The 110,743-nt window shown below is 66.8% G+C and carries 112 protein-coding genes, 2 tRNA genes and 1 pseudogene (2 of these 115 only partly in view); 51 read left to right on the top strand and 64 right to left on the bottom strand.

The annotated features are described in order from the left end of the window. Positions 1-1,313 carry the 3' portion of a SulP family inorganic anion transporter gene (locus FHY06_RS29985; protein ID WP_019655947.1) on the top strand. It extends 406 nt beyond the left edge of the window, so the window shows 1,313 of its 1,719 coding nt (coding positions 407-1,719); its start codon lies off the left edge, out of view; the stop codon is at positions 1,311-1,313. 16 nt (positions 1,314-1,329) lie between these two features. Continuing rightward, on the top strand, positions 1,330-2,217 hold the full coding sequence (locus FHY06_RS29980; RefSeq protein WP_132751579.1) for a LysR substrate-binding domain-containing protein: 888 nt from the start codon (positions 1,330-1,332) through the stop codon (positions 2,215-2,217). A 10-nt stretch (positions 2,218-2,227) separates the two neighbouring features. Here the strand turns inward: FHY06_RS29980 and FHY06_RS29975 are convergent, their stop codons facing one another. Beyond that, positions 2,228-2,809, bottom strand: coding sequence for a DUF3299 domain-containing protein (locus FHY06_RS29975; protein ID WP_126184941.1), 582 nt, complete (start codon positions 2,807-2,809; stop codon positions 2,228-2,230). A 125-nt stretch (positions 2,810-2,934) separates the two neighbouring features. On the opposite strand from FHY06_RS29975, the gene FHY06_RS29970 reads away from it, so the two are divergent. After that, positions 2,935-3,468, top strand: coding sequence for a DUF2306 domain-containing protein (locus tag FHY06_RS29970; RefSeq protein WP_019655944.1), 534 nt, complete (start codon positions 2,935-2,937; stop codon positions 3,466-3,468). Here FHY06_RS29970 and arfB read toward each other — a convergent pair. From arfB to clpB, 4 genes are all read right to left on the bottom strand, one after another. Next, complete coding sequence (arfB, locus tag FHY06_RS29965) at positions 3,437-3,844, bottom strand: alternative ribosome rescue aminoacyl-tRNA hydrolase ArfB (RefSeq protein ID WP_019655943.1); 408 nt, start codon at positions 3,842-3,844, stop codon at positions 3,437-3,439. The two genes, FHY06_RS29970 and arfB, sit on opposite strands and share 32 nt — an antisense overlap. Before the next feature lie 5 nt (positions 3,845-3,849). Next, positions 3,850-5,034, bottom strand: a complete 1,185-nt coding sequence (locus FHY06_RS29960; protein ID WP_184607243.1) for an acetyl-CoA C-acyltransferase family protein — start codon at positions 5,032-5,034, stop codon at positions 3,850-3,852. 123 nt (positions 5,035-5,157) lie between these two features. Continuing rightward, on the bottom strand, positions 5,158-5,502 hold the full coding sequence (locus FHY06_RS29955) for a hypothetical protein (protein WP_240650075.1): 345 nt from the start codon (positions 5,500-5,502) through the stop codon (positions 5,158-5,160). 9 nt (positions 5,503-5,511) lie between these two features. Then, entirely contained in the window at positions 5,512-8,133 is a 2,622-nt protein-coding gene (gene clpB / locus FHY06_RS29950) for an ATP-dependent chaperone ClpB (protein ID WP_132751583.1), read from the bottom strand. A gap of 141 nt (positions 8,134-8,274) precedes the next feature. On the opposite strand from clpB, the gene FHY06_RS29945 reads away from it, so the two are divergent. Next, positions 8,275-9,270: a Bug family tripartite tricarboxylate transporter substrate binding protein gene (locus tag FHY06_RS29945; protein ID WP_165924472.1), complete on the top strand. Its 996-nt coding sequence runs from the start codon at positions 8,275-8,277 to the stop codon at positions 9,268-9,270. A gap of 43 nt (positions 9,271-9,313) precedes the next feature. Here FHY06_RS29945 and FHY06_RS29940 read toward each other — a convergent pair whose 3' ends face one another. After that, positions 9,314-9,874, bottom strand: a complete 561-nt coding sequence (locus tag FHY06_RS29940; RefSeq protein ID WP_184607242.1) for a molybdenum cofactor biosynthesis protein MoaE — start codon at positions 9,872-9,874, stop codon at positions 9,314-9,316. A 267-nt stretch (positions 9,875-10,141) separates the two neighbouring features. Between FHY06_RS29940 and dapA the strand changes: the two genes are divergently transcribed. Beyond that, the gene (gene dapA, locus FHY06_RS29935) at positions 10,142-11,038 is read left to right on the top strand and encodes a 4-hydroxy-tetrahydrodipicolinate synthase (protein ID WP_184607241.1); all 897 of its coding nucleotides are present in this window, start codon (positions 10,142-10,144) and stop codon (positions 11,036-11,038) included. Here the strand turns inward: dapA and FHY06_RS29930 are convergent. The 8 genes from FHY06_RS29930 to FHY06_RS29895 are packed head-to-tail and all read right to left on the bottom strand — an operon-like array spanning position 11,025 to position 18,509. Beyond that, positions 11,025-11,276, bottom strand: coding sequence for a MoaD/ThiS family protein (locus FHY06_RS29930; RefSeq protein WP_126184949.1), 252 nt, complete (start codon positions 11,274-11,276; stop codon positions 11,025-11,027). The two genes, dapA and FHY06_RS29930, sit on opposite strands and share 14 nt — an antisense overlap. Before the next feature lie 5 nt (positions 11,277-11,281). Beyond that, positions 11,282-12,568, bottom strand: coding sequence for a molybdopterin molybdotransferase MoeA (locus FHY06_RS29925; protein ID WP_184607240.1), 1,287 nt, complete (start codon positions 12,566-12,568; stop codon positions 11,282-11,284). Continuing rightward, positions 12,561-13,106, bottom strand: a complete 546-nt coding sequence (gene mobB / locus FHY06_RS29920; protein ID WP_184607239.1) for a molybdopterin-guanine dinucleotide biosynthesis protein B — start codon at positions 13,104-13,106, stop codon at positions 12,561-12,563. Before mobB ends, FHY06_RS29925 begins: the two co-directional genes overlap by 8 nt. An 18-nt stretch (positions 13,107-13,124) precedes the next feature. Then, on the bottom strand, positions 13,125-14,540 hold the full coding sequence (gene thrC / locus FHY06_RS29915; RefSeq protein WP_184607238.1) for a threonine synthase: 1,416 nt from the start codon (positions 14,538-14,540) through the stop codon (positions 13,125-13,127). Between the two features lie 9 nt (positions 14,541-14,549). After that, entirely contained in the window at positions 14,550-14,864 is a 315-nt protein-coding gene (locus FHY06_RS29910) for a response regulator (protein WP_145758888.1), read from the bottom strand. 29 nt (positions 14,865-14,893) lie between these two features. After that, the gene (locus FHY06_RS29905) at positions 14,894-16,216 is read right to left on the bottom strand and encodes a homoserine dehydrogenase (protein WP_184607237.1); all 1,323 of its coding nucleotides are present in this window, start codon (positions 16,214-16,216) and stop codon (positions 14,894-14,896) included. A gap of 14 nt (positions 16,217-16,230) precedes the next feature. Continuing rightward, positions 16,231-17,280 carry a DUF1176 domain-containing protein gene (locus FHY06_RS29900; protein ID WP_184607236.1) on the bottom strand — a complete coding sequence of 350 codons (1,050 nt, stop codon included), beginning with the start codon at positions 17,278-17,280 and terminating at the stop codon, positions 16,231-16,233. Further along, positions 17,277-18,509: a pyridoxal phosphate-dependent aminotransferase gene (locus tag FHY06_RS29895; protein ID WP_019655929.1), complete on the bottom strand. Its 1,233-nt coding sequence runs from the start codon at positions 18,507-18,509 to the stop codon at positions 17,277-17,279. The genes FHY06_RS29900 and FHY06_RS29895 overlap by 4 nt, the downstream gene beginning before the upstream one ends. A 109-nt stretch (positions 18,510-18,618) precedes the next feature. On the opposite strand from FHY06_RS29895, the gene FHY06_RS29890 reads away from it, so the two are divergent. From FHY06_RS29890 to FHY06_RS29860, 7 genes are all read left to right on the top strand, one after another. Next, a complete protein-coding gene (locus FHY06_RS29890; protein WP_019655928.1) occupies positions 18,619-19,002 on the top strand; it encodes an Mth938-like domain-containing protein in 384 nt (127 codons plus the stop codon). Positions 19,003-19,151: 149 nt separating this feature from the next. After that, positions 19,152-19,628, top strand: a complete 477-nt coding sequence (locus FHY06_RS29885) for a peroxiredoxin (protein WP_019655927.1) — start codon at positions 19,152-19,154, stop codon at positions 19,626-19,628. Positions 19,629-19,845: 217 nt separating this feature from the next. Next, the gene (locus FHY06_RS29880; RefSeq protein ID WP_184607235.1) at positions 19,846-21,630 is read left to right on the top strand and encodes a PhoH family protein; all 1,785 of its coding nucleotides are present in this window, start codon (positions 19,846-19,848) and stop codon (positions 21,628-21,630) included. A 159-nt stretch (positions 21,631-21,789) separates the two neighbouring features. Beyond that, positions 21,790-22,161, top strand: coding sequence for a VOC family protein (locus FHY06_RS29875; protein WP_126184957.1), 372 nt, complete (start codon positions 21,790-21,792; stop codon positions 22,159-22,161). Positions 22,162-22,167: 6 nt separating this feature from the next. Next, entirely contained in the window at positions 22,168-22,617 is a 450-nt protein-coding gene (locus FHY06_RS29870) for an EVE domain-containing protein (RefSeq protein ID WP_019655924.1), read from the top strand. 14 nt (positions 22,618-22,631) lie between these two features. Then, entirely contained in the window at positions 22,632-23,081 is a 450-nt protein-coding gene (locus FHY06_RS29865) for a GyrI-like domain-containing protein (protein WP_184607234.1), read from the top strand. Positions 23,082-23,148: 67 nt separating this feature from the next. Beyond that, entirely contained in the window at positions 23,149-23,925 is a 777-nt protein-coding gene (locus FHY06_RS29860; RefSeq protein WP_019655922.1) for a helix-turn-helix transcriptional regulator, read from the top strand. A 23-nt stretch (positions 23,926-23,948) separates the two neighbouring features. Here FHY06_RS29860 and dnaB read toward each other — a convergent pair whose 3' ends face one another. From dnaB to ppsA, 7 genes are all read right to left on the bottom strand, one after another. Next, complete coding sequence (dnaB, locus tag FHY06_RS29855) at positions 23,949-25,355, bottom strand: replicative DNA helicase (protein ID WP_019655921.1); 1,407 nt, start codon at positions 25,353-25,355, stop codon at positions 23,949-23,951. Between the two features lie 179 nt (positions 25,356-25,534). Further along, positions 25,535-25,987, bottom strand: coding sequence for a 50S ribosomal protein L9 (gene rplI, locus FHY06_RS29850; RefSeq protein ID WP_019655920.1), 453 nt, complete (start codon positions 25,985-25,987; stop codon positions 25,535-25,537). A gap of 12 nt (positions 25,988-25,999) precedes the next feature. Next, positions 26,000-26,281, bottom strand: a complete 282-nt coding sequence (rpsR, locus tag FHY06_RS29845) for a 30S ribosomal protein S18 (protein WP_019655919.1) — start codon at positions 26,279-26,281, stop codon at positions 26,000-26,002. A 21-nt stretch (positions 26,282-26,302) separates the two neighbouring features. Continuing rightward, positions 26,303-26,617, bottom strand: coding sequence for a primosomal replication protein N (gene priB / locus FHY06_RS29840; protein ID WP_132751596.1), 315 nt, complete (start codon positions 26,615-26,617; stop codon positions 26,303-26,305). Positions 26,618-26,621: 4 nt separating this feature from the next. Further along, entirely contained in the window at positions 26,622-26,996 is a 375-nt protein-coding gene (gene rpsF, locus FHY06_RS29835) for a 30S ribosomal protein S6 (RefSeq protein ID WP_019655917.1), read from the bottom strand. Positions 26,997-27,112: 116 nt separating this feature from the next. Continuing rightward, positions 27,113-27,559 (bottom strand): hypothetical protein, encoded by a 447-nt coding sequence (locus tag FHY06_RS29830; RefSeq protein ID WP_019655916.1) that lies wholly within the window; start codon positions 27,557-27,559, stop codon positions 27,113-27,115. A gap of 134 nt (positions 27,560-27,693) precedes the next feature. Further along, the gene (ppsA, locus tag FHY06_RS29825; RefSeq protein WP_019655915.1) at positions 27,694-30,087 is read right to left on the bottom strand and encodes a phosphoenolpyruvate synthase; all 2,394 of its coding nucleotides are present in this window, start codon (positions 30,085-30,087) and stop codon (positions 27,694-27,696) included. A 183-nt stretch (positions 30,088-30,270) separates the two neighbouring features. Here ppsA and ppsR point away from each other — a divergent pair, with 183 nt between their 5' ends. Continuing rightward, positions 30,271-31,092 carry a posphoenolpyruvate synthetase regulatory kinase/phosphorylase PpsR gene (gene ppsR, locus FHY06_RS29820; RefSeq protein ID WP_126185093.1) on the top strand — a complete coding sequence of 274 codons (822 nt, stop codon included), beginning with the start codon at positions 30,271-30,273 and terminating at the stop codon, positions 31,090-31,092. 70 nt (positions 31,093-31,162) lie between these two features. Here ppsR and ahpF read toward each other — a convergent pair whose 3' ends face one another. Both ahpF and ahpC read right to left on the bottom strand, forming a co-directional pair. Beyond that, positions 31,163-32,719, bottom strand: coding sequence for an alkyl hydroperoxide reductase subunit F (gene ahpF / locus FHY06_RS29815; RefSeq protein WP_019655913.1), 1,557 nt, complete (start codon positions 32,717-32,719; stop codon positions 31,163-31,165). Positions 32,720-32,804: 85 nt separating this feature from the next. Beyond that, positions 32,805-33,368, bottom strand: a complete 564-nt coding sequence (gene ahpC / locus FHY06_RS29810; RefSeq protein WP_020723187.1) for an alkyl hydroperoxide reductase subunit C — start codon at positions 33,366-33,368, stop codon at positions 32,805-32,807. 256 nt (positions 33,369-33,624) lie between these two features. Here ahpC and bfr point away from each other — a divergent pair, with 256 nt between their 5' ends. The 13 genes from bfr to hemP all read left to right on the top strand — a co-directional run bounded on the left by bfr (position 33,625) and on the right by hemP (position 44,798). Then, the gene (bfr, locus tag FHY06_RS29805; protein ID WP_184607233.1) at positions 33,625-34,101 is read left to right on the top strand and encodes a bacterioferritin; all 477 of its coding nucleotides are present in this window, start codon (positions 33,625-33,627) and stop codon (positions 34,099-34,101) included. A gap of 122 nt (positions 34,102-34,223) precedes the next feature. Next, the gene (locus FHY06_RS29800; protein WP_132800544.1) at positions 34,224-34,871 is read left to right on the top strand and encodes a PepSY-associated TM helix domain-containing protein; all 648 of its coding nucleotides are present in this window, start codon (positions 34,224-34,226) and stop codon (positions 34,869-34,871) included. Between the two features lie 86 nt (positions 34,872-34,957). Continuing rightward, positions 34,958-35,458: a DUF2271 domain-containing protein gene (locus FHY06_RS29795; protein WP_184607276.1), complete on the top strand. Its 501-nt coding sequence runs from the start codon at positions 34,958-34,960 to the stop codon at positions 35,456-35,458. Between the two features lie 46 nt (positions 35,459-35,504). Next, positions 35,505-36,314 (top strand): DUF4198 domain-containing protein, encoded by an 810-nt coding sequence (locus FHY06_RS29790; RefSeq protein ID WP_132800541.1) that lies wholly within the window; start codon positions 35,505-35,507, stop codon positions 36,312-36,314. Positions 36,315-36,452: 138 nt separating this feature from the next. Continuing rightward, a complete protein-coding gene (locus tag FHY06_RS29785; RefSeq protein WP_409327476.1) occupies positions 36,453-37,355 on the top strand; it encodes an FAD:protein FMN transferase in 903 nt (300 codons plus the stop codon). Next, entirely contained in the window at positions 37,352-38,716 is a 1,365-nt protein-coding gene (locus tag FHY06_RS29780) for a sulfite reductase subunit alpha (protein ID WP_184607231.1), read from the top strand. Before FHY06_RS29785 ends, FHY06_RS29780 begins: the two co-directional genes overlap by 4 nt. 236 nt (positions 38,717-38,952) lie before the next feature. Then, positions 38,953-41,364, top strand: coding sequence for a catecholate siderophore receptor Fiu (locus tag FHY06_RS29775; RefSeq protein ID WP_126184965.1), 2,412 nt, complete (start codon positions 38,953-38,955; stop codon positions 41,362-41,364). Positions 41,365-41,459: 95 nt separating this feature from the next. Further along, the gene (locus tag FHY06_RS29770; RefSeq protein ID WP_184607275.1) at positions 41,460-42,140 is read left to right on the top strand and encodes a Fe2+-dependent dioxygenase; all 681 of its coding nucleotides are present in this window, start codon (positions 41,460-41,462) and stop codon (positions 42,138-42,140) included. A 113-nt stretch (positions 42,141-42,253) separates the two neighbouring features. Next, on the top strand, positions 42,254-42,526 hold the full coding sequence (locus FHY06_RS29765; protein ID WP_019655903.1) for a (2Fe-2S)-binding protein: 273 nt from the start codon (positions 42,254-42,256) through the stop codon (positions 42,524-42,526). A gap of 116 nt (positions 42,527-42,642) precedes the next feature. Beyond that, entirely contained in the window at positions 42,643-43,335 is a 693-nt protein-coding gene (locus FHY06_RS29760) for an energy transducer TonB (RefSeq protein ID WP_244164361.1), read from the top strand. Positions 43,336-43,353: 18 nt separating this feature from the next. Beyond that, on the top strand, positions 43,354-44,067 hold the full coding sequence (locus tag FHY06_RS29755) for a MotA/TolQ/ExbB proton channel family protein (protein ID WP_019655901.1): 714 nt from the start codon (positions 43,354-43,356) through the stop codon (positions 44,065-44,067). 5 nt (positions 44,068-44,072) lie between these two features. Beyond that, a complete protein-coding gene (locus FHY06_RS29750) occupies positions 44,073-44,486 on the top strand; it encodes an ExbD/TolR family protein (RefSeq protein ID WP_126184967.1) in 414 nt (137 codons plus the stop codon). A 99-nt stretch (positions 44,487-44,585) separates the two neighbouring features. Continuing rightward, positions 44,586-44,798 carry a hemin uptake protein HemP gene (hemP, locus tag FHY06_RS29745; protein ID WP_019655899.1) on the top strand — a complete coding sequence of 71 codons (213 nt, stop codon included), beginning with the start codon at positions 44,586-44,588 and terminating at the stop codon, positions 44,796-44,798. A gap of 184 nt (positions 44,799-44,982) precedes the next feature. On the opposite strand, the gene FHY06_RS29740 is transcribed toward hemP, so the two are convergent. Further along, complete coding sequence (locus FHY06_RS29740) at positions 44,983-45,390, bottom strand: GlcG/HbpS family heme-binding protein (protein WP_019655898.1); 408 nt, start codon at positions 45,388-45,390, stop codon at positions 44,983-44,985. A 177-nt stretch (positions 45,391-45,567) separates the two neighbouring features. Here FHY06_RS29740 and FHY06_RS29735 point away from each other — a divergent pair, with 177 nt between their 5' ends. Continuing rightward, the gene (locus tag FHY06_RS29735) at positions 45,568-46,266 is read left to right on the top strand and encodes a Bax inhibitor-1/YccA family protein (RefSeq protein WP_019655897.1); all 699 of its coding nucleotides are present in this window, start codon (positions 45,568-45,570) and stop codon (positions 46,264-46,266) included. A 51-nt stretch (positions 46,267-46,317) separates the two neighbouring features. Here the strand turns inward: FHY06_RS29735 and rlmD are convergent, their stop codons facing one another. Genes rlmD through surE form a run of 5 tightly spaced genes read right to left on the bottom strand, consistent with a single transcriptional unit; the run spans position 46,318 to position 51,290 of the window. Further along, the gene (rlmD, locus tag FHY06_RS29730; RefSeq protein WP_184607230.1) at positions 46,318-47,754 is read right to left on the bottom strand and encodes a 23S rRNA (uracil(1939)-C(5))-methyltransferase RlmD; all 1,437 of its coding nucleotides are present in this window, start codon (positions 47,752-47,754) and stop codon (positions 46,318-46,320) included. A gap of 31 nt (positions 47,755-47,785) precedes the next feature. Beyond that, positions 47,786-48,844 carry a sigma-70 family RNA polymerase sigma factor gene (locus tag FHY06_RS29725; RefSeq protein ID WP_184607229.1) on the bottom strand — a complete coding sequence of 353 codons (1,059 nt, stop codon included), beginning with the start codon at positions 48,842-48,844 and terminating at the stop codon, positions 47,786-47,788. A gap of 4 nt (positions 48,845-48,848) precedes the next feature. Then, a complete protein-coding gene (locus FHY06_RS29720) occupies positions 48,849-49,745 on the bottom strand; it encodes a peptidoglycan DD-metalloendopeptidase family protein (protein ID WP_019655894.1) in 897 nt (298 codons plus the stop codon). A gap of 11 nt (positions 49,746-49,756) precedes the next feature. Beyond that, the gene (locus FHY06_RS29715) at positions 49,757-50,530 is read right to left on the bottom strand and encodes a protein-L-isoaspartate(D-aspartate) O-methyltransferase (RefSeq protein ID WP_019655893.1); all 774 of its coding nucleotides are present in this window, start codon (positions 50,528-50,530) and stop codon (positions 49,757-49,759) included. Position 50,531: 1 nt separating this feature from the next. Then, on the bottom strand, positions 50,532-51,290 hold the full coding sequence (gene surE / locus FHY06_RS29710; RefSeq protein WP_184607228.1) for a 5'/3'-nucleotidase SurE: 759 nt from the start codon (positions 51,288-51,290) through the stop codon (positions 50,532-50,534). Positions 51,291-51,418: 128 nt separating this feature from the next. On the opposite strand from surE, the gene FHY06_RS29705 reads away from it, so the two are divergent. Continuing rightward, the gene (locus tag FHY06_RS29705; RefSeq protein WP_132751820.1) at positions 51,419-52,405 is read left to right on the top strand and encodes an NADPH:quinone oxidoreductase family protein; all 987 of its coding nucleotides are present in this window, start codon (positions 51,419-51,421) and stop codon (positions 52,403-52,405) included. Positions 52,406-52,487: 82 nt separating this feature from the next. Here FHY06_RS29705 and FHY06_RS29700 read toward each other — a convergent pair whose 3' ends face one another. From FHY06_RS29700 to FHY06_RS29690, 3 genes are all read right to left on the bottom strand, one after another. Next, entirely contained in the window at positions 52,488-52,832 is a 345-nt protein-coding gene (locus tag FHY06_RS29700; RefSeq protein WP_019655890.1) for an H-NS histone family protein, read from the bottom strand. A gap of 287 nt (positions 52,833-53,119) precedes the next feature. Then, positions 53,120-53,195, bottom strand: a tRNA-His gene (locus tag FHY06_RS29695). A gap of 77 nt (positions 53,196-53,272) precedes the next feature. Next, entirely contained in the window at positions 53,273-53,911 is a 639-nt protein-coding gene (locus tag FHY06_RS29690; protein WP_184607227.1) for a YbhB/YbcL family Raf kinase inhibitor-like protein, read from the bottom strand. Positions 53,912-54,121: 210 nt separating this feature from the next. Between FHY06_RS29690 and FHY06_RS29685 the strand changes: the two genes are divergently transcribed. Further along, positions 54,122-54,370 carry a GlsB/YeaQ/YmgE family stress response membrane protein gene (locus tag FHY06_RS29685; RefSeq protein WP_019655888.1) on the top strand — a complete coding sequence of 83 codons (249 nt, stop codon included), beginning with the start codon at positions 54,122-54,124 and terminating at the stop codon, positions 54,368-54,370. Between the two features lie 68 nt (positions 54,371-54,438). After that, entirely contained in the window at positions 54,439-54,771 is a 333-nt protein-coding gene (locus FHY06_RS29680; protein WP_019655887.1) for a hypothetical protein, read from the top strand. Between the two features lie 39 nt (positions 54,772-54,810). Here the strand turns inward: FHY06_RS29680 and FHY06_RS29675 are convergent, their stop codons facing one another. From FHY06_RS29675 to FHY06_RS29650, 6 genes are all read right to left on the bottom strand, one after another. Continuing rightward, positions 54,811-55,485: a histidine phosphatase family protein gene (locus FHY06_RS29675; RefSeq protein ID WP_184607226.1), complete on the bottom strand. Its 675-nt coding sequence runs from the start codon at positions 55,483-55,485 to the stop codon at positions 54,811-54,813. 144 nt (positions 55,486-55,629) lie between these two features. After that, on the bottom strand, positions 55,630-57,546 hold the full coding sequence (locus FHY06_RS29670) for a SurA N-terminal domain-containing protein (protein WP_126184975.1): 1,917 nt from the start codon (positions 57,544-57,546) through the stop codon (positions 55,630-55,632). 77 nt (positions 57,547-57,623) lie between these two features. Then, positions 57,624-57,699, bottom strand: a tRNA-Val gene (locus FHY06_RS29665). A 29-nt stretch (positions 57,700-57,728) separates the two neighbouring features. Continuing rightward, positions 57,729-58,001 (bottom strand): HU family DNA-binding protein, encoded by a 273-nt coding sequence (locus tag FHY06_RS29660; protein WP_007830705.1) that lies wholly within the window; start codon positions 57,999-58,001, stop codon positions 57,729-57,731. A 220-nt stretch (positions 58,002-58,221) separates the two neighbouring features. Beyond that, the gene (locus FHY06_RS29655) at positions 58,222-59,307 is read right to left on the bottom strand and encodes a tartrate dehydrogenase (RefSeq protein WP_184607225.1); all 1,086 of its coding nucleotides are present in this window, start codon (positions 59,305-59,307) and stop codon (positions 58,222-58,224) included. Then, a complete protein-coding gene (locus FHY06_RS29650) occupies positions 59,304-60,236 on the bottom strand; it encodes an alpha/beta fold hydrolase (protein ID WP_184607224.1) in 933 nt (310 codons plus the stop codon). Before FHY06_RS29650 ends, FHY06_RS29655 begins: the two co-directional genes overlap by 4 nt. 86 nt (positions 60,237-60,322) lie before the next feature. Here FHY06_RS29650 and FHY06_RS29645 point away from each other — a divergent pair, with 86 nt between their 5' ends. Further along, positions 60,323-61,270, top strand: coding sequence for a LysR substrate-binding domain-containing protein (locus FHY06_RS29645; RefSeq protein WP_038115356.1), 948 nt, complete (start codon positions 60,323-60,325; stop codon positions 61,268-61,270). Between the two features lie 15 nt (positions 61,271-61,285). Here the strand turns inward: FHY06_RS29645 and FHY06_RS29640 are convergent, their stop codons facing one another. From FHY06_RS29640 to FHY06_RS29625, 4 genes are all read right to left on the bottom strand, one after another. Further along, complete coding sequence (locus FHY06_RS29640) at positions 61,286-62,176, bottom strand: DMT family transporter (RefSeq protein ID WP_132751680.1); 891 nt, start codon at positions 62,174-62,176, stop codon at positions 61,286-61,288. After that, positions 62,173-62,739, bottom strand: coding sequence for a CDP-diacylglycerol--glycerol-3-phosphate 3-phosphatidyltransferase (gene pgsA / locus FHY06_RS29635; protein WP_126184980.1), 567 nt, complete (start codon positions 62,737-62,739; stop codon positions 62,173-62,175). The genes FHY06_RS29640 and pgsA overlap by 4 nt, the downstream gene beginning before the upstream one ends. A 56-nt stretch (positions 62,740-62,795) precedes the next feature. Next, on the bottom strand, positions 62,796-64,757 hold the full coding sequence (uvrC, locus tag FHY06_RS29630) for an excinuclease ABC subunit UvrC (RefSeq protein ID WP_145758909.1): 1,962 nt from the start codon (positions 64,755-64,757) through the stop codon (positions 62,796-62,798). Between the two features lie 101 nt (positions 64,758-64,858). After that, positions 64,859-66,292: a M20/M25/M40 family metallo-hydrolase gene (locus tag FHY06_RS29625; protein WP_145758910.1), complete on the bottom strand. Its 1,434-nt coding sequence runs from the start codon at positions 66,290-66,292 to the stop codon at positions 64,859-64,861. Positions 66,293-66,368: 76 nt separating this feature from the next. Between FHY06_RS29625 and earP the strand changes: the two genes are divergently transcribed. From earP to FHY06_RS29610, 3 genes are all read left to right on the top strand, one after another. Beyond that, entirely contained in the window at positions 66,369-67,466 is a 1,098-nt protein-coding gene (earP, locus tag FHY06_RS29620) for an elongation factor P maturation arginine rhamnosyltransferase EarP (RefSeq protein WP_184607223.1), read from the top strand. A 185-nt stretch (positions 67,467-67,651) separates the two neighbouring features. Further along, complete coding sequence (gene efp / locus FHY06_RS29615) at positions 67,652-68,206, top strand: elongation factor P (RefSeq protein ID WP_019655875.1); 555 nt, start codon at positions 67,652-67,654, stop codon at positions 68,204-68,206. 128 nt (positions 68,207-68,334) lie between these two features. Further along, entirely contained in the window at positions 68,335-69,198 is an 864-nt protein-coding gene (locus tag FHY06_RS29610) for an LOG family protein (RefSeq protein ID WP_184607222.1), read from the top strand. Between the two features lie 9 nt (positions 69,199-69,207). Here FHY06_RS29610 and FHY06_RS29605 read toward each other — a convergent pair whose 3' ends face one another. The 8 genes from FHY06_RS29605 to pncB form a co-directional block, all read right to left on the bottom strand. Continuing rightward, positions 69,208-69,873 carry a TetR/AcrR family transcriptional regulator gene (locus FHY06_RS29605; RefSeq protein WP_126184985.1) on the bottom strand — a complete coding sequence of 222 codons (666 nt, stop codon included), beginning with the start codon at positions 69,871-69,873 and terminating at the stop codon, positions 69,208-69,210. An 8-nt stretch (positions 69,874-69,881) separates the two neighbouring features. Continuing rightward, entirely contained in the window at positions 69,882-70,412 is a 531-nt protein-coding gene (locus tag FHY06_RS29600; RefSeq protein ID WP_260310764.1) for a hypothetical protein, read from the bottom strand. Positions 70,413-70,425: 13 nt separating this feature from the next. Beyond that, positions 70,426-71,964: an MFS transporter gene (locus FHY06_RS29595; RefSeq protein ID WP_184607221.1), complete on the bottom strand. Its 1,539-nt coding sequence runs from the start codon at positions 71,962-71,964 to the stop codon at positions 70,426-70,428. Between the two features lie 107 nt (positions 71,965-72,071). Then, positions 72,072-73,235 (bottom strand): MFS transporter, encoded by a 1,164-nt coding sequence (locus tag FHY06_RS29590; RefSeq protein ID WP_019655870.1) that lies wholly within the window; start codon positions 73,233-73,235, stop codon positions 72,072-72,074. Beyond that, positions 73,232-74,626 carry a DNA recombination protein RmuC gene (locus FHY06_RS29585; RefSeq protein WP_184607220.1) on the bottom strand — a complete coding sequence of 465 codons (1,395 nt, stop codon included), beginning with the start codon at positions 74,624-74,626 and terminating at the stop codon, positions 73,232-73,234. Before FHY06_RS29585 ends, FHY06_RS29590 begins: the two co-directional genes overlap by 4 nt. A gap of 30 nt (positions 74,627-74,656) precedes the next feature. Then, the gene (locus FHY06_RS29580) at positions 74,657-75,643 is read right to left on the bottom strand and encodes a 2-hydroxyacid dehydrogenase (protein WP_145758916.1); all 987 of its coding nucleotides are present in this window, start codon (positions 75,641-75,643) and stop codon (positions 74,657-74,659) included. A 14-nt stretch (positions 75,644-75,657) separates the two neighbouring features. Next, positions 75,658-77,076 carry a sodium:proton antiporter gene (locus FHY06_RS29575; protein ID WP_184607219.1) on the bottom strand — a complete coding sequence of 473 codons (1,419 nt, stop codon included), beginning with the start codon at positions 77,074-77,076 and terminating at the stop codon, positions 75,658-75,660. 35 nt (positions 77,077-77,111) lie between these two features. Next, entirely contained in the window at positions 77,112-78,332 is a 1,221-nt protein-coding gene (pncB, locus tag FHY06_RS29570; protein ID WP_019655866.1) for a nicotinate phosphoribosyltransferase, read from the bottom strand. 177 nt (positions 78,333-78,509) lie between these two features. Here pncB and FHY06_RS29565 point away from each other — a divergent pair, with 177 nt between their 5' ends. Together FHY06_RS29565 and FHY06_RS29560 are read left to right on the top strand one after the other, a co-directional pair. Continuing rightward, positions 78,510-78,743: a CsbD family protein gene (locus FHY06_RS29565; protein WP_019655865.1), complete on the top strand. Its 234-nt coding sequence runs from the start codon at positions 78,510-78,512 to the stop codon at positions 78,741-78,743. Positions 78,744-78,797: 54 nt separating this feature from the next. Next, positions 78,798-79,205 (top strand): hypothetical protein, encoded by a 408-nt coding sequence (locus FHY06_RS29560; protein WP_019655864.1) that lies wholly within the window; start codon positions 78,798-78,800, stop codon positions 79,203-79,205. An 82-nt stretch (positions 79,206-79,287) separates the two neighbouring features. Here FHY06_RS29560 and FHY06_RS29555 read toward each other — a convergent pair whose 3' ends face one another. Next, positions 79,288-79,734, bottom strand: a complete 447-nt coding sequence (locus FHY06_RS29555) for an acyl-CoA thioesterase (protein WP_184607218.1) — start codon at positions 79,732-79,734, stop codon at positions 79,288-79,290. A gap of 242 nt (positions 79,735-79,976) precedes the next feature. Here FHY06_RS29555 and FHY06_RS29550 point away from each other — a divergent pair, with 242 nt between their 5' ends. Both FHY06_RS29550 and FHY06_RS29545 read left to right on the top strand, forming a co-directional pair. Next, positions 79,977-80,528 carry a phasin family protein gene (locus FHY06_RS29550; RefSeq protein WP_019655862.1) on the top strand — a complete coding sequence of 184 codons (552 nt, stop codon included), beginning with the start codon at positions 79,977-79,979 and terminating at the stop codon, positions 80,526-80,528. A gap of 183 nt (positions 80,529-80,711) precedes the next feature. After that, positions 80,712-81,470, top strand: coding sequence for a 3-hydroxyacyl-CoA dehydrogenase (locus FHY06_RS29545; RefSeq protein ID WP_184607217.1), 759 nt, complete (start codon positions 80,712-80,714; stop codon positions 81,468-81,470). Here the strand turns inward: FHY06_RS29545 and FHY06_RS29540 are convergent. Then, positions 81,418-82,368: a YihY/virulence factor BrkB family protein gene (locus tag FHY06_RS29540; RefSeq protein ID WP_019655860.1), complete on the bottom strand. Its 951-nt coding sequence runs from the start codon at positions 82,366-82,368 to the stop codon at positions 81,418-81,420. The two genes, FHY06_RS29545 and FHY06_RS29540, sit on opposite strands and share 53 nt — an antisense overlap. An 83-nt stretch (positions 82,369-82,451) precedes the next feature. Here FHY06_RS29540 and dnaG point away from each other — a divergent pair, with 83 nt between their 5' ends. From dnaG to sugE, 5 genes are all read left to right on the top strand, one after another. Then, positions 82,452-84,482: a DNA primase gene (gene dnaG, locus FHY06_RS29535; protein ID WP_184607216.1), complete on the top strand. Its 2,031-nt coding sequence runs from the start codon at positions 82,452-82,454 to the stop codon at positions 84,480-84,482. 297 nt (positions 84,483-84,779) lie between these two features. Beyond that, the gene (gene rpoD / locus FHY06_RS29530) at positions 84,780-87,113 is read left to right on the top strand and encodes an RNA polymerase sigma factor RpoD (RefSeq protein ID WP_019655858.1); all 2,334 of its coding nucleotides are present in this window, start codon (positions 84,780-84,782) and stop codon (positions 87,111-87,113) included. 111 nt (positions 87,114-87,224) lie between these two features. Next, on the top strand, positions 87,225-88,460 hold the full coding sequence (locus FHY06_RS29525; protein ID WP_019655857.1) for a multidrug effflux MFS transporter: 1,236 nt from the start codon (positions 87,225-87,227) through the stop codon (positions 88,458-88,460). 8 nt (positions 88,461-88,468) lie between these two features. Then, a complete protein-coding gene (locus tag FHY06_RS29520; RefSeq protein WP_184607215.1) occupies positions 88,469-89,602 on the top strand; it encodes an HPP family protein in 1,134 nt (377 codons plus the stop codon). A gap of 18 nt (positions 89,603-89,620) precedes the next feature. Then, positions 89,621-89,941 (top strand): quaternary ammonium compound efflux SMR transporter SugE, encoded by a 321-nt coding sequence (gene sugE / locus FHY06_RS29515; protein WP_019655855.1) that lies wholly within the window; start codon positions 89,621-89,623, stop codon positions 89,939-89,941. Between the two features lie 16 nt (positions 89,942-89,957). Here the strand turns inward: sugE and FHY06_RS29510 are convergent, their stop codons facing one another. The 3 genes from FHY06_RS29510 to FHY06_RS29500 are packed head-to-tail and all read right to left on the bottom strand — an operon-like array spanning position 89,958 to position 93,158. After that, a complete protein-coding gene (locus FHY06_RS29510) occupies positions 89,958-90,965 on the bottom strand; it encodes a tripartite tricarboxylate transporter substrate binding protein (RefSeq protein ID WP_409327475.1) in 1,008 nt (335 codons plus the stop codon). Positions 90,966-91,005: 40 nt separating this feature from the next. Beyond that, complete coding sequence (locus FHY06_RS29505) at positions 91,006-92,214, bottom strand: CaiB/BaiF CoA transferase family protein (protein WP_184607214.1); 1,209 nt, start codon at positions 92,212-92,214, stop codon at positions 91,006-91,008. Beyond that, positions 92,211-93,158, bottom strand: a complete 948-nt coding sequence (locus FHY06_RS29500) for a hydroxymethylglutaryl-CoA lyase (RefSeq protein WP_184607213.1) — start codon at positions 93,156-93,158, stop codon at positions 92,211-92,213. Before FHY06_RS29500 ends, FHY06_RS29505 begins: the two co-directional genes overlap by 4 nt. A gap of 101 nt (positions 93,159-93,259) precedes the next feature. Here FHY06_RS29500 and FHY06_RS29495 point away from each other — a divergent pair, with 101 nt between their 5' ends. The 3 genes and pseudogenes from FHY06_RS29495 (at position 93,260) to FHY06_RS29485 (ending at position 95,923) form a co-directional block, all read left to right on the top strand. Further along, a complete protein-coding gene (locus FHY06_RS29495; protein WP_184607212.1) occupies positions 93,260-94,162 on the top strand; it encodes a LysR family transcriptional regulator in 903 nt (300 codons plus the stop codon). 133 nt (positions 94,163-94,295) lie between these two features. Further along, a pseudogene (locus FHY06_RS29490) lies at positions 94,296-95,189 on the top strand (MBL fold metallo-hydrolase); the annotation flags it as partial. Next, a complete protein-coding gene (locus tag FHY06_RS29485) occupies positions 95,183-95,923 on the top strand; it encodes a DsbA family protein (protein WP_184607210.1) in 741 nt (246 codons plus the stop codon). The pseudogene FHY06_RS29490 and the gene FHY06_RS29485, both read left to right, overlap by 7 nt. A 15-nt stretch (positions 95,924-95,938) precedes the next feature. Here FHY06_RS29485 and FHY06_RS29480 read toward each other — a convergent pair whose 3' ends face one another. From FHY06_RS29480 to FHY06_RS29445, 8 genes are all read right to left on the bottom strand, one after another. Further along, the gene (locus FHY06_RS29480; RefSeq protein WP_019655848.1) at positions 95,939-96,643 is read right to left on the bottom strand and encodes an ABC transporter ATP-binding protein; all 705 of its coding nucleotides are present in this window, start codon (positions 96,641-96,643) and stop codon (positions 95,939-95,941) included. After that, positions 96,636-97,397 carry an ABC transporter ATP-binding protein gene (locus tag FHY06_RS29475; RefSeq protein WP_184607209.1) on the bottom strand — a complete coding sequence of 254 codons (762 nt, stop codon included), beginning with the start codon at positions 97,395-97,397 and terminating at the stop codon, positions 96,636-96,638. The genes FHY06_RS29480 and FHY06_RS29475 overlap by 8 nt, the downstream gene beginning before the upstream one ends. After that, positions 97,394-98,392 (bottom strand): branched-chain amino acid ABC transporter permease, encoded by a 999-nt coding sequence (locus tag FHY06_RS29470; RefSeq protein ID WP_132751699.1) that lies wholly within the window; start codon positions 98,390-98,392, stop codon positions 97,394-97,396. The genes FHY06_RS29475 and FHY06_RS29470 overlap by 4 nt, the downstream gene beginning before the upstream one ends. 121 nt (positions 98,393-98,513) lie before the next feature. Further along, positions 98,514-99,386: a branched-chain amino acid ABC transporter permease gene (locus FHY06_RS29465; protein WP_184607208.1), complete on the bottom strand. Its 873-nt coding sequence runs from the start codon at positions 99,384-99,386 to the stop codon at positions 98,514-98,516. A gap of 139 nt (positions 99,387-99,525) precedes the next feature. Continuing rightward, entirely contained in the window at positions 99,526-100,698 is a 1,173-nt protein-coding gene (locus FHY06_RS29460) for an ABC transporter substrate-binding protein (RefSeq protein ID WP_019655844.1), read from the bottom strand. A gap of 186 nt (positions 100,699-100,884) precedes the next feature. Beyond that, complete coding sequence (locus FHY06_RS29455) at positions 100,885-101,874, bottom strand: PDR/VanB family oxidoreductase (RefSeq protein WP_184607207.1); 990 nt, start codon at positions 101,872-101,874, stop codon at positions 100,885-100,887. Between the two features lie 36 nt (positions 101,875-101,910). Beyond that, the gene (locus FHY06_RS29450; RefSeq protein WP_020723182.1) at positions 101,911-102,687 is read right to left on the bottom strand and encodes a GntR family transcriptional regulator; all 777 of its coding nucleotides are present in this window, start codon (positions 102,685-102,687) and stop codon (positions 101,911-101,913) included. A 5-nt stretch (positions 102,688-102,692) separates the two neighbouring features. Next, on the bottom strand, positions 102,693-103,799 hold the full coding sequence (locus tag FHY06_RS29445) for an aromatic ring-hydroxylating dioxygenase subunit alpha (RefSeq protein ID WP_019655841.1): 1,107 nt from the start codon (positions 103,797-103,799) through the stop codon (positions 102,693-102,695). A 153-nt stretch (positions 103,800-103,952) separates the two neighbouring features. Between FHY06_RS29445 and FHY06_RS29440 the strand changes: the two genes are divergently transcribed. From FHY06_RS29440 to FHY06_RS29425, 4 genes are all read left to right on the top strand, one after another. After that, entirely contained in the window at positions 103,953-105,074 is a 1,122-nt protein-coding gene (locus FHY06_RS29440; protein ID WP_132751703.1) for a 5-methyltetrahydropteroyltriglutamate--homocysteine S-methyltransferase, read from the top strand. 191 nt (positions 105,075-105,265) lie between these two features. Then, a complete protein-coding gene (locus FHY06_RS29435; RefSeq protein ID WP_019655839.1) occupies positions 105,266-105,928 on the top strand; it encodes a glutathione S-transferase family protein in 663 nt (220 codons plus the stop codon). Between the two features lie 46 nt (positions 105,929-105,974). Then, on the top strand, positions 105,975-107,351 hold the full coding sequence (locus FHY06_RS29430; RefSeq protein WP_019655838.1) for a phospholipase D-like domain-containing protein: 1,377 nt from the start codon (positions 105,975-105,977) through the stop codon (positions 107,349-107,351). A gap of 348 nt (positions 107,352-107,699) precedes the next feature. Continuing rightward, a complete protein-coding gene (locus FHY06_RS29425; RefSeq protein ID WP_260310761.1) occupies positions 107,700-109,370 on the top strand; it encodes an Ig-like domain-containing protein in 1,671 nt (556 codons plus the stop codon). 52 nt (positions 109,371-109,422) lie between these two features. Here FHY06_RS29425 and FHY06_RS29420 read toward each other — a convergent pair whose 3' ends face one another. Next, the gene (locus FHY06_RS29420) at positions 109,423-110,496 is read right to left on the bottom strand and encodes an ROK family protein (protein ID WP_019655836.1); all 1,074 of its coding nucleotides are present in this window, start codon (positions 110,494-110,496) and stop codon (positions 109,423-109,425) included. Between the two features lie 111 nt (positions 110,497-110,607). On the opposite strand from FHY06_RS29420, the gene FHY06_RS29415 reads away from it, so the two are divergent. Beyond that, positions 110,608-110,743, top strand: the start of a protein-coding gene (locus tag FHY06_RS29415; RefSeq protein WP_184607205.1) for an ABC transporter permease/substrate-binding protein. 1,427 nt of this gene lie beyond the right edge of the window; 136 of the gene's 1,563 nt are visible here — the first part of the coding sequence; it begins with the start codon at positions 110,608-110,610; its stop codon lies beyond the right edge, outside the window.

The following is a 110,743-nucleotide window of genomic DNA, read 5'->3' as shown; positions in this document are numbered from 1 at the left end:
TGCTGCGGCTGGTGAACTCGCCGGTGCTCATCGGCTTCACGCAGGGCGCGGCGGTGCTGATCGCCATCTCGCAGCTGCCGGCGCTGCTGGGCTTCACCGGGCGAACGATTCCTCAGGTGCTGCAGGGCGGGCCGCTGCCCGACCTCGTGGCCATCGCTTTCGGGCTGGGCAGCATCGCGGTGCTGTGGCTGGGCAAGCGGCTGCTGCCGCGTTTTCCGACCACGATGGCACTGGTGGCCGGCGCGGCCGCCATCAGCTGGCTGGCCGACTACGCGCTGCGCGGCGGCGCGGTGGTGGGCACGCTGCCCTCGGGCCTGCCTTCGTTCTACTGGCCGGGGCTGCTGCCGCTGAGCACCTTCAGCGCACTGGTGCTGCCGGCGCTGATGATCACGCTGGTGAGCTTTCTCGAAACAGCTTCGAGTGCCAAGGTCGACAACGCACGCGCCGGCACGCTCTGGAACGAAAACCAGGACCTGATCGGCCAGGGACTGGCCAAGCTGGCTTCGGGCTTCACGGGCGCGTTCCCTACCAGCTCGTCGTTCTCGCGCTCGGCCATCACGCTGTATGCAGGCGCGCAGACCGGCTGGGCGACGCTCTTCAGCGTGGTCGTGGTGGCCGGCGCGCTGCTGTGGCTGATGCCGCTGCTCTATCACGTGCCGCAGGCGGTGCTGGCGGCGGTGGTGGTCACGGCCATCCTCGGGCTTGTGAAGCCGGCGAGCTTCACCGCGCTGTGGCGCATCTCGCGCATCGAGGCGGGCATCGCCTTCGGTACCTTCGTGCTGACCATCGCGACCGCGCCGAGCATCTACTGGGGCGTGCTCGGCGGCCTGCTGGCCGCGCTGGCGCACTACATGTACCGGCACCTGCACCCGCGCATCATCGAGGTGGGCCTGCATCCCGACGGCAGCCTGCGCGACCGTAACCTCTGGAAGCTGCCGCCCCTGGCGCCGAACCTCTACGCGCTGCGCATGGACGCCGAGCTCGACTTCGCATCCGCCTCCACGCTCGAACGTGCGCTCACCGTGGCACTGGCCGAGCGCCCCCACCTCACCGACGTGTGCCTGTTCGCGCAGCCGATCAACCGCATCGACATCACCGGCGCCGAGGTGTTCGGCTCGATCCGCCGGATGATGGAATCCAAGGGCATCCGCCTGCATCTGAGCGGCATGAAGCTGCCCGCGATGCAGGTGCTCGAAAGCGCCGGCCTGCTGGCACCGGGGCCGATGCTCTTCAGCTACCGCACCGACGGTGAGGCGCTGGCGGCACTGATGCCGCGCGTCGAAGTGCCCGCGCAGCAGGAAGCCACCGCCTGAGGAGGCGCCAGCGCCCATGAAGACCACCATCGAAGAACTCGTCGCGTTCCGCACGGTGGTTGACACGGGCTCGATCACCGCAGCGTCGGAACAGCTCTCGCAGACCGTCTCGGGCATCAGCCGCGCACTGAGCCGGCTCGAGCAGAAGCTCGACACCACGCTGCTTCGCCGCACCACGCGCAGGCTCGAACTCACGGAGGAAGGCGCTGCCTTCCTGCAGCGCACGCGCGCGATCCTCGATGCCATCGACGACGCCGAGGAACACATGGCCGCGCGCCGCGAGCAGCCCGCCGGCCGCCTGCGCGTGAATGCGGCCTCGCCGTTCATGCTGCACGCCATCGTGCCGCTGGTGCCGGAGTTCCGCCGGCTCTATCCGCAGATCAGCCTGGAGCTCGACACCGACGACCTGCCCATCGACCTGCTGGAGCGCCGCACCGACGTGGCGATCCGCATCGGCCCGCTGCGCGACTCCACCCTGCATGCGCGACCGCTCGGCACGCACCGGCTGCGCGTGCTTGCGAGCCCCGCGTACCTCGAGGCGCACGGCAAGCCGCGCAAGGTCGCCGACCTGGCCGATCACACGCTGCTGGGCTTCACCCAGCCAGAGTCGCTGAACCGCTGGCCGCTGCGCGGCGTGCACGGCGATGAATGGAACATCGCGCCCTCGCTGGTGGCGTCCAGCGGCGAAACGCTGCGCCAGCTCGCGCTGGCGGGCGTGGGCATCGTCTGCCTGTCGGACTTCATGACGGGCACCGACCGCGCCAATGGCGCGCTGGTGCAGGTGCTGACGAAGGAGACGGCCGACGTGCGCCAGCCGGTGAACGCCGTGTACTACCGCAACACGCAGCTTTCGGCGCGCATCACCTCGTTCCTGGATTTCCTGTCGCAGCGAATGGGCAGCTGAGCGTGGCCGCTCATTGCGGCTGCTTCGGCACGAAGCGCTCGACCGCAGCCGACTTGATCTCGTAGCCGCTCACGCCCATGTCAGCCGACGAGTAGCGCGCGGCCTTCACCGTGCCGCTGACGTACACGGTGTCCATCGCATGCAGCCCCTTCACGACCGAGGCCGCGACCACGTGCACGATCTGGTTGGCCGGCGGCGGCGGCGTGTGGATGCAGGCGCCGAAGTACGGCACCAGCAGGAACTCGCGGATGCCCTCCTGCGTGTTGTCCAGCGGCACGACGAAGCCGGCGAGCTTGCCCGGCTTGCCGTCGAGGTCCACGTTGACGGGCGCGTTGTCCCAGACGGCGCGCATCTCGTCGAGCATCTGGATGGCGCGGGGATCGTTGTCGCGCAGGGCTTCGAGGCTGATGTTGCGGTAGCGCTTGGTCGGGTCCCAGCTCTTGGGGATCAGTTCTTCCCACTTGAGTTCGGGGGCTGCGGCGGTGCCGGCGTCCGGTTGCGCTGCCGCTCCCGGGCCGCATCCGCCCAGCAGCGCCGCTGCCGGAGCCAGCAGGAACGCGGCCAGCACGGCGCGCGATAAGGGCCTTCTCATGAGTGCGATTGTGATCGGCATGCGTTTCAAGCCGTAGAGCAGGGCCTTTGCACTCGATTCGTCCCAGATTGCACAACTTTGTTGCAAAGCGCCAGAATGCCGCACCACGACACGAGGAGGTCCGCATGGCACCGACAGGATGGCTGGGACTGACGTCCCTGGGCACCGTTCACACCGCGATCAGCCTGATCGCCGTCGTCGCAGGGCTGCTGGCCCTGTTCCGCTACAAGGAGATCACCATGCGCACCGGCCTCGGCCGGCTCTTCGTGTGGACCACCGTGCTGACCTGCCTCACGGGCTTCGGCATCTTCCAGCACGGCGGCTTCGGCAAGCCGCATGCGCTGGGCATCATCACGCTCGCTGCCCTGGCGGTGGGGGCGCTCGCGGGCCGGGGTGTGCTGTTCGGCAAATGGGCACGCTACGTCGAGGCGATCGCCTTCTCGGCGAGCTTCCTGTTCCACTGGATCCCGGCCTTCACCGAAACGCTCACGCGCCTGCCGCTGGGCGCACCGCTGCTGCCGAATGCCGATGCGCCGCAACTCAAGGCGATCACCGGCGTGCTGCTCGTGCTGTACCTGGTCGGCGTCGGCCTGCAGATCCGCCGGCTGCGCGGCGGCGGGGGAACGCTCAGTCCCGAACCGGCCCGCGCAGGCTCTTGATCTGCGAGCGCTGGCTCTTGCCTTCGAGCCTGCGCTGCTTCGAACCGTAGGTGGGCTTGGTCGCCCGCCGCACGCGCGGCGCGACGGCCACGCCGTCGACCACCGCCTGCAGCCGCGCGAGCGCGTCGGCACGGTTCATCTCCTGCGTACGGTGCTGCTGCGCCTTGAGCACGAAAACGCCCTCCTGCGTGATGCGGCTGTCGCGCAGCGCGAGCAGCCGCTCCTTCACATCGGCGGGCAGCGAGCTCGCATGGATGTCGTAGCGCAGGTGCACCGCGCTCGACACCTTGTTGACGTTCTGCCCGCCCGCGCCCTGCGCCCTGATGGCGCTGAAGTCGACCTCGTCGGGGTCGATCAGGACGGCCGGGCGCAGCATTCCGCTCAGACCCGCTCGAAGATGGCCGCGATGCCCTGCCCGCCGCCGATGCACATCGTGACCAGCGCATAGCGCCCCTGCACGCGCTGCAGCTCGGCGATCGCCTTCGTCGTGATGATCGCGCCCGTCGCGCCCACCGGGTGGCCCAGCGAGATGCCCGAACCGTTCGGATTCACCTTGGCCGGGTCGAAGCCCAGCTCCTTGATGACCGCGCAGGCCTGCGCCGCGAAGGCTTCGTTCGACTCGATCACATCGAGGTCGCCCACCTTCAGGCCGGTGCGCTCCAGCACCTTGCGCGTGGCAGGCACCGGGCCGATGCCCATGTACGCGGGCTCGACGCCGGCGTGCGCATAGCCCACGAGGCGCGCCAACGGCTTCAGGCCCAGCGCCTTCACGCGGCCGCCCTCGGCCAGCACCACGGCAGCCGCGCCGTCGTTGATACCCGAGGCATTGCCGGCGGTGACGAGACCGTCCTTCTTGAACGCAGGCTTCATCTTGGAAAGCGTCTCGACCGTGGTGTCGGCGCGCACATGTTCGTCGGTGTCGAACAGCACCACGCCCTTGCGCGTCTTCACCTCGACAGGAACGATCTGCTCCTTGAAGCGGCCCGCCGCGATGGCGGCCGCCGCCCGCTGCTGGCTGAGCACCGCCAGCTCGTCCTGCTGCTCGCGCGAGATGCCGTAGCGCGCGGCCACGTTCTCCGCGGTGATGCCCATGTGGATCTTCTCCCACGGGTCGTGGAGGATGCCGAGCATGTAGTCGACCAGCACCGCATCGCCCATGCGCGCGCCATAGCGTGCCGAGGTGTCGAAATACGGGCCGCGGCTCATCGACTCCGAGCCGCCGCCGATGGCGATGTCGCAGTCGCCCAGCGCGATGGCCTGCGCGGCCGACACGATGGCCTGCAGGCCCGAGCCGCAGAGGCGGTTGACGTTGAAGGCCGGCGTCTCGATGGGACAGCCCGCGTCGATGGCCGCCACGCGGCTCAGGTAGGCGTCCTTGACGTCGGTGGGGATCACGTTGCCCATGACCACGTGGCCGATCGCATCGGCCGCGACGCCGCTGCGCTCGATGGCGGCCTTGACGGCAGTGGTGGCAAGCTGGGTGTTGGGCACGTCCTTCAGCGAGCCGCCGAAGGTGCCGATGGCGGTGCGGGCGGTGCCGACCACGAAGATGTCGCGCGAAGTCATGGAATGTCTCTCCTGGATGAAAGCAGAAAGCCGCGGCTGGCGAGCCGCGGCTCCAGGAGGACGATTCTGACGGCGAACGGCGCGAGAGGCTGTCGCGCCGGGAATAGCCGGCGAGCGGCGCTGTCAGCCGCGCGGCGAGACCGACTTGGGCGAAACGTCGGTCACGTCGCTGGCGCTGCCGCGGATGCGCACCGGGCGCTCCACCGATTCACCACGGGCGCGAGCGTTGGCCACATCTGCAGCCGAGGGGCCGGACTGCTGTGCCGCATTGCGAAATCGATCGAAGCCCGAGCGGGGATTGAAGCGCCCGCCCATGGAAGCCATCCAGGGCGTCACGGGCTTGCCCGTGAGGCGCCCCCAGGCGTAGCGAACGCCCCAGACGGCCGCCAGCAGCATTACCGCGACAGCCAGGCTGGCCGCGAAGACCAGCCCCAGGAGCAGAAGAATGACGCGTATTACGAAGTTCATCATCCGACTTTAGGCCGAAGCAGCCGCCGTTGGTTCCCCCGCCTTGCGGAAGGAGAACTGCCCCGGCGACAGGATCGGGTCGGTCGTGACCTCGATCGTGTCCTTCGGCCCGAAGCTGCCGTCCAGCAGCAGCTTCGACAGCGGGTTCTCGATGCGCTGCTGGATCGCGCGCTTCAGCGGCCGTGCGCCGAACACCGGATCGAAGCCGACCTTGGCGATCTCCGCCAGCGCCGCCGGCGAAACCTCCAGGCCCAGGTCCATCTTCGCGAGACGCGCCTGCAGCACCTTCAGCTGGATCGCGGCGATCGACTCGATGTTCTTCGCGTCGAGCGCGTGGAACACGACCGTCTCGTCGATTCGGTTCAGGAACTCGGGGCGGAAGTAGTTCTTCAGCTCGTCCCACACCGCTTCCTTGATCTCTTCAGAGGGCTTGCCCACCATCGACTGGATGATGGGCGAGCCGATGTTGCTCGTCATCACGATCACGGTGTTCTTGAAGTCCACGGTACGGCCCTGGCCGTCGGTGAGGCGGCCATCGTCGAGCACCTGCAGCAGCACGTTGAACACGTCGGGGTGGGCCTTCTCGACCTCGTCGAGCAGCACCACGCTGTAGGGCTTGCGGCGCACGGCTTCCGTGAGGTAGCCGCCCTCCTCGTAGCCCACGTAGCCCGGCGGCGCGCCGATCAGGCGGGCGACCGAGTGCTTCTCCATGAACTCGCTCATGTCGATGCGGATCAGGTGGTCTTCGCTGTCGAACAGGAAGCCCGCAAGCGCCTTGCACAGCTCGGTCTTGCCCACGCCCGTGGGGCCGAGGAACAGGAACGAGCCGGTCGGGCGGTTCGGATCGGACAGGCCCGAGCGCGAGCGGCGGATCGCATTCGCGACCGCGCCGATGGCCTCGTCCTGGCCCACCACGCGCTCGTGCAGCTTGTCTTCCATCAGCAGCAGCTTGTCGCGCTCGCCCTGCATCAGCTTGGCGACCGGAATGCCCGTGGCGCGCGCCACCACTTCGGCGATCTCTTCGGCGCCGACCTGGGTGCGCAGCAGCGTGGGGGCGCTGGACTTGCCCTTGTTCGCCTCGCTGGCCTCGGCCTCCTTCAGGCGCTTCTCGAGCGCCGGCAGCTGGCCGTACTGGAGCTCGGCGACCTTGTTGAAGTCGCCCTTGCGCTTCCATTCCTCGATCTGGAACTTGATCTTGTCCACGTCCTCGCGCACCTGCGCGCTGCCCTGGGCCTGGGCCTTCTCGGCCTGCCAGATCTCGTCGTAGTCGGCGATCTCCTTCTGCAGCTTCTCGATCTCGCCCTCGATCAGGCCCAGGCGCTTCTGCGAGGCCTCGTCCTTCTCGCGGCGCACGGCCTCGCGTTCGATCTGCAGCTGGATCAGGCGGCGGTCGAGCCGGTCCATGACCTCGGGCTTGGAGTCCATCTCGATCTTGATCTTGGCCGCGGCCTCGTCGATCAGGTCGATGGCCTTGTCGGGCAGGAAGCGGTCGGTGATGTAGCGGTCACTCAATTCGGCCGCGGCCACGATGGCCGGGTCGGTGATCTGCACGCCGTGGTGCACCTCGTACTTCTCCTGCAGGCCGCGCAGGATGGCGATGGTCGCCTCCACGCTGGGCTCGCCCACGATGATCTTCTGGAAGCGGCGCTCGAGCGCGGCGTCCTTCTCGATGTACTTGCGGTACTCGTCGAGCGTGGTGGCGCCCACGCAGTGCAGCTCGCCGCGCGCGAGCGCCGGCTTGAGCATGTTGCCCGCGTCCATGGCGCCCTCGGCCTTGCCGGCGCCGACCATGGTGTGGAGCTCGTCGATGAAGACGATGGTCTGGCCCTCGTCCTTGGCGAGCTCGTTCAGAACGCTCTTCAGGCGCTCCTCGAATTCGCCGCGGAACTTGGCGCCCGCCAGCAGCGCCGCCATGTCGAGCGACAGCACGCGCTTGCCCTTGAGCGAGTCGGGCACTTCGCCCGAGACGATGCGTTGCGCCAGGCCTTCGACGATGGCGGTCTTGCCCACGCCGGGTTCGCCGATGAGCACGGGGTTGTTCTTGGTGCGGCGCTGCAGCACCTGGATGGCGCGGCGGATTTCCTCGTCGCGACCGATGACGGGGTCGAGCTTGCCCAGCCGGGCGCGCTCGGTGAGGTCGAGGGTGTATTTCTTGAGGGCTTCGCGCTGGCCTTCGGCATCGGCGCTGTTCACGCCCTGCCCGCCGCGCACGGCGTCGATGGCAGCCTCGAGGGACTTGCGGCCCAGGCCGTTCTCCCTGGCGATCTTGCCGATGTCGGCCTTGCTGTCGGCCAGCGCCAGCAGGAAGAGTTCGCCGGCAATGAACTGGTCATTGCGCTTGATGGCTTCCTTCTCGGTGGCCTGCAGCAGCTTGCCGAGCTCGGGGCCGACCTGCACGATGTCGTGGCCCTGCACCTGAGGCAGCTTCTTGATGGCGGCCTCGGCCGCCTGCGTCAGGCCCGGGACATTGACACCCGCACGCTCCAGCAGGGCGCGCGGGCCGTCGTCCTGGCGCAGCATCGCGAGCAGCAGGTGGGCCGGCTCGATGTAGGCGTTGTCATTGCCCAGCGCCAGCGACTGTGCGTCGCCCAGCGCTTCCTGAAATTTGGTGGTGAGTTTGTCTTGTCGCATGGTGGTATTCCTGCATCCAAAATAGGGCTGTTCGGGCACGATTCAAGGTTGCCGATCCATCCAGTGCCCTGGGCACGGGTATTGCACAGGATCCGTCCTCTTCCGCCCGTAGGCATTTCTCTCTCTCGAATGGAGTCGATCATGGTTTTTTCAACGCGGCGCGTTCAACCGGTGCGCCGGGCGATCAGCGTGGGTCTCTTTATGGCCGCAGCGGGGCTTTGCAGCCTTGCGCAGGCGCAAAGCGGTACGCCCGTGCGCCTGCTCGTGGGCTTCCCCGCCGGCGCCGGCACCGACGCGATCGCACGCACGCTGGGTGAAAAGCTCAAGGACGTGCTGGGCGTGCCGGTGGTGGTCGAGAACCGCGCCGGCGCGGGCGGCCAGATCGCCGCGACGGTGCTGAAGTCCTCCCCGGCCGACGGCCACACGCTGTTCCTGTCGCACGACCACACCATCTCTATCCTGCCCCAGGTGGTGAAGAACCCGGGCTTCAACCCCGCCACCGACTTCGTGCCCGTGGCCGGCTTCGCGACCTTCGCCAACGTGCTGGCCGTCTCGGGCGGCACGCCGGCCAAGAGCCTCGACGAATACGTGAAATGGGTCCGCACCCAGAAGGGCGGCAAGGAAACCATCGGCATCCCGGCGCCGGCCTCGATCCCCGAGTTCCTGGTCAAGATGATTTCCGACAAGTACAAGATCGACGTGCAGCCCGCCCCCTACCGCGGCAGCGCGCCCATGACGGCAGACATGCTGGGCAACCAGATCACCGCGGGCATCGCCTCGGTGCCGGACTTCATCGAGAACCACAAGGCCGGCAAGCTGCGCATCGTGGCCTCCATCGGCTCCAAGCGGCAGGCGGTGATCCCGAACGTGCCGACGTTCAGCGAGCTGGGCTTCTCGAACCTGGACGACCTGCCCTACTACGGCATCTTCGCGCCGGTGGGCACGCCGCAGCCGATCATCGACAAGTACGGCGATGCGCTGCAGAAGGTGCTGGCCATGCCCGACGTGAAGCAGAAGCTCACGACGATGGGCCTGACGGTGGGCTACGAGCCGCAGGGCCAGTTCGCGGGCCGCGTTCGCACGTACACGCAGGCCTGGGAAAAGATCATCCAGTCGAGCGGCTTCAAGCCGCTGTAAGGCTTCGCTCCCTCTCACCTCGGGAGAGGGGATAAGAGGCAGATCAGGCGTTAGGGGCGCTGATGCCCCAGCGCGCCAGCGCCGCGTCGTCGGACACGCGCGCATCGACCCAGCGGGCGCCTTCGGGCGTCTGCTCCTTCTTCCAGAACGGGGCCTGGGTCTTGAGGTAGTCCATCAGGAACTCGCAGGCCTGGAAGCTCTGGCCGCGGTGGGCCGAGACCACCGCCACCATCATGATCTGGTCTTCGGGCTGCAACAGGCCGACGCGGTGGATCACGCGTGCCCCCAGGATGTCGAAGCGGCGGTGGGCCTCGTCGATCATGGCTTCGATGGCCTTCTCGGTCATGCCAGGATAGTGCTCCAGCTCCATCGACGTGATGGTGTTGCCGTCGTCTTTCGCCGCCGGGCCGCCCCGAGGCGAAAGAGCCCCCCCGGGGGGCAGAGAGGACACGCCAGTGCCGAGCGTGGGAGCACTGTTCCTGTCTCGAACGGTGCCGATGAAGCTGCAGACGGCGCCCACGCGTTTGTCGCCGGCACGCAACGCGGCGACTTCCCGCGAGAGGTCGAAATCGTTCGTCTGGATCGAAACACGGGCAACGCTCATGTCCGAATTGTGGCATCGCGATAGACTGTGGCGATGCCCTGCCTTGCCACGCCCACGCTCTTCCCGGTGCCATCGCACCCCGAAGGCCGCCGCGTGGGCCAATGCAGCAGCAACGACAAAGCCAAAAAACCAAAGCTCGTCTGACCGGAGCCGAGGTTCCGTCGTCGGATGAGCGACGGAATCCGCCAAAGGCTTTGGCCCCTACCGGGTTGCGCGCGCATCGGGCGATGGTTCTTTCCATCGGTCGATTCCTGAAAGGAAGCCCGCGTGCCTCAACAACAACCAAGCCCCACCACCCCTGACTTTTCCGGCTTCTGGGTGGCCCTCGTCACCCCGTTCCGCGACGGCGCGGTCGACCACGCCGCCCTCGCCGCGCTGGTCCGGCGCCTCGCCGACGAAGGCGTGACGGGTTTCGTGCCCTGCGGCTCCACCGGCGAAGCGGCCGCGCTGGACGAAACCGAGCAGCTGGCCGTGCTCGACACCGTGCTGGCATCGGCCGGCGGCCTGCCGGTCGTCATGGGTATTTCGGGCTATCACCTCGGCAAGGCCACGGCCTGGGCGCGCAGGCTCTCGGAGCGCCCGATCGCAGGCCTGCTGGTGGCCGCGCCGCACTACGTCCGCCCCTCGCAGGCCGGCCTGCTCGAATGGTTCCGCGCCATCGCCGACGCCAGTTCGGTGCCCGTGCTGGTCTATGACATTCCCTACCGCACCGGCGTCACCATCACGCGCGAGACGCTGCTGGCGCTGGCCGCACACCCCCGCATCCGCGGCATCAAGGACTGCGGCGGCGACATGGCCAAGACGCGCGCGGTGATCGCCGACGGCCGGCTGCAGGTGCTGACGGGCGAGGACCACCAGATCTTCGGCACCATGGCCGAGGGCGGCGCCGGCGCCATCGCGGCCAGCGGCAACGTGCAGACCGCCCGTTTCGTGCGCCTGGTGCGCCTGCTCGCGGAAAACCGCCTGGCAGAGGCACGCGCCGAGTGGCAGCCGCTGCAACCGCTGGTGGAAATGCTGTTCGCCGAACCCAACCCGGGCCCATTGAAGGCGCTGCTGGCGCACAAGGGCGAGATGGCCGACGAACTGCGCTCGCCGATGACCCGGGCCTCCGGCGGCCTGCGCGGACGCCTGGTCGAGCTGGACGCCCGCCTCAGCCGCCCGTGACGGGCGGGAAGAAGGCGACCTCGCAGCCTTCCCGCAGGGCGGCGGCTTCGTCGCTCATGACATGGTCGAGCGCCATGCGGACAGCCTTGCCGCGCGCCAGCGCGGTGGCGTAGGCGCCGCCCCTGGCGATGAGTTCGTCGCGCAGGGCGGAAAGCGTCTCGGCTCGCGTCTCGACGGCTTCGCCGCTGCTGGAAAGCGCCTCGCGCACCGAAGCGAAATAACGGACCTGGACTTTCATGCGGCTCAACCCAGCAGCGATTCGAAGGGAATGAAGTCGACGACGTCGCCCGACTTGATCGTTCTGCCGGCCGGGTTGTCGACCACGCCGTCGCCCCAGACCATCGAGGTGAGCACGCCCGAGCTCTGGTTGCCGAACAGGTCGAGGCCGCCGGCCGCGTTGCGCCGTGCGCGCAGGAACTCGCGGCGCTTGTCGGCGCGCGGCCAGTCGAAATCGGCGCGCATCTTCACCGACTCGGGCGCAACGCGCGTGGCGCCCTGCAGCGTCAGCAGGAAGGGTCGCACCAGCATCAGGAAGGTCAGGAAGCTCGACACCGGATTGCCCGGCAGCCCCGTCACGTGGCAGGCGCCCTGCCCGCTGCTGCGTGCGATGGAACCGTAGGCGAAGGGCTTGCCCGGCTTCATCGACAGCGACCACAGCTGCAGTTCGCCCAGCGACTGCAGCGCGGCGCGGATGTGGTCTTCCTCGCCGACGGAGACGCCGCCGGTCGTGATGATCAGGTCGCTCGCCTCGGCCGCGTCGCGCAGCGCGACGACGGTGGCTTCGCGGTTGTCGGGCACGATGCCCAGGTCGTTCACCTCGCAGCCCAGCCGATGCAGCAGAGCCCGCATGAAGAAGCGGTTGGAGTTGTAGATGGCGCCTGGCTTCATCGCGTCGGGCGCGACCTCGCCGGGCATCACCAGTTCATCGCCGGTGGAGAGCATCGCCACGCGCGGCTTGCGCGCGACCTGCAGGCGGTCGAAGCCGACGCTCGCGGCAAGGCCGAGCGCCGCAGGCCCGAGGCGCTCGCCCTTCCTGAGCACCACGTCGCCGGAGGCCACGTCCTCGCCCGCGCGGCGGATCCACTGGCCGGCCGCAGGCACGATGGCGATGCGCACCGAGCCGAGGCTGCCTTCCTGCGGCGTGGCCGTCGTGTCTTCCTGCATCACGACGGCGTCGGCGCCCTCGGGAATCTGCGCGCCGGTGAAGATGCGCGCCGCGGTGCCGGGCACGAGCGGCGTGCCGACGGTGCCGGCGGGAATGCGCTGCGCCACCTTCAGCTCGGCGCCGGGCGCGGCGCAGTCGGCAACGCGCACGGCGTAGCCGTCCATCGCACTGTTGTCGCGCGGCGGCACGGTGAGGCCGGAGACGAGGTCCTGCGCCAGCACGCGGCCGTCGGCGTCGAAGGTACCGACGCTCTCGGAGGGCAGCACCGGCAACGCTCTCGCGAGCAGCGTCGCGATCGCCTCGTCGAGAGGCATCAGCGGCGGACGCGAAGACGAAGCGGCGAAGGGAACGGGTGAATCAGCCATGGTGATCGGGGTTGTATTCGAAGCGCTCACCGCTGTCGACCAGCCACTTCGCAATGGCCTCGGCGTCGTTGAGGTCGAAGAGCGGCCGCTCGGTGGGCGACGGCAGGGCGGCCGGGGCATCGGTGGCCACGGCGACGACGAAGGGGTCGTTGGGGTACAGCACGGGCCGCACCGCTTCACCCGCCGCAGGCTCGCGCCAGATCTCGATCTTCAGCACGTCGCTGTGCCGGAAGCCCTCGACCAGCACCCAGTCGGCCACCGCGTGCACCTCGGCCAGCAGCTGGTGCACGCTGAGCTCCACGGGCGCCTCGAACTCGCGCATCACAGCAAGCCGCTTGTCGGAGGCGACGACCACCTCGAAGGCGCCCGCCTCGCGGTGGCGGTAGGTGTCCTTGCCCGGATGGTCGATGTCGAACTTGTGGTGCGCGTGCTTGACCACCGAGACGCGCTGGCCGAGCCGCTTGAGCGCGGGAATGAGGCGCTCGAGCAGCGTGGTCTTGCCCGCGCCCGAGTAGCCGGCGAAACCGACGACCTTCATGCCCGGCCTCGCCCTTGGCTAATCACAGTGCTCGGCGATGTACGCCTTCACGGCTTCCGCGTCGGCCGGCAGCTTGACGACGCGCTTGGGCAGCGCCTCGATGCCCTCGAACTTCTTCGGACGCGCAGGCTCCTCGCCCAGCGCCTCGACCAGCGTGGCCGCGAACTTGATGGGCAGCGCGGTCTCGAGCACCACCATCGGCACGCCGGGGGTGAGTTGCTCGCGCGCGGCCTTGAGGCCGTCGGCGGTGTGCGGATCGACCAGCGTCGCGAAGCGCTTGTCGGTGTCGCGGATGGTGGCCAGGCGATCGGCGTGCGTGCTGCGGCCGCTGCGGAAGCCGAAGCGCCCGGCGGCCTGCGCGAATGCAGGATCGGCGCTCAGGTCGAAGCTGCCGTTCAGCCCCAGGTCGTCCACGAAGAGCTTGCGCAGCCTGGCCGGATCGCGCCCGACCAGGTCGAACACGAAGCGCTCGAAGTTGCTGGCCTTGCTGATGTCCATCGACGGGCTGGAGGTCTCGTGCGTGTCGACAGCGCCGCGCACGCGGTACACGCCGGTGCGGAAGAACTCGTCGAGCACGTCGTTCTCGTTGGTGGCGACCACCAGCGTGTGGACCGGCAGGCCCATCATGCGCGCCACGTGGCCCGCGCAGACGTTGCCGAAGTTGCCCGAGGGCACGGTGAAGCTCACCGGCTTGTCGTTGCTTGCCGTGGCCTGGAAGTAGCCCGCGAAGTAGTAGACGACCTGCGCCAGCAGCCGCGCCCAGTTGATCGAGTTGACCGTGCCGATGCGGTACTTGCGCTTGAAGGCCAGGTCGTTCGACACGGCCTTGACGATATCCTGGCAGTCGTCGAACACGCCGGTGATGGCGATGTTGTGGATGTTCGCGTCCTGCAGGCTGAACATCTGCGCCTGCTGGAACGGGCTCATGCGGCCGTCGGGCGAGGTCATGAAGACGCGCACGCCCTTCTTGCCGCGCATGGCGTACTCGGCTGCGCTGCCGGTGTCGCCGCTGGTGGCGCCCAGGATGTTGAGCTCGGCGCCGCGGCGGGCCAGCTCGTACTCGAACAGGTTGCCCAGCAGCTGCATCGCCATGTCCTTGAAGGCCAGCGTGGGGCCGTTGGACAGGGCCTCGAGGTACACGCCGTCTTCCAGCTCGCGCAGCGGCACGATCTCGTCGGTGCCGAACACTTCGGCCGTGTAGGTCTTCGCGCAGATCGCCTTCAGGTCGGCCGGCGGAATGTCGTCGATGTAGAGCGAGAGGATCTCGAAGGCCAGCTCGGCATACGGCAGCTTGCGCCACTTCGCGAGCGTGGCGGTGTCGATCTGCGGGTATTGCTCGGGCAGGTAGAGGCCGCCGTCGGGCGCGAGGCCTTCGAGCAGGATTTCGCAGAAGCGCTTGCGGTCGGGGTGGCCGCGGGTGCTCAGGTAGTTCACGGGATGTTCCTAGAGGCCAATTCCATAGTGGCGCAGATCAAGCCAGAAGCGCGAGCCGATCAGCGCCAGCATGCCGAAGAAAAGAATGAAGTAGTGCGGGACGCGGTGTTCGACGTTGTCGGTCGCCTCGAGCGCCGAGAAATACGCCCATGCCGCGAGAAAGCTGCCCGCGCCGTTGAGCACGAGCTGCCGCCAGCCGAGGCTGGCGAACAAGGCCAGCACGACCAGCACCGCGAACCAGAACGCCAGGTGCCAGCGCGGCATTTCCACGTGCGCGAAGCGGAGCAACCCGACCAGCGCGAAGGTGGCAATCAGCGTGGGCACGGCGGCGTTCCATGGCGGCGATCAGATGCTCAGGACAGCTCTTCCTTGCGGATGCGCACGATCGGCTCCAGCACGGTCGGCAGCGCCTGCAGCTCGGCCAGCACGTCGTTGACGGTGCCTTCGCGCGCGTCGTGCGTGAGGATGATCAGGTCGGTCTGCGTGGAGCCCTCGCCGCCGACTTCGTCGGCTTCGCGCTGCAGCACGGCGTCGATGCTGATGCCGGCGGTGGCGAGCAGGCCCGTCACCTTGGCGAGCACGCCGGCCTGGTCGGCCACGCGCAGGCGCAGGTAGTAGCTGGTGACGACCTCCGACATCGGCAGCACCTGCAGGTCGCTCAGCGCGTCGGGGTGGAAGGCCAGGTGCGGCACGCGGTGTGCGGCATCGGCCGTGTGCAGGCGGGTGATGTCGACCAGGTCGGCGATCACCGCGCTGGCGGTCGGCTCGCTGCCGGCGCCCTTGCCGTAGTAGAGCGTGGTGCCGACCGCGTCGCCATGCACCACCACCGCGTTCATCGCGCCTTCGACATTCGCCAGCAGGCGCTTCGACGGCACCAGCGACGGGTGCACGCGCAGCTCGATGCCCTTGGCGGTGCGCTTGGTCACGCCCAGCAGCTTGATGCGGTAGCCGAGTTGCTCGGCGTACTTGATGTCCTGCGCGGCGAGCTTGGTGATGCCCTCGATGTGGGCCTTGTCGAACTGCACCGGAATGCCGAAGGCGATGGCGCTCATCAGCGTGACCTTGTGGCCGGCGTCAACGCCTTCGATGTCGAAGGTCGGGTCGGCTTCGGCGTAGCCCAGGCGCTGCGCTTCCTTGAGCACGGTCGCGAAGTCCAGGCCCTTGTCGCGCATCTCGGACAGGATGAAGTTGGTGGTGCCGTTGATGATGCCGGCCAGCCACTGGATGCTGTTGGCCGTGAGGCCTTCGCGCAGCGCCTTGATGATAGGGATGCCGCCGGCCACCGCGGCCTCGAAGGCCACCATCACGCCCTTGGCGTGCGCGGCCGCGAAGATTTCGGTGCCGTGCACCGCGAGCAGCGCCTTGTTGGCCGTGACCACGTGCTTGCCGGCCGCGATGGCTTCGAGCACCAGCTGCTTCGCGATGCCGTAGCCGCCGATCAGCTCGATGACGATGTCGATGTCGGGGTTGGCGATGATTTCGCGCGCATCGGCAACCACTTTCACGCCTTCGCCGGCCACTTCGCGGGCGCGGGCGGTGTCGAGGTCGGCAACCATGGTGATCTCGATGCCGCGGCCGGCACGGCGCTTGATTTCTTCCTGGTTGCGCTGGAGCACCTTGAAGGTGCCGCTGCCGACCGTGCCTGCGCCGAGCAGGCCTACTTGGATGGATTTCATTGGGAGAGTCGCGTTCATGGTTTGGATGGGGTGGCGGCCGGCTCGGAGAGTTTCACCTGCGAGACATAGCGCTGCAGGCTCCAGGCGCCGCCGGGGAAGCCGCGGCACATGCCGTCGTAGGTGTGGCCGGTGAGAACGAAGCCCTTGCCGTCGAAATGCCAGGTCTGGCTCGACCAGCAGTCGCCGATGCCGCGGCCCTTCATCGAGGAAGTGACGCTGGCGTTTTTCTCGTCGAAGTCGCCGTTGGCCTCGATGGCTACGGGTGCATAGGGCGGCTTGTCGTTGGCGATCCAGAGCACGCTGGTGTAGTTGTAGGCGCCCATGCCGCAGCCGAAGGACAGCAGCACCTTGCGCTCGGTCAGGCGCGAGACGGTCAGCGACTTGGCGTTGAACTCGTCGTGGTTGTTGCAGTCGTCGGCAGACGGATCCGACTTCAACGACGGGAAGATGCGCGCGGCCAGGGCGTCGTCGCCCGGACGGGCCTTCGTCGGCAACACCGCGTTCACGACGGGTGCCTGCACCGGCGGCAGCACCGAGGATTCGGGCTTGTTACCGCGGCGCACGAGCGCGCCCGGCGTGCCGACGCGGCCCTGTACCTCGTCCATCTTCAGCAGCACGGCGTTGAGGCCGGCCAGCGAGAGAACCCACTTGTGCCCGCCGCTGTCCGTGAGCGAGGCGTCGTCGCCCTTGAGCAGTTCGGGCAGCACGGTGCGGATCTGGGCCTCGTCGAGGCTGAAGGCGCTGTCCTTGAGGCCCGACAGGGTGGCCTTGCCGACCTTGAAGCGCACCGAGCCCTTTGGCTCCTCCTGCCCGCCGGTCTGCAGGTCGATCTCGATGGGGGTGCCGGGGCCCGCACGGCGGGTGATGAGCATCGACACCGGCTCCAATGCGCTGCCGCTCTCCACCTGGTAGCCGGCGGCGCGGCAGGTGCGGGTGTTGTCGCAGGCCAGTTCCCAGTCGTTGTGCGAGAACGAGACGCCCTCCTTGGCGGCAGCTCCGGCAGCGGCCGCGGAAAGCGCGGCGAACGACAGCGCCGCGGCGGCAGCGATGCGGGCGGAGTTCATTGGCGCGACTTGCGGCGCAAGCGGTACTGCTCCAGGAACTTCGCGATGCGGTTGATGGCCTCGCGCAGGTCGTCCTCATGGGGCAGGAACACGATGCGGAAGTGGTCGGGCGTGGCCCAGTTGAAGCCGGTGCCCTGCACCAGCATCACGCGGGTTTCCTTCAGCAGCTCGAGGAAGAACTGGCGGTCGTCCTCGATCGGATAGACCTCCGGATCGAGCTTGGGGAACATGTACAGCGCAGCGGTCGGCTTGACGCAGCTCACGCCCGGGATGGCGGTGATCAGCTCGTAGGCCAGGTCGCGCTGGCGGCGCAGGCGGCCGCCCTCGCACACGAGGTCGTTGATGCTCTGGTAGCCGCCCAATGCCGTCTGGATGGCCCACTGGCCCGGCACGTTGGCGCACAGGCGCATGTTCGAGAGCATGTTCAGGCCCTCGATGTAGTCCTGCGCGCTGCGCTTGTCGCCCGAGACCACGAGCCAGCCTGCGCGGTAGCCGCACGAGCGGTAGCTCTTGGAAAGCGAATTGAAGGTGAGCGTGAGCACGTCGGTCGACAGGCTGGCGATGGCCGTGTGCTTCGCGCCGTCGTAGAGCACCTTGTCGTAGACCTCGTCGGCGAAGATCACGAGGCCGTGCTCGCGCGCGATGTCGACGATGCTCTTCAGCAGCTCGTCGGAGTACAGCGCGCCGGTCGGGTTGTTGGGGTTGATGACCACGATGCCCTTGGTGCGGGGCGTGATCTTGGCGCGGATGTCGTCGAGGTCGGGCATCCAGCCGTTGGCCTCGTCGCACAGGTAGTGCACCGGCGTGCCGCCCGAGAGGCTGGTGGACGCGGTCCACAGCGGGTAGTCGGGCGCCGGCAGCAGCAGTTCGTCACCGTCGTTGAGCAGCGCGTTGGTGGACATGGCGATCAGCTCGCTGGCGCCGTTGCCGAGGTAGATGTCGTCGAGGGTGACGCCGGCGATGCCCTGCTTCTGGGTCTCGTGCATCACCGCCTTGCGTGCCGCGAAGACGCCCTTGCTGTCCGAATAGCCCGCCGAGGTCGGCAGGTTGCGGATCATGTCCTGCTGGATTTCCTCGGGAGCATCGAAACCGAACACGGCCAGGTTGCCGATGTTGAGCTTGATGATCTTCTGGCCGTCCTCTTCCATCTGCTTGGCGGCGTCCATGATGGGGCCGCGGATGTCGTAGAGGACGTTGGCCAGCTTGGCCGATTTCTTGAGCTGCTTCAAAGGGCCCTCCCGGGCGCGGGGTTGGAATGCTTACGCGGAATCAAAGGCCCTTGCGGGCCCCTTGGCACTAGGGAAAACCTATAATTTGACCACAGTTCCCAGTGCCCAGATGAAGCTCCAGCCCGACAAATCCGACGCTCAGTCTCTCACCGCACACGGTCCCGGCTGGGTGGCGATCAACAACGAAAAAGTCGAGGGCAGCGTGGTGGTCGGCTCCCGCGGCGAGCGCTTCGAATGGAATTGTTCGAGCTTCGACCAGATCGGCCCCGAACATTTCGCGCAACTGGCCTCGCTGGGCGCCGAATTGATCATCTTCGGCAGCGGCAACCGGATCCGCTTCCCCCAGCCCGTCTGGCTGAAGCCGCTGATGGCCCAGCGCACCGGCGTGGAGACCATGGACACCGCGGCAGCCTGCCGAACCTACAACATCTTGGCCGGAGAAGGCCGGCACGTGATCGCCGCCCTCCTCGTGGAGAGCCCCGCGGGTGCCTGATGGGGGTGTTTTCGGGGTAAAATACCGGGTTGCGAACAGGCCGGCTACCCCAAAGTTAGCAACGACCAATCCTCCATTCCTTGAGCAAGCCCGGTATGAAACGGGGCGAGAGGGCTCAGGAACGGAATCTAACGGAGAAAACAAGTTTCATGGCGATCGTTGTCAACAAACCCATTCCTGAATTCGACGCCAACGCCACGGGCGGCATCAAGGTCTCGAATACCTCGCATCTCGGCCACGTGCTGGTCATGTATTTTTACCCGAAAGATAACACCCCGGGCTGCACCACCGAAGCGATGCAGTTCCGCGACCGCTACAAGGATTTCGAGAAAGCCGGTGCCACCGTCTTCGGCGTGTCCCGCGACAACATGAAGTCGCACGACGAGTTCAAGGCCAAGCTCGAGCTGCCCTTCGAACTCATCGCCGACACCGAAGAAAAGATGTGCCACATGTTCGGCGTGGTCAAGAACAAGATCATGTACGGCAAGAAGGTCAAGGGCATCGAGCGCAGCACCTTCCTGATCGGCGCCGACGGCATCCTGAAGGCCGAATGGCGCGGCCTCAAGGTCCCTGGCCATGTCGACGACGTGCTCAAGGCCGTCAAGGCCCTGAAGAAGGCCGCCTGAGCGCCCGCCTTCCGGCGGACCGGCAGCAATCAAGCCTTGCCGCCCCGGCGTGGGAAATGCCCAACGGTGCGTAAAGAGCTGCCGGCGCGTCTTCCTCGGTGTGCATAATGGCCTCATGCCGTTGAGCTCCACGACCGCATCCTCCGAACAAAGCCGCCTTGGTCTTCAGGCGGCTTTTTCGTTTTCTGGTTCCCACTTCCTGCGAGCGATCTGACACATGCCATTGCCCCCCGCCCCCACGAAACGCGCTGCATTGCTCTCGCCGGACGCGCTCGATGCGCCCGCCCGGTCATCGCACCGGGGTTCCCGCCGTTCCGGCGATTCGCGCGCTGACGAAGCTGCGGCGCGCAGTCCTCAGCCGCTCGAGCTGTTCGACAGCCTCGGCGCCGAAGGCGCCGGCGGCGGCGCCGCGGTGCGCCCCGCTCGCCGCACCAGGTCGAAGGCCGCTCCCACGCCAGCCCCGGTGAGCGCGCCCGCGCCCCAGGCGCTCATCCAGGTCGAGACCAGGGTCCCGGCCGTCGAGCCTGCAGCGGCTGCGGTGGAGCCTGCGCCCCAGCCGCCGGCCCGCGCCAAGCGCAGCAAGTCCAACGGCCCCGCCAAGCTGTTCGTGCTCGACACCAATGTGCTGCTGCACGACCCGATGTGCCTCTTCCGCTTCGAGGAGCACGACATCTTCCTGCCGATGATCGTGCTGGAGGAGCTCGACGGCCACAAGAAGGGCACGACCGAAGTCGCCCGCAACGGCCGCCAGACCAGCCGCACGCTCGACGCGCTGGCAGCTGCCCAGGGGGCGGACATCGACAAGGGCCTGAAGCTCGACACCACCGGCCATCGCGAGGCCGGCGGCCGCCTGTTCTTCCAGACCGCCCCGCTCGACTACTCGCTTCCCATCAGCCTGCCCCAGGGCAAGGCCGACAACCAGATCCTCGGCGTGGTGCACGCGCTGCGCGACGAATACGCCAAGGACCGCCCCGGCCGCCCGAAGCAGGAGGTCGTGCTGGTGTCGAAGGACATCAACATGCGCGTCAAGGCGCGCGCGCTGGGCCTGGCCGCCGACGACTACCAGAACGACAAGACGCTGGAAGACGGCGACCTGCTCTACGCAGGCTCGCTCGCCCTGCCCGCCGATTTCTGGACGCGCCAGAGCAAGACCGTCGAGAGCTGGCAAAGCGGCAGCAGCACTTTCTACCGGATCAGCGGCCCGCTGGTGCCCAACCTGTACATCAACCAGTTCGTGTATTTCGAGGCACCCGGAGAGCCGAGCATGTACGCCCGCGTCACCGAGATCCGCGACAAGACCGCGGTGCTCAAGACGCTGAAAGACTACAGCTCCGGCAAGAACGCCGTTTGGGGCGTGAACACGCGCAACCGCGAGCAGAACTTCGCGATGAACCTGCTGATGGACCCGGAGATCGACTTCGTCACGCTGACCGGCACTGCCGGCACCGGCAAGACCCTGATGGCGCTGGCCTCCGGCCTGACCCAGGTGCTGGACGACCGCCGCTACACCGAGATCATCATGACCCGCGCCACTGTGAGCGTGGGCGAGGACATCGGCTTTCTGCCCGGCACCGAGGAGGAGAAGATGGGCCCCTGGATGGGCGCGCTCGACGACAACCTCGAGTTCCTGGCCAAGGGCGACGGCGGCGGTGCCGGCGAATGGGGCCGCGCGGCCACCAACGAGCTGATCCGCAGCCGCATCAAGGTCAAGAGCATGAACTTCATGCGCGGGCGCACCTTCCTGAACAAGTACGTGATCATCGACGAGGCGCAGAACCTCACGCCCAAACAGATGAAGACCCTGATCACCCGCGCCGGCCCCGGCACGAAGATCATCTGCATGGGCAACCTCGCGCAGATCGACACGCCGTACCTCACGGAAGGCTCCTCGGGCCTGACCTTCGCGGTCGACAAGTTCAAGGGCTGGCCGCACGGCGGACACATCACGCTGGCGCGCGGCGAGCGCTCGCGCCTGGCCGACTTCGCGAGCGACGTGCTCTAGCAGCGGCCCTGCCCGCGGCCAGACCAGGCCCGCGCATGCTTCACTGAAGCGGCGCGGGCTTTTTTTCATTCCCCCGACAGCCTACTGACAAGACGCTGTCAGTAGGCCGGCAGCACCATCCGGGCTCCTTCCAACGCAACGAAAGAAAGAGAGTTCCGAATGCAGAACGCCATCACCTGGTTCGAGATCCCGGTCGCCGACATCGACCGCGCCCAGACCTTCTACGAGAGCGTGCTCGCCCGCAAGCTGCGCCGCGAGGACTTCGGCGGCGAGACACTGGCCATCTTCCCGCACGACAAGCCCGCCACCGGCGGCGCGCTGCAGGCAGGCGCCAATGCCAGCGCACGCGCCGGCACGGGCATCCGCATCTACCTCGACTGCAACCCCAGCATCGACGCCGTGCTCGCGCGCGTCGAGGCGGCCGGCGGGCAGATCGTGGCGGCCAAGTCGGCGCTGCCCCCGGGCATGGGCTTCATCGCCCACCTGCGCGACACCGAGGGCAACGAAGTCGGCCTGCATTCGCTGGAGTGACTCGCGATGGCGCAACGCAACTGGATCGCAGTGGCCAGCGCCGAGCATGCGCGGCGCGGGCGCGACCACCGGCCGATCGGCTTCATGCAGGTCGGCCACGGCAAGCATGCGCCGCTCAAGCGGCTTTCGGCGGGCGACCGCGTCGCCTACTATTCACCGGCCACGGTGTTCGGGGGCACGGACAAGCTGCAGAGCTTCGTGTCGATCGGCATCGTGCAGCCGGGCGAGCCCTACGAGTTCGACATGGGCAACGGCTTCGTGCCATGGCGGCGCGACGTGGCCTACGCCGCCGGGCACGAGGCGCCGATCGCCCCGCTGATCGAGCGGCTGGCGTTCATCGAGAACCCCCGGCAGTGGGGCTACAAGTTCCGCTTCGGCATGTTCGACGTCAGCGACGACGACATCAAATTGATCGCACAGGCCATGAAGGCCGACCTGAAGACACTATCGCTTTGAGGAGAAGCAAACACATGGAACCAGTTCGCCGGCACCAGGACGCGTTCCGCGTCTCGGGCCTCACCATCCGCACCACCAACCGCGAGGAGCGCGACCCCGCTACCGCCCGCCTGGGCCAGTTGTGGGGCCGATTCTTCGGCGAGGAAACCTATGCGTCGACGCCACGGCGCACCGCCGACACTCGCATCTTCAGCCTCTATTCGGCCTACGAATCGGACAAGGATGGCGCGTTCGACGTTACGGCGGGCGTCGCGGTCTCGGGCGGCGAGAACAGCCTCGCCGTGGAAGCCGGCGACTACCTGGTCTTCAACGGCGAGGGACAGATGCCGCAGATGGTGATCGCCACGTGGGAACGCATCTGGCAGTATTTCGAGGCGCACCCGGAGGTCGCACGCCGCTATCGCAGCGACTTCGAGGCCTACGAAGGGCCGGACAAGGTAGCGATCCACATCGGAGTCTCATGAGCATCATCAGAAAGAGCCGGCGCAACCCGCCGGCGCGCCACTCTCGCCCGCTCGCCAGGCCCTGCTGATGCGCCGCGCCGATCGCCTCTTCCAGCTCGTGCAGCTCATCCGTGGGCGCCGGCTGACCACGGCAGCTTTCCTGGCGCAGCGGCTGGAGGTGTCGGAGCGAACGGTCTACCGCGACATCGCGGACCTGCAGCACCAGGGCGTGCCGATCGAGGGCGAAGCCGGCGTGGGCTACCGGCTCGGCGCGGGCTTCGAGCTGCCGCCGCTGATGTTCACGCAGGACGAGGCCGCGGCGCTCGTCGCTGCAGCCCGGCTCGCGCAGAGCTGGGTCGATCCGGCACTGGCGCGGGACATCGAGACGGGGCTGGGCAAGATCCTGTCGGTGCTGCCCTCCGCAGCGCGTGTCTCGGCCGAGGCGCTGGCGCTGTACGCGCCCGGGCTGGGCCTGGACGACACCCTGCGTGCGCGGCTGCAGACGCTGCGCGAGGCGACCCAGTCGCACAACAAGCTGCGGCTGCACTACCGCGACGTCTCGGGCGACGCCAGCGAGCGCACGGTGCGGCCGCTGGGCTGCTTCTACTGGGGCAAGGTCTGGACGCTGTCGACCTGGTGCGAGCTGCGCGACGACTTCCGGGGCTTCCGGCTCGACCGCATGGATGCGATCGAGGTGCTGCCCGAGCGCTTCCGCGACGAGCCGGGCAAGACGCTGGCGGACCTGCTGCGGCAGGTCGATGCGGAGGCGGCCCACGGAAAGGTGATGCCGCAGAAGCCGGATGGCCGCCCGCCCTGGGCAGGCAGCAGTTCCGACGTCGGTTCCGGAAGCAGCAGCACCAGCTGACTGCCGCCGGGCAGCCGCCTGCCTCAGTAGTCGTCGTTGTTGCTGTAGCCGACCAGGTTCTCGAACTTGGTCAGCGGCTTCAGGAAGGCCAGCTTGACGGTGCCGGTCGGCCCGTTACGGTGCTTGCTGATGATCACCTCGGCCACGCCCGGCTCCTTCGACTCCTTGTTGTAGTAGTCGTCGCGGTAGATGAACATGATGATGTCCGCGTCCTGCTCGATGGCGCCGGATTCGCGCAGGTCGCTCATCATGGGACGCTTGTCGGTGCGGCTTTCGACGCCGCGGCTGAGCTGCGACAGCGCGATCACCGGGCACTTCAGCTCCTTGGCGAGCATCTTCAGGCCGCGCGAGATCTCGCCCACGGCGGTGGCGCGGTTCTCGTCGCCGGAGCCGCTGGTCGACATCAGCTGCAGGTAGTCGACCACGATCAGTCCCAGGCGCCCGTACTGGCGCGCGAGCCGGCGCGCGTTGGCCCGCAGCTCGCTGGTGGAAAGGCCCGGCGTCTCGTCGATGTGCAGCGACACGGTGCGCAGCTTCTCGATGGCCTCGGTCAGGCGCGGCCACTCCTCGTCGGTGAGCTTGCCGGTGCGCAGGTGGCCCTGGTCGATGCGGCCGATGGAGCCCACGATACGCACCGCCAGCTGGGCAGCGCCCATTTCCATGGAGAACACGGCCACCGGCAGGCCTTCGTCGAGCGCTACGTGCTCGGCGATATTGATCGCGAGCGAGGTCTTGCCCATGGAGGGACGCGCGGCCAGCACGATCATGTCGCCCGGCTGCAGGCCCGAGGTCATCTTGTCGAAGTCGTTGAAGCCGGTGCGAACGCCCGTGATGTCGTTCGGGTTCTCGGCCATCTCCGTCACGCGGTCGAGCAGGTCGACGACCAGGGCATCCATGCTCTGGAAGCCCTGCTTCATCCGCGTGCCTTCCTCGCCGATGTTGAAGATCTTCTGCTCGGCCTCGTCGAGGATCTTGTCGACCGCCTTGCCCTGCGGATTGAAGGCGTTGGTCGCGATCTCGTCGCTGGCAGAGACCAGCTTGCGCAGGATCGAACGCTCGCGAACGATCTCGGCGTAGCGCCGGATGTTGCTCGCGCTGGGCACGTACTGCGCGAGCGAGTTCAGGTAAACCAGCCCGCCGATCTCGTCGGCCTTGCCGAGGTTCTGCAGCTGCTCGTAGACGGTGATCACGTCGGCCGGCTTGCTGGCGTTGATCAGCCCGCCGATGGCCGCGTAGATCAGCTTGTGCTCATGGCGGTAGAAGTCGCCGTCGACCAGCAGGTCGCCCATGCGGTCCCAGGCTCCGTTGTCGAGCAGCAGGCCGCCGAGCACGCTGGATTCGGCCTCGATGGAGTGAGGCGGAATGCGCAGTTGGGCAACTTGGCGGTCGGCCGACGGATCGTTGTCGGCATAGGAAAAAACGGCGGACATGGACTTCCCTTGCAACCCTGCATGCTAAGCCGCGCAGGGCGATGCGCGTGTGGACAAGGTTGTGAATAAACGGTGATCTTCCAGTGCAATCGGCTGGAAAAGACGGGACAACCTCGGCGCGGAAAAAGAAAAGCCGCCCGAAGGCGGCTTTTGCTCAGCGCTCGAGGCGCCATGGACGATCAGGCGGTTTCGCCGTAGACCGTCACGTTGATGTCGACCACCACGTCGGTGTGCAGAGCCACGCTGACGCTGCTGTCGCCGACGACCTTGATCGGGCCGTTGGGCAGGCGCACTTGCGCCTTGGCAACCTTGTAGCCTTGCTTGCCCAGCTCTTCAGCGATGTCGCTGTTGGTGACCGAGCCGAACAGGCGGCCGTCCACGCCGGCCTTTTGGGTCAGCTTGATGGTCGTGCCGGCGAGCTTCTCGCCTTGGGCTTGCGATTCAGCCAGCTTGGCGGCCGCAGCCTTTTCGAGTTCGGCGCGCTTGGCTTCGAATTCGGCCTTGTTGGCAGCGGTGGCTCGGCGGGCGCGGCCCGACGGGATCAGGAAGTTGCGTGCGTAACCGTCCTTGACCTTGACGATGTCGCCCAGGGCGCCGACGTTGACAACCTTGTCCAGAAGAATGATTTGCATGGTGTCGACTCCTTAGACGCGGTGCTGGTCGCTGTACGGCACCAGGGCCAGGAAGCGCGCACGCTTGATGGCGGTGTTCAGCTGGCGCTGGTAGATGGCGCGCGTGCCGGTCAGGCGTGCGGGGATGATCTTGCCGTTTTCGCTGATGAAATCACGCAGCGTGTCGACATCCTTGTAGTCGATTTCCTCGACGCCGGCGACGGTGAAGCGGCAGAAACGCTTGCGCTTGAACAGCAGCGACTGGGTGTTGCGCTTCGGGCGCTTGTCTTTGTTGAATTTCTTGAACGTGGCCATTTCGGGACCTCTTGTCGAAAATTAATCTTGCTGAAAATCCTGGATGTGCAGGACCGGATGCTTGCCGTTGCCCGGTGTCGCGAGAAAGCCCTGGAAACGCCAGAGACTCCCCATCGACTGCCTTGCGAGCCGCTCGGCGATGGCGCCGAAGGCAACAGCCTTGAGGGCCGTCTTCACCTGCCTGGGCTTTCCTGCCTCCTGGAGCGTCGACTCGTGTTCGAGCTTCAGGTCGATGGCTGGCAAGCCGGCTGGCGTGAATCGCAAGTTACCGAGTTCGGCAACGGAGGCGGTCAGCAGAAGCTGGTTGACCCCGGTTGCCGCAGCGGCGGCAGTCACGCCATCAGTTGTTGTTGGCGGCGTACTCGGCCTGCTGGGCCTTGCGGGCCTCTTCGCGCTCGACCGTCTTCATCATCGACGAAGGACCGGTTTCGGCCTTCTTCTTCTGGACGGTCAGGTGACGCAGCACGGCGTCGTTGAACTTGAACGCGTGTTCCAGTTCGCCCATCACGGTCTGCTCAGCTTCGATGTTGACGCACAGGTAGTGGGCCTTGTTGAGCTTGTTGATCTGGTAGGCCAGCTGACGGCGGCCCCAGTCTTCGACGCGGTGGACCTTGCCGCCGCCGGCCGTGATCAGGCCCTTGTAGCGCTCCAGCATGGCCGGAACTTGTTCGCTCTGATCCGGGTGGATCAGCAAAATGATTTCGTAGTGACGCATGGCACTCCTTGTGGATTCTTCCGAGGAAGAGGAAAAGCCACCTGCAGCGTCGGGCGCAGTGTGGCAAGGCAAAGCCGGCGATTATAGCCCTGCAAAGGCCGTTTCGGCAAGCTGGCTCAGTCGTTGAGGGCCTTGTCCAGGGCCGCGGCCTTCTCGGGACCGACGGCGGCTCGGATTTTCGGGGCCAGCGCAAGCAGGTCTTCGTAGCTGGTCGTGCCCTCCACCTGCAGGTTGAGCCGGAAGCCCTTGAGTCCGAGGCTGCCGGTGAGCTGCGTCGCGATGGGATAGGCATCCTTGTAGCGCTGCTGCCTGCTGCGGCCGGACGAACCCTGGGCGGGCGCCGCCTCGACAGGCGCCGCCGCACTCCCCGCCACGGGTGCCAGCACACCCAGCCCGACCATCTGGTCGATGTCCTCGCGCACGATGCCCATGCCGGCGGCCAGCACATCGTCGACCGAGCGCTTGCCATCGAAAAGGATGAAAGCAGAGCGCTGGCGCGGCGACAGCGGGATCGAACGGTCTTTCAGCGCCTGGTGGCCTGCTTCTGTCTTGACGAGGATCATGGTGGTCTTCCCTTCCGGGATACGCCCGTGAGTCCCGCCAGTCTGGCATCAAATACGCAATTTGTTTCAATATCACTCCCAGGTCGCGGGAATCCCCCGATGGGGATTTCCGCAATCCAGGAGAGTTGCGCGTATCAGCGCTTGGCGAGTTGCTGCCAGGTATCGATCACGCTGTCAGGGTTCAGCGAGATCGATTCGATGCCCTGCTCCGCCAGCCACAGCGCGAAGTCGGGATGGTCGCTGGGGCCCTGGCCGCAGATGCCGACGTACTTGCCCTGCGCCTTGCAGGCCTTGATGGCGCGGCTCAGCATGGCCTTCACGGCCGGGTCGCGCTCGTCGAAGTCGGCGGCCAGCAGCTCCAGGCCCGAATCGCGGTCCAGGCCCAGGGTGAGCTGGGTCAGGTCGTTCGAGCCGATGGAGAAGCCGTCGAAGAACTGCAGGAACTCGTCGGCCAGGATGGCGTTGCTCGGCACTTCGCACATCATGATCAGCTTGAGCTCGTTCTCGCCGCGCTTCAGGCCGTATTCGGCCAGCAGGCCGGTCACGCGCTCCGCCTGGCCCAGGGTGCGCACGAAGGGCACCATGATCTGCACGTTGGTCAGGCCCATGTCGTTGCGCACGCGCCTGAGGGCCTCGCATTCCATCGCGAAGGCTTCGCCGAAGTCGGCGCTCAGGTAGCGCGCGGCGCCACGGAAGCCCAGCATCGGGTTCTCTTCCTCGGGCTCGTAGCGGCTGCCGCCGATCAGCTTGCGGTACTCGTTCGACTTGAAGTCCGACAGGCGCACGATCACCTTCTTCGGCCAGAAGGCCGCTGCGATGGTCGCGATGCCCTCTGCCACCTTGTCGACGTAGAAGGCGCGCGGCGAAGCATGGCCGCGGGCCACCGACTCGACGGCCTTCTTCAGGTCGTTGTCGACGTTCGGGTAGTCGAGGATCGCCTTCGGGTGCACGCCGATGTTGTTGTTGATGATGAACTCCAGGCGCGCGAGGCCCACGCCGTGGTTCGGCAGCTGCGCGAAGTCGAACGCGAGCTGGGGGTTGCCCACGTTCATCATCAGCTGGATGTCGATCTCGGGCATCACGCCGCGCTGCACCTCGGTCACCTCGGTCTCGAGCAGGCCGTCATAGATGAAGCCGGTGTCGCCCTCGGCGCAGCTCACCGTGACCAGCGTGCCGTCCTTCAGCAGGTCGGTGGCGTCGCCGCAGCCGACCACGGCCGGAATGCCCAGTTCGCGCGCGATGATGGCCGCGTGGCAGGTGCGCCCGCCGCGGTTGGTGACGATCGCGGAAGCGCGCTTCATCACCGGCTCCCAGTTGGGGTCGGTCATGTCGGTGACGAGCACGTCGCCGGCCTGCACCTGGTCCATCTCGCTGATGCTGTGCACCAGCCGCACGGGGCCGGTGCCGATCTTCTGGCCGATGGCGCGGCCTTCGGCCAGCACCGTGCCCTTGCCCAGCAGCTTGTAGCGCTGCTCGGCCTTGCCCTGCTGCTGGCTTTTCACCGTCTCGGGACGCGCCTGCAGGATGTAGAGCTGGCCGTCGGTGCCGTCCTTGCCCCACTCGATGTCCATCGGACGGCCGTAGTGCTCCTCGATCACGAGGGCGTACTTGGCGAGCTGCTCGACCTCTGCATCAGTCAGCGAGTAGCGGTTGCGCTGCTCGGCCTTGACGTCGGTGGTCTTCACCAGCTTGCCGGTGGCTTTCTTCTCCTCGGGCGTGGCGAACTCCATCTGGATCAGCTTGGAGCCGAGGTTGCGGCGGATCACGGCCTTCTTGCCGGCCTTCAGGGTCGGCTTGTGCACGTAGAACTCGTCGGGGTTCACGGCACCCTGCACCACCGTCTCGCCCAGGCCGTAGCTGGAGGTGATGAAGACCACGTCCTCGAAGCCCGATTCGGTGTCGATGGTGAACATCACGCCGGCGGCGCCGAGGTCGGAGCGCACCATGCGCTGCACGCCGGCCGACAGCGCGACCACGTCGTGCTCGAAGCCCTTGTGCACGCGGTAGCTGATGGCGCGGTCGTTGTAGAGGGAGGCGAACACCTCCTTCATCTTGTGCAGCACGTCGTCGATGCCGACCACGTTCAGGAAGGTTTCCTGCTGGCCTGCGAACGAAGCGTCGGGCAGGTCTTCGGCAGTGGCCGAGGAGCGCACGGCGAACGAAGCGGACGGATTGCCGGCGCTCAGCGTGGCGAAGGCTTCGGTGATCGCCTTCTGCAGGTCGGCGGGGAAAGGCTGGGCCTCGACCATGCCGCGGATCTCGGCGCCTGCGGCGGCCAGGGCGCGCACGTCGTCGACGTTCAGGGCGGCCAGTCGCTTGCTGATCTTGTCGGCCAGGCCATCGTGGGCCAGGAACTGGCGGAATGCGTGCGCCGTGGTCGCAAAACCGGTGGGCACCCGCACGCCCTGCGGCAGCTGCGAGATCATTTCGCCGAGGCTGGCGTTCTTGCCGCCAACCGCCTCGACGTCGGTCATTCTCAGGTTTTCAAACGGTACGACCAGGGCGGTCGCGTCGAAAAGTGCAGACATGGGAAAGCTCCAGAAGTTGAAACCGGTGCTGCATGCAGACGGCGCAGCACGATCGTTCTCGTTGCTTTGGGTGCGGGCGCGGCGTGCATGGAGAGAATTGGGCTGGGAAGGCGGATTCCCGATAATGGCCCTCATTGTAGGCGGGGCAACGTGGTCCGCGCCGCAGGACAAGGCCGCATGACTATTCCTTCACGCACCGTTTTCTTCATTTCCGACGGCACCGGCATCACCGCCGAAACCTTCGGCAACGCCGTCCTGGCCCAGTTCGAGATGAAGCCGCGCCACGTCCGGCTGCCCTTCACGGACACGGTCGACAAGGCCCACCAGGCGGTGCGGCAGATAAACCACACTGCCGAAATAGAGGGCGCCAGGCCCATCGTCTTCACGACGCTGGCCAACATGGAGGTGCTGGAGGTGATCGAGACCGGCTGCAAGGGCATGCTGCTGGACATGTTCGGCACCTTCGTGCGCCCCCTGGAAATCGAGCTGGCCGCGAAGTCGAACCACCGCATCGGCCGCTTCAGTGACGTCAGCAAGAGCAAGGAATACAACGACCGCATCGCCGCGATCGACTTCAGCCTGCAGCACGACGACGGCCAGAGCAACCGCGACCTGGAAGGTGCCGACGTGATCCTGGTGGGGGTGAGCCGCAGCGGCAAGACGCCCACATCGCTCTACCTCGCGATGCAGCACGGCCTCAAGGCGGCCAACTACCCGCTGATTCCGGAAGATTTCGACCGCCGGCAACTGCCGCCGGCGCTCATCCCGCATCGCAAGAAGATCTTCGGCCTGACCATCCAGCCCGAGCGGCTCAGCGAGATCCGCAACGAGCGCCGGCCGAATTCGCGGTACGCGAGCATCGAGAACTGCCGCCACGAAGTGGCCGAGGCCGAGGCCATGATGCGGCGCGCAGGCATCCGCTGGCTTTCGACCACCACCAAGTCGATCGAGGAGATCGCCACCACGATCCTGCAGGAGTTGCGGCCGGAGCGGCTGATCTATTGATACCCGCTTCCCTTGAATAGAAAAAGCGCCCCGCCGGGGCGCTTTTTCGCTTCACGTCGCCAATGGTGGCTTACGCGGGAGCCGACGTCCGGATCAGGTGGTCGAACGCACCCAGCGCCGCCTTCGCGCCGTCGCCGGCCGCGATGATGATCTGCTTGAACGGCACCGTGGTCGCATCGCCCGCCGCGAACACGCCAGGCACGGAGGTCTGGCCGCGCGCGTCGACGATGATCTCGCCGTGCTTCGACAGCTCGACCGTGCCCTTGAGCCAGTCGGTGTTGGGCACGAGGCCGATCTGGATGAACACGCCCTCGAGCTCGACCTTCTTCGATTCGCCCGTCGCGCGGTCCTTGTAGATCAGGCCGTTGACCTTCTGGTCGCCGGTGATCTCGGTGGTCTGCGCGTTGGTGAACACGTCGACGTTCTTCAGGCTCTTGAGCTTGCGCTGCAGCACTGCATCGGCTCGCAGCTGCGTGTCGAACTCGATCAGCGTGACGTGGCCCACGATGCCGGCCAAGTCGATGGCGGCCTCGACACCCGAGTTGCCGCCGCCGATCACCGCCACGCGCTTGCCCTTGAACAGCGGGCCGTCGCAGTGCGGGCAGTAGGCCACGCCCTTGTTCTTGAACTCGTGCTCGCCGGGCACGTTGATGTTGCGCCAGCGCGCACCCGTCGAGATGATGACCGACTTGCTCTTGAGCGAGGCGCCGCTCTCGAGCTGCACTTCGATCAGGCCGTTGCCCGGCACGAGCGCCTTGGCGCGCTGCAGGTTCATGATGTCGACGTCGTAGTCGCGCACATGCTCTTCGAGGGCATGGGCGAACTTCGGCCCTTCGGTTTCCTTGATCGAGATGAAGTTCTCGATGCCCATGGTGTCGAGCACCTGGCCGCCGAAACGCTCGGAGGCGACGCCGGTGCGGATGCCCTTGCGCGCCGCGTACACGGCCGCTGCTGCGCCGGCAGGGCCGCCGCCGACGATCAGCACATCGAACGGGTCCTTGCCGTCGATCTTCTTGGCTTCGCGCTCGACGCCGCTCGTGTCGATCTTGGCGAGGATCTCCTCGAGGCTCATGCGGCCCTGGCCGAACTCCGTGCCATTGAGGAACACGGTCGGCACGGCCATGATCTGGCGCTCCTTCACCTCCTCCTGGAAGGTGCCGCCCTCGATCATGGTGGTGCGGATGCGCGGGTTCTGCACCGCCATCAGGTTCAGCGCCTGGACCACGTCGGGGCAGTTGTGGCAGGTGAGCGAGACATAGACCTCGAACTCGAAGTCGCCGTCGAGCGCCTTGATCTGGTCGAGCACGGCCTGCTCGACCTTGGGGGGATAGCCGCCGATCTGCAGCAGGGCAAGGATCAGCGACGTGAATTCATGGCCCATCGGCAGGCCGGCAAAACGCGGACCGTGGTTTTCGCTCGGGCGGTTGACCGAGAACGAGGGCTTGCGGTGGTTGTCGTCGCGGCTTTCGGTCAGCTTGATCAGCGGGGACGATTCGGCAACGTCCTTCAGCAGCGACAGCATCTCGCCCGAGGCCTTGCTGTCGTCGAGCGAGGCGACGATCTCGATCGGCTGCGTGGCGCGTTCGAGGTAACTCTTCAATTGGGCTTTGGTGTTTGCGTCGAGCATGAGGGACTCTCTTTCGATAACGTAAAACTATCAACGGGGGCCGAAAAAGCCCGGGGCCTCGCGGGCGCCGGGCTTCGCAGGGCGCTTAGATCTTGCCGACGAGGTCCAGCGACGGAGCGATCGTCTTGTCGCCTTCATTCCACTTGGCCGGGCACACTTCGTTCGGGTGAGCGGCGGTGTAGACGGCTGCCTTCAGCTTGCGCAGCGTTTCCTTCACGTCGCGGGCGATCTCGTTGGAGTGCACTTCGGCGGTCTTGATGATGCCTTCGGGATTGATCACGAAGGTGCCGCGCAGTGCCAGGCCTTCTTCGGGGATGTGCACGCCGAAAGCATTGGTCAGCGTGTGGGTCGGGTCGCCGACCAGCGGGAACTTGGCCTTGCCGACGGCCGGCGAGGTGTCGTGCCAGACCTTGTGCGAGAAGTGCGTGTCGGTGGTCACGATGTAGACCTCGGCACCCAGTTTCTGGAACTCGGGGTAGTGTTCGGCCGCGTCTTCGACTTCGGTCGGGCAGTTGAAGGTGAATGCCGCCGGCATGAAGATCAGCACGGACCACTTGCCCTTGAGCGTCTCGTCGGACACATCGATGAACTTGCCGTTGAGGTAGGCCTGGGTCTTGAAGGGCTGGACTTGGGTGTTGATCAGGGACATGTTGATTCCTTGGATGCTGCGGTTGGACAAAAAGTGCGAGACATGAGTATAACTACCAATTCATCTAAATTGATAGCAATCAGCTATTGAAAGCATTGGAAGTCGCTATGTTTTCGATGGCTGCGACATACGTGCGAGAAGCATCAATACGAACGTGTATCACCATCACACGCATGCAGACCGACATTGCATGGGATTGCTTGCAAGCGCGCGTTTGCACCTCTGACAATCACCGCTTTCAGAACAAGGAAAAACCATGAAGGGCGACCCGAAAGTCATCGAACATCTGCAGGCCCAGCTCAAGAACGAGCTGACCGCAATCAACCAGTACTTCCTGCACTACCGCATGCTCAAGCACTGGGGCCTGGACAAGCTCGCGAAGAAGGAATACGAGGAATCGATCGGCGAGATGAAGCACGCCGACAAGCTCATGGACCGCATCTTCATGCTCGACGGCCTGCCCAACCTGCAGGACCTCGGCAAGCTGAACATCGGCGAAGACGTGCCCGAGCTGCTGCGCTGCGACCTCGGCGCCGAAACCGGTGCGCAGTCCACCATCAAGGACGGCATCGCGCATTGCGAATCGGTGCGCGACTACGTCTCTCGCGACCTGCTCCAGGAGATCCTGGACGATACGGAAGAGCACATCGACTTCCTCGAGACACAGATCGACCTGATCGACAAGGTCGGCCTGCAGAACTACCTGCAGTCGCAGATGGGCGAACTCGATTAAGGCAGGGCCTGCTCTTTATCGACAAACGGGACTTCGGTCCCGTTTTTTTATTGCTTTACGTAACTTAACCGGCCACGAATAACAGTCATTCTCATTCGCACGGATAGAATCCGCGCCTTCCGATGACTGCCGCCGCCCACCCCGACAACCGCCGACGCGCCTATTGGCTCAAGACCCTGCACGAATGGCATTGGGTCAGTTCGGCCATCTGTCTCATCGGGATGATCCTGTTCAGCGTGACGGGATTCACCCTCAACCACGCCAGCCAGATCGAGGCCAAGCCGGTCGTCACCAGGCTGAACGGCTCCATCGACGAGGCGCTGCGCGCCCGCCTCGAAAAGCAGCTGCCCGCAGCCAAGGCCCTCAAGGGCAAAGCCCCCCTGCCTGCCGAACTCCAAGCCTGGGTGCAGAAGCACTGGGACATCTCCACCGCCGGCCGGGAAGCCGAGTGGTCCGACGACGAAATCTATCTCTCGCTGCCCCGCCCCGGTGGCGACGCCTGGCTGCGCCTGAGCCTGGCCGACGGCGAAATCGAATACGAGCGCACCGACCGCGGCTGGCTCTCCTACTTCAACGATCTCCACAAGGGCCGCAACACCGGCGCCGCATGGAGCTGGTTCATCGACATCTTCGCGGGCGCCGCCCTGGTCTTCTCGATCACCGGGCTCTTCATTCTCAAGATGCATGCGGGCAACCGGCCTTTCACCTGGCCGATGGTCGGCATGGGGCTGGTCGTGCCGGTGCTGCTCGCGCTGCTGTTCATCCACTGATTTCGTCATCAACCAATCAATCGATCCGTACGGATCCAGGAAAGAGGTTCCAAGTGCACGTTCGCTACTCACTCGCGCCGCTGGCCATGTCGGCGCTGTTCGCGGCTCCGGCCTTCGCGTCGGGGCTGGCCGTCAACATCGAGATTCCGCGGCTGAACGTCTCCGAGTACCACCGCCCCTACGTGGCGACCTGGATCGAGCGTGCCGACAACACCAACGCCGGCACGCTGGCGGTCTGGTACGACGTGCGTACCAAGACCAACAACCCCGAGGGCGAAGGCACCAAGTGGCTGAAGGACATGCGCCAGTGGTGGCGCCGCGGCGGCCGCGAGCTCTCGGTGCCGGTCGACGGCGTGACGGGCGCGACCCGGCCCGCCGGCAAGCACCAGCTGAGCTTCACGGAAGGCACGGCCCCGATGCCCAAGCTCGCCCCTGGCGCCTACAAGCTGGTGGTGGAGGCCGCACGCGAAGTCGGCGGCCGCGAAGTCGTGAGCATTCCCTTCCAGTGGCCGCCGACCGCAGCGACGCAGCCGACCGCGACGGGCAAGGAAGAACTTGGCGAGATCCGGCTCGAGCTCAAGCCCTGATCTCCCTGCCTTGAAGACCCGCCCGCCACATCACACAGGAACCGTCATGACACGCTTCAACCTTCGCCTCGCCTCCCTCTCCATCGCCCTGTCGGCGGCCGCAACGCTCGCGCAGGCACACAACGCCTGGCTTCTGCCCTCGTCCACCGTGTTCTCGAAGGCGGACACTGTGACGGTCGATGCCGCCGTGTCCAACGACCTGTTCGTCGCCAACCACGCGCCGCTGCGGCTGGACGGCCTGCAGATCACCGCTCCCGACGGCAGCACCGTCAAGCCGGAGACCGAGGCCAAGCTCAAGCTGCGCAACGTGTTCGACGTGAACGTGGCGCAGGCGGGCACCTATCGCATCGCCGTCATCAACGCCGGCGCCTTCGCGAGCTGGAAGGACAAGGCCACGGGCCAGACAAAGCGCGCGCGCGGCACGGCCGAGACCATCGGCAAGGAGATTCCTGCCGATGCGCAGGACGTGACCATCACCCAGTCGTCGGGTCGCATCGAGACCTTCGTGACCGTCGGCAAGCCTTCCGCACTCAAGCCGGTCGGTCAGGGCCTTGAGCTGATCGCCGCCGGCAGCCCGACCGACCTGGTCAAGGGCGAGAAGGCCACCTTCACGCTGAACCTCGACGGCCAACCCGCCAAGGGGCTCGAAGTGACGGTGACGGCCGGCAACACGCAGTACCGCGACAAGCTCGAGGAGATCAAGCTCAAGACCGACGACAAGGGCCAGTTCAGCGTGACCTGGCCGAACGCCGGCATGTACTGGCTCGATGCCAGCACCAAGGACAACAAGACCACGGTGCCGCAGGCCAAGGAACGCCGCCTGAGCTACGCGGCGACGCTCGAAGTGATGCCCTGAGGCGGCCACATCCACGCTGGTAGAGCGGACTTTCTCTTGGGCCTTTCGTTCAGCACCTGGCGCGCTGGCGGCTATGCCAACGCGGCAGTACCCCGCCCCGCCGATCCCGCGACGCTGCAGCAGCTGGGCGGCCAGACCATGGGCACCACCTGGTCGCTGCGTTTCGACAACCCACGGATGCTGCCGCTCGCGCAAGTCCGAGCGGCCCTCGAATCTGCGCTCGATCACGTGATCGCGCAGATGAGCCACTGGGAGCCGGACTCGGACATCAGCCGGTTCAACCAGGCTCAGGCCGGGTCGCGCCATGTGCTGCCGGCGGAATTCGCCACGGTGATGCGATGCGCTTTCCGGTGGGCAGCGGCAAGCGGCGGCGCGATCGACCCCAGCGTGGGTCCGCTGGTCGCGTGCTGGGGCTTCGGGCCGGAAGCGGAACAGGCCGGTCTGCCCGGCGAGGCCGCGCTGGCCGAGGCGCGCGGGCGCGTCGGCTGGTCCCGGCTTGTGTTCGATGAGGCGGAAGGCTCGCTCCTGCAGCCTGGAGGCGCAACGCTCGATCTCTCGGGCATCGCGAAGGGATTCGCGGTGGACCACGGCATCGACGCCCTGCGTGCACTGGGCATCGCCGATGCGCTTCTCGAAGTCGGCGGAGAACTGCGAGGCATCGGGAAACGCCCTGAAGGACAGCCCTGGCAAGTGCTCGTCGACGGCGATCCTTCCGGTGCGCGCCGCGTGGCGCTCGCGGACATGGCCATCGCGACCTCGGGCGACCGATGGCATCGGCGCTCGCACGAGGGACGCCGCTGGTCGCACACCATCGATCCGCGAACGGGAGAGCCGGTAGCGCACCCGCTGGCCAGCGTCACCGTGCTTCACGCGGAGTGCATGCAGGCCGACGCGCTGGCCACGGTGCTGACGGTGCTCGGGCCGGAAGAAGGATTCGACTTCGCGCAGCAGCACAACGTCGCCGCGCTGTTCGTGAGCCATGGCGATCCCGCGCCAGAGGCGAAGACCACACGCGCCTGGCCCGCAGCGGCTGGAACATGAACGACTTCGCCTGGCGCGCACTGGGCGCGGGTTCCACCGTCGCGGCGTATGCAGCGCTCTGTGCATCGATCTATCTGCGCGAGCGCAGACGCAAGGCCGAGGCCGCGCGCGACTCGGCAGAGCTATCGGCGGGCAGCGACGAAGCCCCGGTTCTCGTGCTGTTCGCCAGCCAGACGGGCCAGGCCGAGTCCATCGCATGGCAGACCGCTCGGCAGCTGAGTGCGGCGAATACGCCGGCGCGCGTGATGGAACTGAACGAGCTCGATGGGGCGGCTCTGGCAATCGCCTCCCGCGCGCTCTTCATCGCGAGCACCTATGGCGAAGGCGATGCCCCGGACGGCGCCAGCGTGTTCGTCGAGCGGATGATGGACTCATCGCCGAGCCTGCCTTTGCTGAGCTATGCCGTCTTGGCACTGGGCGACCGCCAGTACGCCAACTTCTGCGGCTTCGGTCGTGCGCTCGACGAATGGCTGCAGGCCGCGGGCGCCAGGCGCGAATTCGATCGCATCGAGGTCGACAACAGCGACCCGGCGGCGCTGGCCGCATGGCACGCGCATTGGGGCGACGCGCCCGGATCCACAGGCGATGCCGAAGGCGCGGTCTTCGCTCCATGGCGGCTCGTCTCGCGCGAGCATCTCAACCCGGGCAGCGCAGGCTGGCCCGTCTTCCATCTCGGGCTGGTGCCCCAGGCCGGTGAAGCGCTGCCGTATTGGGCGTCGGGCGATCTTGCGCAGGTGATCGTCGCCAGCGATCCGAAACGCCCGCGCGACTACTCCATCGCCTCGGTGCATGCCGACGGCGAACTACAGTTGCTCGTGCGGCAGGAGCGGCATCCGGACGGCACACTGGGCGCGGCCTCGGGACTGCTCACGTCCACCCTGGGCGTGGGCGACACGGTGGCGCTGCGCGTGCGGGAGCACCGGGGCTTCCGCCTCGACGGCAATGAATCACGGCCGCTGGTTCTCGTCGGCAACGGCACAGGTATCGCCGGGCTGCGCGCGCACCTTCGCACGCGTGCAGCCATGGGCAGGCACGACAACTGGCTGGTGTTCGGCGAGCGCCAGGCCGCGCACGACTTCCTCTATCGCAAGGAGATCGAGGCATGGCAGGTCGGTGGAGTACTCAAGCGTCTGGACATGGTGTTCTCGCGCGACCAGGCCGATCGCTTCTACGTGCAGCACCGGCTGCTGCAATCGGCTGACACGCTGCTGCAGTGGCTGCACGACGGCGCTGCCATCTACGTCTGCGGCAGCCTTCAAGGAATGGCTTCGGGCGTGGACGCGGCGTTGCGCCAGATCGCGGGCGAGGCGCAGATCACCGAGCTGGCGGCCAGCGGTCGCTATCGGCGAGACGTCTACTAGATAAAGCTGCTGCGTCGATCGCGTTGCTGGGCTGCAACGAAACTGACACAACTTTCGACTTAGTTTCGCTTGGATGTCAGTTTTAGTATTGAGAACCAATATCATTTGCAGCGATCCGCGCACAACCCGCAGATCGACTCACCCAGCCAGTCCCCCCTCGCGTTTCTCCAAGGAATCCAGGTCGTCCGGACATCGCCAGTCGAGTCCTGACGCCCGCCCTTTTCGGAGAAAACTTCATGGCCTACATCAAGAGCCGCAAACACCCCGTTTCGCGTGCAGTTCCACATCTTTCAGGCGCCGCCGCCGCAACCCTGATGGCCATGGCGGCCCCCGGTGCCCTTGCCCAATCCGGCGCCGCCCTGCCCGAAGTCCGCGTGCAGGACTCCGCCGTCAACGACTACAAGGCCGACAACTCGGCCAATCCCAAGTTCACCGCTCCGCTGGTGAACACGCCTCAGACCATCCAGGTCATCAAGGAACAGATCATTCGCGACCAGGGCGCGACCACGCTGACCGAGGCGCTGCGCAACACCCCCGGCGTGGGCACCTTCTTCCTCGGCGAGAACGGCAACACCAACACGGGCGACGCCGTGTTCATGCGCGGCTTCGACAGCTCCAGCGCCATCTTCGTCGACGGCATCCGCGACCTCGGCTCTGTCTCGCGCGACATCTTCAACATCGACCAGGTCGAAGTCGTGAAGGGCCCCTCGGGCACCGACGTGGGCCGCACCTCGCCGACCGGCTACATCAACCTCGTCACCAAGAAACCCAAGCTCGAAGACAGCTTCCTGGGTTCGCTGAGCTTCGGCAGCGCCGACTTCAAGCGCGGCAGCGTCGACTGGAACAAGTCGCTGAGCGGCGCCAACGGCATCGGCGCCGCCTTCCGCCTGAACGCGGTGAGCGAGGACGGCGGCGTGGCCGGCCGCGACTTCGTCAAGAACAAGCGCTGGGCGATCGCGCCTTCTCTCGCCCTTGGCCTGAACAGCCCGACGCGCATCTTCCTCGACTACCTGCACGTCAAGCAGAACAACGTTCCGGACGGCGGCGTGCCCACCATCGGCCTGCCGGGCTACACCACGCCCGACGCCACCGCGATCAACCGCGGCCTGGCCCGCCGCACCTACCTGAACTACGCGCCGCGCGTGGATTCGAGCAACTTCTACGGCACCAGCTCGGACTTCGACAACGTGACGGCCGACATGTTCACCGCGCGCATCGAGCACGACCTCACGCCCGACATCACCATCCGCAACACCACGCGCTACGGCAAGACCTCGCAGGACTACATGCTGACGTCGTTCATGGGCGGCGGCCTGACGGCAACGCAGGTCGGCAAAACGCCGATCTACAACGGCACCCTGCCCGCCGTGAACTCGGGCTTCCTGAACACGGTGATCCCGACCATTCCCGCAAGCTGGACGATCACTCGCAACCTGCCCACCAACAAGGACCAGGAAAACACGATCTTCACCAATCAGACGAGCGTGTCGGCCAAGTTCAACACGGGCAGCATCAGCCACACGTTCAACGGCGGCCTCGAATTCATCCGCGAGAAGCAGACCGCCAACAACTACTACGCCGCGGGCTACCCGAGCGTAGGCACCACGCTGGCCGCGGCCGGCTCGTGGCCTGCCGCCAACCTGTACAACCCGAACCCGTACGTGAGCGGCTACAACCGCATCGCCAACGGCACCGGCTCCGACGGCAGCACCGACACCATCGGCCTGTACGCCTTCGACACGCTGAAGTTCAACGAGCAATGGCAACTGACCGCCGGCCTGCGCTACGACCACTACTCGACCACGTACAACGCCACCGCCCTGACGCTGGCGCGCAGCGGCAACGGTCCTCAGACCTCGACGATCACGCCGACCAACCTGAAGCTGTCTGACAACCTGCTCTCCGGCAAGATCGGCCTGGTCTACAAGCCGACCGAGAACAGCAGTGTCTACGCGGCCTACGGCACCGCTGCGCAGCCGCCCGGCGGCGCCAACTTCCAGCTGGCTGCCGGCGGCACCGGCAACAGCACCGGACGCACCGACTTCCTCCCGCAGAAGGCCAAGACCTACGAACTCGGCACGAAGTGGGACGTGATGAACAAGCGAGTCGCCCTGACGGCCGCGCTCTATCGCACGGACGTGAGCAACGAGGTGGTGCAGGACTCGGTCACGCAGCAGTACTTCCAGACCGGCAAGAAGCGCGTGCAGGGCGTGGAACTCGGCGTGTCGGGCGCACTGACCGACAACTGGGGCGTGAGTTCGGGCTTCACCACCATGAACACCCGCGTGCTGAGCGGCCCCTCGGTGCTGGCGGACGGCTCGACCGCCCTCGCCTACACGCCGAAGAAGGCCTTCACGCTCTGGACCACCTACCAGTTCCCGTTCGGCCTGACGCTCGGCGGCGGCGCGCGCTACAACGGCAAGCTGCAGCGCGGCAGCGACGGTGCGGTGGGTACGCCGGCTTACGTCGATTCATACTGGGTGTTCGATGCGATGGCGTCCTACCGCATCAACAAGAACATCGACATCCAGCTCAACGTGTACAACCTGTTCAACAAGGACTACGTGGCTGCCATCAATAAGAGCGGCTACCGCTACACGCCGGGCATTCCGCGATCGGCCAAGATCACCGCGAATTTCGCGTTCTGACGGCCTCCTTGCATTTGCACCGGCCTCGCCCGATGCAGTGCGAAACTCGAGCCCCGGCCCGCGCCGGGGCTTTCTCATTGTGGAGTTCCCGAAAAATGATGCTTCATGTGCCCGAAGTGCTGAGCCCCGAGCAGGTGCGCGAGATGCGCGCTGCGCTCGATGCAACGCAATGGACCGACGGACGCGAGACGGTGGGCGCCCAGGGAGCGCAGGTCAAGCGCAACCGCCAGCTGCCGGAGCATTCGCCTGTCGGCAAGGAACTGGGCGCCATCGTGCTGGCGGCGCTGGCGCGCAACGCGCTCTTCTTCTCGGCCGCTCTTCCGTCGCGCTTCGTGCCGCCGCTTTTCAATCGCTATGAGGGAGGCGAGCACTACGGCGTCCATGTCGACGGCGCCGTGCGCGCGGTGCCTGGCAGCAGCCAGCAGTTGCGCACCGACTTGTCGTGCACCCTTTTTCTTTGCGATCCGGAAGGCTACGAAGGCGGCGAGCTGGAAGTGATCGACACCTATGGCTCACATGAAGTGAAGCTGCCTGCCGGCGACCTCATTCTTTATCCGGCGAGCAGCCTGCACCGGGTCCATCCTGTTACGCAGGGTGCGCGGGTTTGCTCCTTCTTCTGGCTGCAGAGCATGGTCCGCAGCGATCAGCAGCGCGGGATGCTTTTCGAGCTCGACCAGAACATCCAGAAGCTGCGCGCCCGCCTGGGCGAATGCGAGGAAACCGTGGCGCTGACGGGGCATTACCACAACCTTCTGCGGCTCTGGTCGGAAGTCTGATTCCACGTCCCAGGCCGTTGCATGAATCAGTAACACATAGTTATTGTGAATGCGATGGATTCTTATTTATAATCGCTCCATCCAACAGCCAGCCAACTGCCGCTTTCACCGCCATGATCGTTTGTGTCTGCCGCCGAGTCTCCGACCGCGAAATCGCACGTCATGTGCGCGCGGGCATGACTTTCGACGAAGTCCAGTTCGAACTCGGCGTCGCCACCCAGTGTGGCCAATGTGAAGGTTGTGCGCGCGATATCGTCGCGCAGTGCAGCGCTTCGCACCCGGTTGCCGCATTGAGCTGCGAATCGGGTCCGAGGGCGATCCAGCTTGCCAACTCCATCAAGGAAAGCAAAGCATGGAACTCGTCTCGGCAATCGGCGGCAGCCTGATCCTGGTCGCTGGTTCGGCCTGGTGGATCTTTCGCAAGTAACGCCTGTGGCGTCTTCGTAGCGGTTTTGCTGCAATCGGGGCACCTTTGGCGGTGCCCGCATTCGAATGGTTGATCGTGTCTGACCGCTTCGCCCCCCCTACTTCCGTCTTCGGCCTTTCGCGCAATGTCGTCATTGCTGGAGGGGTCGTCCTGTTTCACGCCGCTGCGCTCTGGGCGCTTCAGAGCGGGCTGCTTCGGCGTGCGGCCGAAGTGGTGATCCCGGTGGAGATCATCAGCCAGCTCGTGGAGCCCCCCAAGCCGGCTCCTCCCCCGCCGCCTCCTCCCCCTCCGCCTGAAAAGAAGGTGGTCAAGTCGCCGCCTCCCCCGCGGCCGCAGGCGATCCGGGAACCGAAGCCGACCCCGGCGCCCAACGCGCCGACGGGCAGCGTCGAGCCACCGCCTCCTCCGGCACCCATTCCGCCACCCGCTCCGGAACCGCCGCCGGCTCCGCCCCCCGCCCCGCCGGCGCCGAAGCTGGTCGAGATCAGCGAAGGCCAGACGCAGTACGTGCGCGAGCCGCGCGTCGTCTTCCCTGCGATGAGCAGGCGCCTGGGCGAATCCGGTGTCGTGGTCGTTGCCGTGTATTTCAACAGCGCGGGCATCCCCAAACGGGCCGAAATCTTCAAGTCCAGCGGCTACGAACGGCTCGACCAGGCCGCGCGCGAAGCGCTGATGTCCTCGCAAGTGACGCCATTCAAGCAGCCTGGGGCCAACGAGGCCACGGTCTACATGCTGAAGGCGCCCATCCGGTTCAATCTTTCCCAGTAATTTTTTGGAGTAGTACGCATGGATTCTCAATTCGGCTTGATGAACGTCTGGAATCAGGGCGATTTCGTCACCAAGGCCGTGGCAGTGCTGCTGATCGGCATGTCGCTCGCGTCGTGGATCGTCATTATCGTCAAGGCGCTCGACGTCATCCGCTACAAGCGCCTGGCCAAGCACTCGCAGGACTTCTGGCACAGCGAAGACTTCGCCACCGCCCTGAACAAGCTGGGCAAGGACGACAGCAACCCCTTCCGCGCACTGGCCCTCGAAGGCCGCGAGGCAGCAGCCCATCACCGCAACACCAAGGCTCACCTGCACGATGCGCTGGATGTGAGCGACTGGATCACCCGCGCCTTGCGCAACGGCATCGACGCCTTCACTGCTCGCCTGCAGACCGGCCTGGCGATCCTGGCTTCGGTCGGCTCGACCGCCCCGTTCATCGGCCTGTTCGGCACGGTCTGGGGCATCTACCACGCGCTCATGAGCATCGGCTCGGCCGGCCAGGCGACCATCGACAAGGTGGCCGGCCCCATCGGCGAGGCGCTGATCATGACGGCGCTCGGCCTCGCGGTGGCCATTCCCGCAGTGCTGGGCTACAACGCGCTGGTTCGCGGCAACAAGTTTGTGCTGACCAAGCTCAACGCCTTTGCCCATGACCTGCACGCCTACTTCGTGACCGGCGCACGCGTGCAAAGCGGCAGCGACGCCATCGTCGTTCCGCTCAAGAAGGGCTGAGCATCATGGCCTTCGGTACACAAGACGAACCCGATGAGGTGATGAACGAGATCAACATGACGCCGCTGGTCGACGTCATGCTGGTGCTGCTCATCATCTTCATCATCACCGTGCCGGTGATGAAGCACGCGGTCAACATCGACCTGCCGCGTGCCACCAGTGAGCCGGAGCAGCCCAAGCCGCAGAACATCATGTTCAGCGTGACGGCCGACGGCACGTACTACTGGAACGAACAGAAGATCGACGACAGCGAGCTGCCCGCCCGCCTCGCGGCGGAGGCCGCCAAGGAGCCCCAGCCCGAGCTGCACATCCGCGGCGACAAGGCGGTGCGCTACGAGCGCGTGGCCAAGGCGATGTCGGAAGCCCGTGAAGCCGGCGTGCGCAAGATCGGCTTCGTCACGGAGCCTGACACGAAGTGAAGCGAAGAAAGACCGCAAGCAAAAAAAGTTGATCGCGACGATTGACTTCTACTTGCGAATCATTATCATTCACTCATCGCTTCGATAAGGGAACTACAGATGCCAGCCACACCGAATGCCTTTTCTGTTCTGAACCATCCTTCGCTCGACCAGTCGGGTGGCGGCCATGCGTCCATCCAGGCAACGCGTCCGGTGCCGATGCTCGAAAGCACGGAGCTCCTGAAAGGAAGCAAGACCGTGGGCATCATGCACAACGGCTCCCTCTACCGGCTGCAAGCCACCAAACTCGGCAAGCTGATCCTGACCAAGTAAGTCGTCCAGCCGCCCTTCGCGCAAGTTTCATCGTGGGGCGACTCAAGGAGATTCATCTCCGAAGGGTCGTTTTTTGCTAGCCAACGGTTTTCCGACTAGCCAAGCTTTTTTTCCACGCTGAAGCAGCCCAAACAAAAACGCCGACCTCGAAGTCGGCGTTTTGCTTTTTGCGGAGACCTGAAACTCAGAGGCCCAGCGCCGCAATGCCAGCCTTGGCGATCTGCGCGTCTTCGTTCGACTTCACACCGCTCACGCCGACCGCGCCGATCACATGGCCGTCCTTGACAATCGGCACACCGCCTTCGAGCAGGCCCTGCACTTCAGGAGCCGTCAGGAACGCCGTGCGGCCGCCGTTGATGATGTCTTCGTAGACCTTGCTCTCGCGGCGGCCCATGGCAGCCGTATGCGCCTTGGCGGGAGCGATGTGCGAGGACAGCGCCGCAGCACCGTCCAGACGCTGCAGCCACAGCAGGTTGCCGGCGTCGTCCGAGATCGCGATGGTCACCGCCCAGTTGTTCTTGAGGGCCTCGGCCTCGGCTGCCGCAGCAATGGCCTTGACGTCAGCGAGTTCGAGAAAGGATTTGGTCTTCATGATGGATGAGCTCTGCTTGCGTGAAAACCCAAGAGCATAACGGCCACGCCGCAGCCGCTCCGCGAAGGCGGCCTCTGGCTTGGGAACACCCCGCATACGGTCTTTTCGATACCCCCTCTTGCAGCCCCCTAGAATGCGCCCAACTGCATCCTTGCAGCAACCACAGGAGCTCCGGCCATGAACGACCGCGTTACCACCCTAGACACCTCCGCCTACGGCCAGCCGCTGGCCCAGGCCGAACGCCAGCGCGTGCTGCGCAACACCTACTGGCTACTTGCCCTGAGCCTGCTGCCCACGGTGCTGGGCGCCTGGGTCGGCGTGAGCACCGGCATCACCCGTTCGCTGACCGGCGGCCTGGGCCTCATCGTCTTCCTTGGCGGCGCCTTCGGCTTCATGTTCGCGATCGAGAAGACCAAGAATTCCGCCGCCGGCGTGCCGGTCCTGCTGGGCTTCACCTTCTTCATGGGCCTGATGCTCTCGCGCCTGATCGCGATGGTGCTGGGCTTCAAGAACGGCTCCGAGCTCATCATGACGGCCTTCGGCGGCACTGCCGGCGTGTTCTTCGTGATGGCCTCGCTGGCCACCGTCATCAAGCGCGACCTGTCGGGCATGGGCAAGTTCCTGTTCGTCGGCGCGATGGTGCTGATGGTCGGCGGCATCATCAACGTGTTCGTCGGCTCGACCACCGGCATGCTGGTCATCTCGGTGGCCGCCATCGGCATCTTCTCGGCCTACATGCTCTATGACCTGAAGCAGATCATGGACGGCGGCGAGACCAACTACATCAGCGCCACGCTGGCCCTGTACCTCGACCTGTTCAACGTCTTCCAAAGCCTGCTGGCCCTGCTGGGCATCTTCGGCGGCGAGCGCGACTGAGCGACGCGCAAGACACGCGCTCCAGCAAAAAGGGCCCCTCGGGGCCCTTTTTCATTGCAGATCGAAGACCGCGATCGACTCCACGTGTGCCGTGTGCGGGAACATGTTGACCACACCTGCATGGGTGCAGCGATAGCCCGCCTGATGCACCAGCAGACCCGCATCGCGTGCGAGCGTCGACGGGTTGCAGCTCACGTAGACGATGCGCCTGGGCGGCGTCCAGCCATCCGTGCGCAATTCGGGCTGCTGATGAAGATCGGCGATGGCCTTGGCCAGCGCGAATGCGCCTTCGCGCGGCGGGTCGACCAGCCACCTGTCGGCGCTGCCATCGGCCACCAGCATCGCCGGCGTCATCTCGAACAGGTTTCGCGCCACGAAGGTCGCAGGCGAAAGTGCTCGGCGAGCCGGCGTGGCAGGCTGGTTCCTGCTGAAGTTGTCGGCCGCGCGCGCAACAAGCGTATCGCTGCCTTCGATGCCCAGCACCTCCCGCGCCCTGCTGGCCAGCGGCAAGGTGAAGTTGCCGAGGCCGCAGAACCAGTCGATCACGCGCTCGTCAGGCTGCACGTCGAGCAGGCGCAGCGCCTTGCCAACCAGCGCCCGGTTGATGTGTGGATTGACCTGCGTGAAATCGGTGGGCTTGAATGGCATGGTGACGCCAAACTCCGGCAGGCGGTACGCCAGCGGCGTTCCGCCCTCTTCGAGCAGTTTCACCGTATCCGGACCCTTGGGCTGAAGCCACCACTGGACGCCTTCGTTCTTTTCGGCAAAGGCCTTCAAACGGTCGATATCGGCGCGCGAGAGCGGCTCGAGGTGGCGCAGCACCAGCGCGATGGTGCCCAGGCGCGTGGAGTCGGGCGCGTCGCCGCAGGCGAGTTCGATCTGCGGGCAGGTGTCGCGCGCGTCCATGGAGCCGATCAGCTCGCGCAGCGGCATCAACATCTCGCTGACCTGCTTCGGCAGTACCGGACAAACCTGCATGTCGGCCAGGTAACGGCTCTTGCGCTCGTGGAAGCCGATCAGCACCGTGCCCTTCTTGGCCACATGACGCACCGAGAGACGCGCGCGATAGCGGTAGTGCCAGGCCGGCCCTTCCAGCGGCCGCAGCAGGTTCTCGGGCTTGACCTTGCCGAGGTGCCAGAGGTTGTCCTCCAGCGCACGCTGCTTCACGGCCACCTGGGCAGCCGGGTCCAGGTGCTGCATCTTGCAGCCGCCGCAGGCGCCCGTGTGCAAACCGAAGTGCGGGCAGCCCGGACGCACGCGCTGCGACGATTCGCGGCGGATGGCCGTGACCGTGCCCTGCTCCCAGTTGTTCTTGCGACGATGGACGTTGAACCGCACTTCCTCGAAAGGCAGCGCGCCTTCGATGAACACGACCATGCCGTCGGCCTTGTGCGCCACGCCCTGTGCGTCGAGGTCGAGCGACTCGACCTTCAGCCATTCTTCGCCTGGATTCGCGGGGACTTTCTTTTCTTCGATGGATTCCGTCATCCCCCGATTGTCTCAGCGTGGCCGGAAGGCCCTAGAACAGCGCGTCGCGTCCCACGCCCGAGCGAGCCAACTGCCGCCGCATCTTGGCCAGCGCCTCGTTCTGGATCTGCCGCACACGCTCTCGCGTGAGCCCCAGGCGCACGCTCAGCACCTCCAGCGTCTCGGGCTCGCGGTCGTGCAGGCCGTAGCGCCCCTCCAGCACCTCGCGCTCGCGTGCGTCGAGGGCGTGCACCCATTGGTCGAGCAGGCGCTCGACCTCCCGCGTGTGCGCCACGTCGGTCGGACTGCCCTGCTCGTCCTCGGACGCGACGGTATCGGCCAATGTGAAGCCTTCATCCCCGCGGGAGTCGCCCGCATCCAGCGAGCGCGGGGCTTCCGACAGGGCAAGGAGTTCTGCCACGGATTGCACATCGCGCCCGAGCAGCGCGGCGATGTCCTCCACCCGCACGCCGTCCGGCCGGTGCGCCAGAAATTCAGCATCGCCCTCGAGCGTACGGCGAGCCTTCAGCACCTGCTGCAGTTCGCGCACCACGTGCACCGGCAACCGGATCGCGCGCGCCTGCGTCATGACCGCGCGCTCCACCGACTGGCGGATCCACCAGGTCGCATACGTCGAAAAGCGGAAACCGCGCTCGGGCTCGAACTTGGTGATGGCATGCATCAGGCCCAGATTGCCCTCCTCGATGAGATCGGACAGCGGCACGCCCCGTCCCAGATAGCCCTTGGCGATATTGACCACCAGCCGCAGGTTGTGCTCGATCATCGACTGCCGTGCGGCGAAGTCGCCTGCGCGCGCGGCGCATGCGGTCTCGTACTCCTGCGCGGGCGTGAAGAGCTCGGTGCGCCTGACCTGGCGCAGATAGATGGTCAGGGCATCCGCACCTTCGCCGCCGACCAGTTCGCCGACAGCGCCGTTGGCAGGCGCAACGATGTCCGCCGATGGGTCTACGGAGTCTGGGTCTTCTTCGGGAGTGTTCCCGCGCTGCTCTCCGGCGAACTTCCGATTTCCGTTGCCGGGAGACAAGCGGCCGCCGCTACCCGCCGACCCGCGCACAGGCAACTGCGTGCGGCGGGGGCGGGAGGCGGCCATGGCATCACCTGCTGGGCAGGTAGCGAGAGGGATCGACGGGCTTGCCCTGGCGGCGGATCTCGAAATGCAGCTTCACGCGATCGGCATCGCTGTTGCCCATCTCTGCGATCTTCTGGCCCTTCTGGACCGACTGGTCTTCCTTCACGAGCAGCGTCTGGTTGTGCGCGTATGCCGTGAGGTAGGTGTTGTTGTGCTTCAGGATGATCAGGTTGCCGTAGCCGCGCAGGCCCGCGCCCGCATAGACAACACGCCCGTCGGCTGCGGCCAGCACCGGGTCGCCAGCCTTGCCGGCGATGTCGTAGCCCTTGTTCTTCGCTTCGTCGAAGCCTGCGATCAGCGTGCCGCTCGCAGGCCAGATCCAGCCCACGTCCTCGTCACCCGAACCGCCGCTGGAAGGGCTTGCCGGCGAAGCAGTGACTGGCGCCGGCGACTTGGCCGCGCCGCTGGACGGCGTCGAGGGCACCACCGCCGGTTGCGGCGGCACCGCCTTCGTGACCGCGCTATCGGAAGAAGGTGCCGGCGCTGCTGCGACCGCGGTGCCGGTGGGCGGAATCACGCGCAGCACCTGGCCGACTTCGATCAGGTCGGGGTTCTCGATGTTGTTCCAGCGGACGATGTCCTGCCAGCGCTGGCCGGTATCAGCGCCGATGCGGCGGATCGTGTCGCCCGGACGGACTGCGTAGTAGCCGGGCTTGCCGTAGTTTTCGATGCCGGGAAGCGGCTTGCCGTTGGCGTCGGTGGTGATGGGAGGCCCGCCGGGCACCGTGGCGGCCGGTGCGCGCGTCATCGTGCCGCGGTCTTCGACTGGTGCCGGCCCGCGAGGTGTGGAACAGCCCGCGATCACCAGCACAAAGGCCAACGTGACGCCAGCGAACCAACTCCGATTGCCAAAACCCTGCATTTGTTATTCCTTCAAGCGATTCCGGATTTTAGGGGGACAAAGTGAACGGCCTCAAGAATGAGCCGCTCCAGTCCGCGGGGGGTCTTGTCGATGACGACGAGGGTCTGTCCGCCCTTCGCGGAATGCGTCGGCGCCACGATGCGGCCGCCCACGGCAAGCTGTTCGATCCATGCCTCGGGCACCGCCTCGCCGCCCGCAGCCGCGATGATGCCGGCATAGGGCGCGCCCTTGGCGTAGCCGATCATCCCGTCGCCCAATATCAGGTGCACGGTCGCGAGCCGGAAGTGCCGCAGATTGGCACGCGCCCGCTCGTGCAGACCGCGCAGGCGCTCGATGCTGTAGACCTCGGTCGCCACATGGTTCAGCACCGCGGCCTGGTAGCCGCAGCCCGTGCCGATCTCGAGCACCCTGCCGAGCTTGCCATCGGGCTTTCCGGCAAGCGCGGGAGCGCCCATCAGCAGCTCGATCATGCGGGCCACCACGTTGGGCTTGGAGATGGTCTGTCCCAGGCCGATCGGCAGGCTGGTGTCTTCGTAGGCCTGGTTGACCAACGCGCTGTCGACGAAGCGATGGCGCTCCACAGCGCCCATCGCGCGCAGCACGCGCGCATCGGAAATGCCCTGCGCCGCGAGCTTCTGCACCATGCGCGCGCGCACGGCGTCGGACGCCATCGAGGGCGTGGACGGCACCACGGGCCTGACCGGCGCGGCGGGCATGCGCCCTCGCGTGGCGGCCGAAGCGGTGGGTGTCAGGCGGACGGGGAAACTGGGCCGCTGCGTGGCCATGTCAGTTGCCGAGACGGGCCACCGTCTCGCGCCATTGACCAAGGTTGGCGTGGTCGGTCAGGTCGATCTGCAGCGGCGTCAGCGCGATGTGGCCGGCCGCGGTGGCATGGAAGTCGGTGCCTTCGCCGCTGTCCTTGGCACCGCCGGCACCGGCGATCCAGTACATGGTCTCGCCGCGCGGGCTGTCCTGCATGATCACCTTCTCAGCCGCATGGCGCCGGCCGAGGCGGCAGACCTTGATGGGCTTCAGCTCGTCGAAAGGCAGGTTCGGCACGTTCACGTTGAGCAGGAACGCGCCGCCTTCGTGCATGCGCTCGCGCTCGATCTGCTGGACCAGGCGCCGCGCGACCTGGGCCGCCGCATCCACATGGGCCCAGCCTTTTTCGATCTGCGAGAACGCGATGGCTGGAATGCCGAAGAGGTAGGCCTCCATCGCGGCGCCCACGGTGCCTGAATAGATGGTGTCGTCGCCCATGTTGGCGCCGTTGTTGATGCCTGAAACCACAAGGTCGGGCCGATAGTCGAGCAGGCCCTTGAGCGCGATGTGCACGCAATCGGCCGGAGTACCGGTCACGTAGCGAAAGCCGTTGTGCGCCTCGCGCACGTACAGCGGCGCTGCCAGCGTCAGCGCGTTCGACTTGGCGCTGTTGTTGTGTTCGGGTGCGACCACCTCGACTTCGGCAATGTCCTTGAGCGCGTCGTGCAGAGCGACGATGCCCGGCGCCTGGAAGCCGTCGTCATTGGAAATAAGTATCTTCATGGTGCTTCTGGATGCACCGGATTGTAGGCTTCGGGTGCGTCGCAGCAGGGACAAGCCCGCCCCGCCTCGGCCCCTATCATGCCCGCAGTCATTGCCCCAACATTACTTGTCTGAAGGAGACCCCTGGCATGCACGCATGGCTTTGCGAAAACCCCGTCGGCGTCGACGCGCTGACCTGGAAGGAACTGCCCACCCCCACTCCGGGCCCGGGCCAGGTGCTCATCGAGATCAAGGCGGCGAGCCTGAACTTCCCAGACCTGCTGATCGTGCAGAACAAGTACCAGATGAAGCCGCCGCTGCCCTTCGTTCCGGGCTCCGAGTACGCGGGCGTCATCCAGGCAGTGGGCGAAGGCGTCACGCACCTGAAGGTCGGACAGAACGTGGCGTGCCTTTCCGGTACGGGCGGCTTCGCCACCCACACGCTGGCGCCCGCGGCGCTGTGCATGCCGCTGCCCGAAGGCTTCAGCCATGTCGACGCGGCCGCGTTCATCATGATCTACGCCACCTCCTGGCACGCCCTGATGGACCGGGCTCAACTGAAGGCCGGCGAAACCGTGCTGGTGCTGGGCGCGGCAGGCGGCGTGGGCACCGCGGCCATCCAGATCGCGAAAGCGGCCGGCGCCAAGGTGATCGCAGCCGCTTCCACCGATGAGAAATGCGAGCTCTGCCGCTCCATCGGCGCCGACGCGACGATCAACTACACGACGCACGCGCTGCCCAACGGTTTTCGCGACGCCATCAAGGCCGCGACCGACGGCAAAGGACCGGATGTCATTTACGACCCGGTCGGCGGCGATTTCGCGGAGCCGGCCTTTCGCTCCATCGGATGGCGCGGCCGTTATTTGGTCGTCGGTTTTGCATCGGGTCCGATCCCCTCGCTTCCATTGAATCTGACGCTGCTCAAAGGCGCCTCGCTGGTCGGCGTGTTCTGGGGCGATTTCGCCAAGCGCGAGCCCCAGGCCAATGCGCAGATGATGGCCGAATTGGCTCAGTGGTACGGCCAGGGAAAGATCAAGCCGGTGATCGACAGCACGATGCCCATGGCGGAATTGAAGGCCGCTTACGCTCACATGGGCTCGCGCGGAGTCAAAGGAAAACTGGTGATGGTGAACTGAGCGCGCTGCTCGGCCACACAATAAAAAAGCCCGCTCATGCGGGCTTTTTTATTGGGCATCTGCCCAGCGAAAACGAGGCGAGTTACTTGATCTCGTAATCGGAAAGCGACTTGCCCGCAGCCAATGCCTCGGTCACCCAGCGCGGCTTGCGGCCACGGCCGCCAGACCAGGTTTCGCCCGTCGGGCTGCGATATTTGGCGGCTGCCTTTGCCGGAGCGGCGCTCGCGCCGCGCTTGGCGGAAGCTGCGCGACCGGTCAGTTTGAGGTCGGAGGCCGTCAAACCATATTCCGCGATCTTGCGGCGGACCTCTTCGATCACGCCAGAGCGTTCCTGGTTGCGCAGGTCTTCGGCCTGCTTGCGCAATTGCGCAATCTGCTCGTCGTGCTTCTTGATCTGGGAATTGATATCGGCGAGGGTCGAAGCCATTCTTGGACTCCAGAAAATTGAAAACGGGGCGATTTTAATTCAGTTTACATTTGGCACAAGTGCCCCGGCAGCCGAAAAAAACGACGGGCCATTGCATTAATGCAACAACTCGCAACGTAAAGCGAGATGCCAAGAGGCGATCGCTTATGTAGAGACTGGGGAGAAAAAGAGGCTTCAGCCTGAAGATCGCAGCGCGTGCGATGGCTGAAAATGACAACGCCGGGACAAACCCGGCGTTTTTTGTTCCTTTGAATGTGCTATTGAGCAATAGCACAAAGGAGATATTTTGGGGTGGCTGATGGGACTCGAACCCACGACGACCAGAATCACAATCTGGGACTCTACCAGCTGAGCTACAGCCACCGAAGAGCCTACGATTATAGCGTTAAAACTCGGCGTTTCGGCGAAACCAATCTTGAGAGGGCTCAAAAAGCCACATTTCATCCCGCTACGGCCGACCTGCCCGCCGCAGCCGCGTCGGGAATGCTGACCGAGCCATCTGATCTCTCGTAGGTGCCAACAAGCAGGCCGCTCGCCAGCGCATGCTCGCGCAGGGCATCCACGATCTCGTCTCTTCCGGGACTTTCGGAAAACGCAGCAGGTTCGCCCCCAAGCGCAAACAACTGAAACGCGTACCGGTGAACGCCGTGCCCAGGCGGCGGATCGGGCGGCAGCCACGCCGCCTGCAGGGCGGAGTTGCGTCCCACGTGCGTCCCGGGCGCGCCTTCGTTGTCCTGGCTGGGCAAGGCCCCTTCTGCCAGCGCGCCGTTTTCCGGCGCCAGATCCACCACGATGGCATGCACCAACGAGTTCGGCGTGGGCGAGTCGGCATCTTCCACGATCAGCACCAGCGATGACGCCCCCGACGGGAGGCCACTCCATTGAAGCGGTGGAGATACCCCTTCGCCGTCGGCGGTACAACGCTGCGGCAAGGGCGCATGGTCGGCGAAGGCCATGCTCGCGAGTTCGATCGAACCCATCCCCTCGCGCATGCCCAGCGTGTTGAAGACAATGTTGTCCAAGCCAGCGCGCACGCCCTGCAGCGCCTGGCCGATGACTTCAGGCAGTTTTTCCAGCATCCATAGGGTGTACTGCCACGCCGGGAGCGAACATGTAGGACGCCACGCAGCACCTGCGTCGCGAGCCCCGGCATAAATTCTCGGGCGCTCGGCTCGATGTGCCGCAGCACCCCCGGCGCACGCACCGCTCCGCTATCATGAATGCGCCCCGCGCGGACGGGCCTCGGCTCAGCGCCAGTTCCCCCTTCACCACTCCAAAGGAATATCTTCATGAGCATCGTCTGGACTATCCTGATCGGGTTTGTCGTGGGTCTCGTGGCACGGGCAGTCAAGCCGGGCGACGACTCCGCCGGTTTCATCGTCACGACCATCATCGGCATCGCCGGCTCGCTGATCGTCACGTACGTCGGCCAATCGCTGGGCTGGTACACCGCCGGGCAGGGTGCAGGCTTCATCGCCTCGGTGCTCGGTGCGATCGTGCTGCTCTTCATCTACGGCATGATCAAGCGCAAGAGCTGACCGGCCGGCGCAAAAAAAGAGCAGCAAGGAGACAAGGCCGCGCCGGCTCGCGCGCACGGCCTCAGGTGATGCCCCGCAAAGCACGCGCCAAGCATCATGTGTATGTGGTCGAGCTGGATGACCGCGTATGGAACAACGGCCGCTTCAGGCGCGCCAATCCCGACTACCAGCTCGGCAAGCCCTTCGTCTATGTCGGCATGACCGGCCTGGATCCCGACATCCGTTTCGACAAGCACAAGGCTGGCATCCAAGCCAACAGCTTCGTGCAGGATTTCGGACTGCGCCTGCTGCCCGCGCTCTACGAACGCTACAACCCCATGACCTACGAGGACGCGCGCCTCATGGAGGTCGACCTTGGCATCGCGCTGCGCAAGGCCGGCTACGGCGTGTGGCAGGCCTGATACCCGACCCACCCAACCCGGCGATCGGCCGGCACCTCTTCAGGAATAGGTGACCCAGTCCTCATACGCCGGCCCATCCAGGTGCGGCAGCGTGTTGTAGGTGACGAGCATGTGCCGCTTCGGCGTGAACGCGAACTCGGTCACCGAGGTATTGCGGATGCGCAGGTTGAGTTCGATCGTCGTCTCGGCGCTCGTGCCCAGCACGTGGCCCACTGCGGTGCTGATCGGCCCACCGCTCGACACCACCAGCACCTTCGCGCCATGGTGCCGGTCGCGCACATGGTCGAGCGCCGTCGTCACGCCCGCCAGAAAGTCGACATAGCTGGGCATGCCCGCCGGCGCGGTTCTGCCCCGCATCCATGCGCTCAAGCCTTCACGCAGCAGCCGGAAATGATGGCGGTACATCTCGGGCGTGTCGGGCTTCTGCAGCTTGCCTTCGTGGATGGTCGCGATGACCGCCTCGCTGTCGTATTCGTTGAGGCCGGGCCAGGGCAGCACGTCGTCGCGCTCCAGCCGAAGCCCCTTGGCGATGCCCTCCCACGTCTGGCGATGGCGCTTCAGCGTACCGGTGATCACGGCATCGAACTTCATGCCACGCTCGCGCCAGTACTCGCCGAGGCGAACGGCCTGCCGATGCCCGAGCTCGCTCAGGTTGTCGTAGTCGGCAGCGCCGAAGCTGGCCTGCCCGTGGCGCACGAGGTAGAGGGTTCCCATGGCCGGAATTCTGGCAAGAAGCGAACGCACGAGTTGTCCCTCGTGCGACCTGCGTGCGCGTCCGCGGGCACGCCGACATGAAAAAGGCCCGAGCCATCGGCCCGGGCCTTGTCATGCGCGATTCGCGAAGACGCGATGCGCGTGTCAGCGGCCTGCTGCGACCGGCAGCGTGTCCGCTGGCTTCGGCACGAGGATCTCTGCCTTGTAGCGATCCTTCAGCATGTTGTAGTACGCGGCGTCTTCGGCAGCAGCCACGGACTGGCCCACCTGGGACTGCTCCTGCTTGGCGAGTTCGGCCGGTGGCGGCGTGCGCGGAACGACCTTGGTCACGCGGACCACCGTGTAACCCTGCGCACCCAGGTCCACGCCCACGAGCGCCGGCAGCTTGGAAGGGTCTGCACGCAGCGCCGCGTCGATGACGGGCAGCGGCTGCGATTGCGCATCGCGGCGCGACACCGTCACAGGCGCACCGAAGGTGGCACCGTCAGCCTTCGCGGTCCACGCGGCGAGCTTTGCTTCGCCTTCGGTCTTCGCCAGCACCGCGGCGCGTTCCGCGACGAGCTGCGCACGGATCTTGTCCTTCACGTCGGCCAGCGGCACAGGGTGCGCCGGCGAGTACTTCGTCACGCGACCGGACGCCAGCTGGCTGGGACCGACCTCGATGGCCTCGGTGTTCTGCTTGCGCTCGAGCGAGTCGGCCGCGAACAGCGCGTTCAGGAAGTTGCGGTTCGCCAGCGGGCCTGTCGCGCCCGGTGCGGGCGTGCGCGGCACGTTGTCGGCCGTGCGGATCGTGAGCTTCAGCTTGTCGGCTGCCGGCTTGAGGCTGTCGGGCGTCTGGTAGACCGCATCGGTGAAGGTCTCGGCAGCCTTCGCGAATTCCTGCGTGGCCTGCTGCGAGCGCATTTCGTTCTCGATGGTCGCGCGCACCTGCTCGAAGGGCGGAACCACTGCCGGCTTGATGTCGGTCAGGTGGATGATGTGATAGCCGAACTCGGTTTCGACGACACCGCTGATCTCGCCCTTCTTGAGAGCGAACATCGCATCTTCGAAAGGCTTGACCATCGCGCCCCTGGTCACGAAGTCGAGGTCGCCGCCCTTCTCCGCCGAGCCCGGGTCCTGCGAATTCTTGCGTGCCACCTCGGCGAAGGTGTTGGGCGCCTTCTTCACTTCGGCGAGAAGCTGCTCGGCCTTGGCCTTGGCCTTCTCGCGGTCCGCTGCCGGCGCGCTCGCCGGGGCGGTGATCAGGATGTGGCTGGCGCGGCGCTCTTCCTTGGTGCCGAAGCGCGATGCGTTCTGCTCGTAATAGGTCTTGAGATCGGCCTCGTTCACGACCACGTTCTTCTTCGCCGCATCGAGGTCGAGCACCAGGTACTCGATGCTCGCCTGCTCGGGAGCCTGGAACTGCGCCGTGTGGTCCTTGTAGTAGGTCTCGATGTCGGCATCGCTCACCGTCACCTTGGAGGCGAAGGCATCGGGGGCGAAGCGGGCGACCTGGATCTCGCGCGTGTCGTAGAAGGCGTTGATGGTGGTCGCGGCCAGCGCGGGCGGCGTGAAGGCGGTGCTCGAGATGCCCAGCAGCACCTGCTGCGTCGCCATCTCGGCGCGCACGGATGCCTCGTACTGCTCGGGCGTGCGGCCGGTCACGCGCTGGAAGGTGTCGCGGTCGAACTTGCCGTCGGGCGTGCGGAAGGTGGCGAGGCCCGGGTCCTGCGCGAAGATGCGCGAGAGGCGCTCTTCGGAGACGGTCATGTTGGCCTTGGCTGCCGCTGCGGCCAGCACGCGGTCGCGCACCATGCGCTCGAGCGTTGCGTAGCGCATGGCATCGGACTCGAGCAGCGTCGGATCGACGTTGGGCGACTGCTGGCGGATGCGGTCCGTCTCGACGCGGTGCTGCTGATCCCACTCGGGCTTCGTGATGTCGTGTCCTTCGATGCGCGCGACCTTCTCGTCGCGACCGAAGCCCTGATAGCGCTCGACGCCGAACAACACGAACGACGGAATGATCAGCAAGAACAAGATGATCATCACGATCTTGTTGTACTTGCGGAAGGTATCAAACATGCTTGAACACTCTTTTTCGACAGCAGTCGGACGGCAATAAAAAAGGCGAACTTGTGGTTCGCCTTTGCATCGGGTGGTGGTGGGTGCTGAGGGGTTCGAACCCCCGACCTACGCCTTGTAAGGGCGCCGCTCTACCAGCTGAGCTAAGCACCCCACCGGGAATACTCTCCGAGTCTAACGCCTCAGTTCAGCGCGTCTTTCAGCGCCTTGCCGGGACGGAACTTCGGGATCTTGGCTGCCTTGATTTTAATCGCGTCGCCGGTGCGGGGATTTCGGCCGGTGCGGGCCGCGCGTTTGCCTACTGCGAAAGTGCCGAAACCGACGAGCGAAACGGAGCCGCCCTTCTTGAGCGTGGTACGAATGGCGCCGATCGTGGATTCGAGCGCGCGGGTCGCAGCAGCTTTGGAAATGTCGGCGTTCTTTGCGATGTGCTCAATCAGTTCGGTCTTGTTCACAAGGGCCCCTTGTAGAAAAAAAGTTGGTCGGCTTCCGTCAGCTGCGACCTGGCCGCAGACGGTGCGACACAAGAACCCGGCAGGCCTGACGCCTCGGCAGCGCGCTGCCAGCGAGGATTACAACCACTGGTCTGCAGGGTGTCAATAAGACACGAGGCCATGCCGAGCAGCGGAGCGCGCGATTTTAGGGGCGTTTCGTGAAGTCCTTTTTCAAAGGCTCTCAAAGCGCATCGGCGATGGCCCGGCCCAGGTCGGAGGTGCTCGCGTTGCCGCCGATGTCGGGTGTGCGCGGCGCTCCGCTTTGGGGCGCGAGCACCTTCTCGATGGTCGAAAGGATGGCGTCGTGCGCCTGCTTGTGGCCCAGGAACTCCAGCATCATCGCGCCGCACCAGATCTGGCCGATCGGGTTTGCGATGCCCTTGCCGGCGATGTCGGGCGCCGAACCGTGCACCGGTTCGAACAGCGACGGCATGGTGCGGTCGGGATTGAGGTTGGCGCTGGGCGCGATGCCGATGGTGCCGGTGCACGCTGGGCCGAGGTCGGACAGGATGTCGCCGAACAGGTTGCTCGCCACCACCACGTCGAAGAAGTCCGGCCGCTGCACGAAGTGGGCGGTGAGGATGTCGATGTGGAACTTGTCGAGCTTGATGCCGGGATAGCTCTTGCCCATCTCCGCCACGCGCTCGTCCCAGTACGGCATGGTGATGGAGATGCCGTTCGACTTGGTCGCGCTCGTGAGGTGCTTCTTCGGCCGCGACTGCGCGAGCTCGAACGCGAACTTCAGCACCCGGTCCACACCCAGGCGCGACATCACGGTTTCCTGCACCACGATCTCGCGCGGCGTGCCCTGGTACATGCGCCCGCCGATGCTGGAGTATTCGCCCTCGGTGTTCTCGCGCACGATGTACATGTCGATCTCGCCGGGCTCGCGCGGCGTTCCGTCGCGGCGCACCACGGGCGCGATGATGCCGGGCATCAGGCGCGCCGGACGCAGGTTGATGTACTGGTCGAACTCGCGGCGGAACATCAGCAGCGAGCCCCAGAGCGACACGTGGTCCGGGATCTTCTCGGGCCAGCCCACCGCGCCGAAGAAGATGGCGTCATGGCCGCCGATTTGTTCCTTCCAGTCGTCGGGCAGCATCTGGCCGTGCTTCTCGTAGTAGTCCCAGCTCGAGAAGTCGAAGTGGTCGAACTTCAGGTCGATGCCGAACTTGCGCGCCGCGGCATCGAGCACGCGCAGCCCTTCTGGCACGGTTTCCTTGCCGATGCCGTCGCCGGCGATGACTGCGATTCTGTGGGTGCTCATGGCGTGTCTCCTGCGGGTGCGTGTTGCGAAGGTGGAAGAAGAAGAGAGAAGAAGGCCAGGGCCTCGGCGAGTAGTTCGTCTGGAGCCTCTTCGGGAACATAGTGGCCGCAGGGCAGCGCCCGGCCCGACACCTCGGCGGCGCGCTCGCGCCACAGCGCGAGCACGTCGAAGGCCTTGCCGACCGCGCCATGCTCACCCCACAGCACGCGCAATGGCTGCTCGAGCCGCAGGCCGGCTGCGATGTCGGCGCGGTCGTGCACGAGGTCGATGGTGGCGGATGCGCGGTAGTCCTCGCAGATGGATTCGGCGGTACCCGCGATGGCGGCGCAGCGCTCGTATTCGGCCAGCACCTCGGGCGCGAACGGCGCGAGGCCGGCGTGCCGACCACCCATCACGCTGCGCACGTAGCGCACCGGGTCCGAGGCGATCAGCGCCTCGGGCAGCGGCGGCGGCTGGATCAGGAAGAACCAGTGCCAGTAGGCCTTGGCGAATGCCTCGGAGGTCTGCTCGTACATCGCGAGCGTGGGCGCGATGTCGAGCAGCAGCATGCGCTCGACCGCGGCGGGGTGGTCCATCGCCAGCCGGTGTGCGACGCGGGCACCGCGGTCGTGCGCGAGGATGCCGAAGCGCTCGAAGCCGTGGTGCCGCATCGCGGCGAAGGCGTCGAGCGCCATCTCGCGCTTGCTGTAGACGGCATGCTCGGCATCCGCCGCCGGCCGGCCCGAATCGCCGTAGCCGCGCAGGTCGACCGCGACCACGGTGAAGCGCTCGGCCAGCACCGGTGCCACGCGATGCCAGATCGCATGCGTCTGCGGATGACCATGGAGCAGCAGCAAGGGAGCCCCCTGCCCGCCGACGCGTCCGTGGATGCGCACGCCGTCGCGCTCGATGTCGAAGGTGGGAAAGGAAAGAAAGGAAGAAGCCGTCACGGCGACGATTGTGCGTTGCGCCCCTCGCGCCATCAAGCAACAATCGACCAATTCATACTTTCCGATATGGCATGAATCCACCCTCGATGGAAAGAAGCGACCTGGCGCTGGTGCTCGCCATCCGCGACCAGGGCAGCCTCGCGGGCGCGGCTGCCACGCTGGACGTGGTGCCCTCCGTCGTCACCAAGCGGCTGGGCGCGCTCGAAGCGCGGCTGGGCCAGCGCCTGTTCGAGCGCACCACGCGGCGCCTGAGCGCCACGGCCGAAGGCGAGGCGGTCTGCCTGCATGCACGGGCATTGCTCGACGGCTTCGCGGCACTCGAAAGCGAACTCGGCGAGCGACAGAACGAGTTGACCGGCACGGTCCGGCTGGCCGCCACCTTCGGCTTCGGTCGGCTCTGGCTCGGGCCTGCGCTGGCCGCCTTCCAGGCTCGGCACCCGGCGCTGCAGATCGAACTGCTGCTCACCGAGCAGTTGCCCGACCTGGGCGCCGAGGGCTATGACGGCGCGGTCTGGCTCTGGGCCGTGCAACAGCGCCACGCGGCCGACTGGATCTCGCGTCGCATCGCGCGCAACCAGCGCGTACTCGCCGCCTCGCCCGACTACCTGAAACGCCGGGGCACGCCCGCCACCATCGAGGCGCTGTCTTCGCACGACTGCCTGGTCGCGCGCGAGAACGGTGACGCCGGCGGCCAGCGCCAGCATGCCGTCTGGACCTTGCGCCACGTGCGCGACGGCAGCACGGCCCGCGTGCGCGTGCAGGGGCCGCTGGCCAGCAACTCGGGCGAGATGGTGCGCGACTGGTGCATCGCCGGCCACGGCATCATGCTGCGCAGCCTCTGGGACATCGCACCACAGCTCGCAAGCGGCGAACTCGTGCGGCTGCTGCCGCAGTACGCGATGGCGGAAGCCGACATCCACTGGATCGCGCCCTGGCGGCCGAAGACTCCGCGCCGCGTGCGACTGCTGGTCGACCACCTCGTCGAGCAGTTCCGAAGCGAACCCTGGAAGCCGGGCAGGAGCGGAGCGCGCTAGATAGAAGAAGACGGCTCAGCGCCCGCCGCTGCGCACCACCAGGCTCACGCCGGCCGCCGTGAGCCCGATGCCCAGCACCGTCACCAGCGTGATCGGCTCGGAGAACAGCAGCCACGCCATCACGGCCGTGCAGGGCGGCACCAGGTAGAGCAGGCTGGTGACGGCAGTGGCGGTCCCGCGCTGGATCAGCATGTAGAGCAGCGAGCTGCCGCCCAGCGACAGCGCCAGCACCGACCAGGCCATGGCGCCACCCGAATACAGGTTCCAGTGGATGCTGTCCGTCTCCAGCGCCGCGAACGGCAGGGTGACGAGCACGGCAGCCGCCATCTGCACGGCGCTCGCGCTGCGCACGTCGCAGGGCGCGACGAAGCGCTTCTGGTACAGCGTGCCTGCGGTGATCGACAACAGCGCCATCAGCGCGAGCGCCATCGTCTGCCCGCTGACCTCCCCGCCCTGCCCCAGCTTGCGCAGCACCACCAGCACCAGGCCCGCGAAACCCAGCCCCAGCCCGATCCACTGGCGCCCGGTGATGCGCCCGCCGGTGAAGGAAAGCCAGACCGCCGTCAGCACCGGCTGGATGCCGACCAGCAGCGCCACCAGCCCGGCGCCCATGCCCTCGCGCACCGCGGCCCAGACACCGCCGAGGTAGCCTGCGTGCATCAGGACGCCGGTGACGGCCAGGTGCGCCCACTGGGCCCGCTGCTTCGGCCACTCGACCCGCGCGAGCGCGACCCATGCACCGAAGCAGGCCAGAGACAGCGCGAAACGCACGGCGAGGAACTTGAGGGGCGGCGCATACGGCATGCCGTAGCGCGCGACGATGAAGCCCGTGCTCCAGATCAGCACGAAGACCACGGGCATCGCCCGCAGCCAGCCCGAGCCGCCGGCCGGGGTCGCGGGCGTCATTTGGTTCTGGCCCGGATTTCCGGAATGGCTTTCTGCAGGTAGTACACCATCGACCAGATGGTGAGCACGGCCGAGATCCAGATCAGCCACTGGCCCCAGGCGCCGGTGTCGATCACGCCGAACAGGCGCCCGTCATAGAGCAGGAAGGGAATGGCGATCATCTGCACGGTCGTCTTGACCTTGCCGATCATGTGCACCGCCACGCTCTTGCTGGCGCCGATCTGCGCCATCCATTCGCGCAGCGCCGAGATGGCGATCTCGCGGCCGATGATGATCAGCGCCACGAACACGTCGGCCCGGTTCAGGTGCACCAGCACCAGCAGCGACGCGCACACCAGGAACTTGTCGGCCACCGGATCGAGAAAGGCCCCGAAGGCCGAGGTCTGGTTGAGCCGGCGTGCCAGGAAGCCGTCGAGCCAGTCGGTGGCGGCGAAAACGATGAACATGACCGTGGCGATCAGGTTGCGCATCGGCTCGGCCATCGGAAGGTAGAACACACCGACGATCAAAGGGATCGCGACGATGCGCGTCCAGGTCATGATGGTCGGCAGGGTCCAGAACATCGCTTGATTGTGTCATGGCCGCGGTAACCCCCTGCGGAGGTCGCGCGATCGATCGCTCAGTGCAGCGCCTTGTAGATTTCTTCCGCAAGGTCGGAGGCGATGCCCTCGACCGACGCGATGTCCTCGATGCTCGCCGCCGCCACGCCCCGGATGCCGCCGAAACGCTGGAGCAGGCGCGCGCGCCGCTTGGGCCCGATACCCGGGATGTCTTCGAGCTGGCTGCCGCCCACGCGCACCTTGGCACGCTTGGCCCGCATGCCGGTGATCGCGAAGCGGTGTGCCTCGTCGCGGATCTGGGCCACCAGCATCAGCGCGGCCGAGTCCTTGCCGAGATAGACCTTCTCGCGGCCGTCGGCGAACACCAGTTCCTCGAGGCCGACCTTGCGGCCCTCGCCCTTCTCGACGCCCACGATCAGCGACAGCGGCAGCCCCAGTTCGCCGAACACCTCGCGCGCCATCGACACCTGCCCCTTGCCGCCGTCCACCAGCACCAGGTCGGGCATGCGGGCGGTGCGCGGCTTGGGCGGCGCAGCGCTGCCGTCGCTCTCGGCATCGCCCGGAGGCAGGGCATCGGTCTCGGCGGCCATGGCCTCGGCCAGCTTGCCGTAGCGGCGGTGCAGCACCTGGCGCATGGCGGCATAGTCGTCGCCGGGCGTGATGCCCTCGATGTTGTAGCGGCGGTATTCCTTGTTCTGCATGGCGTGGTGCTCGAACACCACGCAGGAAGCCTGCGTCGCCTCGCCCGCGGTGTGCGAGATGTCGAAGCATTCGATGCGGAAGTTGTCGAGGTCGTCCGCAGCCAGCTCCAGCGCGTCGGCCAGCGCACGGGTGCGCGCCTGCTGCGAGCCCTCTTCGGCCAGCAGCCGGGCCAGTTGCAGCTTGGCGTTGGTCTCGGCCATCTCCAGCCAGTGGCGGCGCTGCTCGCGCGGCTGGAACACCGCCGTCACGCGCGAGCCGGCCTGCTGCGAGATGGCCTCGATCAGCTCGCGGCTCACCTGCTCGCTGAGCACCAGCGTGGCGGGAACGGGCACGTCGATGTAGTGCTGGGCGATGAAGGCCTCGAGCACCTGCACCTCGACCGGATCCGCGACGGCGGGCGGCGCGCCCTCCTCGTCGTCGAGCTCGCCGTGATGGATCTGCGCAGCATCTTCCACGTGCACCGGAAAGTAGGGCCGGTCGCCCAGGTGCCGCCCGCCGCGCACCATCGCGAGGTTCACGCAGGCCTTGCCGCCCTGCACCTTCACCGCCAGGATGTCCACATCCTTGTCGGACGCGATCTCGATGGACTGCTGGTGCAGCACCCGCGAGATCGCCGACATCTGGTTGCGCAGTTCGGCCGCCTGCTCGAACTCGAGCTTCTCGGCATGCGCCGTCATGCGCTGCTCGAGCTTGGAGAGCACCAGCTGCGTGTCGCCCATCAGGAAGGCCTCGGCGCTGGCGACGTCCTGCGCATAGGCCTCGGGCCCGATGTGGCCCACGCAGGGCCCGCTGCAGCGCTTGATCTGGTAGAGCAGACAGGGCCGCGTGCGGTTGGCATACACCGTGTCCTCGCAGGTGCGCAGGCGGAACACCTTCTGCAGCAGCTGGATCGACTCCTTCACCGCCCAAGCGCTCGGGTACGGCCCGAAGTAGCGGTGCTTCTTGTCGACCGCGCCGCGGTAGTAGGCCAGCCGCGGAAACTGGTGCGACGCGATCTTGAGGTAGGGATAGCTCTTGTCGTCGCGAAACAGGATGTTGTAGCGCGGCTTGAGCGTCTTGATGAGGTTGTTCTCGAGCAGCAGCGCCTCGGCCTCCGAGCGCACCACCGTGGTCTCCATGCGCGCGATCTTCGAGATCATGTGCCCGATGCGCGTACCGCCGTGGTTCTTCTGGAAGTAGTTGGCGACCCGCTTCTTCAGGTTGCGGGCCTTTCCCACGTAGAGCACCGCCCCGGCCGCGTCGAAATAGCGGTAGACACCGGGCAGCTGCGGCAGGGCCGCGACTTCGCTGAGCAGTTGTTCGGAATGCACGTCTGACATGGCGGCTATTGTGGCGCGCGCCATGCGGCCCTGGCGGGCGCCTGCGCGCAAACCCTTGCCCCCGCGCCGAGCCCTCCAAAGGAGCGGGCGCGGGCTGCGCCCTACTTCGCGAGCTCGCTGACCAGCCGATACAGGAACTCGCGTCCGTCGTACAGGCGCTGGATCTCGATGCGCTCGTCCAGCCCGTGGGAGCGGGCGTCGGAGGGCTCGACGAAGAGGCCGCTCACACCGTACATCGGGATGCCGGCGTTGCGCATGAACCGGCTGTCGGTGGCGCCGGTGCTCATGGCGGGAATGACGGGTACGCCGGGCCACATCTGCTGGGTGATCGACTCCACCGTCTTGACGAGGTCGCCGTTCAGCGGCGAGGCAGGGCTGCGCAGCGGCTTGCCCATGTTGCGCACCACGATCTTGTCGTTGCCCACGGCCTGGGTCAGCTGGCGCTCGACCTCGTCCGGATCATCGTGCGGCAGGATGCGGCAGTTGACCGTGGCCTTGGCCGACTGCGGCAGCGCGTTCTCGGCGTGGCCGGCCTGCACCATCGTCGCCACGCAGGTGGTGCGGAACTGGGCGTTGTAGGCCGGGTTGGCCGACATGCGCTCGATCACCGACGGGTCGGGGTTGCCGCTGCCCACGGCGCGCATGTCGTCGGCGAGCTGCCCAGTGGCGAAGGGTGCGCTGCGCGCGAAGTAGGTCCTGGTGACGTCGGCGAGCTTCACCGGGAAGCTGTAGTTGCCGAGCCGCTCCAGCGCGGCCGAGAGCGCGTAGATGGGGTTGGTCCTGGTCGGCACCGAGCTGTGGCCGCCCACGTCGCGCGCCTCCAGCATGTAGGTGGTGTACATCTTCTCGGCCACCTGCATGCGGTGCAGGTTGGGCTTGCCGCCGCGCAGCTCGCCGCCGCCGCCTTCGTTGATGCCGAACTCGGCCTGCAGCAATTCGGGCTTGTTGTTGATGAGCCAGAAGGCGCCGTTGCTCAGCGCGTCGCCGCGCTCCTCGTCGGCGGTCAGCGCGAGGATGACGTCGCGCCTCGGCTTGAAGCCCTCCTGCTTCAGCTGCCCCACCACGGAGACCAGCGCCGCGGCCATGGCCTTGTCGTCGATGGCGCCACGCGCGGTGAAGTAGCCACCGGTCTCCTGCAGCTTGAAGGGATCGGTCTTCCAGTCCTCGCGCCGGGCCTCGACCACGTCGATGTGGGCCAGCAGCAGCAGCGGCTTCTTGCTGCCGTCGCCCTTGAAGCGCAGCACGAGGTTGCCCTTCTTGGGGAAGGGCTCGAATATCTGGATGTCGCCGGGAGCGAAACCCGCTTCGATCAGACGCTTCTCCATGGCCCGCGCCGCCGCGGTGTTGTCGCCGACCGAGTGGGTGGTGTTGATCTCGATCAGCTCTTTATAGATGTCGTGGAAACGCTGCTGCTGCGGCGTGAGCGACTGCGGCGTCTGCGGCTGCGCCGCGGCGGAGGTCATGCCGCAGATGCCGCAAAGCGCCAGCGAGAAGGCGAGCACGGTCTTGGCGGCACGGAAGGTCTGCATCCTCATGGGTTCTCTCTCTCCGGTGGTTGTCGTCCGGTCAGCATAGCAAGCGCCGCGTGCGAACACGGGCACACTCGCGACCATGCAATCCAGCCAATCGAAGCAGTGGGACATCTTCTGCAAGGTCATCGACAACCACGGAGACCTCGGCGTCTGCTGGCGCCTGGCTCGCCAGTTGGCCGCCCTGGGCGAACGCGTGCGGCTGTGGATCGACGACGCGGCGGCGCTGGGCTGGATGGCGCCCGATGCGCGCACCGGCCACGACGGCGTGGAGGTGATCGACTGGCTGGACGCCGCCTCGCTTCGGGCAGCCGTCGCAGGACCGGCGCCCGACGTGCTGATCGAAGCCTTCGGCTGCGACCCGGCGCCGGAGCTGATCGCCCGTTTTGCCGAGGGGCCGGGCCTGGCGTGGATCAATCTCGAATACCTCTCGGCCGAACCGTATGTCGAGCGGCTGCATGGCCTGCCCTCACCCGTCTTCAAGGGGCCTGGCTCGGGCCTGACGAAGCACTTCTTCTACCCGGGGTTCACGCCCGCCACGGGAGGGCTGCTGAGAGAACCCGACCTGATGGAGCGCAGGACCGCCTTCGACCGCGCTCAGTGGCTGGCGGCCCGGCAGATCCCGTGGCGCGAGGGCGAGCGCCTCGTCTCCCTCTTCTGCTACGAGCCCGTCGCGCTGGCCAACCTGCTGGAGCGGCTCGCCGCGTCCGGCCAACCCACTCGCCTGCTGGTGACGGCGGGGCGCGCCGCGCAGGCGGTCCGGGCCCTGCGGGGAAGCGCGCCGGTGCCGGACGACCGCGGCGCGCTATCAATTTCATACCTGCCCTATCTCACCCAGCCCGACTTCGACCACCTGCTGTGGTCCTGCGACCTGAACTTCGTGCGCGGCGAGGATTCGCTCGTGCGCGCGCTGTGGGCGGGCGCGCCGCTGGTCTGGCAGATCTACCCGCAGGACGACGACGCCCACCACGAGAAGCTGAACGCTTGGCTCGACTGGATCGGCGCCCCGCCCTCCCTGCGGCTTTTTCACCACGCCTGGAACGGCTTCGGCAATGCGCCGCTGCCCGAGCCGGAAATGCAGGGCCCCTGGCTGCAAACCGCCCTGGAGGCGCGCGCCCGCCTGCTCGCGCAGGACGACCTGGTGACCCAACTGCGGGAATTCGTCACCCAAAAAAGCTAAAATAGTGGGCTTTGCGGATTTCGAACCGGATTTCACCGATCCGGAATGTCTTTCGCTAAACCTGCCGCGGGACATGTACCGCGGGGCCAGCCGACTTGGCAGACGTCCGGACAAGCATCGCGACGACGACCGAACGGCAACCGAAGGCCCCGTGCACCGAGCGGCCAACATCCAGAGACCCTGTTATGAAAATCGCTCAAGAAATCCGCGCCGGCAACGTCATCATGCACGGCAAGGACCCGATGGTCGTCCTCAAGACCGAATACAGCCGCGGCGGCCGCAACTCCGCCACCGTGCGCATGAAGATGAAGAGCCTGATCGCCAACTTCAACACCGAAGTGGTCTTCAAGGCCGACGACAAGATCGACCAGATCGTGCTCGACAAGAAGGAGTGCACCTACTCCTACTTCGCAGACCCGATGTACGTCTGCATGGACACCGAATACAACCAGTACGAAGTCGAAGCCGAGAACATGGGCGACGCCCTGAACTACCTCGAAGACGGCATGGCCGTCGAAGTGGTGTTCTACGAAGGCAAGGCCATCTCGGTCGAACTGCCGACCAGCGTCGAGCGCGAAGTCACCTGGACCGAGCCGGCCGTCAAGGGCGACACCTCGGGCAAGGTCATGAAGCCTGCCAAGATCTCCACCGGCTTCGAAGTGCCCGTTCCCCTGTTCGTCTCGCAGGGCGACCGCATCGAAATCGACACGCGCACCGGCGAATACCGCAAGCGCGTCTGAGCGCCGGTCCAACCGGTCGACCACCACCCCGAAAGAGGCTCCGCAAGGAGCCTTTTTCGCTTCCGGCCCATGACGGGCATGATGGTTGCGACACTGCACAATCACCCGGTCAATCCGTCCGTTTTCCCATGAACAACACGCACGATCTTCACGACAAGCGCCTCGCCGATGCCTGGGCCACGCTCCAGGCCCATGCGGACCAGGGCCTTCCACTCGACCCCGATCCCTCGCGCATCGCCTTCGCCGATCCCGAGTTCCTGCTGCGCCGCGAAACGCGCGGCATCCGCATGCAGCTCGAACTGATGAAGCCCGACATCGAGCAGCGCGCCCACGGCATCGAGAACACGGTGGTGGTCTTCGGCAGCGCGCGCTTCCGCAGCGAGGAAGACGCCTCGGCCATGATCGCGCAGGCCGATCTCAGCGGCGACACGGTCTCGTCCGAGCGCTGGCGCCGGCTGGCGCGCAACTCGCACTACTACGAGAAGGCGCGCGCATTCGGCAAGCTGGTGGCCCAGTACAGCAACGACAAGGAACCGCAGGACAAGCTCTTCATCTGCACCGGCGGCGGCCCCGGCATCATGCAGGCGGCCAACCGCGGCGCACACGAAGGCGGCGGGCTTTCGGTGGGCCTGGCCATCGCGCTGCCGATGGAAGAGGAAGCCAACCCGTACGTCACGCCCGCTCTGAGCTTCAAGTTCCACTACTTCGCCATCCGCAAGATGCACTTCATGATGCGCGCGAAGGCACTGGTGGCGTTCCCCGGCGGCTTCGGCACGCTGGACGAACTGTTCGAGGTGATCACGCTGGTTCAGACCAAGAAGTCGAAGCCGGTGCCGATCGTGCTCTTCGGCTCCGACTACTGGAAGCGGCTGATCGACTTCGACTTCCTCGTCGACGAAGGCGTGATCTCGCCGGGCGACGTGAAGCTCTTCGAGTACGTCGACGCGCCGGAAGACGCTTGGGGCGCGATCAAGCGCTTCTACAAGCTCTGACCCGTCAGCTCAGTCGGCGCCGTCGTCCTCGGCGGGGTGCAGCGCCTGCTCCAGGAACTTCGTGAGCGCCCGAGCGCGGCGCTTGCGCTCCGCCGCGCTGGTCTGGCCCATCGCGACCGAGTCGTCGGCCACGCCGTGCAGCGCATTGAAGAGGATCACGGCCGTGAGGGCCGGATCTTCCACGTCCCAGAAGCCGGCGCCATCGCCCTGCCTGAGCAGTGCGACCAGCTGCGTGATGACCGCGTTGTCGTTGCGCATGCGGCGGTCTTCGGGCCGGTACTCGTGGAACACCACGTCGTGCAGCGCGACGTTGTCCAGGTAGGTTTCGAGCCCCGTTTCCACCCAGGCCTTCAGGCGCGCGTGGTAGTTGTCGGGCCGATGCCGGTCCATGGCCTCCTGCAGCCGCGTGCAGAAGGTGTCGACGAAGCGCTGCTGCAGCGCGCCGAGCAGCGCCTCCTTCGACGGGAAATACAGATAGAACGTGCCCTTGGCCACCTGCGCACCGGCCGCGATCTCGTCGATGCTGGTGGCGGCGATGCCTTTATCGATGAAGAGGCGCTCGGCGGCATCCATCAGCGCGCCGGCGCGTGTCTCGGGGGCCTTGGTGCGACGGCGCGGCGCGCCTTCTCCTTCGGGGGATGTGGGAGTCGTGCCGGTGCCGTCGCTCGTTGCCATCTGCTGCCTCAGGAAACAACCGCCACGGCCGCGTGGGCCGAGCGGATCGCCGCGCGCACGGCGGCCAGGTCGAAACGCAGGCCGCGGGGCTCCATCACGCGCTCGCCGATCCAGACGAGTGCATCGTCGGCATCGGCGAAGGTACTGGCAGGCACGCCGAAGAGTTTCTCGACATTCATCTTGCGCATTTTCTCGTACTGATCGGCGGGCACCACGCTCGCCATGCCCATCATATGGCGGCGGATGTCGGCGCCGCGCTCCTGCAGCCACTGCTTGGCGCTCTGCGCGCTCCCCTCGGGATGGACCAGCGCATCGGCGTCCGCGAACACCCGCAGCGATGCGAAAGGTTCGCCGCGGTCGAGCCAGCGGTTCCAGTCGTCGGTGAAGGCGCGCATGCCCTCGATTGTCTGCAGCCCCGCCGAAACGCTGATGACGAGGGGCCATTGACTGAGTTCGTGATGGATCATGGAAAGCTCCTTGGAAAAAACCGGACGAAGGCGCGTGCGAAGGCGCAACAGCGGCACATGGGCGGCGGGCATGGTGGAACGGCCCTCAGGTCGCGCGCACAGGCAAGGCGGCGGCGCGGGGCCTCACGCTCAGTAGCAGGCCCGCGGCCAGCAGGCCCACGATGCCGGCGCAGGCCACGGCAGCATGGAAGCCGCCGGCCAGCGCTGCAGCCAGAAGATCGCGAGCAACGGATGCATCGAGCGCACCCAGCGCGCTCAGCTCGTGCCGCCCGACCGCCGCAACCGCTGCCTGCCGGGCGCCTGGCAGGCCTGCCTGCGCCAGCGCATCCGCCAGCAGCGAGGTGGCGCGCGTGCTCATCAGCGTTCCGAGCAGTGCAATGCCAATCAGCATGCCGGCCTGGCGCAGCGCGTTCATCGTGGCCGAGGCCATGCCGGAGCGCTGTGCCGGCACCAGCGCCATCACCGCCGTGCTGGTGGCCGGCACGGCAAGGCCGGTGCCTGCGCCGAGGAACACGAACATAAGAGCCAGGAAGGCGTATGGCGTGCCGGCGGAGAACAGCGTCAGCAGCAGCATCGCGCCGCCGATGAGTCCATAGCCGGCGATCATCAGCGTGTGCACGTCGAAGCGCCTTGCCAGGCGGCCGAACTGCGAGGCGACGATGCCGGTCGCGACGAACTGCGGCACCAGCCGCCAGCCCGTGTCGCTGGGTGACCAGCCCTGCACCTGCTGCAGGAACAGCGAGAAGAAGAACAGGCTGGCATAAGCCGAGAACCCGAGCACGAACGAAGCGAAGTTGGCGACCGAGAAGCGCGCGTCGCGGAACAGCCCCAGGGGCAGCAGCGGCCGCGCCACGCGCGCCTCCACCATCAGGAAGAGCGCCAGGCCGATGGCAGCCGCAACCAGCGCGCTCGCCGCCTGCACCGAGCCCCAGCCGTACTCGCCCGCCACGATCAGCCCGTAGGTCAGCGCACCGAGCCACAGCACGCTGAGCACCTGTCCCGCCGGGTCGAGCGCCGCGTGTTCGGGGTGCGACGTCTCGCGGATGCCCCAGAGGCCCAGCCCCACCGTCAGCACGCCGATCGGGATGTTGATGAGGAAGATGCTCTGCCAGCCCGCGTGGTCCACCAGCAAACCGCCGAGCAGCGGCCCGAGGATCAGCGACAGCGCCGTGAAGGAAGACCAGCCGCCGATGACCCGGGCCCGTTCGGCCGGATCCGGAAACGCATGCGCCAGCAGCGACAGCGCACCCGGGATCATCAAAGCGCCGGCGACGCCCTGCACCGCCCTGCCCGCCAGCAGCGTCTGCAGGCTCCCGGCCATCGCGCACATCGCCGAACCCAGCGTGAACACGGCCACGCCAGCCAGCCATGCGCGCTTGCGGCCGTAGCGGTCGCCCAGCGGGCCGGCCGACAGCATGAAGGCCGAGAGGCACAGGGCGTAGATGTCGATCACCCATTGCAGGCCGGCGAGGTCGGTGGAAAGCGCGCGCTGCAGCGTGGGCAGCGCGACGTTGACGATGCTCACGTCGAGCGTGGCGATGAAGCTGCCGAGATACACCGCGGCAATCAGCGCGAGGCGGCGGCGCGGATCGGCCGCTGCCTGGGCCCGAAGAGGAGAGTTCATGGACGCCTTCAAGGTCGTTGAAGAAGGCGCCGATACTGACTTCAGGTCAGTAAATTGTCAATCAGATGAGAATTATTCTTATCTGGAGCATGGCTTTCACGCTGCCATCAAACCTTCAGCCCCCAGGTCGCTCTAGCCCCCACCGCCACGACGCCGCCCACCACCCAGAACACGCCGGCGATGCCGATCAGCGCGCCGAGCGAGCCGAACAGCATCGGCATCGCCACGCTCGACGCGTTGATGGTCATGAGCCGAAGCCCCAGCGCCTCGCCGTGTCGGGCGTGCGGCGTGATCTGGTGGAGCATGCTCATCACCATCGGCTGCACCGCGCCCAGCGCGAAGCCGAGCACCACCGAGCAGATGCCCATGGTCCAGGCCGAGTCCAGCAGCGGGTAGACCGCGAAGACCAGCGCCGTGACCGCCGTCGACGCGAGGATCACGTTGCGCTCCGATGCGCGCGAGGCGATCACCGGCAGGATCACGCGGATCGCCGCCGCCGCGATGGCGAAGGCGCCGAGGATCGAGCCGATCACCGAGGCGCTGATGCCCCGGTCGTGGCCCAGGATCGGCAGCACGAAGGCGTGCACGTCCCAGCTCGACGACTGCAGCCAGTTCACGAACAGGAGGCGCCGGAACATCGGCTCGCGCAGCAGGTCCCAGGCGCGCGTAGGCGCGGCACCTGCCACCGGCGGCGCGGGCGGCTGCTCGTGGGCACCCCGCGCGAGCAGCCAGCAAAGAATGGGCAGCGCCGCCATCACGCCGAAGGAGATGCGAAAGGCCAGCATGTCGGCAGGCGCACGGCCCGCATGGTCGATCAGCATCCCCGCCAGGAAGGGCCCGACGAAATTGGCCACGGCCGGCGCGATGGCCAGCCAGCTGAACACGCGCTTGAGCTGCGTCGGGTTGGTGGCCGAGCGGCCCACGTGCCGCTGCAGCGCGATCACCGTCGCGCCGGTGGCGCCGCCGGTCAGCAGCGCCGCCAGGCACATCACCGGGAACACCGGGAAGATCACCACCAGCCCGGCGCCCACGACCGCGGCGACCACCGACAGCCACAGCGGCCGCTTGAAGCCATGCCGGTCGGCGAAACGGCCCGCCGGCAGCGCGAGGAAGACCTGGGTCAGCGCGAACAGCGAGATCAGCACGCCGACCGCGGCTGCGCTGTAGCCCTGTTGAAGCGCCAGCAGCGGCGTGGCGAGCCGCATGCCGGCCATGGTCGCGTGCAGGCACACCTGGGCGCCGATCACACGCAGCAGTTCGGAACCTTTCACGGGGAGTTCTCGCCCTCTTCTTTCTCTTTGTTGTCGGCGTCGGTGCCCGAGGCGGTGGGCGGCAGCAGCGCCTGGGCCTGCGCCTCGGGCAGTGCCTCGACCTTGCGCAGCGCCAGGCGCATCTGCCGTGCGCGCGTGTCGGCCTTGTCGATGGTGTCGGAGGCCTTGGCCACCTGCTCCTTGATGCGGGCGACCCATTCGCCGTAGCGCTCGAATTCGGTCTTGACCGCGCCCAGCACCTTCCAGACCTCGGACGCCTGCCGCTCCAGCGCCAGCGTGCGGAAGCCCATGTGGAGGCTGTTGAGCATCGCCAGCAGGGTGGTCGGGCCGGCCAGCGTCACGCGGTGCTGGCGCTGCAGCGCGTCCATCAGGCCGGGACGGCGCAGCACTTCGGCGTAGAGGCTTTCCACCGGCAGGAACAGGATCGCGAAATCTGTCGTGTGCGGGGCCGCAAGATAGTTGTCGGCGATGGATTTGGCCTCGGTGCGGATGCGCGCCTCCAGTGCCTTCGCCGCGAGCTCGACGCCCGCCGCGTCGGCGCGCTCGTGCGCGTCGATGAGCCGCTCGTAGTCGTCGCGCGGGAACTTGGCATCGATCGGCAGCCATACCGGTGCGCCGTCGTCGCCGCGGCCCGGGAAGCGGATGGCGAAATCCACGCGCTGCCCGCTGCGCGGCTTGGTCTCGACCTGCCTGGCGTACTGGTCGGCCGTGAGCACCTGCTCGAGCAGCGCCTCGAGCTGCACTTCGCCGAACATCCCGCGCGTCTTCACGTTGGTCAGCACGCGCTGCAGGCTGCCGACGCCCACCGCCAGCGTCTGCATCTCGCCCAGGCCCTTGTGCACCTGCTCGAGCCGCTCGGCCACCTGCCTGAAGCTTTCGCCGAGACGCGCCTCCAGCGTGGTCTGCAGTTTCTCGTCGACGGTCTTGCGCATCTCGTCGAGCTTGGCGGCATTGGTCTGCTGCAGCTGTGCGAGCTGCGCCTCCATGGTGGCGCGCACTTCCGAAAGCCGCCGCGCGTTCGATTCGCTCAGCCCCTGCAGCTGGTTGTTGAGCGTGTCGGCCAGCGTCTTCTGCAGCGAGGCGAGCTGCAGCGCGAAGGCGTCGAGCTGCGCGTTCTGCGTGCGCGTGGCCTCGGCCCCCTGCTGCACCAGCGCCTGCTGGAAGGTGGCGAAGGCCTGTGTGGTCTCCTGCCGCGCGCCGCGCGAGCTTTCCGCGATCTCGCGGCGCAGTTCGCGCTCGGTGCGCTCGTTGGCCGCGCCCAGCGTGGCCAGCATGCGCGTCAAGTCGGCGTTGTCGGGCGGAGGCGGCCGGCGCGCGAGCAGCCAGATCACCAGCACGAGCTGGATGAGTGCGAGTACTCCGAGTCCGACAAGGATCAGCGATGGGTCCAAGGTCCGCGTGCGCCCTCTTCTTCTGCTTGCTTAGTTGCCGGCCGCCGGAACCGGCGTCACGGGCGTCAGCGGGCCCTTGCCGCCGAAGTACGCGATCAGGTTGTCCGCCGCGAGGTCGGCCATGGCGCGGCGCGTGGGCACGGTGGCGCTGGCGATGTGCGGCGTGAGCACCACGTTGGGCACGGTCAGCAGGTCGGGATGCACCTTGGGCTCGCCCTCGAACACGTCGAGGCCGGCGGCGGCGATGCGCTTCTCGCGCAGCGCGACGGCCAGCGCCGCGTCGTCGACGATGCCGCCGCGCGCGATGTTGACGAGCGTGGCGGTCGGCTTCATCAGCGCGATCTCGGCTGCGCCGATGGTGTGGTGCGACGCCGGCGAGTAAGGCACCACCAGCACCACGTGGTCGGCGGTCTTCAGCAGCTCTTCCTTGCTCAGATAGCTGGCCTTGCATTCGGCCTCGAGCGCAGCGTCGAGCCTGGAGCGGTTGTGATATACCACCTTCATTCCGAAGCCGTGCGCGCCGCGCTTGGCGATGCCCTGCCCGATGCGGCCCATGCCGATGATGCCGAGCGTGGAACCGTGGATGTCGGAGCCCGCGAACATGTCGTAGCTCCACTTCTGCCACTTGCCTGCGCGCAGGAAGTGTTCGCTCTCGGCGATGCGGCGCGCCGTGGCCATCAGCAGCGCGAAGCCGAAGTCGGCCGTGGTCTCGGTCAGCACGTCGGGCGCGTTGGTGCCGAGCACGCCGTGCGCGGCCATCGCGTCGACGTCGAAGTTGTTGTAGCCCACCGCCATGTTGGCGCAGATCTTCAGGTCGGGGCAGGCGTCGAGCACCGCAGCGTCGATGCGCTCGCTGCCGGTGGTGAAGGCGCCCTGCTTGCCCTGCAGCTTCGCGATCAGCTGCTCCTTGCTCCAGCTCTCGTCGGCCTGGTTCGACTCGACCTCGAAATGCTGCGACAGGCGCTCGATGGTCTCGGGAAAGATCGCGCGCGCGACCAGGATCTTGGGCTTGCTCATGATTTGTTTGTCTCTCAGCGGAAGAAGAGGAAGGTGGACAGGACGAACAGCGGGACCAGGATGGCGCACGACCACGCCATGTAGCCGAAGAAGCTCGGCATGCGCACGCCGCGGCTCTCGGCGATGGCCTTGACCATGAGGTTCGGCGCGTTGCCGATGTAGGTGTTGGCGCCCATGAACACGGCGCCGGCGGAGATGGCGGCCAGCGTGCCGGCGTAGGTGGTCATGAGCGCCGCCGGGTCGCCGCCCGCCGTGTTGAAGAACACGAGGTAGGTCGGCGCGTTGTCCAGGAAGGAGCTCAGCACGCCCGTGGCCCAGAAGTACATCGCCGGATCGGGCTGGCCGTCGGCACGGGTCACGGCCGAGACGATGGCGCCGAACGGCCCCTGCGTGCCTGCCTTGAGCATCGCGATCACCGGGATGATGGTCAGGAAGATGCCCGCGAAGAGCTTGGCCACCTCGGCCATCGGTCCCCATTCGAACTGGTTGTCGGCATGCACCTTGGGCGAGGTCAGCTTGTACGAGACCACCGCGATCGCGATCAGCCCGACGTCGCGCACCAGCCCCGGCAGGCCGACCTCGGTGCCGAAGACGTCGAAGACCACCGGCGACTTCCAGAAGCCGCTGAGCAGCACGAGCGCAACCACGCCGCCCAGCAGCCAGAAGTTGGCGGCTCCGTCGAAACCGATGCCGCCCGGCGTGTCTGGCGTGGGGTCGACCGGCAGCACGCCTTCCTTGCGGTGGTAGTGGCGGTCGATGAAATAGAACAGCGCCAGCAGCACGGCCAGGATGAACAACGTGTCGGGCAGGATGTTCTGCAGCGTCCAGAAGAAGCTGACGCCCTTCAGGAAGCCCAGGAACAGCGGCGGATCGCCCAGCGGCGTGAGCGAGCCGCCCGCGTTCGACACGATGAAGATGAAGAACACGATCACGTGCACCTTGTGCACGCGGTTGTCGTTGGCGCGTATGAGCGGCCGGATCAGCAGCATCGAAGCGCCCGTGGTGCCCATGAAGCTCGCGAGCACCGCGCCGATGGCAAGAATGGCCGTGTTCAGCCCCGGGGCGCCGTGCAGGTTGCCGCGGATGTGGATGCCGCCCGCCACGGTGAAGAGCGCGGTCAGCAGGATGATGAACGGGATGTACTCGGCCACCAGCGCATGCACGAGCTGCACGCCCGCGAAGCCCAGGCCGAAGTTCGCCGCGAAGGGCAGCAGGAAGGCCAGCGCCCAGGCGGCCGACACCTTGCCGTAGTGATGGTGCCAGAAGGCCGGCGCGAGCAGCGGCAGCAGCGCGATCGACAGCAGGATGCCCGCGAAAGGTACGCCCCACAGCGGCGAGAGGCTGCCGCCGTCGAATTCGGCGGCCGAGGCCAGTGCGGGGAAAAGGAGCAGGAAGGGCAGCGCGGCCGCCTTGAATGGGGTCTTCTTTTGCATGGGGCCGTACCGTACCAGAGAGGTCAGTACAGCCTTCAGGCCGGGGGTTGTTCGATCTCGAACACCTGGCGCAGGTAGGCCAGGTATTTCTCGTCCTCGCACATGTTCTTGGACGGCGTGTCCGACAGCTTGGCCACCGGCTGGCCGTTGCACTCGATCATCTTGATGACGATCTGCAGCGGCTCGTAGCCCAGGTCGTTGGTGAGGTTGGTGCCGATGCCGAAGGCCAGCTGGCAGCGGCCGCGGAACTGCTGGTAGAGCTCGATGGTGCGCGGCACCGTGAGGCCGTCGCTGAAGATCAGCGTCTTGGTGCGCGGGTCGACCCGGTTGGCGATGTAGTGCGCCAGCATGCGCTCGCCCCAGACGAAGGGGTCGCCGCTGTCGTGGCGGGCGCCGTCGAACAGCTTGCAGAAGTACAGGTCGAAGTCGCGCAGGAAGGCGCTCATGCCGTACACGTCGGACAGCGCGATGCCCAGGTCGCCGCGGTACTCGCGGGCCCAGCTCTCGAAGCCGAAGATCTGGCTGTCGCGCAGCCGCGGGCCCAGCGCCTGGCAGGCCTGCAGGTATTCGTGCGCCATGGTGCCCAGCGGGATCATGCCGAGCTTCATGGCATAGAGCACGTTGCTGGTGCCCGCCAGCTGCGGCAGCCGCGCGCCCGGAGGCGCCTGCACCGGCGGCGAGGTGACGGCGCCCAGCCGCGCGGCCGCCGTGCGCAGCACCTCTTCGTGCCAGTCCTTGGAGAAGCGCCGACGCGTGCCGTAGTCGGCGATCTTCAGGTCGCCGAGGCCGGCTTCCTGCAGCTGGCCCAGCTTGGTCTCGAGGCGGCGGCGGCCTTCCTCGAAGTCGGGCTTCTTCTGCGTGTTGCGGAAATAGACCTCGTTGACGATGGCCAGCACCGGGATCTCGAACAGGATGGTGTGCAGCCACGGCCCCTTGATGCGGATCTCGAGCTCGCCCGAGGGCTGGGGAATAATGTTGATGTACTTCTCGTTGAGCCTGAAGAGCCCGAGGAAGTCGACGAAGTCGCTCTTGATGAAGCGCATGGAGCGAAGGTAGGCCAGCTCGGCATCGCGGAACTGCAGCGAGCACAGCCCGCGCACCTCCTCGCGGATCTGCCCGGCGAACTGCGCCAGATCGACGCCGGGGTTGCGGCACTTGAAGCGGTACTCGACCCGTGCCCCCGGAAAGTGATGCAGGACCACCTGCATCATCGTGAACTTGTAGAGGTCGGTGTCGAGCAGGCTGTGGATGATCATGGTGCTGTGCGCGTTGTCCCAAACTTTCGGCGGCCGTTCGATTATCACGGGACGCGTCGGCGTCTGCCTACGGGGTCCGAACAGCACGTCCTACCGTCAGGGCGAATCGTTGAAGCCACATTGCTTTCACGGCGGCGGACACAGCCCGCCGGATCAACAGTCCCAAAGGAGATTCGCATGAACAAGGACACCATCGAAGGCAACTGGAAGCAGCTCAAGGGCAAGGTCAAGGAGCAGTGGGGCAAGCTCACCGACGACGACTTCGACGTCATCGCCGGCAAGCGCGACCAGCTGCTCGGCCGCATCCAGGAACGCCACGGCATCAGCCGCGACGAGGCCGAGAAACAGGTCAAGGACTGGGAGTCGCGCGACGGCCGTACGCCCGACTCGCTCTGGTTCGAGCGCTATTGAGCGCCACCTCCCCTGCTTGCAGCCGAATTCAAATCACCTCGAAGGAGAACTCCCATGAAAAAACACCTTCTCATGCTGGCCCTCGCATCCACCTGCTTCGTGGCCACCCAGGCCAGTGCAATGACCAAGGACGAGTACAAGGTCGCCAAGGAAAAGATCGAAGCCGACTACAAGGTCGCCAAGACCCAGTGCGACACCATGAAGGACAACGCCAAGGATGTCTGCATGAAGGAAGCCAAGGGCAAGGAAAACGTTGCCAAGGCCGAACTCGAGCAGCAGTACAAGCCCAGCGACAGCAACTCCCGCAAGGTCGCCGAGGAAAAGGTGAAGGCCAACTATGAAGTCGCCAAGGAAAAGTGCGACGACCAGAAGGGCGAAGCCAAGACCGCTTGCGAGAAGCAGGCCAAGGCTGACGAAGCTCAAGGCAAGGCCGACATCAAGGCCATGAAGAAGAGCATGTAAGCCCCTTCCAGGCTTGCCAGCAAAGACGGCGCCCTCGGGCGCCGTCTTTCTTTTTTCTCAGGGGGAATTGGCTCGAAGGGCGTCAGGCCTTGAGCGAGTCGACCACCCGCTGCAAGGCGTCGGGCAGGGGCACCGGGCGCTGCGTGGCGCGGTCCACATAGACGTGCACGAAATGGCCCTGCGCCGCGGCGGTGTCGGAGCCTTCGGCGAACAGGGCGATCTCGTAGCGCACGCTCGAGCGGCCCGTCTGGGCGACCCGCACACCTGCTTCCACCGTCTGGGGGAAGGCGACAGGCGCGAAGTAGTTGCACTGGGTCTCCACCACGAAGCCGACGGTCTGGCCATCGTGAATGTCGAGGGCGCCCCGCTCGATCAGCAGGGCATTCACCGCCGTGTCGAACCAGCTGTAGTAGACGACGTTGTTGACGTGGCCGTACATGTCGTTGTCGGCCCAGCGCGTTGGGATGCTGCGGAATGCGCGGTAGCCGCTGCGCGCATGGGGAGTGGGTTTGGTGGTCGGGGCGCTCATCGCGCGGCATTCTGCCAGCGGCCTGCGCGGGAAGGCGGAACCTTCGCGACCTCCTGCGAGAGCACAGGGAACACCGCCGAGGCCGGATTTAGAAGCCCCCTTCTAAATTGCTGCATGGCAGCAAAAACCACTTGATCGCGGGAACCAGCTGCCTATACTTGAGGCCATGCTGCACCGCAACATTGACGGCGAGACAGCGCAAAGTGAACCAACCACTCAATCATCCCTTCTGGAGATCCCAAATGGCCCTGACCGCTGACCAAATCCTCGCCGCTCAAAAAGCAAACCTCGAAACCCTCTTCGGCCTGACCACCAAGGCTTTCGAAGGCGTCGAGAAGCTCGTCGAACTGAACGTGACCGCCTCGAAGGCAGCCCTGGCCGAAGCCCAGAACACCGCCCAGGCCGCCCTGAGCGTGAAGGACGCGCAAGAACTGCTGACGCTGCAAGCCAGCCTGTTCCAGCCCCTGGCCGAGAAGACCGCCGCCTACAGCCGTCACCTGTATGACATCGCCCAAGGCACCGGCGCCGAGTTCACCAAGGCCTTCGAAGCCAAGGCGACCGAAGCTCAGCAAGCCTTCGTCGGCCTGGTCGACAGCGCTTCCAAGAACGCTCCCGCCGGTTCGGAAACCGCCGTTGCCGTCCTGAAGAGCGCCGTGGCCGCCGCCAACAACGCTTTCGAATCGGTCCAGAAGGCCGTCAAGCAAGCCTCGGACGTCGCCGAAGCCAACTTCAACGCCGTGTCGAGCCAGGCCGTCGCCGCCGCCAAGACCGCCACCGCTTCGCGCAAGCGCTGAGCAATCAAGCGACCGACCACCACCAGTTGTCTCCTTGGGTCCTCACGGATCCAATTCAGGGCCTCATCCTCGGATGAGGCCTTTTTTTATGTCTGTTGCGGCCCGGCGGGGGCCGGTTCCGCGGTGTTCCTGGCCGGTGCTTGGCGTCTTCGATAATGAAAGGCTTATCCCAGGAGACTTTTTATGCAGATCGACGGCAAGGTTTTTATCGTGACCGGTGGCGCTTCGGGCCTCGGCGAGGGTACGGCGCGCATGCTGGCCGCCAACGGCGGCAAGGTGGTGATCGCCGACATGCAGGCTGAAAAGGGCGAAGCCGTCGCCAAGGAGATCGGCGGCGTATTCGTCAAGTGCGACGTGAGCCAGGAAGCCGACGGCCAGGCCGCCGTGGCAGCCGCCCTCAAGCTCGGCAAGCTGGTCGGCCTGGTCAACTGCGCCGGCATCGCCCCGGCCGAGAAGACCGTGGGCAAGAGTGGCCCGCACGCGCTGGCCACCTTCAGCAAGACCGTCACGGTCAACCTGATCGGCAGCTTCAACATGATCCGGCTCGCCTCCGACGCCATGGGCAGGAACGAGCCCGAATCCACCGGCGAGCGCGGCGTGCTGATCTCGACCGCTTCCGTGGCTGCCTACGACGGCCAGATCGGCCAGGCCGCCTACAGCGCCTCCAAGGGCGGCGTGGTCGGCATGACCCTGCCGATCGCACGCGACCTCGCGCGCAGCGGCATCCGCAACATGACCATCGCGCCCGGCATCTTCGGCACGCCCATGCTCTTCGGCATGCCGCAGGAAGTGCAGGACGCGCTGGCCGCCAGCGTGCCCTTCCCTTCGCGCCTGGGCACGCCCGAGGACTACGCCAAGCTCGCCAAGCACATCATCGAGAACGACATGCTCAACGGCGAGGTGATCCGCCTGGACGGAGCGATTCGACTGGCTCCCCGCTGAGCCTTCCGGATTCCGGCACCCTGGTGGTGCCGGTGCGGTCCAGGCGCTCGTACTGCGCGATCACCTGGGCCCCCAGCAGCACCAGCGTGGCGGCGATCTCCAGGCTCAGCAGCACCACGATGGCGGTGGTGAGCGAGCCGTAGACCACGTTCACCTGCGAGAGCGTCGAGAAGTACCAGATCAGCACCCGCCGCGTGGCCTCCCACAGCAGCGCGGCCGTCACGCCGCCCAGCAGCGCGTGCCGCAGCGACATGCGCCCGGCCGGCATCACGAGGTAGAGCGAGGTCAGCATGAAGATCTCGCCGCCCAGGCCCAGCAGATAAAGCAGCAGCCCCGAGACGCCCGACAGCGACCAGCTGCGCCCCAGCAGGTCGACGCTTTCCTGGCCCACCAGCTGCAGCGCGCCCGACACCAGCGTGACCAGCAGCAGCCCCACGCAGAGGCAGACGATGTAGATGTAGGGCATGGCCACCGAGACCAGGAAGTGCCGCTTGTGGTCGGCCTTTCGGTGGTGAAAGATCACCGCCATCGCGCTTTCGAGCACGCTGAAGGCCAGCGAGCTGAAGAAGATCATCGTCACCAGCAGCACCGGCCCCAGCACGTCGCGGTGGTCGAGAAAGCTCGACAGCTCCGCCACGATCGCCTTCGACTGGCCCGGCAGCAGCCATTCGAGATACCGCCCGATGGTGCGCAGCAGCTCGGCCTGCTCGATGACGTGCGACAGCGCGATCACGCTCACGATCAGCAGCGGCACGATGGAAAGCAGCGCGTAGTACGCCACCGCGCCGGCGAGCAGAAGGCCCTGGTTGGCGCGGAATTCCTTGAGGGCTTCCCAGGCGAATCGCAAGGGGTGGCGCAGCAGCGGCGCGGCGTGTTGCAGGGGATTGGGCGTCGTCATGCGTGGATTCCGGTCGCCATTCAGTATGCCGTCCGGCCGTGCGGCTTCGGCCGCTTGCGTATGATTTGCCGCTCTTCGCCTACATGACCATCCCCGCTTCATTCATCCAGGAACTCATCGCGCGAGCCGATGTGGTGGAGATCGTCGGCCGCTACGTGCAGCTCAAGAAGGCCGGCGCCAACTTCATGGGGCTGTGCCCCTTCCACGGCGAGAAATCGCCCTCCTTCTCCGTCAGCCCGACCAAGCAGTTCTATCACTGCTTCGGCTGCGGGGCCCATGGCAACGCGATCGGCTTCCTGATGGAGCATGCGGGCATGGGCTTCGTGGAGGCGGTCCACGACCTGGCCGGCCAGTACGGCCTGCAGGTGCCCGAGGACGACGTCTCACCCGCCGAGCGCGCCCGCGCCGCCAGCCAGCGCCAGAAGCAGGCCACCCTGACCGACGTGCTCGAGAAGGCCGGCGAGGCCTACCGCAAGCACCTGCGCAAGGCCCCCGGCGCCATCGAGTACCTGAAGGGCCGGGGAGTCTCGGGCGAGATCGCCAAGCAGTTCGGCATCGGCTATGCGCCGGCGGGCTGGCGCACGCTGGCCAGCGTGTTCCCCGACTATGACGATCCGCTGCTCGCCGAGGCCGGCCTCGTGATCGTCAACAACGAGGAAGGCAAGCTCAGCGAGGAAGAAACCAAGCGCTACGACCGCTTCCGCGACCGCGTGATGTTCCCGATCCGCAACGTGAAGGGCGAATGCATCGGCTTCGGCGGCCGGGTGCTGGGCGACGAGAAGCCCAAGTACCTGAACTCGCCCGAGACGCCGGTGTTCAGCAAGGGCCGCGAGCTCTACGGCCTCTACGAAGCCCGCGCGGCCTTCCGCGACAAGGGCTACGCGCTGGTCACCGAGGGCTACATGGACGTGGTGGCGCTGGCGCAGCTCGGCTTTCCGAACGCGGTGGCCACGCTGGGCACGGCCTGCACGACCGAGCACGTGCAGAAGCTCTTCCGCTTCACCGAGTCGGTGGTGTTCAGCTTCGACGGCGACGCCGCCGGGCGCCGTGCCGCGCGCAAGGCGCTCGACGGCGCCCTGCCCTATGCCACCGACGTGCGCAGCATCAAGTTCCTGTTCCTTCCGGCGGAGCACGACCCCGACAGCTTCATCCGCGAGCACGGCGCCGAGGCCTTCGCCCGCTTCGTCAACGAGGCCACGCCGCTGTCGCGCTTCATGATCGAGGCCGCCCGCGAAGGCTGCGACCTGACCACCGCCGAGGGACGCGCCCACATGACGAGCAATGTGCGCCCGCTCTGGAGCGCCATGCCCGACGGAGCACTCAAGCGGCAGCTGCTGGGCGAGATCGCGACGCTGGTTCAGCTCGACGCATCCGCGCTTTCGGAGCTTTGGGCATCCACGCCCGGTCCGCGCAAGACGGGCGGCGCTCCGGCGCAGCAGCGGCGCCACGACGAGCCCCCGGGCTACGGCGACGCGGGCGGAGACGACTACTACCCCGACATGCCCCCGCCGCAGGACTACGAGCCTGCGCGCTATGAAAGCGATAGCAAGCCCAGGTTTCAGCAGCGCAAGTTCACGGGCAAGGGCGGCAAGCGCTGGGGCGGCAGGTTCGAGGAGCCGATCGAGCCCCTGCGCGGGCGCGGCGCACCGCCGAGCCGTCCCGACGTGGCGGTGCGGCTGCTGCTGTCGAACACGACCCAGTGGGAAGCGCTGTCGCACGAGCTCCATGTGATGCTGTGCGACCTGCCGGGCCAGCACGGCGCCCTCTTCACCTGGCTCGACAGCCAGTTGCACGAACACGGCGTGCAGCCCTGGGCAGCGCTGCGCGAAGGCCTGCGCGGGCTCGAATTCGAGCCGCTGGCCGAGCGGCTGATGTCCGTCGCCGAAGCCGCGCCCGTTCCCGAGGGCGAGGAAGCGCAGCACCAGGCCGACGCGGCACGCGAATTGGCCAGCGTGCTCGACTTCATGCTCGAGGAACTCTTGAAAAAGCAGGAAAGCGAGGCAATTGCTGCTTTCGGGAAGGATCCGGATGCGCCGGAGCGTTTCAGGGCCATCCAGGCGAGGCGGCTCGAATTGCGTGCCAGATTGCGCTCGTCGGGTTCAGAAACTGCTTGAAATTTGCGCAACACGCTATAATGTAGGGCTTCGCAACTGGCGAAATTAGGCAAGAGCGACAGCAGCACCTCCGGGCCGGCCCCCAGCGCAATGCACTCCAACGGTAGATTCCGGCGGAAAGGGCCAATAACCGCAAGGACTGCACACCAAATGTTCGCCCGACATCTTGCCTGTTGAGGAATCACTTCCTCTTTCCCATTTGTTTCCAGTCCGTGCCTGTGCACGGGCTCGGTGGCGCCGTCCGTGCGACGGTGCATCTGTGATTCCGCTTGTCTTTTCTTGTCGTAACGAGGTCGTATGCCCAGTTCAAAGAAGCCTGCTCCTTCACTCGCAAAAAGCGTCGCCACCAAGCCCGCAGCAGAAAAACCGTTGAAAGCCGGCGCGAAACCGGCAACCAAGACGGCCGCCGCCGCATCCAAATCGGCCGCCGCTACGAAAGTGAAAACCGTGCCCACGAAATCGACCTCCCTCGACGATCCCAAGAAGGCAGCCGCTCCGGCCGCCAAGAAGGTCGGCCGCCCGCCCAAGGCCGCCGGCGCCGCCTCGTCCACCACCGGTGCCAAGCGCGGCCGCAAGCCCAAGGCCGACAAGGAAGCCCCCGAGAGCGACGTCGACCTGTCGGACATCGAGGACGACCTGGCGGGTGACGAGCCCGCGGTTGCGGCGACCGAAGAAAAGGTCAAGCCGCTTCGCATGAAGATCAGCAAGGCGAAGGAACGCGCCTTGATGAAGGAATTCGGCCTCGACGAGACCGTGCTCTCCGAGGAAGACCTGGCCAAGCGCCGCTCGCGCCTGAAGACCCTGATCACGCTGGGCAAGACCCGCGGCTATCTCACGCACGGCGAAATCTCCGACCACCTGCCCGACAAGCTGGTCGACGCCGAGACCATGGAAGTCGTGGTCACCATGCTCAACGACATGGGCGTGGCCGTGTACGAGCAGACGCCCGACGCCGAGACGCTGCTGCTGAACAACACCGCGCCCACCGCCACCACGGTGGAAGAAGCCGAGGAAGAAGCCGAAGCCGCGCTCTCCACGGTGGACAGCGAATTCGGCCGCACCACCGACCCGGTGCGCATGTACATGCGCGAAATGGGCACGGTCGAGCTGCTGACGCGCGAAGGCGAAATCGAGATCGCCAAGCGCATCGAAGGCGGCCTGATGGCCATGATGGAGGCCATCTCGGCCTCCCCCGCCACCATCGCCGAGATCCTGCGCCTGGCCGGCGAGATCCGTGAAGGCAAGGTCGTCATCTCGACCATCGTCGACGGTTTCTCCAACCCCAACGAGGCCGACGACTACGTGGCCGAGGAAGACTTCGACGAGTTCGACGAGGAAGACGACGACGACGGCAAGGGCGGCTCCAAGGCCCTGACCAAGAAGCTGGAAGAGCTCAAGAACGAGGCCCTCTCGCGCTTCGACCGTATCGCCGAGCTGTTCGAGAAGGTCCACAAGATCTACGACAAGGAAGGCTACGGCACCCCCGCCTACGCCAAGGCCCAGCAGGCCCTGTCGGACGAGCTGATGACCATCCGCTTCACCGCCCGCACCATCGAGAAGCTGTGCGACCTGGTGCGCACGCAGGTGGACGACGTGCGCAAGAAGGAACGCGAACTGCGCCGCATCATCGTGGACAAGTGCGGCTTCCCGCAGGACGAGTTCATCCGCGACTTCAGCGGCTACGACAAGAACGGCAACCGCGTCGCCTCCAACCTGCTGAACCTGAAGTGGGTCGAGAAGCAGGCCGCAGCCGGCAAGCCCTGGAGCGCCGTGCTCGCGCGCAACATCCCGCCGGTTCAGGAACTGCAGCAGAAGCTCGCCGACATCCAGTCGCGCGTGGTGGTGCCGCTGGCCGAGCTGAAGGACATCAACAAGCGCATGAACGAGGGCGAATCGTCCTCGCGCGATGCCAAGAAGGAAATGATCGAGGCCAACCTGCGCCTCGTGATCTCCATCGCCAAGAAGTACACGAACCGCGGCCTGCAGTTCCTCGACCTGATCCAGGAAGGCAACATCGGCCTGATGAAGGCGGTCGACAAGTTCGAATACCGTCGCGGCTACAAATTCTCGACGTATGCGACGTGGTGGATCCGCCAGGCCATCACCCGCTCGATCGCCGACCAGGCGCGCACCATCCGCATCCCGGTGCACATGATCGAGACGATCAACAAGATGAACCGCATCTCGCGCCAGCATCTGCAGGAGTTCGGCTTCGAGCCCGACGCCGGCATCCTGGCCGCGAAGATGGAGATTCCGGAAGACAAGATCCGCAAGATCATGAAGATCGCGAAGGAGCCGATCTCGATGGAAACCCCCATCGGCGACGACGACGATTCGCACCTGGGCGACTTCATCGAGGACAGCAGCAACACGGCCCCGATCGAGGCCGCGATGCAGGCCGGCCTGCGCGACGTGGTCAAGGACATCCTCGACTCGCTCACGCCGCGCGAAGCCAAGGTGCTGCGCATGCGCTTCGGCATCGAGATGAGCACGGACCACACGCTGGAAGAAGTCGGCAAGCAGTTCGACGTGACCCGCGAGCGCATCCGCCAGATCGAGGCGAAGGCCCTGCGCAAGCTCAAGCATCCGTCGCGTTCGGACAAGCTGCGCAGCTTTATTGATACGCTCTGATCCGGTCTCCCGGTATTTCCCCGACGAGGAGGCGCCCGCAAGGGCGCTTTCTTTTTTGGTACTCGCAATACCTGCGGTACATGCAATAAGAACAATGGAGCAACCCTGACCATGAATCCCGACGCAGACAAACTCTGGCAGGCCCCGCGCTGGGCGCTTGCCGTGCTGCTGGCCGTGCTGGGCATGCTCGGGCCCTTCTCCATCGACACCTACATACCGGCCTTCTCGGGCATCGCGCGCTCCATCGGCGCGACGCCGGCCGAGATGCAGCAGACGCTCTCGGCCTACCTCTTCGGCTTCGCGTTCATGAACCTGTTCCACGGTGCGCTGTCCGACAGCTTCGGCCGCCGCCCCGTGGTGCTTTGGGGCCTGGCGGTGTTCACGCTGGCCTCGCTGGGCTGCGCGCTCTCGCAGAACATCACGCAGCTGGTGCTGTTCCGCGGGCTGCAGGGCCTGTCGACCGGCGCGGGCATCGTGGTCTCGCGCGCGGTGATCCGCGACATGTTCCCGCCGGCCGAGGCGCAGCGGGTGATGAGCCAGGTCACGATCTACTTCGGCGTCGCGCCGGCCATCGCGCCCATCGTGGGCGGCTTCCTCTTCGTGCATGCGGGCTGGCACGCGGTGTTCTGGTTCCTGGTGGCGGTGGGCGTGGTGCTGTTCGCGGCCAACTACAAGCTGCTGCCCGAGACGCTGCACAAGGACCACCGCCAGCCCTTCCAGGTGCGGCACCTGATGCGCGGCTACTGGAGCCTGTGCTCCGACCCGCGCTTTCTGCTGCTGGCCTTCGCCAGCGGCGTGCCCTTCAACGGCATGTTCCTCTACGTGCTGGCCGCGCCGGCCTTCCTGGGCGACCACCTCGCGCTGCAGCCGCAGCAGTTTTTCTGGTTCTTCCTGCTGACCATCGGGGGCATCATGCTCGGCGCACGCGCCAGCGGGCGCATGGCCGGCAAGGTGGCGCCCAAGCGGCAGATCCGCGACGGCTTCGTCATCATGCTGGCCACCTCGGTGGTCAACGTGGTGGCCAACACCTTCTTCCAGGCGCACGTGGCCTGGGCGCTGTGGCCGCTGGCGGTGTTCGCCTTCGGATGGGCGCTGATGGTGCCGGTGGTCACGCTGCTGGTGCTCGACCTGCACCCCGAGCGCCGCGGCATGGCCTCGTCGCTGCAGGCGGTGATCGGCTCCACCGCCAACGGCATCGTGGCCGGCGCGGTGGCGCCGCTGGTGATGCATTCCACGCTCGCGCTGGCGCTGACCTCCATGGGCATGCTGGGCATCGGCCTCGTCGCCTGGGTGTGGCTGCACGGGCGCTGGCCCGACATCGGGCGGAAGGTGGCGCACGAGGGCTGAGGGCGAGCATGCGCCTCGAGGCCCTCCTCACCCACGCGCGGGCCTGGCTGCCGGGCCGCACCACCGTCGATGCGCGCGAGCGGCTGCGCGCCGTCGTGGGCGCGGGCATCGGCCTGCTGCTTGCCGCACTGCTGTCGCACTGGCTGGCCGGCCCCCTGCATGCATCGGTCTGGCTGATCGCGCCGCTGGGCGCGAGCGCGGTGCTGGTGTTCGCGGTGCCGGCGAGTCCGCTGGCGCAGCCCTGGCCGGTGATCGGCGGCAACACGCTGTCGGCGGTGGTGGGCATCGCGGCGGCCAACTGGATTCCGAGCCCCGAGCTCGCCGCCGCCGTCGCCGTGGCGGGCGCCATCGGCCTGATGTTCAGCGCGCGCTGCCTGCACCCGCCCGGCGGCGCCGCGGCGCTGCTGGCGGTGCTGACGCACAGCACGCATTTCTCGTCGGCGCTCTTCCCCTTCTTCACCAACTCGCTGCTGCTGGTGCTGGCGGGCGTGGTCTACAACACGCTGACCGGGCGGCGCTATCCGCACGTGCAGGTGGCGGCGCGCCCGCCGGGCCCGGATGCGCGCTTCAGCCAGGCCGACATCGACGCCGTGCTGGCGCGCTACAACCAGGTGCTCGACATCAGCCGCGACGATCTCGAATCGCTGATCCGCGAGACCGAGCTGGAGTCGTACAAGCGCCGTCTGGGGACGCTGAGCTGCGCCGACATCATGTCGAAGCAGCCCGTCTCGGTGGAGTTCGGCACGCCGCTGCAGGAAGCCTGGGCGCTGATGCACGAGCGCCGCATCAAGGCCCTGCCCGTCACCGACCGCACGCGCCGCGTGGTGGGCATCGTCACGCAGGCCGACTTCTTCCGCCAGCTCGACCTGCAGCACCACGAAGGCATCGCGGCCAGGCTGCGCGACCTGATCCGCGCGACGCGCACCGTGATGTCGAGCAAGCCCGAGGTGGTGGGCCAGATCATGACGCGCCAGGTGCGCGTGGCCAGCGCCGACCGGCCGGTGGTCGACCTGGTGCCGCTCTTCTCCGAGGGTGGGCACCACCACATTCCCATCATCGACGGCGAGAAGCGGCTGGCCGGGATGATCACCCAGTCGGATTTCGTGCGCGCCCTCTACCGCGCCGTGCGGCCGGAAAACTGAAGCGAAAGGAGCACGCACATGGCGTGGATCGTGTTGTTCATCGCAGGCCTGCTGGAGACGGGCTGGGCCATCGGCCTCAAGTACACCGAGGGCTTCACCAGGTTCTGGCCGTCGGTGGGTACTGCGATCTCGATGGTGCTCAGCGTGGTGCTGCTGGGCTGGGCGATGCGCTCGCTGCCGGTGGGCACGGCCTATGCGGTGTGGACCGGCATCGGCGCGGTGGGCACCGTGGTGCTGGGCATCGTGCTGTTCGGCGAGCCGGCCAACGCCGCGCGGCTCGCGTGCGTCGCGCTGATCGTGGCCGGCATCGTCGGGCTCAAGTTCACGAGCGCTGCCTGAGCCCCATTCCCGAGCCCTACTCGAGCGTCACGTTCGCCTTCTTCACCAGCGCCGCATAGCGCGCGGCCTCGCTGCGGAAGTAGCTCCCAGCCTGCTCCGATGTCGTCGGCCTGACGACGTTGCCCTGCTTGTCCATCGCCTCGCGCACCTCGGCGCTGTTGAACGCGGCGACCACCGCGTCGTGCACGCGCAGCACATCCGCCGGCTGCATCTTCGCCGGGCCGATCACCGCGAACCAGCCTTCCACCGCGTAGTTGGGCAGGCCCTGCTCGGCGATGGCGGGAATGTCGGGCGCGGCCGGCGAGCGCTGGGCGCCGCACAGGCCGATGGCGCGCAGCGCGCCGCTCCTGATGTGCTGCTGCACCGCCGGCAGCGCCACCACGCCCAGCTCGACCTGCCCTCCGATCATGTCGGTCATCATTGGCCCGGTGCCCTTGTACGGGATGTGCCGCGCCTTCACGCCGGCCTCGTCCATGAACATCTCGCCTGCGAGGTGGATGATGGTGCCGTTGCCCGAAGAGGCGTAGTTGTAGGCGCCCGGCTTCGCGCGAAGCAGCGCGACCAGCTCGGGCACGTTCTTCGCCGGCAGTTTCGGGTTGGCCAGCAGCACCAGCGGCGTCGCACCCACCACGCTGATCGGCGTGATGTCGTTGATCGCGTCGAAGGGCATCTTCCTGAACACCGCCGGGTTGATGACGTGGTTGTTCGACACCATGCCCAGCGTGAGCCCGTCCGGCGCCGCCTTGACGATGGCCGCCGCGCCGGTGATGCCGCCCGCGCCCGGCAGGTTGTCGATCACCACCGGCTGGCCGAAGGCCTTGCCCAGTGCGGGCGCTGCGGCGCGCGCGATGGTGTCCACGCCCGAGCCGGCGCTGATCGGCAGGATCAGGCGGATGGGCTTGTCCGAGCCCTGCGCGAGCGCTGGGCATGCGGCCATCGCAGCGGCGCTGGCGCCGAGGCCGAGCAGCGCGCGGCGGTTCATCTTCAGGGAAGTCTTCAGGGAAGGCGTGTCGTTCGTCGTCATGGTCTTGTCTCTCTTCTTTATGGTTGGGGAGGCGCCTTGTTCAGGCCACCGCCGATTCGGCTCGCATCGCATCGACCTGCTCGGGTGCATAGCCCAGTTCCGCCAGCAGCTCGCGGGTGTGTTCGCCCAGCGTGGGCGGATGCAGCCGCACACCCAGCCGCTCGCCGTCCAGCGTGATCGGAAAGAGCGTGGTCTGCGCGATCTCTCCGGCGCGTTCGCCGTCGGGCAGGCGGATGTCGGCGAGGCCGCCCGTGGCCTGGAGATGCGGATCGGCGTAGAGGTCCTCGGGCCGCGTGATCGGCGCGAACGGCAGGCCCTTCGCCTCGAAGATCGCCGACAGCTCCGCCGCCGGGCGCTGCGCGAGGCGCCGGCGCAGGTCGGCCAGCAGCGTGGGGCGCATGCGCACGCGGTCGTTGTTGGTGGCCAGCGCCGGGTCGGCCTTCAGGTCGTCGAAGCCGAGTGCGTCGCAGAAGGTCTTCCACTGCGCGTCGCTCACCGCGGCCAGGAAGATCTGCTCGCCGTCCTTCACTGTGAACACGTCGTACAGCGCCCAGGCCGAGATGCGCTCGGGCATCGGCGCGGCGGCCTGGCCGGTGATGGCGTACTGCAGCATGTGCTGGCCGACCAGGAACACGTTGTTCTCGAACAGCGCGGACTTCACCTCCTGCCCCTTGCCGGTCTGCATGCGCTGCATCAGCGCGGCGATCGCGCCGATGGCGCCGAACATACCGCCCATGATGTCGTTCACGCTGGTGCCCGCGCGCAGCGGATCGCCCGGGCGCCCGGTCATGTAGGCGAGGCCGCCCATCATCTGCACCACCTCGTCGAGCGCGGTGCGGTGCTCGTAGGGGCCGGGCAGGAAGCCCGCGTGATCCACGTACACGAGGCGGGGGTTGAGCTTGCCCAGCGCGGCGTAGCCAAGCCCGTACTTGTCCATGGTGCCGGGCTTGAAGTTCTGCGCCACCACGTCGGCGCTCACGCACAGCCGCAGCGCTGCTTCCAGCCCCTGGGGATTGCGCAAGTCGAGCGCGATGCTCTTCTTGTTGCGGTTGAACATCGGGAAGAAGCCCGCGCCCGCGCCCAGCAGGTGCCGCGTGCGGTCGCCGTCGATGGGCTCGACCTTGATCACTTCCGCGCCCAGGTCTGCCAGCACCATGCCGCAGGTCGGCCCCATGACCATGTGCGTGAACTCGACCACGCGGATGCCGGCGAGCGGCAGGCGCCTGGCTTGCGTATCGCTCGTGCTCATGCCGCGACGCCTTCCATGGCCGTGAAAGTCTTCGGAAAACCCGCCCGCCAGACGGTGCCCTGCAGCGTCTCGCCTTCGAGCCAGCCGGCCACGCGCCCGCGCAGGTCGAGCAGCTTCGGCAGGTCGACGCCGGTGGCGACGCCCATGCTCTCGAGCATGAAGACCAGGTCTTCCGTGTCGACGTTGCCGCTGGCGCCGGGCGCGTGCGGGCAACCGCCGATGCCGGCGAGGCAGGCGTCGAAGCGGGTGATGCCGACTTCGAGCGCGGCGTAGACGTTCGCGAGCCCCATGCCGCGCGTGTCGTGGAAGTGGCCGCACCACAGCCGGTCGCCCGCGATGCGCAGGGCGCGCTCGAACAGGCTGCGCACCATCGCCGGATCGGCGTAGCCCACGGTGTCGGCGAGGCTCACGCGGTCGGCGCCGGCATCGAGCAGCGCCTGCATCAGCCGCAGCACCTCCTCGGGATCGACGTGTCCCTGCAGCGTGCAGCCGAAGGCCGTGCCCACACCGCCGTCGATCAGCGTCTTCGAGCCCGCGGCATCGCGTGCCGCGCGGATGCGGCCGACCTCGGCCACCACCTCCTCGGGCGTCTTGCGCAGGTTGGCCAGGCTGTGCGCATGGCTGGCCGACAGCGGCACCACCATCAGGTCGGCCCCGCCATCGATGGCGCGCTCTGCGCCCTTGAGATTGGGCACCAGCACCGAGGCGAAGAGGCCGGGCAGCGTCTTCGCATAGGCCAGAAGCTCGGCGGTGTCGGCCAGCTGCGGCAGCAGCCGCGCCGGCACGAAGGAGCCGACCTCGATCTCGCGCTGGCCGGCGGCGTGGGCGCCGCGGATCCATTCGAGCTTGTGGTCGGTGGAGAGCACGCGCGCAATGCTCTGGAGGCCGTCGCGCAGGCCCACTTCGCGGACGACCGCGCGCGGCGGCAGGAAGGCGTGAATCAAGTCTTGTCTCCGTGGATGCTGGCTATGGCATCGATGGTAGGAGTTCCGATTCGACTCAGAAGGTATATTTTGGAAGCCATCTGATTCCAGAACGGAACATCATGCGAGACCTCGACCTCACCACCCTTCGCCTCTTCGTCGCCGTCTGCGAGACGCGCAGCATCGCGCGCGCCGGCGAGCAGGCCAGCATCGTCGGCTCGGCCATCAGCAAGCGGCTGGCCCAGCTGGAGGAAACCGTGGGCACGCCGCTTCTGCTGCGCAAGCGCCGGGGCGTGGTGCCCACCCCGGCCGGAGAGACGCTGCTGGAGCACGCCCGCGCGATGCTCGGCAGCGTGCACCGCATCGAGCGCGACATGGCCGCCTATGCCGGCGGCGTGCGCGGGCATGTGCGAATCCTGGCCTCGGCCTCGGTCATGGCCGAGTCGCTGGCCGAGGACGTGGCCGACTTCCTGCAGGACCCGGCGCACCGCAACATCCGCGTCGACATGGAAGAGCGCGTGAGCCCCGAGATCGTGCGCGGCATCCGCGAGGGCAGCGCCTCCATCGGCCTGTGCTGGGACGCGGCCGACCTCGAAGGCCTGCAGCGGCGCGACTACCGCTGCGACCACCTCGCCGTGGTGGCCCATCCCTCGCATCCGGTGGCGCAGCGCGAGAGCGTGCGCTTCGAGCAGGTGCTGAGCCACGAATTCGTCGGCATGCCGGCGCTGAGCGCCGTGCAGCTGATGCTCGCGCGCGAGGCGGCGGTGGCCGGCAAGCCGCTGGTGTACCGGGTGCTGGTGTCCAACTTCGACGCCGCCTTGCGGGTGGTGCGCGCAGGGCTGGCGATCAGCGTGGTGCCGGCGGAGGTGGCGCGACCTTTCGCAGAAGCCTTCGGGCTGCGGCTGATGCCGCTGACGGACGCCTGGGCGCGGCGGCGCTTCGCGATCTGCTTCCGGGGCGACACGGAGCTGTCGCCCTCGGCGCAGCTGCTGGTGGCACATCTGCAGCGGCGGGCCACGGACTGATTCGATCGAATCCAGAAACTATCCGTTGTCGGTCCTCGGGTTTTTGTTTCGATTCGCGCAACCTAACATTCGAGGCATTCAGCGCTGTCACGCATCCATCCCGAATCGAATCACGCACGGAAAGAACGCCGCCATGCTCCGCAGAACCCTCCTCGCCTCCGCTCTCGCCATCGGTTCCAGCCTCGTCGCACCGCTGACCGCGCAGGCCGCGCAACCGCTCAGGCTCGACGTCTACAACCCCGGCGCGAAGTCGATGTTCCCGGTCTCCTCGGAGATCGTCACCGGCCAGGCCGACGCGGTGCTGATCGACGCCCAGTTCCAGCGCAACGACGCCGAGGCGCTGGTGCAGAAGATCAAGGCCACGGGCAAGAAGCTCACCACGGTCTACATCAGCCACAGCGACCCCGACTACTACTTCGGCCTCGACGTGATCCAGGCCGCCTTCCCCGACGCGAAGATCGTCGCCACGCCGCAGACCGTGGCCGCCATCCAGGCCTCCAAGGACGGCAAGCTCGCGCACTGGGGCCCGATCCTGAAGGACAACGCGCCCAAGGCGCTGGTGGTGCCGCAGCCGCTGGCCGGCGACAGCATCGAGCTCGAGGGCCGCAAGATCCAGGTCGTCGGCCTCGACGGCCCCACGCCCGAGCGCAGCTTCGCGTGGATTCCCTCGCTGAAGGCGGTGGTCGGCGGCATCCCGGTGTCGGCCAACATCCATGTGTGGGTGGCCGACACGCAGACGCCCGAGTCGCGCCGCGACTGGATCAAGACACTGGGCCGCATCGAGGCGCTGCATCCGAAGACCGTGGTGCCCGGCCACTACCTGCCCAACGCGAACGGCAGCGCGCCCTACTCGCTCGCGTCGGTGAAGTTCACGCGCGACTACCTCAGGGCCTTCGAGGCTGAAGCCGCCAAGGCCAAGGATTCGACCGCGCTCATCGCCGCGATGAAGAAGCGCTACCCGAAGCTGCAAGACGTTTCCTCGCTGGAGCTCGGCGCGAAGGTGATCAAAGGAGAAATGAAATGGCCGCAATGAACGACGCCCGACACGCAGGCGCCACGCTGCACTACATCTTCGATCCGCTGTGCGGCTGGTGCTACGCCGCCGCGCCGCTGGTCGACGCGGCGCGCGAAGTGCCGGGCCTGAAGGTCGAGTTCCACGGCGGCGGCATGATGACCGGCGCGAACCGCCGCTCGATCACGCCGCAGTGGCGCGACTACGTGATGCCGCACGACCACCGCATCGCCGAGATGACCGGCCAGCCCTTCGGCGAACGCTACTTCGGGGGACTGCTGCGCGACACCGGCGCGGTGATGGATTCCGAACCGCCGACCACCGCCGTCCTCGCTGCCGAGTCGCTGCGCCCCGGTGGCGGGCTGGACATGATCCACAGCCTGCAGCGTGCGCACTACGTCGACGGCCGCCGCATCGCCGACGTGCAGGTGCTGAAGGCGATCGCCGCCGAACTCGGCTTCGAGGCGCAGGCCTTCACATCGGCCTTCGAGCGCCAGTCGGGCGAAGCCACTTCGCGCCACATCGCCGAGAGCCGCCAGTTCCTGCAACGCGCGGGCGGCCAGGGCTTTCCGACCTTCGTGCTCGTGCAGCCCGACGGCAGCGCCGGCCGCGTCGACATCGGCCCATGGCTCGGCCGTGCGGAGGAATGGAAGAAGCAGCTTGCCGCCGTGGCCGAAGCCTCGAAGCCGGCCCCGGCTGCAGCGGACGCGCCGGCACCGGCCTGCGGCCCCGACGGCTGCGCGATCTGAAGGAAAGCCTCCCGACTACCGCGCCACGCCCAGCAGCCGGTCGAGCACCTGCGGCTGGGAGCGCAGCGAAGCCGCGCTGTCGGTGTGCACGATGGTGCCGTGGTCGAGCACCACCGCCTCGTCGGAGATCGCGAGGATCGCCTGCGGGTGCTGCTCCACGATGATCGCGGCCAGGCCTTCGTCCTGCGTGATGCGGCGGATGGCGCGCAGCAGCTCTTCCACGATGATGGGCGCCAGGCCTTCGAGCGGCTCGTCGAGCAGCAGCAGCCTGGGGTTGAGCACCAGCGCGCGGCCCACGGCCAGCATCTGCTGCTCGCCGCCCGAGAGCTGCGTGCCGAGGTTGGTCTTGCGCTCGGCAAGGCGCGGGAACATCTCGTAGACGCGCTGCGGGTTCCACTTGCCGGGCCGCTCCACCGCCGTGAGGTTCTCGTGCACGGTGAGCGACTTGAAGATGTTGCGCTCCTGCGGCACCCAGCCGATGCCGGCCGCCGCGCGCAGGTGCGGCGCGATCTTGTGCAGTGCCTGCCCGCCCAGCGAGATGCTGCCGCCGTGCTGGCGCGTCGCGCCGGCGAGCGTGTTGATCAGCGTGGTCTTGCCCGTGCCGTTGCGGCCCAGCAGCGCCAGCGTCTGGCCCTCGCCGAGCGTGAAGGCCACGTCGTGCAGCACCACGGCCTCGCCGTAGCCGGCGCTCAGGTTCTCTATTCTCAGCAGCTCAGACATGGGCAGCCTCTCCGTGGCCCAGGTAGACCTCTTTCACCTTCGGGTCGTTGGCGATGGTCTCGGGGTCGCCCTCGGTCAGCAGGGTGCCGTTGACCAGCACGGTCATCCGGTCGGCAAAGCTGAACACCAGGTCCATGTCGTGCTCGATCAGCAGCACCGACACGTCGGCCGGCAGCGCGGCCACGGTCTGCAGCAGCTCCTCGCGCTCTCCCGCGGGCACGCCCGCCACCGGCTCGTCGAGCAGCAGCACGCGCGGCTCGCAGGCCAGCGCGATCGCGATCTCGAGCAGCCGGCGCTTGCCGTAGGCCAGGTGCTTCACCTGCTGCTGCGCCACGTCGCTCAGGTGGAACTGCTCCAGCAGTTGAGCCGCGCGCTCGGCGATGGCCTTGCTCGAACCCAGCGGCTTCCACCATTGCGCGCCCGCCCCCTGGTGCTGCGACACCACCAGCGCCAGCGTCTCGAGCGGCGTCATGGAGTCGAACAGCTGGTTGATCTGGAAGGTGCGCACCAGCCCGCGCGCCACGCGCCTGTGGGGCGCGAGCCGGGTGATGTCCTCGCCCATCAGCGTGATGCGGCCCCCGGTGGGCGTGAGCACGCCGGTGAGCTGGTTGATCAGCGTGGTCTTGCCCGCGCCGTTGGGGCCGATGAGCGCATGGCGCGCGCCGCGCCTGAGCTCCATCGACACGTTGTTGGTGGCCGTGATGCCGCCGAAGCGCATCACCAGGCCGTGGGTGGAAAGCACGGTGTCGCTCATGCCGCACCGCCCTTCTTGCCGCCTGCGCCGATCCAGGTCCAGGGCTTGAGCAGCCGGTCGCGCCCGACAAGCACCAGCAGCACCAGGATCAGGCCGATCCAGAACATCCAGTACTGCGGCGTCACGGCCGACAGCCAGGTCTGCAGCAGCTTGAAGACGATGGCGCCCGCCACGCCGCCATACAGCCAGCCCACGCCGCCGATGACCAGCATCAGAAGCACGTCGGCCGAGCGGTCGAAGGCCAGCACGTCGAGCGAGGCGAAGCCGGTGGTCTGCGCCAGCAGCGCACCCGCAGCACCGGCGATGCCCGCCGCCACGGTGTAGATCACCACCAGCCGCGACACCACCGGGATGCCGATGGCCATGGCGCGCAGCCGGTTGTCGCGGATGGCCTTCAGCGTGGCGCCGAAGGGTGAATGCACGAGGCGGCGCATCAGCAGGAACAGCACCAGCATCACCGCCAGCGAGTACCAGGCTGCCGTGCGACCGAAGAGGTCGAACTCGAACATGCCGAGCACCGGCCCCATCACCACGCCCTGCAGGCCGTCGGCGCCGCCGGTGAGCCAGTCGAGCTTGTTGGCGAGTTCGAGCAGCAGCAGCGCCGTGCCCAGCGTCACCATCAGCCGAGTGAGGTCGCTGCCGCGCAGGATCGTCACGCTCGCCACCATGCCTAGCAGCGCGGACAGCACCGTCGCGAACAAGAGGCCGACGATCGGGTCGGGCATCACCAGCTTGGCGAACAGCGCCGCCGCATACGCGCCGAAGCCGAAGAACGCCGCATGGCCCAGCGACACGATGCCGGTGTAGCCCAGGATCAGGTCGAGCGACATCGCGAACAGCGCGACGATGGCGATCTCGTTGACCAGCAGCGAGTGCGAGGGCATCACCAGCGGCAGCGCGAAGGCCGCCGCCCAGACGACGAATTCGAGCGGGCGCCAGCGCGCCTTGCGCAGCAGGGCTGACTGGAAATTCGCGACAGAGTTGAGATCGGTCATTTCAGCCTCCGATCCATGCGTGGAACATCGCGGAACCGGCTTTGCCGGCCCGCTGGTGTTGCCCCCCGCAGGGGGGTTGGCGAAGCGACACGAAGTGCGCGAAGACTGGGGGGAGACTCATTTATCTGCCTCCCTTGCGCGTAAAGAGGCCCTGCGGGCGCCACATCAGGATCAGGATCATCAGCAGGTAGACGGTGAACGCGCCCATCTTCGGAATGAAGTACTTGCCCGCCACGTCGGCGATGCCCAGCAGCAGCGCCGCCGCGAGCGGCCCGGTGATCGACGAAGTGCCACCGACGGACACCACGATCAGGAAATAGATCATGTACTTGAGCGGAAAGGTCGGATCGAGCCCCAGGATCTCCGCGCCCAGCGCGCCGCCGAGGCCCGCGAGCCCCGAGCCCACTGCGAAGGTCAGCAGGAACACCACGTTCACGTTGATGCCCAGCCCCGCCGCCACGCGCGGATCATCGACCGCTGCACGCAGCCGGCTGCCGAAGCGCGTCTTCGACAGGATCAGCTGCAGCACCACCGTGAGCACGGCGCACACGCCGATGATGAAGAGCCGGTAGTGCCCCATGCCCAGCAGCAGCGCACCGTCGCCGATCTCGGTGCGGCCGCGCAGCCATTCGGGCAGCTGCACGTTCTGCTGCGAGGAGCCCACGAAGTAGTCGACCGCCGCCACCGCCATGAAGGCGAGGCCGATGGAGAAGAGCACCTGGTCGAGGTGCGGCTTGCCGTACATCGCCCGGTATAGCGTTCGCTCCAGCAGCGCGCCGGCCAGCGCGACAACGATGAACGCGAGCGGCAGGCACGCCAGGAACGGCACACCCAGCTTCTGCATGGCGAACACGGTGAGATAGCCGCCCGCCATGGCGAAGGCGCCGTGCGCGAGGTTGATGAAGTTCATCAGCCCCAGAGTCACGGCCAGCCCGACGGCGAGCACGAACAGCAGCATGCCGTAGGCGATGCCGTCGAAAAGAATGGTCAACATATGAGCGACTCAGCAGCTTGCCGCACGGCGCGACGCCTTCGGGAAACACCCAGGACCCGGCTTTGACGGGCCTGCGGTGTTTCCCCCGGTAGGTGGTTGGCGAAGCGACACGAAGTGCGCGCAGCCTGGGGGCGAGCCTTTATTTTGCTTTGCCGGGGTCCTTGACGCCCTTGATCACGTCGAACTCGACGTTGTAGAGCTGCCCGTCCTTCTTCTCGACCTTGCGCAGGTACACGTCCTGCACGATGTCGCGCGTCTGCGCATCGATCAGCACCTGGCCGCGCGGGCTCTCGAAGACCTGACCCTTCATGGCGCCCAGCAGCGCCTCGCCGCCGCCCTGGCCCTTGGTGGCCTTGAGCGCCTCGTAGATGATGCGCATGCCGTCATAGCCGCCCACGGCCATGAAGTTGGGGCGCATCTTGGGGTTGGCCTTCTCGAAGGCCTCGACGAACTTCTTGTTCAGTGCCGAGGGGTGCGCCGTCGAGTAATGGTGCGAGGTGACCACGCCCAGCGCGCCGTCGCCCATGTCGTTGAGCTGGTCGTCATCGGTCACGTCGCCGGTCGCGATCATCTTGATGCCGGCCTTGTCCATGCCGCGCTCCAGGAACTGCTTCATCACCGCGGCGCCTGCGCCCGAGGGCACGAAGACGAAGAGCGCATCGGGCTTCACGTCGCGCACCTTCTGCAGGAACGGCGCGAAGTCGGGGTTGCGCAGCGGCACGCGCAGCTTGTCGAGCACCTTGCCGCCGTTGAGCTGGAAGCGCTCGGTGAAGAACTTCTCCGCGTCGTTGCCCGGGCCGTAGTCGGCCACCAGCGTCACGACCGTCTTCACGCCGTTCTTCGGCGCCCAGTCGCCCATGGCCACCGACACCTGCGGCAGCGTGAAGCTCGAACGGACGATGTAGGGCGACGCCTCGGTGATGCTCGACGTGGCGGCGGCCATCACCAGCTGCGGCGTCTTCGACTGGGTGGCGATGGGCGCCACCGCGAGGGCCAGGGGCGTCAGGCCGAAGCCGGCGAGCACGTTGACCTTGTCGTTCACCACCAGTTCCTGCGCGAGGCGCTTGGTCACGTCGGGCAGGCCGGTGTCGTCCTTGACGATCAGCTCGACCTTCTTGCCGGCCACGGTGTCGCCGTTCTGGGCGATGTACAGGCGGGCTGCGGCTTCGATCTGGCGGCCGGTGGAGGCCGACTGGCCCGTCATCGGGAGGATCAGGCCGATCTTGAACTTGTTGTCCTGGGCACTGGCCAGCGACATCGAAAGTGCAAGAGCCGACAGGGCGGCGGTCTGGATGAGATGGCGTCTTTGCATGTATTTTCCTTTGAGGGGCGGAACGCGAACCGGCGCTATTTTCAACACTTTGCAACATCCGGCGCAGCAGGCAATCACCTAGCCGGGCACAGTCGCTGACCTTTGTTGCGCGATTGCCAAATGAACTGCGCGATCATCGCGCAATGCAGTCTTCGACCCGTCACGGGCCGCTTGCATCGGTTGCCGTCAGCTCTCAGCGCGGTAGGCGGAATCGAGCGTGAGCGTACCCACGGCGCGTGACACGCAGGCGCAGATGCGCGTGGCCGACTTCTTCTCGTGCTCGCTGAGGAACACGTCGCGGTGGTCGACTTCGCCGTCGACCGCGATCACGTCCATGGCGCACAGCCCGCATTCGCCGCGCCTGCAGTCCGACAGCGTCTGCACGCCCGCCGCGTCGAGCGCGTCGAGCAGCGTGCAGTCGGCCGGCACGGTGATGGTCAGGTCGTGCCGCGGAATGCGAACCTCGAAGGACTGCGTGGCCAGCCGGCCGCTGCTGCCGAAAGTCTCGAAGCGCAGGTCCGCGATCGGACGGCCAGCCGCCTGCCAGGCGCGCTTGAGGGCTTCGAGCATCGGCACTGGCCCGCAGGTGTAGAGCTGCCCGCCAGGCGGCAGCGCGGCGATGGCCGCGGCGAAGTCGATGGGCGCGGCGCCCTCGTGGGCTTCGACGCCCTCGTCTCCCAGCGCCTCGCGCAGGTGCGGCAGGTAGCCGAACTCGTCGGCGTTGCGCGCGCCATAGAGCATCTTCACCGGCACGCCGGTGCGCTTCGCGTGCGCGGCCAGGCGCTGCGCCATCAGCACCAGCGGCGTGATGCCGATGCCGCCGGCCACCAGCAGGTAGCCCGGCGCGGAAAGGTCGAGCGGAAAGTGGTTCTGCGGCGCGCTCACCTGCAGGCGGTCGCCGACCGCGAGCCGCCACATCGCGAGCGAGCCTCCGCGGCCGTCGTCCAGGCGCTTGACTGCTATGCGCCAGCAGCTGCCGTCGCCTTCGCCCACCAGCGAGTAGGAGCGCGTCTGCACCCTGCCCTGCGCGGTCAGCACCTGCACCTGGAGGTGGGCGCCGGGCTCATGGGCGGCGGCGAATCCGCTGTCGGGGCGCAGCTCGAACTCGCGCACGGTGGGCGTCACGTCGCGCAGCGCGACGACCTGCGCATTCATCCATTGAAGATCGCTTTTCATCGGGAAACACCAGGGGAGAAAAAGAAAGAAGAGAAATCAGCCGCGCCGGCGGATCAGCTGCACGCCCGGCAGCGGACGCTGCTCGGCGGTGGGCGTGCCGTGCAGCGCCTCGCGCAGGTTGCGACGTGCGATGCGGCTGTGCTCGCGCATCAGCGCCTCGGCGCGCGAGCCCTCGCCGGACTCGATGGCGTCGAGCACCTGCACGTGCTGGTCCTGCGCGACCACGAGCATGTCGCGCGCAGCCGGCGAATTGGCCTGAACCACGACGAAGCCCGAGGGCGATGCGAAAGGCAGGTTGATCACGCGCTCCAATTGCTGCGCGATGACGGGGCTGCCCGCCATCTCGCACAGCAGCGCATGGAAGCGCTCGTTGTGCGTCACGTAGCGCGAGAAGGCGGCGTCGTCGAGCGCAGGTTCGCGCAGCAGTTCGTCGATGCGCTGCAGGCAGGCGCGCGCCTCGCGCAGCACCACCGGCGCCGCGCCGCGCTCGGCGGCGAGCCGGGCGACCAGGCCCTCGAGCGTGCCGCGCAGCTCGATGGCGTCGGCCACGTCGCGCTCGGAGAAGGTGCGCACCGCATAGCCGCCGTTGGGCAGCGCCTCGAGCAGGCCTTCCTGTTCGAGCCGCATGAGCGCGGTGCGCACCGGGGTGCGCGACACGCCGAGCTGCTCGGAGATCGCCACCTCGGCGATGCGCGCGCCGCCGGGCAGCTCGCCCGCGAGGATCATCTCGCGCAGCCGCAGCTGCGCCTTGACGGCCTGCGAGCTGCCGCTGTCGCCGGGCTCGGCGGCAGCGGAGACGGCCGCGACCTTCACACGGCTCACGCGGCCTCCTTCTGGGCCGGACGGATCGGAATCGCCGCGCGCGCGGGCTTCTCCTTCTCGATCATGCGGTCGATGAGCTTGCGCGCCCACATCGAGCCGGCGTCGATGTTGAGGTTGTAGAACTGGTGGTCCGGGTGCTCGTCGATGGCCTTCTGCTGCGCTTCGAGCACGAGTTCGTCCTCGCGGAAGATGCCCGAGACGCCTTCGCGCAGCTCGTGCGTGAGACGCTGCTCGCCCAGGCAGTAGTTGCGCGCGAAGGCCCAGAAGTAGAGGCAGGTCTTGTCGGTCTCTGGCGTGATGGTGTTGAGCACGTAGCCGTTGACGCCCTTGCTGCGGTCGCCCGGGTTTCCGTCGGAGGGCACCGCCCCGCTGCCGGCCTCGGCCACGCCGACGTCGATGTTCACCGTGCACGGGCCTTCGAAGCGGATGATCTGCCAGCGGTCGACCTTGCCGGTGTAGCCGCGCGCATGGCGGATCTGGCTGCCCCAGAAAGGCGGCGGATCGATGTTCTCCATCCAGCGCGTGACGGTGGCCGAGCGGTCGCCGTGCGTGGCGACGAAGGGCGCCTCGGCCACTTCGCGGTTGCCGATGGAGGAGCCGTGCACGAAGGTCTCGTGCGTCAGGTCCATGAGGTTGTCGACGACGAGGCGGTAGTCGCAGTGGACACGGATCATCTTGCCGTCGCCGGCCCAGGCGGGGTCGTCGTTCCAGTGCATGTCGGGGATGAGCGCCGGGTCGGCCTTGGCCGGGTCGCCGGGCCAGATCCACACGAAGCGGTGCTTCTCCGCCACCGGGAAGCTGCGCACGCAGGCCGAGGGGTTCAGCGTCTCCTGGCTGGGCATGTGGATGCAGCGGCCCTGGCTGTTGTAGACGAGGCCGTGGTATCCGCAGACCACCTCGTCGCCTTCGAGGCGGCCGAGCGACAGCGGCATCAGCCGGTGCCAGCAGGCGTCCTCGAGCACGGCGACCTGCCCGTCGGTACGACGGAACAGCACCACTTTCTGGTTGCAGATGGTGCGTGGCAGCAGCGTGTGTCGCACTTCGACGTCATAGGCGGCGGCGTACCAGGCGTTCAGGGGGAAGGCGGTCGTGGGCGTTTTCATGAATACTCAATGTATACAGAAACGATGGAATTTCCAGCGTTTTTGATCGATTCAAGGGTAAACACCGAGGCCTCTGTATACAGTCATCGTGGTTTCGATGGCGATACGATGCTCCGTTCGTTTCCCCAGATCACGATCACGACGGAGCCATCCATGACACAGCACGCCGCCTTGCCCGCCCGCTACGACCACGTGGGCAGCTTCCTGCGCCCCAAGTACCTGCTCGAAGCACGCGAGCAGAAGGCCAAGGGCGAGATCACGCCCGAGCAGCTTCGCCTCGTCGAGGACAAGGCGATCACCGAGATCGTCAAGTTCCAGGAAGACATCGGCCTGAAGAGCATCACCGACGGCGAGTTCCGCCGCACGTACTTCCACATCGACTTCCTCGACCAGCTCGGCGGCGTGAAGACCGATATCCCGGTCACCATCCGCAAGCCCGACGGCACCGAGGAACTGGCCCCGCCCGCGATGCGCGTGATCGACAAGGTCCGCCACGTCAAGGACATCCAGCTGGCCGACTTCCAGTACCTCAAGAGCCAGGTGTCCGCAGGCAACACGCCGAAGGTGACCATCCCCTCGCCGACCATGCTGCACTTCCGCGGCGGCCGCGCCGGCATAAGCAAGGACGCCTACCCCGAGCTCGACCCGGCCTTCTACGACGACGTGGCCAAGGCATACGGCGACGAACTGCGCTCCCTGGCCGCCGCCGGCTGCACCTACGTGCAGATGGACGACACCAACCTCGCCTACCTGTGCGACGAGCACATGCGCGAAGCCGCCCGCAAGCGCGGCGACGACCCCAACGAGCTGCCCCACCGCTATGCCGCCTTCATCAACAAGGTGGTGGCGCAGAAGCCGCCGGGCATGCTGCTGGCCATGCACCTGTGCCGCGGCAACTTCAAGAGCACGCACGCCGCCGCCGGCAACTACGAGCCCGTGGCGGAAGCGCTGCTCAAGGAGATGGACCTCGACGCCTACTTCATGGAATACGACGACGCCCGCTCTGGCGACTTCAAGCCGCTGCGCTACCTGCCCAAGGGCAAGACCGTGGTGCTCGGCCTCGTGACCACCAAGTTCGGCGAGATGGAAGACAAGGACGAGCTCAAGCGCCGCATCGAGGACGCCGCCAAGTACGCCTCGCTCGACCAGCTCGCGCTGTCGCCGCAGTGCGGCTTCTCCAGCACCGTGCACGGCAACAACATCGCGGTGGAAGCGCAGCGCAACAAGCTGCGCCTGGTGGTCGAGACGGCGCAGGAGGTCTGGGGCTCGACCTGACCCGCCGTTTCTGTTGAAGTCGGGGGCATGAAAAGACTCACCCCCAGGCTTCGCGCACTTCGTGTCGCTTCGCCCACCCCCTCACCGGGGGCAACACCGGTGGCCCGGCAAAGCCGGTTCCACGGTGTTCCTCGAACAGGCCGGCAGGACTTCATGCGCAGCGGGTCGAGCGACGCAATGGAGGAAGCGCAATGACGCGAATCTATTCAGGCCCCCTCAGCATGTTCGGCGCCAAGGTCGAGATCGCGGCACGCGAGAAAGGCGTGCCGTTCGAGCTGGTCATGGTGCCCTTCATCGAAGGCGACCACTACGAGCCCAAGCATCCCGAGGTGCTTCGGGTCAATCCCGTCAAGCAGCAGGTGCCGGTGCTGGTCGACGACGAGGTCTCGCTCTTCGACTCGACGCAGATCTTCGAGTACCTGGAAGACCGCTATCCCAGCCCCGCGCTTTGGCCCCGGGGCATCGCGGAACGGGCCCGCGCGCGGCAGCTGGAGCAGAAGTCGGACGAGGTCTTCTTCCCGAACGTGATCAAGCTCTTCGGCCTGCAGGAGGCCATGCAGAGCGCCCCCGCGATCGCGGCCTGCGCCGGCTGCGCCCGCTTCTACGAGGAGATGGAAGGCCTGCTCGCCACGCGCGAGTACCTTGCGGGCCCCTACTCCTTCGCCGACATCGCCTTCTACATGGCCTGCATCTTCGCGGACCGCAAGGGCGCGGGCATGACCGATGCCACGCCCCGGCTGCTCGCATGGCGCACGCGCGTGGGCGACAGGCCCGCCGTGCGCGCGGTGGTCGAGCCGATGATGCGTTTCCTCGCCTCGCAGGGACGCGGCGTCCCCGCCTTCCTGCAACGCTGAAGGGCCACTGGGCGCGGCGCGTCCGTCGCTCAGGCATCATCGGTTCATGCCGACCAAAGAGTTCGACTGGCTGCCCACTCCCTCGCAGCACTTTCTCGTCGTCACTTTCGCCCTGCTGGTCTATGTGCTGACCACGCGCGCGCGCCGAGAGCAGCGCGCCCCCACCACCGCCATCGCCTGGGTCATGGGGCTGGTGCTGATGCCCTATTTCATCCTGCCGATGTACCTGCTGTTCGGCCAGCGCAAGCTGCGCCCGGCGGGCTCGCCGCGGCCGCCGCGCTCGGTGCCGCCGGGCCATTGGGCGGCCGACCTGATCGAGAGCTTCGGCCTCGCGCCGCCGGGGCCCTGCGCGATCCGCATGCATGCCGACGGCGAGGCCGCGCGCCAGGCGCTGATGGAGGTGATCGATGGCGCCCGCGAACGCATCGACGTATGCACCTTCATCATCGGCGACGACGTGCTGGGCCACTCGGTGCTCGAGCGGCTCGCGCAGCGCGCGCGAGAAGGCATCAAGGTGCGGGTGCTGCTCGACGGCTTCGGCGCGCTGTCGCTGCCGCGCCATCACTTCGACCGGCTGCGCTCGGCGGGCGGCGAAGTGGCGGTGTTCCGGCCCTTCTTCAGCCTGCGCCGCATGGGCCCGCGCAACCTGCGCAACCACCGCAAGTTCACCATTGCCGACGACGGCTGGCTGTGGTCGGGCGGACGCAACCTCGCGGGCGAGTACTTCACCGGCAACGACAGGCACCCGCAGGCCTGGCTCGATCTCTCCTTCGACCTGCGCGGCAGCGTTGCGGCCGCCGCGGCGCGCCAGTTCGACCACGACTGGGCCTCGGTGCGCAGTCGCAAGCCCCGCGCCATCACCGCGCCCGACGCGGAAGGCCCTGGCAGCGCCATGGCCCAGTTCCTGCCGAGCGGCCCCGACCAGACGGAGGACACGGCGCATGCGCTGCTGATCGACGCCTGCTTCCGCGCCGAGCACCGCATCCTCGCCATCACGCCCTACTTCGTGCCCGGCGACGGCCTGCGAGACGCCCTACGGCTGGCCGCGCGCCGCGGCGTGCAGGTGACCATCGCGATGCCCGCGCGCTCCAACCACCGGCTGGCCGACTTCGTGCGCGCACGCGCGATGCGCGACCTGGCGCGAGCGGGCGTGAGCTTTCGCATGCTGCCCTTCATGGCGCACGCCAAGGCGGTGGTGGTGGACGAGGAGCTCGCCATGTGCGGATCGATCAACCTCGACCTGCGCAGCCTGCTGCTCAACCACGAGGCTGCGGTCGTGTTCTACGGGCAGGACCACATCGACTGGCTGGCCGAGTGGATCGAGACCACCGCATCGGCCGGCGAGCCCTATCGCGCTCGGCGGCCGGGGCTGCTGCGCGACGTGGCCGAGGGGCTGCTGCTCACTGTTGCTTTCCAGCTCTAGGCGCCCGGTGCCAGTTCGGGTCTGTAATCCAGGATGTACAGATGCAACAAAATTGAAACCAATTGAACAAGCACACTAAAATACCTACCGGTTTCGGGGATTGACAAGCCTTACCGCCTGACCGGCTCACCCCGGAATGGACGCTGACGGATCTCCCGGCACCCCCTGCCTGGCGGGGTAGCCCGCTCGGATGCGGCTTTTCACGAGGCCGACCCGGGCGCCGTTCGTTGGAGTCTTGCGCCCCGATCCCGGGGAAAACCGATGCGAGCTTTCTTCTCGCTGCGTGCCCTGGCGAATCTGGCAAATCCGGCGTTGCTGCTCTGGACAACGCTTTTCGCGCTTTCCGGAATGCCGGGTACCGCTTTCGCCGCCCTGGACGAGATCGGCCGCGCTCCCCCCAGCACCCACCGCCTGAAGTTCATCGTCGACCCCGAGCTGGCCGCCGACATCGGCCCGGCCGAAGCCGCCCGCCGGCTCGCGCAGTACGTGGCCGACGTCAACACCGTCTTCACGCGCGAGACGGTGCGCAGCTTCTCCTTCGACCCGGCCGCCGACCTGCAGCTGATAGCGCCCGCCAATGCGCCGCAGTGCAGCTACAACGGCCTGGTCAATGGCGAGGTGGTGGTCTGCGTCTCGAAATCCACGCGCGGCTACAGCCACGGCGGGCTCTCCACCAGCTGGACCTTTCCGCAGAAGGGCGTGGCCTGGAACCTGAACTGGATCGCCATCCACGACCCGCTGCGCCTGTCGCGCGCACCCACGCCGGGCGCGCCCGAGTCCACCGAGAAGGACTACCTCGCCCGCCAGCTCAAGACCCTGCTGCACGAGCTGGAGCATGTGTTCGGCGCGGGCTCCGGCGAGTACTACAACAGCGTCGCCGTGGCCGACACCACCGGCGTCGCGCCCGTCACCGACCTTGCGCTCGCCAGCGACGGCGACCGCTACTGGTGGAGCCGCCAGCACTGGCGGCTCGACCCGCTGCTGGGCACCGTCTTCGAACAGCGCCGCGACCCGGCCGCCAACCGCGTGGCAACGCTGGAGATGATCCGCTTCACCGAAGGCACGCGGGCCAACATCAATACCGACTGGACCGACTGGCCCAAGCTCGGCAGTTCGAAGTTCATGGCGGGCACCACCGCCACCCAGGTACGCGTGACCGACCGCGACACCGGCGCCGCCCTGGCCGGCGCGCAGGTCTCGGTGTGGCGCAACCCGGGACTCGGCAAGCCGCTGGTGATGCTGTCGACCGGCGTGGCCGACGCCTCGGGCCGCTACCAGTTCGACTGGGACTGCGGCTTCAGCTGCTTCGCCGTCGGCAAGACCACGCTGCTGGTGAAGGCGCGCGCAGCCAACCGTGCGCCCGGCGCGACCTGGTTCACCATCTTCGACGCCTTCGAGCAGAAGGCGGTGCAGGGGCAGCCGATGTTCACCATCGACCTCGCGCTCGGCAGCCCCGACGCGACGCCGCCCACCGTGTCGGTGGCGGCCCCTTCGATGGCCACGGTGGGACAGCTCACCGTCATCGCGCCCGCGGTGGTCGACAACGTGGGCATCGTCGGCGTGAAGGTCGTCGGCCGCGACAGCATTCCGATCTGCACCTTCACCGCCCCGCCCTTCACCTGCAGCTGGACGCCCGGCGCACCCGGCATGCAGACCATCCGCGTGATCGCGCTCGATGCGGCCGGCAACACGGCAGTGGCCGCGGCCAACGTGATCGTCAACCCGCCCTCGGACACCGTGCCGCCGGCGGTGGCCCTGACGGTGCCGGCGAGCGTGCCAGCGGGCACGGCAGCGCGGCTCGCCGCCAATGCATCCGACAACGTCGGCGTGGCCGAGGTGAAGTTCATCGTCGATGGCAGGACGGCCTGCGCCCTGCACGCCGCCCCTTACGTGTGCGCCTGGACGCCGAAGCGGGCCGGCGGGGCGAACGTCGAAGTTCGCGCGACGGACGCGGCGGGCAACGTGGCCAGCACGTCTGCCGCCATGCGCATCGAGGGTCTGCGTCCGGAAGACCTCTAGGCCATGGGCGGCGGCCGCCCGCTCGGTCGGCGGCTGCCGGTCGTTGCCTGCGTCAGTACCTGTTGGTGAAGCTCGCGTTACCCAGCCCGGTGCCGATGGTCAGCACGCCCCAGTGGCGCACGTCGCGCATGAAGGGCAGCTCGCTCAGGCCCTGCACCACTGCGTCGTTGTGCATCAGTACCAGCGTCGGGCCGGAGCCCATCATCGGCATGCGGCGCCACAGCTGGCTGGGCAGGTGGAAGGCATGGCCTTCCCAGTCGCCCGGCAGGTTCTGCGCGCCACGCGCGATGGAGCCATCGGGCCGGATGAGGCCCGGACAGCCGATGCCGATGAAAGGAGCGAGCCGGATCTTCTTGCGCTCGCTGTAGAGGATCATGTCCTGCAGCATGTAGGCGATGTGATCGACCATGCCGCCGCGGTTGGGGCCCTCGTCGGCATGGCGCCACTTCTCGCGCCGCACCACCTTCGCGAGCGAGAAGTCGGGTGCCTTGCGGTGGCGCGTCTTCACGATGCCGCAGCGCACGTTGGTGCCCCCGATGTCGACCGCCAGGATCGCGTCGTGCCCCTTCAGCATGGCCGGCGGCACCAGGTGCACCCAGCCGATCAGGCCGCCGTCGTCCACGTCGTGCGACAGGCGCGCGATCTGCACGTGCAGGCCCATCTCCTCGAGGATGGCGCCGGTCTGCAGGATGGCGCGCTCGCCCACGTCGCTCTCGGGAAAGCCGCCGCCGATCACGATGCGCTCGACCTTCTTCCACGAGGGCTGGCGCATGAAGCGCTGGATCACGAAGGCCAGCTCCTGTGCGAATTCCTCGATGGCCACGTGCATCAGGTCGGTGGCTTCCGACGCCTTCTTCTCGCTCAGCGCGCGGTCGAGCACCTTCTTCGAGAGGTCGCGCGAGTGCGAAGTGCCCAGCGGATCCTTGCCGTTCTTGCGGCGGCGCTTGCGCCAGCGCTCCAGCAGCTCGCGGAAGGCGGTCTGGCTGGCCTGGTCGCCGACGAAGCCGTCCTTGTCGCGCAACTGGAGGCTGTAGCCGTCCACCTGCAGGCCGGGCAGTTCGCGCAGGCCGTGGACGTTGGGGCCGGGGAGGTTGTCGTCGCTCGCGGGTGGGGTCTTTTTCTTCATCGCTGGCCACTTTGGCCCCGGACGGCCGCCGGCCCCATCGGCACCGCACGCCAGGGTTTGTAGGAGATCGGCGGGTACGCGCGACGAGGCGTTGTCTATACACTGGCCCGGATGCACCTGCCCCGCAGCTTCCGCATCTTCGCGCGCGCCGCCCTGCTCCTCGTCATCGCCTGGCTTGCCGTCTGCAGTGCCGCGCGGGCGGCCGACGAGACGCTGCGCGTCGGCTCCAAGCGCTTCACCGAGTCGT

The sequence above is a fragment of the Variovorax atrisoli genome (assembly GCF_014195185.1).
Lineage (GTDB): Bacteria > Pseudomonadota > Gammaproteobacteria > Burkholderiales > Burkholderiaceae_C > Variovorax > Variovorax atrisoli.
Note: the sequence above shows the minus strand (reverse complement) of the source record. Positions and strands in the feature narration are given on the sequence as shown.

Bases quoted from the DNA above. Each gene is read 5' to 3' on its own strand.
- FHY06_RS29440 (WP_132751703.1), top strand. From the start codon at position 103,953: ATGACACAGCACGCCGCCTTGCCCGCCCGCTACGACCACGTGGGCAGC.
- rpoD (WP_019655858.1), top strand. From the start codon at position 84,780: ATGCCCAGTTCAAAGAAGCCTGCTCCTTCACTCGCAAAAAGCGTCGCC.
- FHY06_RS29485 (WP_184607210.1), top strand. From the start codon at position 95,183: ATGGCCGCAATGAACGACGCCCGACACGCAGGCGCCACGCTGCACTAC.
- FHY06_RS29580 (WP_145758916.1), bottom strand. From the start codon at position 75,643: ATGAGCAAGCCCAAGATCCTGGTCGCGCGCGCGATCTTTCCCGAGACC.
- FHY06_RS29545 (WP_184607217.1), top strand. From the start codon at position 80,712: ATGCAGATCGACGGCAAGGTTTTTATCGTGACCGGTGGCGCTTCGGGC.
- FHY06_RS29540 (WP_019655860.1), bottom strand. From the start codon at position 82,368: ATGACGACGCCCAATCCCCTGCAACACGCCGCGCCGCTGCTGCGCCAC.
- FHY06_RS29790 (WP_132800541.1), top strand. From the start codon at position 35,505: ATGACACGCTTCAACCTTCGCCTCGCCTCCCTCTCCATCGCCCTGTCG.
- FHY06_RS29765 (WP_019655903.1), top strand. From the start codon at position 42,254: ATGATCGTTTGTGTCTGCCGCCGAGTCTCCGACCGCGAAATCGCACGT.
- mobB (WP_184607239.1), bottom strand. From the start codon at position 13,106: ATGAAGGTCGTCGGTTTCGCCGGCTACTCGGGCGCGGGCAAGACCACG.
- rpsF (WP_019655917.1), bottom strand. From the start codon at position 26,996: ATGCGTCACTACGAAATCATTTTGCTGATCCACCCGGATCAGAGCGAA.
- FHY06_RS29885 (WP_019655927.1), top strand. From the start codon at position 19,152: ATGGCGATCGTTGTCAACAAACCCATTCCTGAATTCGACGCCAACGCC.
- FHY06_RS29975 (WP_126184941.1), bottom strand. From the start codon at position 2,809: ATGAGAAGGCCCTTATCGCGCGCCGTGCTGGCCGCGTTCCTGCTGGCT.
- rplI (WP_019655920.1), bottom strand. From the start codon at position 25,987: ATGCAAATCATTCTTCTGGACAAGGTTGTCAACGTCGGCGCCCTGGGC.
- FHY06_RS29785 (WP_409327476.1), top strand. From the start codon at position 36,453: ATGGGCACCACCTGGTCGCTGCGTTTCGACAACCCACGGATGCTGCCG.
- FHY06_RS29445 (WP_019655841.1), bottom strand. From the start codon at position 103,799: ATGAAAACGCCCACGACCGCCTTCCCCCTGAACGCCTGGTACGCCGCC.
- FHY06_RS29560 (WP_019655864.1), top strand. From the start codon at position 78,798: ATGAAAAAACACCTTCTCATGCTGGCCCTCGCATCCACCTGCTTCGTG.
- FHY06_RS29610 (WP_184607222.1), top strand. From the start codon at position 68,335: ATGAACAACACGCACGATCTTCACGACAAGCGCCTCGCCGATGCCTGG.
- FHY06_RS29655 (WP_184607225.1), bottom strand. From the start codon at position 59,307: ATGAGCACCCACAGAATCGCAGTCATCGCCGGCGACGGCATCGGCAAG.
- sugE (WP_019655855.1), top strand. From the start codon at position 89,621: ATGGCGTGGATCGTGTTGTTCATCGCAGGCCTGCTGGAGACGGGCTGG.
- FHY06_RS29505 (WP_184607214.1), bottom strand. From the start codon at position 92,214: ATGAGCACGAGCGATACGCAAGCCAGGCGCCTGCCGCTCGCCGGCATC.
- FHY06_RS29865 (WP_184607234.1), top strand. From the start codon at position 22,632: ATGGAACCAGTTCGCCGGCACCAGGACGCGTTCCGCGTCTCGGGCCTC.
- FHY06_RS29455 (WP_184607207.1), bottom strand. From the start codon at position 101,874: ATGAAAAGCGATCTTCAATGGATGAATGCGCAGGTCGTCGCGCTGCGC.
- FHY06_RS29565 (WP_019655865.1), top strand. From the start codon at position 78,510: ATGAACAAGGACACCATCGAAGGCAACTGGAAGCAGCTCAAGGGCAAG.
- FHY06_RS29705 (WP_132751820.1), top strand. From the start codon at position 51,419: ATGCACGCATGGCTTTGCGAAAACCCCGTCGGCGTCGACGCGCTGACC.
- FHY06_RS29575 (WP_184607219.1), bottom strand. From the start codon at position 77,076: ATGCAAAAGAAGACCCCATTCAAGGCGGCCGCGCTGCCCTTCCTGCTC.
- pncB (WP_019655866.1), bottom strand. From the start codon at position 78,332: ATGATCATCCACAGCCTGCTCGACACCGACCTCTACAAGTTCACGATG.
- FHY06_RS29525 (WP_019655857.1), top strand. From the start codon at position 87,225: ATGAATCCCGACGCAGACAAACTCTGGCAGGCCCCGCGCTGGGCGCTT.
- rpsR (WP_019655919.1), bottom strand. From the start codon at position 26,281: ATGGCCACGTTCAAGAAATTCAACAAAGACAAGCGCCCGAAGCGCAAC.
- FHY06_RS29735 (WP_019655897.1), top strand. From the start codon at position 45,568: ATGAACGACCGCGTTACCACCCTAGACACCTCCGCCTACGGCCAGCCG.
- FHY06_RS29605 (WP_126184985.1), bottom strand. From the start codon at position 69,873: ATGGCAACGAGCGACGGCACCGGCACGACTCCCACATCCCCCGAAGGA.
- FHY06_RS29800 (WP_132800544.1), top strand. From the start codon at position 34,224: ATGACTGCCGCCGCCCACCCCGACAACCGCCGACGCGCCTATTGGCTC.
- uvrC (WP_145758909.1), bottom strand. From the start codon at position 64,757: ATGTCAGACGTGCATTCCGAACAACTGCTCAGCGAAGTCGCGGCCCTG.
- FHY06_RS29495 (WP_184607212.1), top strand. From the start codon at position 93,260: ATGCGAGACCTCGACCTCACCACCCTTCGCCTCTTCGTCGCCGTCTGC.
- arfB (WP_019655943.1), bottom strand. From the start codon at position 3,844: ATGCTGCGCCCGGCCGTCCTGATCGACCCCGACGAGGTCGACTTCAGC.
- FHY06_RS29625 (WP_145758910.1), bottom strand. From the start codon at position 66,292: ATGAGGATGCAGACCTTCCGTGCCGCCAAGACCGTGCTCGCCTTCTCG.
- pgsA (WP_126184980.1), bottom strand. From the start codon at position 62,739: ATGTTCTGGACCCTGCCGACCATCATGACCTGGACGCGCATCGTCGCG.
- FHY06_RS29595 (WP_184607221.1), bottom strand. From the start codon at position 71,964: ATGAACTCTCCTCTTCGGGCCCAGGCAGCGGCCGATCCGCGCCGCCGC.
- bfr (WP_184607233.1), top strand. From the start codon at position 33,625: ATGAAGGGCGACCCGAAAGTCATCGAACATCTGCAGGCCCAGCTCAAG.
- FHY06_RS29720 (WP_019655894.1), bottom strand. From the start codon at position 49,745: ATGCAGGGTTTTGGCAATCGGAGTTGGTTCGCTGGCGTCACGTTGGCC.
- FHY06_RS29425 (WP_260310761.1), top strand. From the start codon at position 107,700: ATGCCGGGTACCGCTTTCGCCGCCCTGGACGAGATCGGCCGCGCTCCC.
- FHY06_RS29475 (WP_184607209.1), bottom strand. From the start codon at position 97,397: ATGAGCGACACCGTGCTTTCCACCCACGGCCTGGTGATGCGCTTCGGC.
- FHY06_RS29870 (WP_019655924.1), top strand. From the start codon at position 22,168: ATGGCGCAACGCAACTGGATCGCAGTGGCCAGCGCCGAGCATGCGCGG.
- FHY06_RS29700 (WP_019655890.1), bottom strand. From the start codon at position 52,832: ATGGCTTCGACCCTCGCCGATATCAATTCCCAGATCAAGAAGCACGAC.
- FHY06_RS29740 (WP_019655898.1), bottom strand. From the start codon at position 45,390: ATGAAGACCAAATCCTTTCTCGAACTCGCTGACGTCAAGGCCATTGCT.
- FHY06_RS29780 (WP_184607231.1), top strand. From the start codon at position 37,352: ATGAACGACTTCGCCTGGCGCGCACTGGGCGCGGGTTCCACCGTCGCG.
- efp (WP_019655875.1), top strand. From the start codon at position 67,652: ATGAAAATCGCTCAAGAAATCCGCGCCGGCAACGTCATCATGCACGGC.
- FHY06_RS29645 (WP_038115356.1), top strand. From the start codon at position 60,323: ATGGAAAGAAGCGACCTGGCGCTGGTGCTCGCCATCCGCGACCAGGGC.
- FHY06_RS29775 (WP_126184965.1), top strand. From the start codon at position 38,953: ATGGCCTACATCAAGAGCCGCAAACACCCCGTTTCGCGTGCAGTTCCA.
- FHY06_RS29510 (WP_409327475.1), bottom strand. From the start codon at position 90,965: ATGACGACGAACGACACGCCTTCCCTGAAGACTTCCCTGAAGATGAAC.
- FHY06_RS29420 (WP_019655836.1), bottom strand. From the start codon at position 110,496: ATGAAGAAAAAGACCCCACCCGCGAGCGACGACAACCTCCCCGGCCCC.
- FHY06_RS29470 (WP_132751699.1), bottom strand. From the start codon at position 98,392: ATGACCGATCTCAACTCTGTCGCGAATTTCCAGTCAGCCCTGCTGCGC.
- FHY06_RS29960 (WP_184607243.1), bottom strand. From the start codon at position 5,034: ATGACTTCGCGCGACATCTTCGTGGTCGGCACCGCCCGCACCGCCATC.
- FHY06_RS29685 (WP_019655888.1), top strand. From the start codon at position 54,122: ATGAGCATCGTCTGGACTATCCTGATCGGGTTTGTCGTGGGTCTCGTG.
- FHY06_RS29905 (WP_184607237.1), bottom strand. From the start codon at position 16,216: ATGAAATCCATCCAAGTAGGCCTGCTCGGCGCAGGCACGGTCGGCAGC.
- ppsA (WP_019655915.1), bottom strand. From the start codon at position 30,087: ATGTCTGCACTTTTCGACGCGACCGCCCTGGTCGTACCGTTTGAAAAC.
- FHY06_RS29600 (WP_260310764.1), bottom strand. From the start codon at position 70,412: ATGCCCGCCGCCCATGTGCCGCTGTTGCGCCTTCGCACGCGCCTTCGT.
- FHY06_RS29555 (WP_184607218.1), bottom strand. From the start codon at position 79,734: ATGAGCGCCCCGACCACCAAACCCACTCCCCATGCGCGCAGCGGCTAC.
- FHY06_RS29670 (WP_126184975.1), bottom strand. From the start codon at position 57,546: ATGTTTGATACCTTCCGCAAGTACAACAAGATCGTGATGATCATCTTG.
- FHY06_RS29430 (WP_019655838.1), top strand. From the start codon at position 105,975: ATGCCGACCAAAGAGTTCGACTGGCTGCCCACTCCCTCGCAGCACTTT.
- FHY06_RS29925 (WP_184607240.1), bottom strand. From the start codon at position 12,568: ATGGCTGATTCACCCGTTCCCTTCGCCGCTTCGTCTTCGCGTCCGCCG.
- FHY06_RS29460 (WP_019655844.1), bottom strand. From the start codon at position 100,698: ATGCAAAGACGCCATCTCATCCAGACCGCCGCCCTGTCGGCTCTTGCA.
- dnaB (WP_019655921.1), bottom strand. From the start codon at position 25,355: ATGTCCGCCGTTTTTTCCTATGCCGACAACGATCCGTCGGCCGACCGC.
- earP (WP_184607223.1), top strand. From the start codon at position 66,369: ATGCAATCCAGCCAATCGAAGCAGTGGGACATCTTCTGCAAGGTCATC.
- FHY06_RS29955 (WP_240650075.1), bottom strand. From the start codon at position 5,502: ATGAACTTCGTAATACGCGTCATTCTTCTGCTCCTGGGGCTGGTCTTC.
- FHY06_RS29520 (WP_184607215.1), top strand. From the start codon at position 88,469: ATGCGCCTCGAGGCCCTCCTCACCCACGCGCGGGCCTGGCTGCCGGGC.
- hemP (WP_019655899.1), top strand. From the start codon at position 44,586: ATGCCAGCCACACCGAATGCCTTTTCTGTTCTGAACCATCCTTCGCTC.
- FHY06_RS29890 (WP_019655928.1), top strand. From the start codon at position 18,619: ATGAAGCTCCAGCCCGACAAATCCGACGCTCAGTCTCTCACCGCACAC.
- FHY06_RS29930 (WP_126184949.1), bottom strand. From the start codon at position 11,276: ATGAAAGTCCAGGTCCGTTATTTCGCTTCGGTGCGCGAGGCGCTTTCC.
- FHY06_RS29795 (WP_184607276.1), top strand. From the start codon at position 34,958: ATGTCGGCGCTGTTCGCGGCTCCGGCCTTCGCGTCGGGGCTGGCCGTC.
- rlmD (WP_184607230.1), bottom strand. From the start codon at position 47,754: ATGACGGAATCCATCGAAGAAAAGAAAGTCCCCGCGAATCCAGGCGAA.
- FHY06_RS29940 (WP_184607242.1), bottom strand. From the start codon at position 9,874: ATGAGCGTTGCCCGTGTTTCGATCCAGACGAACGATTTCGACCTCTCG.
- ahpC (WP_020723187.1), bottom strand. From the start codon at position 33,368: ATGTCCCTGATCAACACCCAAGTCCAGCCCTTCAAGACCCAGGCCTAC.
- FHY06_RS29970 (WP_019655944.1), top strand. From the start codon at position 2,935: ATGGCACCGACAGGATGGCTGGGACTGACGTCCCTGGGCACCGTTCAC.
- FHY06_RS29945 (WP_165924472.1), top strand. From the start codon at position 8,275: ATGGTTTTTTCAACGCGGCGCGTTCAACCGGTGCGCCGGGCGATCAGC.
- FHY06_RS29880 (WP_184607235.1), top strand. From the start codon at position 19,846: ATGCCATTGCCCCCCGCCCCCACGAAACGCGCTGCATTGCTCTCGCCG.
- FHY06_RS29675 (WP_184607226.1), bottom strand. From the start codon at position 55,485: ATGGGAACCCTCTACCTCGTGCGCCACGGGCAGGCCAGCTTCGGCGCT.
- FHY06_RS29900 (WP_184607236.1), bottom strand. From the start codon at position 17,280: ATGAACTCCGCCCGCATCGCTGCCGCCGCGGCGCTGTCGTTCGCCGCG.
- FHY06_RS29550 (WP_019655862.1), top strand. From the start codon at position 79,977: ATGGCCCTGACCGCTGACCAAATCCTCGCCGCTCAAAAAGCAAACCTC.
- FHY06_RS29725 (WP_184607229.1), bottom strand. From the start codon at position 48,844: ATGGCCGCCTCCCGCCCCCGCCGCACGCAGTTGCCTGTGCGCGGGTCG.
- FHY06_RS29755 (WP_019655901.1), top strand. From the start codon at position 43,354: ATGGATTCTCAATTCGGCTTGATGAACGTCTGGAATCAGGGCGATTTC.
- FHY06_RS29770 (WP_184607275.1), top strand. From the start codon at position 41,460: ATGATGCTTCATGTGCCCGAAGTGCTGAGCCCCGAGCAGGTGCGCGAG.
- FHY06_RS29690 (WP_184607227.1), bottom strand. From the start codon at position 53,911: ATGCTGGAAAAACTGCCTGAAGTCATCGGCCAGGCGCTGCAGGGCGTG.
- FHY06_RS29435 (WP_019655839.1), top strand. From the start codon at position 105,266: ATGACGCGAATCTATTCAGGCCCCCTCAGCATGTTCGGCGCCAAGGTC.
- FHY06_RS29980 (WP_132751579.1), top strand. From the start codon at position 1,330: ATGAAGACCACCATCGAAGAACTCGTCGCGTTCCGCACGGTGGTTGAC.
- ahpF (WP_019655913.1), bottom strand. From the start codon at position 32,719: ATGCTCGACGCAAACACCAAAGCCCAATTGAAGAGTTACCTCGAACGC.
- FHY06_RS29875 (WP_126184957.1), top strand. From the start codon at position 21,790: ATGCAGAACGCCATCACCTGGTTCGAGATCCCGGTCGCCGACATCGAC.
- clpB (WP_132751583.1), bottom strand. From the start codon at position 8,133: ATGCGACAAGACAAACTCACCACCAAATTTCAGGAAGCGCTGGGCGAC.
- FHY06_RS29715 (WP_019655893.1), bottom strand. From the start codon at position 50,530: ATGGCCACGCAGCGGCCCAGTTTCCCCGTCCGCCTGACACCCACCGCT.
- FHY06_RS29640 (WP_132751680.1), bottom strand. From the start codon at position 62,176: ATGACGCCCGCGACCCCGGCCGGCGGCTCGGGCTGGCTGCGGGCGATG.
- FHY06_RS29680 (WP_019655887.1), top strand. From the start codon at position 54,439: ATGCCCCGCAAAGCACGCGCCAAGCATCATGTGTATGTGGTCGAGCTG.
- FHY06_RS29750 (WP_126184967.1), top strand. From the start codon at position 44,073: ATGGCCTTCGGTACACAAGACGAACCCGATGAGGTGATGAACGAGATC.
- FHY06_RS29830 (WP_019655916.1), bottom strand. From the start codon at position 27,559: ATGATCCTCGTCAAGACAGAAGCAGGCCACCAGGCGCTGAAAGACCGT.
- FHY06_RS29480 (WP_019655848.1), bottom strand. From the start codon at position 96,643: ATGTCTGAGCTGCTGAGAATAGAGAACCTGAGCGCCGGCTACGGCGAG.
- FHY06_RS29465 (WP_184607208.1), bottom strand. From the start codon at position 99,386: ATGTTGACCATTCTTTTCGACGGCATCGCCTACGGCATGCTGCTGTTC.
- FHY06_RS29860 (WP_019655922.1), top strand. From the start codon at position 23,149: ATGCGCCGCGCCGATCGCCTCTTCCAGCTCGTGCAGCTCATCCGTGGG.
- surE (WP_184607228.1), bottom strand. From the start codon at position 51,290: ATGAAGATACTTATTTCCAATGACGACGGCTTCCAGGCGCCGGGCATC.
- dnaG (WP_184607216.1), top strand. From the start codon at position 82,452: ATGACCATCCCCGCTTCATTCATCCAGGAACTCATCGCGCGAGCCGAT.